103 protein-coding genes, 2 tRNA genes and 3 rRNA genes (2 of these 108 running past the window's edge) are annotated in these 113917 nt (G+C 53.8%); 52 read left to right on the forward strand and 56 right to left on the reverse strand.

Annotated features, from left to right (window positions below):
* The 5 genes from dnaA to BEN74_RS10885 all read left to right on the forward strand — a co-directional run.
* A protein-coding gene (gene dnaA, locus BEN74_RS10865) for a chromosomal replication initiator protein DnaA (RefSeq protein ID WP_068910494.1) crosses the window boundary here: on the forward strand, window positions 1–1109 show its 3' portion. 271 nt of this gene lie to the left of the window's left edge; 1109 of the gene's 1380 nt are visible here — the last part of the coding sequence; its start codon lies beyond the left edge, outside the window; its stop codon occupies window positions 1107–1109.
* A gap of 112 nt (window positions 1110–1221) precedes the next feature.
* Window positions 1222–2370: a DNA polymerase III subunit beta gene (gene dnaN / locus BEN74_RS10870; RefSeq protein ID WP_068910493.1), complete on the forward strand. Its 1149-nt coding sequence runs from the start codon at window positions 1222–1224 to the stop codon at window positions 2368–2370.
* A gap of 17 nt (window positions 2371–2387) precedes the next feature.
* Window positions 2388–3470, forward strand: a complete 1083-nt coding sequence (recF, locus tag BEN74_RS10875) for a DNA replication/repair protein RecF (RefSeq protein ID WP_068910492.1) — start codon at window positions 2388–2390, stop codon at window positions 3468–3470.
* Window positions 3471–3513: 43 nt separating this feature from the next.
* Window positions 3514–5982 (forward strand): DNA topoisomerase (ATP-hydrolyzing) subunit B, encoded by a 2469-nt coding sequence (gene gyrB, locus BEN74_RS10880; RefSeq protein WP_068910491.1) that lies wholly within the window; start codon window positions 3514–3516, stop codon window positions 5980–5982.
* A gap of 171 nt (window positions 5983–6153) precedes the next feature.
* The gene (locus BEN74_RS10885) at window positions 6154–6519 is read left to right on the forward strand and encodes a hypothetical protein (protein ID WP_068910490.1); all 366 of its coding nucleotides are present in this window, start codon (window positions 6154–6156) and stop codon (window positions 6517–6519) included.
* On the opposite strand, the gene BEN74_RS19425 is transcribed toward BEN74_RS10885, so the two are convergent.
* Entirely contained in the window at window positions 6509–6673 is a 165-nt protein-coding gene (locus tag BEN74_RS19425) for a hypothetical protein (protein WP_162898172.1), read from the reverse strand. The genes BEN74_RS10885 and BEN74_RS19425 overlap by 11 nt on opposite strands.
* Window positions 6674–7277: 604 nt before the next feature.
* On the opposite strand from BEN74_RS19425, the gene BEN74_RS19430 reads away from it, so the two are divergent.
* Window positions 7278–7415 carry a hypothetical protein gene (locus BEN74_RS19430; RefSeq protein WP_162898173.1) on the forward strand — a complete coding sequence of 46 codons (138 nt, stop codon included), beginning with the start codon at window positions 7278–7280 and terminating at the stop codon, window positions 7413–7415.
* Between the two features lie 101 nt (window positions 7416–7516).
* Here the strand turns inward: BEN74_RS19430 and abc-f are convergent, their stop codons facing one another.
* On the reverse strand, window positions 7517–9457 hold the full coding sequence (gene abc-f / locus BEN74_RS10895; RefSeq protein WP_068910519.1) for a ribosomal protection-like ABC-F family protein: 1941 nt from the start codon (window positions 9455–9457) through the stop codon (window positions 7517–7519).
* Between the two features lie 224 nt (window positions 9458–9681).
* Here abc-f and BEN74_RS10900 point away from each other — a divergent pair, with 224 nt between their 5' ends.
* From BEN74_RS10900 to erpA, 4 genes are all read left to right on the forward strand, one after another.
* Window positions 9682–10689 (forward strand): putative solute-binding protein, encoded by a 1008-nt coding sequence (locus tag BEN74_RS10900; RefSeq protein ID WP_068910488.1) that lies wholly within the window; start codon window positions 9682–9684, stop codon window positions 10687–10689.
* Window positions 10690–10861: 172 nt separating this feature from the next.
* A complete protein-coding gene (locus tag BEN74_RS10905; RefSeq protein ID WP_068910487.1) occupies window positions 10862–11872 on the forward strand; it encodes a putative solute-binding protein in 1011 nt (336 codons plus the stop codon).
* Window positions 11873–12083: 211 nt separating this feature from the next.
* On the forward strand, window positions 12084–13055 hold the full coding sequence (locus BEN74_RS10910; RefSeq protein WP_171404925.1) for a putative solute-binding protein: 972 nt from the start codon (window positions 12084–12086) through the stop codon (window positions 13053–13055).
* A 113-nt stretch (window positions 13056–13168) separates the two neighbouring features.
* Window positions 13169–13504, forward strand: coding sequence for an iron-sulfur cluster insertion protein ErpA (erpA, locus tag BEN74_RS10915; RefSeq protein ID WP_068910485.1), 336 nt, complete (start codon window positions 13169–13171; stop codon window positions 13502–13504).
* A gap of 69 nt (window positions 13505–13573) precedes the next feature.
* Here the strand turns inward: erpA and BEN74_RS10920 are convergent, their stop codons facing one another.
* The 5 genes from BEN74_RS10920 to BEN74_RS19595 form a co-directional block, all read right to left on the reverse strand.
* The gene (locus tag BEN74_RS10920; protein ID WP_162898174.1) at window positions 13574–13957 is read right to left on the reverse strand and encodes a hypothetical protein; all 384 of its coding nucleotides are present in this window, start codon (window positions 13955–13957) and stop codon (window positions 13574–13576) included.
* Window positions 13958–14073: 116 nt separating this feature from the next.
* Window positions 14074–14985 carry a matrixin family metalloprotease gene (locus BEN74_RS10925; RefSeq protein WP_068910483.1) on the reverse strand — a complete coding sequence of 304 codons (912 nt, stop codon included), beginning with the start codon at window positions 14983–14985 and terminating at the stop codon, window positions 14074–14076.
* A gap of 132 nt (window positions 14986–15117) precedes the next feature.
* Entirely contained in the window at window positions 15118–17058 is a 1941-nt protein-coding gene (gene dnaK / locus BEN74_RS10930; RefSeq protein ID WP_068910482.1) for a molecular chaperone DnaK, read from the reverse strand.
* Between the two features lie 121 nt (window positions 17059–17179).
* Window positions 17180–17725, reverse strand: coding sequence for a nucleotide exchange factor GrpE (gene grpE / locus BEN74_RS10935; RefSeq protein WP_068910481.1), 546 nt, complete (start codon window positions 17723–17725; stop codon window positions 17180–17182).
* A 203-nt stretch (window positions 17726–17928) separates the two neighbouring features.
* Window positions 17929–18210 (reverse strand): hypothetical protein, encoded by a 282-nt coding sequence (locus BEN74_RS19595; RefSeq protein ID WP_213072360.1) that lies wholly within the window; start codon window positions 18208–18210, stop codon window positions 17929–17931.
* Between the two features lie 73 nt (window positions 18211–18283).
* Here BEN74_RS19595 and BEN74_RS10945 point away from each other — a divergent pair, with 73 nt between their 5' ends.
* On the forward strand, window positions 18284–19357 hold the full coding sequence (locus BEN74_RS10945; protein WP_068910479.1) for an alpha/beta hydrolase: 1074 nt from the start codon (window positions 18284–18286) through the stop codon (window positions 19355–19357).
* A gap of 35 nt (window positions 19358–19392) precedes the next feature.
* Here the strand turns inward: BEN74_RS10945 and BEN74_RS10950 are convergent, their stop codons facing one another.
* Window positions 19393–20064 (reverse strand): acetoacetate decarboxylase family protein, encoded by a 672-nt coding sequence (locus BEN74_RS10950; RefSeq protein WP_086374375.1) that lies wholly within the window; start codon window positions 20062–20064, stop codon window positions 19393–19395.
* A gap of 104 nt (window positions 20065–20168) precedes the next feature.
* Between BEN74_RS10950 and BEN74_RS10955 the strand changes: the two genes are divergently transcribed.
* The 9 genes from BEN74_RS10955 (at window position 20169) to BEN74_RS10995 (ending at window position 29622) form a co-directional block, all read left to right on the forward strand.
* A complete protein-coding gene (locus BEN74_RS10955) occupies window positions 20169–20735 on the forward strand; it encodes a peptidylprolyl isomerase (RefSeq protein ID WP_068910477.1) in 567 nt (188 codons plus the stop codon).
* Between the two features lie 431 nt (window positions 20736–21166).
* Window positions 21167–22704, forward strand: a 16S ribosomal RNA gene (locus tag BEN74_RS10960).
* 61 nt (window positions 22705–22765) lie between these two features.
* Window positions 22766–22842: transfer RNA gene (locus tag BEN74_RS10965), tRNA-Ile, on the forward strand.
* A 50-nt stretch (window positions 22843–22892) separates the two neighbouring features.
* Window positions 22893–22968: transfer RNA gene (locus BEN74_RS10970), tRNA-Ala, on the forward strand.
* A gap of 365 nt (window positions 22969–23333) precedes the next feature.
* Window positions 23334–26227: ribosomal RNA gene (locus BEN74_RS10975) — 23S ribosomal RNA — on the forward strand.
* 197 nt (window positions 26228–26424) lie between these two features.
* A 5S ribosomal RNA gene (gene rrf, locus BEN74_RS10980) occupies window positions 26425–26539 on the forward strand.
* Together the 16S, 23S and 5S rRNA genes with 2 tRNA genes alongside form the textbook arrangement of a ribosomal RNA operon.
* A 298-nt stretch (window positions 26540–26837) precedes the next feature.
* Entirely contained in the window at window positions 26838–28187 is a 1350-nt protein-coding gene (locus tag BEN74_RS10985; protein ID WP_068913350.1) for an aromatic acid/H+ symport family MFS transporter, read from the forward strand.
* A 340-nt stretch (window positions 28188–28527) separates the two neighbouring features.
* Window positions 28528–29205, forward strand: a complete 678-nt coding sequence (locus BEN74_RS10990) for a tetratricopeptide repeat protein (RefSeq protein ID WP_068913352.1) — start codon at window positions 28528–28530, stop codon at window positions 29203–29205.
* A 105-nt stretch (window positions 29206–29310) separates the two neighbouring features.
* Window positions 29311–29622 (forward strand): ankyrin repeat domain-containing protein, encoded by a 312-nt coding sequence (locus tag BEN74_RS10995; protein ID WP_068913354.1) that lies wholly within the window; start codon window positions 29311–29313, stop codon window positions 29620–29622.
* Window positions 29623–29662: 40 nt separating this feature from the next.
* Here the strand turns inward: BEN74_RS10995 and BEN74_RS11000 are convergent, their stop codons facing one another.
* The 9 genes from BEN74_RS11000 to ribF all read right to left on the reverse strand — a co-directional run bounded on the left by BEN74_RS11000 (window position 29663) and on the right by ribF (window position 40020).
* Window positions 29663–30211 (reverse strand): type 1 glutamine amidotransferase domain-containing protein, encoded by a 549-nt coding sequence (locus BEN74_RS11000; protein ID WP_068913356.1) that lies wholly within the window; start codon window positions 30209–30211, stop codon window positions 29663–29665.
* Window positions 30212–30835: 624 nt separating this feature from the next.
* Window positions 30836–31300 carry an autotransporter domain-containing protein gene (locus BEN74_RS19820; protein ID WP_162898176.1) on the reverse strand — a complete coding sequence of 155 codons (465 nt, stop codon included), beginning with the start codon at window positions 31298–31300 and terminating at the stop codon, window positions 30836–30838.
* Window positions 31245–33629: a S8 family serine peptidase gene (locus BEN74_RS19825; RefSeq protein WP_086374308.1), complete on the reverse strand. Its 2385-nt coding sequence runs from the start codon at window positions 33627–33629 to the stop codon at window positions 31245–31247. The genes BEN74_RS19820 and BEN74_RS19825 overlap by 56 nt, the downstream gene beginning before the upstream one ends.
* Window positions 33630–33998: 369 nt before the next feature.
* A complete protein-coding gene (locus tag BEN74_RS19440) occupies window positions 33999–34235 on the reverse strand; it encodes a hypothetical protein (RefSeq protein ID WP_162898177.1) in 237 nt (78 codons plus the stop codon).
* Between the two features lie 169 nt (window positions 34236–34404).
* On the reverse strand, window positions 34405–34944 hold the full coding sequence (locus BEN74_RS11025) for an NADPH-dependent FMN reductase (protein WP_068913362.1): 540 nt from the start codon (window positions 34942–34944) through the stop codon (window positions 34405–34407).
* Between the two features lie 160 nt (window positions 34945–35104).
* Window positions 35105–35587: an FKBP-type peptidyl-prolyl cis-trans isomerase gene (locus tag BEN74_RS11030; protein WP_068913365.1), complete on the reverse strand. Its 483-nt coding sequence runs from the start codon at window positions 35585–35587 to the stop codon at window positions 35105–35107.
* Window positions 35580–36119 (reverse strand): signal peptidase II, encoded by a 540-nt coding sequence (gene lspA, locus BEN74_RS11035; RefSeq protein ID WP_068913367.1) that lies wholly within the window; start codon window positions 36117–36119, stop codon window positions 35580–35582. Before lspA ends, BEN74_RS11030 begins: the two co-directional genes overlap by 8 nt.
* On the reverse strand, window positions 36112–38958 hold the full coding sequence (gene ileS, locus BEN74_RS11040) for an isoleucine--tRNA ligase (protein ID WP_068913368.1): 2847 nt from the start codon (window positions 38956–38958) through the stop codon (window positions 36112–36114). The genes lspA and ileS overlap by 8 nt, the downstream gene beginning before the upstream one ends.
* A 60-nt stretch (window positions 38959–39018) precedes the next feature.
* The gene (gene ribF / locus BEN74_RS11045; protein WP_068913370.1) at window positions 39019–40020 is read right to left on the reverse strand and encodes a riboflavin biosynthesis protein RibF; all 1002 of its coding nucleotides are present in this window, start codon (window positions 40018–40020) and stop codon (window positions 39019–39021) included.
* 209 nt (window positions 40021–40229) lie between these two features.
* Between ribF and BEN74_RS11050 the strand changes: the two genes are divergently transcribed.
* On the forward strand, window positions 40230–41363 hold the full coding sequence (locus BEN74_RS11050) for a TDT family transporter (protein WP_068913372.1): 1134 nt from the start codon (window positions 40230–40232) through the stop codon (window positions 41361–41363).
* Window positions 41364–41466: 103 nt separating this feature from the next.
* The gene (locus BEN74_RS11055; RefSeq protein WP_068913550.1) at window positions 41467–42033 is read left to right on the forward strand and encodes a 5'-nucleosidase; all 567 of its coding nucleotides are present in this window, start codon (window positions 41467–41469) and stop codon (window positions 42031–42033) included.
* Window positions 42034–42107: 74 nt separating this feature from the next.
* On the opposite strand, the gene BEN74_RS11060 is transcribed toward BEN74_RS11055, so the two are convergent.
* From BEN74_RS11060 to ubiG, 11 genes are all read right to left on the reverse strand, one after another.
* Complete coding sequence (locus BEN74_RS11060) at window positions 42108–42728, reverse strand: TetR/AcrR family transcriptional regulator (RefSeq protein ID WP_068913374.1); 621 nt, start codon at window positions 42726–42728, stop codon at window positions 42108–42110.
* Window positions 42729–42928: 200 nt separating this feature from the next.
* Window positions 42929–43264: a hypothetical protein gene (locus tag BEN74_RS11065; RefSeq protein ID WP_068913376.1), complete on the reverse strand. Its 336-nt coding sequence runs from the start codon at window positions 43262–43264 to the stop codon at window positions 42929–42931.
* Window positions 43264–44433: an FMNH2-dependent alkanesulfonate monooxygenase gene (ssuD, locus tag BEN74_RS11070; protein ID WP_068913377.1), complete on the reverse strand. Its 1170-nt coding sequence runs from the start codon at window positions 44431–44433 to the stop codon at window positions 43264–43266. Before ssuD ends, BEN74_RS11065 begins: the two co-directional genes overlap by 1 nt.
* Before the next feature lie 437 nt (window positions 44434–44870).
* Window positions 44871–46220 carry an amino-acid N-acetyltransferase gene (gene argA / locus BEN74_RS11075; protein ID WP_068913378.1) on the reverse strand — a complete coding sequence of 450 codons (1350 nt, stop codon included), beginning with the start codon at window positions 46218–46220 and terminating at the stop codon, window positions 44871–44873.
* A 147-nt stretch (window positions 46221–46367) separates the two neighbouring features.
* The gene (locus BEN74_RS11080) at window positions 46368–46736 is read right to left on the reverse strand and encodes an RcnB family protein (RefSeq protein ID WP_068913379.1); all 369 of its coding nucleotides are present in this window, start codon (window positions 46734–46736) and stop codon (window positions 46368–46370) included.
* Between the two features lie 214 nt (window positions 46737–46950).
* Window positions 46951–47352, reverse strand: coding sequence for an RcnB family protein (locus BEN74_RS11090; RefSeq protein ID WP_068913381.1), 402 nt, complete (start codon window positions 47350–47352; stop codon window positions 46951–46953).
* Between the two features lie 266 nt (window positions 47353–47618).
* Window positions 47619–47774 carry a hypothetical protein gene (locus BEN74_RS19445; RefSeq protein ID WP_162898178.1) on the reverse strand — a complete coding sequence of 52 codons (156 nt, stop codon included), beginning with the start codon at window positions 47772–47774 and terminating at the stop codon, window positions 47619–47621.
* A 516-nt stretch (window positions 47775–48290) separates the two neighbouring features.
* Window positions 48291–48710, reverse strand: a complete 420-nt coding sequence (locus BEN74_RS11095) for a hypothetical protein (RefSeq protein ID WP_068913553.1) — start codon at window positions 48708–48710, stop codon at window positions 48291–48293.
* A gap of 136 nt (window positions 48711–48846) precedes the next feature.
* Window positions 48847–49593 carry a YciK family oxidoreductase gene (locus tag BEN74_RS11100; RefSeq protein ID WP_068913383.1) on the reverse strand — a complete coding sequence of 249 codons (747 nt, stop codon included), beginning with the start codon at window positions 49591–49593 and terminating at the stop codon, window positions 48847–48849.
* Between the two features lie 36 nt (window positions 49594–49629).
* A complete protein-coding gene (locus BEN74_RS11105) occupies window positions 49630–50331 on the reverse strand; it encodes an HAD family hydrolase (RefSeq protein WP_171404926.1) in 702 nt (233 codons plus the stop codon).
* Window positions 50328–51041: a bifunctional 2-polyprenyl-6-hydroxyphenol methylase/3-demethylubiquinol 3-O-methyltransferase UbiG gene (gene ubiG / locus BEN74_RS11110; RefSeq protein WP_068913555.1), complete on the reverse strand. Its 714-nt coding sequence runs from the start codon at window positions 51039–51041 to the stop codon at window positions 50328–50330. The genes BEN74_RS11105 and ubiG overlap by 4 nt, the downstream gene beginning before the upstream one ends.
* Window positions 51042–51224: 183 nt before the next feature.
* On the opposite strand from ubiG, the gene BEN74_RS11115 reads away from it, so the two are divergent.
* Window positions 51225–51842, forward strand: coding sequence for a thiol:disulfide interchange protein DsbA/DsbL (locus BEN74_RS11115; protein ID WP_068913386.1), 618 nt, complete (start codon window positions 51225–51227; stop codon window positions 51840–51842).
* A gap of 69 nt (window positions 51843–51911) precedes the next feature.
* Here BEN74_RS11115 and BEN74_RS11120 read toward each other — a convergent pair whose 3' ends face one another.
* Window positions 51912–52562, reverse strand: a complete 651-nt coding sequence (locus BEN74_RS11120) for a TetR family transcriptional regulator (protein WP_068913388.1) — start codon at window positions 52560–52562, stop codon at window positions 51912–51914.
* 189 nt (window positions 52563–52751) lie between these two features.
* On the opposite strand from BEN74_RS11120, the gene rph reads away from it, so the two are divergent.
* The gene (rph, locus tag BEN74_RS11125) at window positions 52752–53468 is read left to right on the forward strand and encodes a ribonuclease PH (RefSeq protein ID WP_068913391.1); all 717 of its coding nucleotides are present in this window, start codon (window positions 52752–52754) and stop codon (window positions 53466–53468) included.
* 226 nt (window positions 53469–53694) lie between these two features.
* On the opposite strand, the gene rsmB is transcribed toward rph, so the two are convergent.
* Both rsmB and fmt read right to left on the reverse strand, forming a co-directional pair.
* Window positions 53695–55002: a 16S rRNA (cytosine(967)-C(5))-methyltransferase RsmB gene (gene rsmB, locus BEN74_RS11130; protein WP_068913393.1), complete on the reverse strand. Its 1308-nt coding sequence runs from the start codon at window positions 55000–55002 to the stop codon at window positions 53695–53697.
* Entirely contained in the window at window positions 55002–55961 is a 960-nt protein-coding gene (gene fmt / locus BEN74_RS11135) for a methionyl-tRNA formyltransferase (protein ID WP_068913395.1), read from the reverse strand. The genes rsmB and fmt overlap by 1 nt, the downstream gene beginning before the upstream one ends.
* Before the next feature lie 418 nt (window positions 55962–56379).
* On the opposite strand from fmt, the gene ilvD reads away from it, so the two are divergent.
* Window positions 56380–58209, forward strand: coding sequence for a dihydroxy-acid dehydratase (gene ilvD, locus BEN74_RS11140; protein ID WP_086374307.1), 1830 nt, complete (start codon window positions 56380–56382; stop codon window positions 58207–58209).
* Window positions 58210–58698: 489 nt separating this feature from the next.
* Here ilvD and nadC read toward each other — a convergent pair whose 3' ends face one another.
* On the reverse strand, window positions 58699–59544 hold the full coding sequence (gene nadC, locus BEN74_RS11145) for a carboxylating nicotinate-nucleotide diphosphorylase (protein ID WP_068913400.1): 846 nt from the start codon (window positions 59542–59544) through the stop codon (window positions 58699–58701).
* 172 nt (window positions 59545–59716) lie between these two features.
* Here nadC and ampD point away from each other — a divergent pair, with 172 nt between their 5' ends.
* Together ampD and murJ are read left to right on the forward strand one after the other, a co-directional pair.
* Window positions 59717–60286 carry a 1,6-anhydro-N-acetylmuramyl-L-alanine amidase AmpD gene (ampD, locus tag BEN74_RS11150; RefSeq protein ID WP_068913403.1) on the forward strand — a complete coding sequence of 190 codons (570 nt, stop codon included), beginning with the start codon at window positions 59717–59719 and terminating at the stop codon, window positions 60284–60286.
* 77 nt (window positions 60287–60363) lie between these two features.
* Window positions 60364–61914, forward strand: coding sequence for a murein biosynthesis integral membrane protein MurJ (murJ, locus tag BEN74_RS11155; RefSeq protein ID WP_171404890.1), 1551 nt, complete (start codon window positions 60364–60366; stop codon window positions 61912–61914).
* Between the two features lie 90 nt (window positions 61915–62004).
* Here murJ and BEN74_RS11160 read toward each other — a convergent pair whose 3' ends face one another.
* Window positions 62005–62163, reverse strand: a complete 159-nt coding sequence (locus BEN74_RS11160; protein WP_068913408.1) for a DUF1328 domain-containing protein — start codon at window positions 62161–62163, stop codon at window positions 62005–62007.
* A 183-nt stretch (window positions 62164–62346) separates the two neighbouring features.
* Here BEN74_RS11160 and BEN74_RS11165 point away from each other — a divergent pair, with 183 nt between their 5' ends.
* Complete coding sequence (locus tag BEN74_RS11165) at window positions 62347–62796, forward strand: YcgN family cysteine cluster protein (RefSeq protein ID WP_162898220.1); 450 nt, start codon at window positions 62347–62349, stop codon at window positions 62794–62796.
* Here BEN74_RS11165 and BEN74_RS11170 read toward each other — a convergent pair.
* Window positions 62793–64934: a putative bifunctional diguanylate cyclase/phosphodiesterase gene (locus tag BEN74_RS11170; protein WP_068913410.1), complete on the reverse strand. Its 2142-nt coding sequence runs from the start codon at window positions 64932–64934 to the stop codon at window positions 62793–62795. The genes BEN74_RS11165 and BEN74_RS11170 overlap by 4 nt on opposite strands.
* 283 nt (window positions 64935–65217) lie before the next feature.
* Here BEN74_RS11170 and BEN74_RS11175 point away from each other — a divergent pair, with 283 nt between their 5' ends.
* Window positions 65218–66492, forward strand: a complete 1275-nt coding sequence (locus tag BEN74_RS11175) for a replication-associated recombination protein A (RefSeq protein WP_068913412.1) — start codon at window positions 65218–65220, stop codon at window positions 66490–66492.
* 219 nt (window positions 66493–66711) lie between these two features.
* Here the strand turns inward: BEN74_RS11175 and purC are convergent, their stop codons facing one another.
* From purC to dapA, 3 genes are read right to left on the reverse strand one after another with little or no spacing between them, the layout of a single operon-like run.
* Window positions 66712–67431: a phosphoribosylaminoimidazolesuccinocarboxamide synthase gene (purC, locus tag BEN74_RS11180; protein ID WP_068913414.1), complete on the reverse strand. Its 720-nt coding sequence runs from the start codon at window positions 67429–67431 to the stop codon at window positions 66712–66714.
* Between the two features lie 36 nt (window positions 67432–67467).
* A complete protein-coding gene (locus BEN74_RS11185; RefSeq protein WP_068913559.1) occupies window positions 67468–68073 on the reverse strand; it encodes a lipoprotein-34 precursor (NlpB) in 606 nt (201 codons plus the stop codon).
* A 13-nt stretch (window positions 68074–68086) separates the two neighbouring features.
* Complete coding sequence (gene dapA, locus BEN74_RS11190; RefSeq protein WP_068913416.1) at window positions 68087–68986, reverse strand: 4-hydroxy-tetrahydrodipicolinate synthase; 900 nt, start codon at window positions 68984–68986, stop codon at window positions 68087–68089.
* Window positions 68987–69701: 715 nt separating this feature from the next.
* On the opposite strand from dapA, the gene mhpT reads away from it, so the two are divergent.
* The 4 genes from mhpT to ppk1 all read left to right on the forward strand — a co-directional run bounded on the left by mhpT (window position 69702) and on the right by ppk1 (window position 75376).
* On the forward strand, window positions 69702–70907 hold the full coding sequence (gene mhpT, locus BEN74_RS11200) for a 3-(3-hydroxy-phenyl)propionate transporter MhpT (protein WP_068913419.1): 1206 nt from the start codon (window positions 69702–69704) through the stop codon (window positions 70905–70907).
* Between the two features lie 589 nt (window positions 70908–71496).
* Complete coding sequence (pncA, locus tag BEN74_RS11205) at window positions 71497–72135, forward strand: bifunctional nicotinamidase/pyrazinamidase (RefSeq protein ID WP_068913561.1); 639 nt, start codon at window positions 71497–71499, stop codon at window positions 72133–72135.
* A gap of 54 nt (window positions 72136–72189) precedes the next feature.
* Window positions 72190–73155 carry a bile acid:sodium symporter family protein gene (locus BEN74_RS11210; RefSeq protein WP_068913421.1) on the forward strand — a complete coding sequence of 322 codons (966 nt, stop codon included), beginning with the start codon at window positions 72190–72192 and terminating at the stop codon, window positions 73153–73155.
* Window positions 73156–73312: 157 nt separating this feature from the next.
* Complete coding sequence (gene ppk1, locus BEN74_RS11215) at window positions 73313–75376, forward strand: polyphosphate kinase 1 (protein WP_068913424.1); 2064 nt, start codon at window positions 73313–73315, stop codon at window positions 75374–75376.
* A 61-nt stretch (window positions 75377–75437) separates the two neighbouring features.
* Here ppk1 and BEN74_RS11220 read toward each other — a convergent pair whose 3' ends face one another.
* Entirely contained in the window at window positions 75438–76691 is a 1254-nt protein-coding gene (locus BEN74_RS11220; RefSeq protein WP_068913426.1) for a hypothetical protein, read from the reverse strand.
* A 77-nt stretch (window positions 76692–76768) separates the two neighbouring features.
* Between BEN74_RS11220 and serB the strand changes: the two genes are divergently transcribed.
* The 3 genes from serB (at window position 76769) to BEN74_RS11235 (ending at window position 79369) form a co-directional block, all read left to right on the forward strand.
* On the forward strand, window positions 76769–77989 hold the full coding sequence (gene serB, locus BEN74_RS11225) for a phosphoserine phosphatase SerB (RefSeq protein WP_068913429.1): 1221 nt from the start codon (window positions 76769–76771) through the stop codon (window positions 77987–77989).
* A 409-nt stretch (window positions 77990–78398) separates the two neighbouring features.
* Entirely contained in the window at window positions 78399–78731 is a 333-nt protein-coding gene (gene aciT, locus BEN74_RS11230) for an AciT family ciprofloxacin tolerance protein (protein WP_068913563.1), read from the forward strand.
* A gap of 158 nt (window positions 78732–78889) precedes the next feature.
* Window positions 78890–79369, forward strand: a complete 480-nt coding sequence (locus BEN74_RS11235; RefSeq protein WP_068913431.1) for an SCP2 sterol-binding domain-containing protein — start codon at window positions 78890–78892, stop codon at window positions 79367–79369.
* Between the two features lie 140 nt (window positions 79370–79509).
* Here BEN74_RS11235 and dtd read toward each other — a convergent pair whose 3' ends face one another.
* Window positions 79510–79950 (reverse strand): D-aminoacyl-tRNA deacylase, encoded by a 441-nt coding sequence (gene dtd / locus BEN74_RS11240; RefSeq protein ID WP_068913433.1) that lies wholly within the window; start codon window positions 79948–79950, stop codon window positions 79510–79512.
* Between the two features lie 205 nt (window positions 79951–80155).
* On the opposite strand from dtd, the gene pncB reads away from it, so the two are divergent.
* From pncB to asd, 3 genes are all read left to right on the forward strand, one after another.
* The gene (pncB, locus tag BEN74_RS11245) at window positions 80156–81358 is read left to right on the forward strand and encodes a nicotinate phosphoribosyltransferase (protein ID WP_068913436.1); all 1203 of its coding nucleotides are present in this window, start codon (window positions 80156–80158) and stop codon (window positions 81356–81358) included.
* A 179-nt stretch (window positions 81359–81537) separates the two neighbouring features.
* A complete protein-coding gene (locus BEN74_RS11250) occupies window positions 81538–82386 on the forward strand; it encodes a sulfurtransferase (protein ID WP_068913438.1) in 849 nt (282 codons plus the stop codon).
* Window positions 82383–83234, forward strand: coding sequence for an archaetidylserine decarboxylase (gene asd, locus BEN74_RS11255; RefSeq protein WP_068913440.1), 852 nt, complete (start codon window positions 82383–82385; stop codon window positions 83232–83234). Before BEN74_RS11250 ends, asd begins: the two co-directional genes overlap by 4 nt.
* A 62-nt stretch (window positions 83235–83296) precedes the next feature.
* Here the strand turns inward: asd and BEN74_RS11260 are convergent, their stop codons facing one another.
* The 6 genes from BEN74_RS11260 to BEN74_RS11285 form a co-directional block, all read right to left on the reverse strand.
* Window positions 83297–83896, reverse strand: coding sequence for an SPOR domain-containing protein (locus BEN74_RS11260; RefSeq protein WP_068913442.1), 600 nt, complete (start codon window positions 83894–83896; stop codon window positions 83297–83299).
* Between the two features lie 134 nt (window positions 83897–84030).
* Window positions 84031–85836 (reverse strand): arginine--tRNA ligase, encoded by a 1806-nt coding sequence (gene argS / locus BEN74_RS11265; RefSeq protein ID WP_068913444.1) that lies wholly within the window; start codon window positions 85834–85836, stop codon window positions 84031–84033.
* A gap of 58 nt (window positions 85837–85894) precedes the next feature.
* Window positions 85895–86089: a hypothetical protein gene (locus BEN74_RS11270; protein ID WP_068913446.1), complete on the reverse strand. Its 195-nt coding sequence runs from the start codon at window positions 86087–86089 to the stop codon at window positions 85895–85897.
* Between the two features lie 5 nt (window positions 86090–86094).
* Complete coding sequence (locus tag BEN74_RS11275) at window positions 86095–87402, reverse strand: DUF445 domain-containing protein (RefSeq protein ID WP_068913565.1); 1308 nt, start codon at window positions 87400–87402, stop codon at window positions 86095–86097.
* 20 nt (window positions 87403–87422) lie between these two features.
* Entirely contained in the window at window positions 87423–87980 is a 558-nt protein-coding gene (locus tag BEN74_RS11280) for a CC0125/CC1285 family lipoprotein (RefSeq protein WP_068913449.1), read from the reverse strand.
* Window positions 87981–88033: 53 nt separating this feature from the next.
* The gene (locus BEN74_RS11285; RefSeq protein WP_068913452.1) at window positions 88034–88573 is read right to left on the reverse strand and encodes a DUF924 family protein; all 540 of its coding nucleotides are present in this window, start codon (window positions 88571–88573) and stop codon (window positions 88034–88036) included.
* A gap of 318 nt (window positions 88574–88891) precedes the next feature.
* Here BEN74_RS11285 and gshA point away from each other — a divergent pair, with 318 nt between their 5' ends.
* Together gshA and BEN74_RS11295 are read left to right on the forward strand one after the other, a co-directional pair.
* The gene (gene gshA, locus BEN74_RS11290) at window positions 88892–90469 is read left to right on the forward strand and encodes a glutamate--cysteine ligase (protein ID WP_068913454.1); all 1578 of its coding nucleotides are present in this window, start codon (window positions 88892–88894) and stop codon (window positions 90467–90469) included.
* Between the two features lie 18 nt (window positions 90470–90487).
* The gene (locus tag BEN74_RS11295; RefSeq protein WP_068913455.1) at window positions 90488–91009 is read left to right on the forward strand and encodes a disulfide bond formation protein B; all 522 of its coding nucleotides are present in this window, start codon (window positions 90488–90490) and stop codon (window positions 91007–91009) included.
* Between the two features lie 41 nt (window positions 91010–91050).
* Here BEN74_RS11295 and BEN74_RS11300 read toward each other — a convergent pair whose 3' ends face one another.
* Window positions 91051–92382: a hypothetical protein gene (locus BEN74_RS11300; RefSeq protein ID WP_068913456.1), complete on the reverse strand. Its 1332-nt coding sequence runs from the start codon at window positions 92380–92382 to the stop codon at window positions 91051–91053.
* Window positions 92383–92618: 236 nt separating this feature from the next.
* Here BEN74_RS11300 and BEN74_RS11305 point away from each other — a divergent pair, with 236 nt between their 5' ends.
* Both BEN74_RS11305 and parE read left to right on the forward strand, forming a co-directional pair.
* Window positions 92619–93245 (forward strand): YqiA/YcfP family alpha/beta fold hydrolase, encoded by a 627-nt coding sequence (locus BEN74_RS11305; protein WP_068913457.1) that lies wholly within the window; start codon window positions 92619–92621, stop codon window positions 93243–93245.
* Between the two features lie 124 nt (window positions 93246–93369).
* On the forward strand, window positions 93370–95250 hold the full coding sequence (gene parE / locus BEN74_RS11310; protein ID WP_068913458.1) for a DNA topoisomerase IV subunit B: 1881 nt from the start codon (window positions 93370–93372) through the stop codon (window positions 95248–95250).
* Between the two features lie 131 nt (window positions 95251–95381).
* On the opposite strand, the gene BEN74_RS19450 is transcribed toward parE, so the two are convergent.
* On the reverse strand, window positions 95382–95528 hold the full coding sequence (locus BEN74_RS19450) for a hypothetical protein (protein WP_162898179.1): 147 nt from the start codon (window positions 95526–95528) through the stop codon (window positions 95382–95384).
* Window positions 95529–95624: 96 nt separating this feature from the next.
* Between BEN74_RS19450 and BEN74_RS11315 the strand changes: the two genes are divergently transcribed.
* Window positions 95625–96116: a DUF1877 family protein gene (locus BEN74_RS11315; protein WP_068913459.1), complete on the forward strand. Its 492-nt coding sequence runs from the start codon at window positions 95625–95627 to the stop codon at window positions 96114–96116.
* Here the strand turns inward: BEN74_RS11315 and BEN74_RS11320 are convergent.
* Together BEN74_RS11320 and BEN74_RS11325 are read right to left on the reverse strand one after the other, a co-directional pair.
* Window positions 96108–96611 carry a GNAT family N-acetyltransferase gene (locus tag BEN74_RS11320; RefSeq protein WP_068913460.1) on the reverse strand — a complete coding sequence of 168 codons (504 nt, stop codon included), beginning with the start codon at window positions 96609–96611 and terminating at the stop codon, window positions 96108–96110. The genes BEN74_RS11315 and BEN74_RS11320 overlap by 9 nt on opposite strands.
* A 95-nt stretch (window positions 96612–96706) precedes the next feature.
* Window positions 96707–97438, reverse strand: a complete 732-nt coding sequence (locus BEN74_RS11325; RefSeq protein WP_068913567.1) for an outer membrane protein OmpK — start codon at window positions 97436–97438, stop codon at window positions 96707–96709.
* Window positions 97439–97936: 498 nt separating this feature from the next.
* On the opposite strand from BEN74_RS11325, the gene BEN74_RS11330 reads away from it, so the two are divergent.
* From BEN74_RS11330 to dsbD, 4 genes are all read left to right on the forward strand, one after another.
* The gene (locus BEN74_RS11330; protein ID WP_068913462.1) at window positions 97937–98293 is read left to right on the forward strand and encodes an HPF/RaiA family ribosome-associated protein; all 357 of its coding nucleotides are present in this window, start codon (window positions 97937–97939) and stop codon (window positions 98291–98293) included.
* A gap of 141 nt (window positions 98294–98434) precedes the next feature.
* Window positions 98435–98977, forward strand: coding sequence for an ankyrin repeat domain-containing protein (locus BEN74_RS11335; RefSeq protein WP_068913464.1), 543 nt, complete (start codon window positions 98435–98437; stop codon window positions 98975–98977).
* A gap of 19 nt (window positions 98978–98996) precedes the next feature.
* Window positions 98997–99776, forward strand: coding sequence for a transporter (locus tag BEN74_RS11340; protein ID WP_068913466.1), 780 nt, complete (start codon window positions 98997–98999; stop codon window positions 99774–99776).
* Window positions 99777–99819: 43 nt separating this feature from the next.
* On the forward strand, window positions 99820–101649 hold the full coding sequence (gene dsbD, locus BEN74_RS11345; RefSeq protein ID WP_068913468.1) for a protein-disulfide reductase DsbD: 1830 nt from the start codon (window positions 99820–99822) through the stop codon (window positions 101647–101649).
* A gap of 93 nt (window positions 101650–101742) precedes the next feature.
* Here dsbD and BEN74_RS11350 read toward each other — a convergent pair whose 3' ends face one another.
* Window positions 101743–102939, reverse strand: coding sequence for a sensor domain-containing diguanylate cyclase (locus BEN74_RS11350; protein WP_068913470.1), 1197 nt, complete (start codon window positions 102937–102939; stop codon window positions 101743–101745).
* A gap of 259 nt (window positions 102940–103198) precedes the next feature.
* On the opposite strand from BEN74_RS11350, the gene BEN74_RS11355 reads away from it, so the two are divergent.
* Complete coding sequence (locus tag BEN74_RS11355; protein ID WP_068913472.1) at window positions 103199–103765, forward strand: FMN-dependent NADH-azoreductase; 567 nt, start codon at window positions 103199–103201, stop codon at window positions 103763–103765.
* A gap of 114 nt (window positions 103766–103879) precedes the next feature.
* Here BEN74_RS11355 and BEN74_RS11360 read toward each other — a convergent pair whose 3' ends face one another.
* On the reverse strand, window positions 103880–104791 hold the full coding sequence (locus tag BEN74_RS11360; protein ID WP_068913474.1) for an alpha/beta hydrolase fold domain-containing protein: 912 nt from the start codon (window positions 104789–104791) through the stop codon (window positions 103880–103882).
* A 156-nt stretch (window positions 104792–104947) separates the two neighbouring features.
* On the opposite strand from BEN74_RS11360, the gene BEN74_RS11365 reads away from it, so the two are divergent.
* Window positions 104948–105385, forward strand: coding sequence for a DUF2147 domain-containing protein (locus BEN74_RS11365; RefSeq protein ID WP_068913476.1), 438 nt, complete (start codon window positions 104948–104950; stop codon window positions 105383–105385).
* Window positions 105386–105884: 499 nt separating this feature from the next.
* Here BEN74_RS11365 and BEN74_RS11370 read toward each other — a convergent pair whose 3' ends face one another.
* Both BEN74_RS11370 and BEN74_RS11375 read right to left on the reverse strand, forming a co-directional pair.
* The gene (locus BEN74_RS11370; protein ID WP_068913478.1) at window positions 105885–106232 is read right to left on the reverse strand and encodes a Spx/MgsR family RNA polymerase-binding regulatory protein; all 348 of its coding nucleotides are present in this window, start codon (window positions 106230–106232) and stop codon (window positions 105885–105887) included.
* A 526-nt stretch (window positions 106233–106758) separates the two neighbouring features.
* On the reverse strand, window positions 106759–107577 hold the full coding sequence (locus BEN74_RS11375) for an exodeoxyribonuclease III (protein WP_068913480.1): 819 nt from the start codon (window positions 107575–107577) through the stop codon (window positions 106759–106761).
* A 39-nt stretch (window positions 107578–107616) separates the two neighbouring features.
* Here BEN74_RS11375 and pyrE point away from each other — a divergent pair, with 39 nt between their 5' ends.
* Window positions 107617–108267, forward strand: coding sequence for an orotate phosphoribosyltransferase (gene pyrE / locus BEN74_RS11380; protein ID WP_068913482.1), 651 nt, complete (start codon window positions 107617–107619; stop codon window positions 108265–108267).
* Between the two features lie 90 nt (window positions 108268–108357).
* On the opposite strand, the gene BEN74_RS11385 is transcribed toward pyrE, so the two are convergent.
* Both BEN74_RS11385 and BEN74_RS11390 read right to left on the reverse strand, forming a co-directional pair.
* A complete protein-coding gene (locus BEN74_RS11385) occupies window positions 108358–110643 on the reverse strand; it encodes a TonB-dependent receptor (protein WP_068913484.1) in 2286 nt (761 codons plus the stop codon).
* 210 nt (window positions 110644–110853) lie between these two features.
* Window positions 110854–111048: a DUF3565 domain-containing protein gene (locus BEN74_RS11390; RefSeq protein ID WP_068913486.1), complete on the reverse strand. Its 195-nt coding sequence runs from the start codon at window positions 111046–111048 to the stop codon at window positions 110854–110856.
* A 239-nt stretch (window positions 111049–111287) separates the two neighbouring features.
* On the opposite strand from BEN74_RS11390, the gene gshB reads away from it, so the two are divergent.
* Window positions 111288–112238: a glutathione synthase gene (gene gshB, locus BEN74_RS11395; protein ID WP_068913569.1), complete on the forward strand. Its 951-nt coding sequence runs from the start codon at window positions 111288–111290 to the stop codon at window positions 112236–112238.
* A gap of 192 nt (window positions 112239–112430) precedes the next feature.
* Here gshB and BEN74_RS11400 read toward each other — a convergent pair whose 3' ends face one another.
* On the reverse strand, window positions 112431–113917 hold the 3' portion of the coding sequence (locus tag BEN74_RS11400) for an aldehyde dehydrogenase family protein (RefSeq protein WP_068913488.1). Its footprint extends 25 nt past the window's final position; only the last 1487 of its 1512 coding nucleotides appear in the window; the start codon falls outside the window, past its right edge; the stop codon is at window positions 112431–112433.

The following is a 113917-nucleotide window of genomic DNA, read 5'->3' on the forward strand; positions in this document are numbered from 1 at the left end:
CAACCGCCGCCGCTTTGGAAAGCGCGCCGGCGCCTGCCGCCAAGCCGAAAAGGGAAAAGGATGAGCAGGGCGCTAAAAACAGCCGGCGCCGCCAGCTGAATCCGCTGTTTACCTTCTCTTTATTTGTTGAAGGCCGCTCCAATCAGATGGCGGCCGAAACCTGCCGCAAAGTGCTGACCCAGCTCGGCGCGCCGCAGCACAACCCGCTGTTCCTGTATGGCCCGACAGGCCTGGGTAAAACCCATTTAATGCAGGCGGTCGGCAATGCGCTGCTGCAGGCGAAGCCGAATGCGCGCGTGATGTACATGACCGCGGAAAGCTTTGTGCAGGATTTTGTCAGCTCGCTGCAGCAGGGCAAGGTGGAAGAGTTCAAGAAAAACTGCCGTTCTTTAGACCTGCTGCTGGTGGATGACATTCACCTGCTGGCCGGCAAGGAAGCCAGCCTGGTCGAGTTCTTTTATACCTTTAACGCGTTGCTGGATGAATCCAAGCAGATTATTCTGACCTCTGACCGCTATCCGAAAGAATTGACGGAATTGGACCCGCGCCTGGTGTCGCGCTTTTCCTGGGGCCTGTCTGTCGGCGTGGAGCCGCCGGATATTGAAACCCGCATTGAAATCCTGCTGAAAAAAGCCGAAAGCAATGATGTGGAGCTGCCGCGCAACTGCGCCCTGTTTATTGCGCAGCAGGTGGTGGCCAATGTGCGCGAGCTGGAAGGCGCATTGAACAAAGTCGTGGCTATTTCACGCTTCAAGGGCAGCCCGATTGACCTGGATGTGGTGCGCGAGTCGCTTAAGGATGTGCTGGCAATCCGCGCCCGCACCATCAGCACGGAAAATATTCAGCGCGTGGTCAGCGAGTATTTCCGCATTCCATTAAAGGAGCTGGTCGGCCCGAAACGCACCCGCATTTATGCCCGCCCGCGCCAGCTGGCTATGGGGCTGGCGCGCGAGCTGACCGGCGACAGTTTTCCTGAAATTGGCATGGCTTTCGGCGGGCGCGACCACAGTACGGTAATGCATGCCTGCGAGAAAGTGCAGAGCCTGCGCGAGGAAGATCCGATCTTCAATGAAGACTACAAAAACCTGCTCCGCCTGCTGCAGAGCTGATCATTTTTTGCTTAAATTCTGTTCTTGCAATGCGGCATTTTCTGCCGCATAGTACACTGCTCAAAACCCCAATTTATCTATTATTCATCTTCAGCTGCCAGAGGAAAGTATCGTGCGTTTGAAAATCGCGAAAGAAAGCTTACTGAATGTTCTATCACATGTCGTAGGAGCGGTTGAACGTCGCCATACCTTAAACATTTTGTCGAATGTGAAAGTGCAGGTCACTGAACAGGCGCTGACCATTACCGGCTCCGATCTGGAAGTAGAGCTGGTTGCCAGCACGCCTTTGGCTGCGGGCGCCTGCCTGCAGGCGGGGGAAACCACGGTTCCTGCGCGCAAGCTGATGGACATCTGCAAATCCCTGCCTGCCGCTGCCTTAATTGACCTGCAGATTACTGAAGACCTGCGCTGCATTTTAAAATCCGGCAACAGCCGCTTTGTGCTCGGCACGCTGCCGGCTGAAGACTACCCGCTGCTCAGCACTGAAAATACCCAGGGCACGCAGGTCACGGTCACGCAGCGCGAGCTGAAGCGCCTGTTTGAGAAAACCGCTTTCGCCATGGCGGTGCAGGATGTGCGCTTTTACCTCACCGGCACCCTGCTGGAAATTGATCAAAACCGGCTGCGCGCAGTCACTACAGACGGCCACCGCCTGGCGCTGTGTGAAACCGCAGCTTCATCCAATGCGCCGCAGCTGGTTCAGGCCATTGCGCCGCGCAAGGCAGTGGGCGAGCTGCAGCGCCTGCTCAGTGTGGAAGACGAGCCGCTGGCGCTGCTGATCGGCCGTGAGCTGCTGAATGTCACCATTACCATCGCCAGCCGTGACAAAGAGCAGGGTGATATTACCGTGCGCTTCACCACCAAGCTGATTGATGGAAAATTCCCGGATTACCGCCGGGTGATTCCGCGCGGCGGCGACAAAAATGTGGTGATTGCGCATGACGTGTTTAAGCAGTCGCTGCAGCGTGTGGCGATTCTGAGCAATGAAAAGCTGCGCGGCGTGTTCCTGAACTTTGATGCCGACACCCTGCAGCTGCGGGCCAACAACCCCGAGCAGGATGAGGCGGTGGAAGACCTGGCGATTCAGTATGCCGATGCGCCGATGGAAATGTCCTTCAATGCGCAGTATCTGCTGGATGTGCTGAGCGTGCTGGACGGCGATGACGTTTCCATGACCATGACCGAAGCCAATCAGTCGGTGCTGGTGCAGGATCCGGCGCATCAGGATCAAACCTATGTGGTCATGCCGATGCGCGTTTAACGGCATCCAGCGCCCTTATGCACATTGCGCGCCTGCATGTGGAACGTGTCCGGAACTTAAAGACGGTTGCGCTCGCTGAGCTGCAGCCGTTTAACGTTTTTTACGGCCGCAACGGCTCAGGCAAAACCTCGGTTCTGGAGGCGATTCACCTGCTGGCAACCGGGCGCTCGTTCCGCACGCATATTCCGAAAAACTACATTCAGCACGATGCGCCGGACGCGATTGTATTCGCCCAGTCAGCCGCCGATAAAATCGGCATGCAGAAAATGCAGTCCGGCGAGCAGCTGATCAAGGTCAACGGCGACCTGGTGGCGACGCAGGGCCAGCTAGCGAAGATTCTGCCGCTGCAGCTGATTGACCCGCAGAGCACAGACATTATTGACCACGGCGCCAAGCCGCGGCGGCAAATGCTGGACTGGATGATGTTCCACGTGGAACCGGAATTTTATCATGCCTGGCAGCACTACTCGCGGGCGCTGAAGCAGCGCAACAGCCTGCTGAAGTCGCGGCGCAGCTTAAGCCTTGCCGAGCTTGAGCCGTGGAACAGGATGCTCAGCGATTACGGCGAAATCCTGCATTCGCAGCGCGCCGGCGCAGTGGAGCAGTGGAAGCATTATTTTCAGCAGGACCTGCAGCGGCTGCTGCCGGATCTGGAAATAAGCCTGGAATACAGCCCCGGCTTTCACAGCGCTACAGGGCTGCTGCATGACCTGGCCGCCAGCCATCATAAAGATCTGGAGCGGCGCTATACCGAATGCGGGCCGCACCGCGCCGACCTGCGCCTGAAAACGCCTCAGGGCCCTGCCGATGCCGTGCTTTCGCGCGGCCAGAAAAAGCTGCTGATTATGGCGCTAAAACTGTCGCAGATCGCAATGCTGCATGCCTGCAATAAGGAAACTGTGGTATTATTGGATGATCTGACAGCAGAATTAGATTTAACCGCGCAGCAGCGTTTAATTGGCCGATTGAGCCAGCTTGGCAGTCAAGTTTTTATTACCACTTTAGACCATGAATCGGTACAGCATCACTTGCATGAGATGTCTATTGCCTATCAATTATTCAAAGTTGAAAACGGTACGGTTCAGATTGCTGAGCAATGACATGCCGTCTTTGCATAGACCTATTTTTCACTAGGGAGAAACCATGAGTTCAGAAGATCAACCTGCCTCTCAAACAGAACAAACCAATGAAAAGGCTTATGATTCCTCTAGTATCAAAGTACTGCGTGGCCTAGATGCTGTTCGCAAACGCCCAGGCATGTATATTGGCGATACAGATGACGGTTCGGGCCTGCACCACATGGTGTTTGAGGTGGTGGACAACGCCATCGATGAAGCCCTTGCAGGCCACTGCGATGAAATTCTGGTGACCATCCATGAAGATGAATCGGTCAGCGTTTCAGACAATGGCCGCGGCATCCCGACGGATATCCATCCGGAAGAAGGCGTGTCCGCTGCCGAAGTGATTCTGACGATCCTGCATGCTGGCGGCAAGTTTGACGACAACAGCTATAAAGTGTCAGGCGGCCTGCACGGCGTGGGCGTTTCCGTGGTGAATGCCTTATCCAGCAAGCTGGAGCTGACGATTCAGCGCGCAGGGCATATTCATCAGCAGGAATACAAGCACGGCGATCCGGTCTATCCGCTGAAAGTTGTGGGTGATACGGCGGAAACCGGCACAACCGTGCGTTTCTGGCCAAGCGCTGAAACCTTCAGCCAAACCATTTTCAATGTCGATATTCTGGCGCGCCGCCTGCGCGAGCTGTCGTTTCTGAATGCCGGCGTGCGCATTGTGCTGCGCGATGAGCGCATCAATGCCGAGCATATTTTTGACTATGAGGGCGGCCTGTCTGAGTTTGTCAAATACATTAACCAGGGCAAAACCCACCTGAATGACATTTTCCATTTCACTACGCAGGCGGAAAACGGCATCGGCGTTGAAGTGGCGCTGCAGTGGAATGACACCTATCAGGAAAACGTGCGCTGCTTCACCAACAACATTCCGCAGAAAGACGGCGGCACGCACTTGGCCGGCTTCCGCGCGGCTTTAACCCGCGGCCTGAACAGCTATATGGAAAGCGAAAACCTGCTCAAGAAAGAGAAGGTTGCGGTTTCCGGCGATGACGCGCGCGAAGGCCTGACGGCGATTGTTTCGGTGAAAGTGCCCGATCCGAAGTTCTCTTCGCAAACCAAGGAAAAGCTGGTCTCCAGCGAAGTGAAGCCGGCTGTAGAGCAGGCGATGAACAAATCCTTCTCTGAATACCTGCTGGAAAATCCGCAGGCGGCGAAATCGATTGCCGGCAAAATTATTGACGCTGCGCGCGCGCGCGACGCTGCCCGCAAGGCGCGCGAAATGACGCGGCGCAAGAGCGCATTGGATATCGCCGGCCTGCCGGGCAAGCTGGCGGATTGCCAGGAAAAAGATCCGGCCCTGTCTGAGCTGTATCTGGTCGAGGGCGACTCCGCGGGCGGTTCCGCCAAGCAGGGCCGCAACCGCAAGATGCAGGCGATTCTGCCTTTAAAAGGCAAAATCCTGAACGTGGAGCGCGCGCGCTTTGACAAGATGATTTCATCTGCCGAAGTCGGCACGCTGATTACCGCTTTGGGCTGCGGCATCGGCCGCGAGGAATACAATCCGGACAAGCTGCGCTACCATAAAATCATCATCATGACCGATGCTGATGTGGACGGTTCGCACATCCGCACCCTGCTGCTGACTTTCTTCTTCCGCCAAATGCCGGAACTGGTGGAGCGCGGCCATATCTACATTGCGCAGCCGCCGCTGTACAAGCTGAAAAAAGGCAAGCATGAGCAGTACATCAAGGACAATGACGCGCTGGAAACCTTCCTGATTTCCAATGCCATTGATGAGCTGGAGCTGCACATCAGCGCGGAGGCGCCGGCCATCCGCGGCGAAGCGCTGGCGGGCGTGATTGCCGACTATCAGACATCGCAGAAGAGCCTGCAGCGCTTAACGCTGCGCTATCCGGCCAGCCTGCTGGATGCCCTGATTGCGGTTGAAGGCTTTAAGCTGGAGCAGACTTCGGACCGGGACTATGTGCAGCAGTGGGGCGAACAGGTGCGCGCCGCCATTGAAAAAACGCAGCCGGGCCTGCGCCCTGAACTGTCTTTGGAAGTGCTGGAAAAAGAAGGCGCTGAAGGCCAGAAAATTCAGACTTACCTGCCGCGCATTACCGTTTACGTGCATAACCTGCCGCACAGCTATTTGCTGGATGCCGGCCTGCTGGGTTCGGGCGAATATGCGCGCCTGCTGAAAAATTCGAAGAGCTGGTTTACGCTGCTGGAAGACGGCGCGTATCTGCAGAAAGGCGAGCGCAAAATTGGCGTCAGCTCCTTCCATCAGGTCTGGCAGCAGATTCTGCAGGATTCGCGCCGCGGCATGATGATTCAGCGCTACAAAGGCCTGGGCGAGATGAATGCTGAGCAGCTTTGGGAAACCACAATGGATCCTGGAAACCGCAATATGCTGCAGGTGACTGTGCAGGATGCGATTGAGGCTGACCGCATGTTCTCCTGCCTGATGGGTGACGATGTGGAGCCGCGCCGCGCCTTCATTGAAGAGAATGCGCTGAACGCGGATATTGACGCTTAAGCGGCCTGTACTGCAGGCTTGAAAAGCATCCTCCGGGATGCTTTTTTTATGCTATTTTTTTCAATAATCTGATTGAATTACAGCCGGATTGAATGTTATCAAATTGACTTATAGAGCTGTCATGATGCTGGAAGCAGGGCTTCCTGCGCAGCGAAACTGGAGGCGGTGAGGATGGATAATCAGTTGGAGCAGGCCCGCGATATTTGGGTCAATGCATTTTTTACCGGCAATTATGCGGTTCTGGCCCAGTATGAGGGCGAGCATTTCACGGTGGTATATGAGCGGGACGGGCGAACGGAAAGCAGCCATACACGCTATGAGCGGATTGCGCATGCGGTTAAAAACGGGGTCTGGAAGCCGCAGAAACCGGATGTTGAATATGAAGAATTTGAGTTTAACCGCGAGCAGACTGAATGCCGGGTCCTGATTGGCCTGCGGGAAAGCCGGCAGCAGATTAAGGAAGTCTGGCGCTACAGCGGCGCCTGGAAAATTCAGGAGCTGCGCTTTTTAAAAGCCGAGCGGGCCGCTATGCATTGAGTGTTGCAGGCGGGAAAGCAAAGAAAAACGGGTTCATATAAGAATAAAAAAATGGCTGAAGCGGCGCCTGCTGCGGATTAAAAGCAGCAGGCTGTGGATAAAAATCTAAATTAAACTGTTCAAAACCCTGTGCGGAAAGTATAATTTTATCCACAGTTTTGGCTGCAGGCCTGCAATAAATTTAAAACCGCAGAGTTCTTTGAATTTAAAACATCAGTAATGAATTTAAATTTATTTGCGCTGCGGTTTTGAATTTAAAAATGCCGTGCGCCTGCATTCAGTAGAGCGTATTGCGCGGCATGCTTGGCTGCGCATGGCGCAGAAGAACGGCATGCGGATGTGCATTTACTATGGTTTAGAAAAACTAAATAATCCTGAAATTCACTTTTTAAGAAAAATTAAACAATGGCTATTCAGTCCTGAAATTATGAGTTAAACCCAGCTTTTTATGAATATATTTTATTTAATATCAATTAATTGCATTAAATATGGCTGCTGATATGCCGCCTAAATTCAGCAGCGTGTCCCGTCCTGAATAAAGTTAGGCAATTTCTGTTATTTATTTTAAGTATTTTTCTTATTTGATTTTCCGGCGCGGCCACAGCCACCGGCAAAGATATGCATGCTGGCGCGGTTGCGGCTGGCATCGGCAAGGCTGGAGGCTCTCAGGCCAGCGGCCTTGGGCGCAGAACCGGCTGCCGCCTGTTCACAGGCAACGCACAGCTGATCTGACCTGCATTTAGGATCATGACCTGCGCATGAGGATAATTTCAATTGGATCGCAGGGCAATAAGCGCCACATGAATGATGTGGCGGGAGAAGTGGTGAGAATGCGGAGAAAGCGCGGCGCCGGCTGGCGCAGCGCATCAATTGATGGACGGCAAAGCTTCAGTTGAATTCGGCGCCTTCTGCAATGCCCCGGATAAAGCCTCTGCAGGCTTTGGCATGGGAGCTGAGCCTGCGCCCAAACGGCGCCGCCGCGCCGCGGGCGAGCGGCTTAATCTGCGAAGGAACTTTCCAGTTCTTCCAGCGCCATCATCAGCTCAAGCATCTGCTCTTCGGCCTGCTCCAGCTGCGCTTTCAGCTCAGCCTGCGCATTCATCAGCTTCAGCAAATCATCCTTGCGGCCGGCGTCATATACAGCGCTGTCCGCCAGCTGATCTTCAATTCCGGCTAAGCGGGGCTGGATTTTTTCCATCTGCGCTTCGCACTGTTCAATCTGCTTGCGGATCGGGCGGCTGAGTTCGCGGCGGCGCGCCGTTTCCTTGCGCTGCGCTTCCTTGTCCAGTTTGGAAACCGCGGGCTGTGCAGCCGCTACCTTTGACTGCACCGGCGCAGCCGGCTGCTGGCCGTTTTTCATCATCTCAGCGCGCGCCTGGCGCAGCCAGTCGGCATAGGCGCTCAGGTCGCCGTCAAATTCGCGGCATTGGCCGCCATGCACTAAAATCAGCTCATCGCAGACGCTGGCAATCAGCTGGCGCTCATGCGAAACCAGCACCACAGCGCCCTGAAAATCCTGCAGCGCCATGGTCAGGGCATGGCGCATATCCAGATCCAAATGGTTGGTCGGCTCATCCAGAATCAGGACATTCGGGCGCCGCCAGACAATCAGCGCCAAAGCCAGGCGCGCGCGCTCGCCGCCGGAAAAGCTTTCGCTTGGCGTATCCATGCGCTCGCCGCTGAAGCCGAAGCTGCCCAAAAATGCGCGCAGGGCGGCTTCGCTGATTTTTTTGTCGGCAATCCGCGCCAGCTGCAGCATCGGGCTGGCATTGCCGTCCAGAGCATCCATTTGATGCTGGGCAAAATAGCCGATATTCAGCAGCTCAGAATCCTTGCGGAGGCCCCGCAGCAGCGGCAAATCGCCGACCAGGGATTTAATCAGGGTGGATTTTCCGGCGCCGTTCATGCCCAGCAGGCCGATGCGGCTGCTTGGGGTAATCTGCAGATTGACATCGGTGACAATCAGCTTATCGCCATAGCCGATATCGGCATGCTCCAGCTGCAGCAGCGGCGAACTCATTTTGGTCGGCTCGCGGAAGCTGAAGGTGAACGGCGTATCGACATGGGCAGCCGACAATTCCTGCATGCGCTCCAGCTGCTTGATGCGGCTTTGCGCCTGCTTGGCCTTGGTGGCCTGGGCTTTAAAGCGGTCAATATATTTCTGCAGGTGCGCGCGGGTTTCCAGCTGCTTCTCATAGGCCTGCTGCTGCTGCGCCAGGCGCTCGCTGCGGGTGCGCTCAAAAGTGGAATAATTGCCGGTGTATAAGGTCAGTTCCTGATTTTCAATATGCAGGATATGGTCGGTAATGGCGTCTAGGAAATCGCGGTCATGCGAAATCAGCACCAGCGTGCCTTCATAGGCTTTCAGCCAGTCTTCCAGCCACAGGATGGCGTCTAAGTCCAGGTGGTTGGTCGGCTCATCCAGCAGCAGCAGGTCTGAACGGCTCATCAGGGTGCGCGCCAGATTCAGGCGCATGCGCCAGCCGCCGGAAAAGCTGGCGACATCCAGCTGCGACTGATGCTCAAAAAAGCCTAAACCGGCCATCAGCTGCGAGGCTTTGGACGGCGCGGAATAGCCGCTGATTTCGTCAAAGCGCCCGTATAGATACGCCAGTTCGTCATCGTTCAGGCTTTCAGGATGATTCAGCTGATTCTGGATGTCCCAGAACTCTTCATCGCCGGATAGCACAAAATCAATCGCCTTCATATGCAGGGCTTTGATTTCCTGCGCCATATGCGCTACGGTCCATACCGCAGGGCGCGTCAGCGAGCCGCTGTCCGACTCCATGCCGCCCAGCAGCGCGGAAAACAGGGTGGATTTGCCCGCGCCGTTGACTCCGGTCAAGCCGATTTTCCATCCCGGATGCAGCTGCATGGAGGCTTTTTGAAATAAAACACGCCCGCCGCGGCGGATGGAAAGCTGGTCTAGCTGAATCATGAAACTGTCAAAATACACCGAAAAGATGCGCCTATTCTAAAGGAAGCCTGAGCAAAAACAAAAAAAGCGCCGGTTTTATTTTTGTGCAGGATTGCAGCGCGGTGCGGGGCCTGTTCCATCCGCCGGGCATCTGTCGGAAATTTCAGCTGCTGCCTAGGCGCGGGAAAAAAAGCTGCCTATATTCAATGCATAAATTGAATGAAAAATAATCAAGGCTATAGATAATGAAAAAGGGAATTTTGACTTTATCGGCGCTGGGGATCTGGGCCTGTTCCGGGCAAATTCAGGCCAAAGTGAATGTCTGCGTATTTGATTTGCTCGGCAAGGCCGGCGAATCCTACAAGCTGATTGAAGAGTGGGCGCTGCTCAGCAAAACCTGGGGGGCGGAGGTGAATCTGCTGCCGTATCAGGATGAAGCCAAAGCCGAAAAGGACTTTAAAGGCGGGGTATGCGACGCATTTTACATGACCTCCATGCGGGCAAGGGCCTACAGCAAATTCGCCGGCTCGATTGATGCACTGGGCGGCGTGCCGAACAACAGCATTGCGCAGAAAGCGATTGCCTATGTGCTGGACAAGCGCAACGCCCGCCGGCTGGTGACGAAAGTGGGCGGTGAAAGCTATGAAGTGGCGGGCATCGGCCAAATCGGCTCGGCCTATATTTTTGTCAAAGACCGCAGCCTGAATTCAGTTGCAGAGGTGAAAGCCAAGAAATTCGCGGTGCTGCATTATGACCGCGCGCAGAAGCAGATGGTGGAGCGCATCGGCGCGAAGCCGGTGATGTCGGATATTTCCAATTTTGTGCGCAAATTCAACAGCGGTGAAGTGGATCTTGTGGCGGCGCCGGCCTATGCCTTCAAGCCGCTGGAAATTCATAAAGGCCTGGGCAGCCAGGGCGGCATGATTGATTTTCCGGTGGTGAATGTCACGGCGGATCTGGTGCTGAGGCAGGACAAATTCCCGGAAGGCTACGCCGCGCAGTCGCGCGCCTGGTTTGTCCGGCAGCTGCCGAAAAGCTTCGCCATGGTGAAGCGCCTGGAAGCCGAGATTCCAGCCAAGTACAAAGTGGCGCTGAGCAAGGAAGACCAAGCCGCCTATCAGCAGCTGCTGCGCGAAGGCCGGATGGATTTAACCGCGCAGGGCGTCTACGACGCAGCCATGATGACCGTGCTGAAAAAGGCGCGCTGCACGGTGGAGCGGACCAATTTTGAATGCTCGCTCGGCGGCGAATGAATCAGCCTGCCGCCAGCGCGCTGAAAATCCTGATCCGGCAGCGGGGAAAAATAGGCTGAAATGACATGAAAAAATGGAGCAAAAGCTCTATTTTTTTAGAGATAATTTGCTTAATATTTGATGCGTGTATGGACACCCCCTGAAATAAAAAGATTCTAAAAGGATAAATACAATGAAAAAAACCTTCCTGTCACTGGCTGCGCTTTCTGCAATCGGATTTGCCGGCGCGGCGCAAGCTGCCAAAGTGGACATCTGCGTATTCGATTTGCTGGGAAAATCCGGCGAATCTTTTCAAATGGCGCAGGAATGGGCGCTGGCGGCCAAAAGCTGGGGCGCTGAAGTCAACCTGATCCCGCGCCAGGATGAAGCTGTGGCGGACAATGACTTTAAAGCTGGAAAATGCGACGGCGTTTTCATGACCGCCATGCGCGCGCGCCAGTACAATAAATTCGCCGGCTCAATTGATGCGCTGGGCGGGGCGCCCAGCAATGAAATCGCCAAGCGCGCAATCACCTTTGCCCTGGACAAGCGCAATGAAAGCAAAATGACCAGCAACCTCAGCGGCAAAAAATATGAAGTGGCCGGCATTGCGCCGCTCGGTTCGGCCTTTATTTTTGTGCGCGATAAAAACATCAATTCGATTGAAAAAGCCGCCGGCAAAAAGTTTGCAGTGCTGGGCTATGATGACGCGCAGAAAATCATGGTGCAGCGCGTCGGCGCGCAGGCGGTGATTTCCGATGTGTCCAATTTTGTCGCCAAGTTCAATAACGGCCAGGTCGACATGGTCGGCGCGCCGGCCTACGCCTATAAGCCGCTGGAAATCTATAAAGGTTTAGGCAGCAATGGCGCGATGTTTAACTTCCCGGTGCTGCAGGTGACCGCGGACTTTATTATCCGCCCGGATCAGTTTCCGGCCGGCTTTGGCCAGAAGTCGCGTGACTGGTTTGTGAAAAACCTGCCGAAAAGCTTTGCCATGATCGGCCGTTCGGAAGCCGGCATTCCGGCAAAATATAAAATGAATCTGAGCGCTGAAGACAAAACCAAGTATCAGAAGCTGCTGCGTGAAGGGCGCATGGACATGACCAAGCGCGGCATTTATGACCCATCGATGATGAGCGTGCTGAAAAAAGCCCGCTGTTCTGTCGATAAAGCCAACTTTGAATGCTCGCTTGGCGGCGAGTAATCCGGTGACTGAAGCAGAAGCCTAGAAAACTCTAGGCTTTTTTGGCTCTGCGCGGCAAGCCTTTGGCGCTTTCAGCCGCGGAGGGAGGCGGGGCAGGAAAAAAAACGGGCGGAAAAATCCGGCCCGGGAAAACAATAAAAATACTGAAAATAAGGACAGCAATCTCATGACAAAGCAATGGATAAGGGCCTGCGCATTCGGCGCCGGGCTCATGGCTGCCGCCGGCGCCGCGCAGGCGAAGCAGGTGGTCTGCGTATTTGATCTGGTCGGCAAGAGCGGCGACGTGTATGCCCTGATGAAGGACTATCAGCTGGCGGCTAAAAACTGGGGCGCAGACATTGAGCTGCGCGTCGGGCAGAATGAAGCGGTGATCGCCGAAGACTTTAAGGCCGGGAAATGCGACGGCATCAGCGTGACCGGCATGCGCGGGCGCCAGTTCAATACCTTTATCGGCTCGCTGGATGCCATCGGCGCCATTCCGGATCTGAATCTGGCAGTGAAAGTCATGCAGGGCCTGGCGAGCCCGGCATTCGCCAAAAGCATGCTGAAAGGGCGCTATGAAGTGGCCGGCGTGGTGCCGGTGGGGGATGCCTATCTGCTGGTCAATGACCGCAGCATCAACAGCGTGGCGAAAGCCGCCGGCAAGAAAATTGCGGTGCTGGACTACGATGAAGCGCAGAAAATCATGGTGCAGCAGGTCGGGGCGCAGGCGGTCAGCGCCGATGTCACCAATTTCGGCGCCAAATTCAACAACGGCCAGGTCGATATCATCGGCGCGCCGGCTGCGGTCTTCAAGCCGCTGGAGCTGCACAAGGGCCTGGGCGCCAAAGGCGCCATCGTCAATTACCCTATACTGCAGGTGACCGGCAATATTATTATCCACTCGGATAAATTTCCGGCCGGCTACGGGCAGAAGTCGCGTGAATGGGTGAAGGGCCAGCTGCCGCGCGCATTCAATATTCTCGGCAAAATGAAGTCGGACATTCCTAAAAAATACTGGATGGATGTGCCGGCGGCCGATAAGCCGGGCTATCAGAAAATGATGCGGGAAGCGCGCATAGATCTGACCCGGCGCGGCGTGTATGAAAAGCGCATGATGAAGCTGCTGTGGCAGTTCCGCTGCAGGCAGGAGCCGAAAAACTTTGAATGCGCGCTGCAGGATGAGAACTATAAGCAATCCTGATAAAATTGCTCTGATTTGACTTTAAATCTGCAAGACTGGCCATATATCGGGTATGCTATACTTGAAACATGGTCTTTTTTTAAAGATGCCCGAACCGATCAGAGGAATCCATCATGAATGCCCAAGCGCTTGTGCTGACTGAAAATGCTGCCAATAAGGTGCGCCAATTGCGTGACAGTGAAGGTAATCAGGAATTGATGCTGCGTGTTTATGTCACGGGCGGCGGCTGCTCAGGCTTTTCTTATGGATTCAACTTTGCCGAAAGCCAGAATGAAGACGATGCCGAATACCTGAACGGCGACGTTAAAATGCTGGTCGATCCGCTCAGCTACCAGTATCTGGTCGGCTCAACGGTCGACTATATTGAGGGCCTGGAAGGTTCGCGCTTTGTGGTGCAAAACCCGAATGCCACCACCACTTGCGGCTGCGGCTCATCATTCTCCGTCTAAGAAAGCCTGCCCTGAACAGCAGAAAGCCCCCGGAAAATCCGGGGGCTTTTTTTCGGCTTGAATAAGCGCTTAAGCTTCAGGGGCCAGCTTGATGGCGTCCAGCAGGTCAAAAACCACCGCGGTCACATCCTGGCTCAAGTCGCGGTTGTTGAAAACCTCATACGCCGTGATGGTGACATCGGTATCGCTCGGCAGCAGCTTCTGCTCCTCTTCGATTAAATCGCGGATCGGCAGCAGGGTCTGCTTGATTTCCAGATGCAGCACATCCTTGAACTCAAGATTTTCATCATCCAGCTCGATCAGCTGCTCGTTGAAAAAAGGCAGCAAAATTGAATGGAGATAAGGCTGAATCTCCGTAATATCAAAAATTTCGATATCACGCGTCTGTTCAATTGTGCTGATGTGGTCATTCACTTCAATTAAGATATGGTAGTAACTCACACTGCTCTCCACTCAAATTTTTCAGATTAGGCTTGACCTTCACAATAGCATGAAATGGCGGTCCGCAGTTCAATATCCTTGGCATAGGCCTATAGAAATTATGGGGTTTTGCCGCCTGCAGCCGGCGTTCAGCGCGCATACAGCAGGCTTTGGTCTGCCGGCTTGAGCTTGAAGCGCTGCAGTTCCTGCTCGCCCAGCACCGGGTACATCAGCGCCTCCGGATCGGCATGGTGGCCCAGGCCGAGAGCATGGCCTAATTCATGCGCCAGGGCGAGGCGCAGGTCATCTTTGGCGTCAAACTGGTAAATCTGAATCTGATCGCCCATGAAGACGCCCTTGTGGAATTCGCGCGGCGGAAAGCGGTTTTTGGCCTGAATCACGCCCCAGTTGTAGCGCTCAATATTGCTGTTATGCTGGCTGATCTGCTGGCTGAATTGGCTGTTCATCCGGTTATAGTAGGCAATGTCGCTGTCCAGGCGGCGCGATTTTTCCCGCAGCGCCTGATACTGGGCTTCAATGCGCTGGCGGTTTTCCGCGCCGGCATTTTCCAGCCGGCTCCAGCTCTGGCGCTGCTGCGCAAGGTATTGATAGTCCGCCTGCAGCTGAATCTGCTGCTGCCTTAAGCTGCGCTGCATCTGCTCCAGGCTGCTTTTGGAGCTGTCTAAATTCTCTGAGATCCGCTGATTGCTGCTTTTTTCCTGATCCAGCCGCTGCAGGGTTTTCCTGAACGCATTGTATTCCGCCTGCCGCTCATCATAGATCAGCTTGATCTGCAGCCGGGCATGCTCATCGTAGACAAATAAGGGCTTCTGGGTGCCGTCCTGCCAGATTTGCGCAGCCTCCCGGCTGAGCTGAATCACTTCATCCCTGCTCAGGCCAAAACGCGGATCAACTTCCGCAACCTGATAGCGCAGGCGCGTATCCAGCGGATGCAGCAGGCGGTCAGGCCATGAATTGTAGCGGAGCTGGTAATGGCTGCGGGTTTGGTAATTGAAAAACAGCAGCGTAAGCAAAACCAAGGCTATTGCGAAGATGCGCATAAATATTTATTAAGTTTAATTTTTAAAATAATGTAGCCGAAATTCCGCGCTTTTGAAATGCGCCTTCCAATAAAAAACCGCGCTTGCGCGCGGTCTTTTATTTGCCCTTCCGGGCTGAATTAAAGCGTCAAATTATTTCTTGTCGTCTTTAACTTCAGTGAACTCGGCATCTACAACGCCGTCGTCCGCTTTCTGCTGCTGGCCTTCAGCGCCCTGGAACGCGTTCGGGTCAAAACCCTGCGCGCCGCCTTGGCCTTGAGCCGCTTCATAAGCGCGCTGCGTAATCGGCATGATGATGTTCTGCAGCGCTTCAGTTTTGGCTTTGATGTCTTCTACATCATTTTCTTTGGTAGAAGCTTCAAGCTCTGCAACCGCAGTTTCAACTGCAGTTTTCTCATCAGCAGTTACCTGTTCACCAAGGTCTTTCACCGCTTTCTGAGCGGAAGATACCAGCGCATCCGCTTCGTTGCGGGCTTTCGCCAGCTCTTCGAACTTGCGGTCTTCTTCAGCATTGGCTTCAGCGTCTTTAATCATCGCTTCGATTTCAGCATCAGACAAGCCGGAGTTCGCTTTAATCTGGATCGACTGCTCTTTGCCGGTGCTCTTGTCTTTCGCAGATACTTTCAGGATGCCGTCCGCGTTGATGTCGAACGATACTTCAATTTGCGGCACGCCGCGCGGCGCAGGCGGGATATCGCCCAATTGGAAGTTGCCCAGCAATTTGTTCTGCTGCGCCATTTTGCGCTCGCCCTGGAATACCGAAATGTCCACCGCAGGCTGGTTGTCAGCAGCTGTTGAGAACACTTGAGATTTCTTCGCAGGAATCGTGGTGTTTTTCTCAATAATCGCTGTCAGCACGCCGCCCATGGTTTCAATGCCAAGCGTCAGCGGAGTAACGTCAAGCAGAAGCACGTCAGTTTTGTCGCCGGACAGTACCGCGCCTTGAATCGCTGCGCCAATCGCTACCGCTTCGTCAGGGTTCACGTCTTTACGCGGCTCTTTGCCGAAGAATTCCTGCACTTTCTGCTGCACCATCGGCATGCGCGACTGGCCGCCGACAAGGATCACGTCAGAAATGTCAGAAGTTGAAAGGCCGGCATCTTTCAGCGCAATGCGGCAAGGCTCAATTGTGCGGGCAACCAGGTCAGCCACCAGGCCTTCCAGTTTCGCGCGCGTTACATTGATCACCAAGTGCTTCGGACCGGTCGCATCTGCAGTGATGTACGGCAGGTTGATTTCAGTCGCATTGGATGAAGAAAGCTCGATTTTAGCTTTTTCAGCGGCTTCTTTCAGGCGCTGCAAAGCCAGCGGATCCTGCTTCAGGTTGAAGTTCTGCTCTTTCTTGAACTCTTCAACTAAATACTCAATCAAAGCGTTGTCAAAGTCTTCGCCGCCCAGGAAAGTGTCGCCGTTTGTTGACAGCACTTCAATCTGCTGGTCGCCGTCCAGGTCGGCAATTTCAATGATTGATACGTCAAAAGTACCGCCGCCCAAGTCGTAAACGGCAATTTTGCGGTCGCCTTCTTTCTTGTCCATGCCGAACGCTAAAGCCGCAGCTGTAGGCTCGTTGATGATGCGCTTAACTTCCAAGCCGGCAATTTTGCCTGCATCTTTAGTCGCCTGGCGCTGCGCGTCGTTAAAGTAAGCCGGAACCGTAATCACGGCTTCAGTCACTGTTTCGCCCAGGTAGTCTTCTGCAGTTTTCTTCATCTTTTTCAAGATTTCAGCAGAGATTTGCTGCGGCGCAAGCTTCTTGTCGTTTACATCCACCCAAGCGTCGCCATTGTCCGCTTTGATGATTTTGTAAGGCACCAGGCCGATGTCTTTCTGCACCGCCTGATCTTCATAGCGGCGGCCAATCAGGCGCTTGATGGCGAATAATGTATTTTTCGGGTTGGTTACCGCCTGGCGCTTCGCAGACTGGCCCACCAGAATTTCGCCGTCTTTATAGGCAATGATCGACGGCGTTGTGCGCGCGCCTTCAGCATTCTCAATTACTTTAACTTTGTCGCCTTCAAGTACGGCTACGCAAGAGTTTGTTGTACCTAAGTCAATACCAATGATTTTAGCCATTTGGGTGTTTCCTCTAAAATTCTTTTACGATGTTTTCGCTTGTTATCCGATATGAGAGCCATTCAAAATTTTTCAAGCTGCTTTGAAGAAAATATTTTGCAGGCTCCCGCACTTATCAGGCTTATGCGCCGACCATAACCATGGCAGGGCGGAGCAGGCGGCCGTTCAGGGTGTAGCCTTTCTGCAGCACGCTGCCGATCTGGTTGGCTTTGGCTGCCGGGTCAATGCCGACAGCCTGATGCAGTTCTGCGTTAAAGCCGTTTGCGGTGTCCGCTTCGGCAACGCCGAATTTTTCCAGCGAGGCCAGCAGCGATTTCAGGGTCAGCTTGACGCCTTCAACCACAGCATTTTCTTCATCGCCGGCGGCCTGAATAGCGCGCTCTAAATTGTCAACTGAATCCAGCAGCTCCTTGGCGAATTTTTCCAGCACCGTGTCTTTGTGCTTGTCAGACTCACGCTGAATGCGCTCTACGCTTTTCTGCGCTTCATATACGGCATTTGCGGTGCGCGCCTTTTCCAGCTTCAGGCTTTCATCCAGCGCCTTAATGCGCTCTTGCAGGGATTCAACGGAAACTTCAGCCTGCTCTGTTCCAGTCTGCGCTGTTTCCTGCTCCAAAGCCTGCTCTTGCTGAAGATCTTGAGCGTCTTGATTTTGCTCAGTTGCCATTGATTTACTCCGTTTAAATGGGTTTTTAAACATGTACAGTCCCTTTTGCGTCAGTGCTGACAGCGTTCATTCTGAACTGCCATGAGTGTGCAGAATTTCATAATTACTAAAGAGGTCGGGGCTGGCTGCAAAAATTCAAGCGGACTCCGCCATTAAATGCAGGTTTTTATAAAAAATTCTGAGGATTTAAAGGAAATCCGGCATTAAAAAATGATTTTATGCAAGCGGGAATGCCGGATTTGAGCAGCGCCTGCACTTTTAAGCCTGAAGCCGGCTTTCAGGGATGCATTCGCCGGCTGATGCTTTCGGGCGATTTTCAGCGCAGCGCCGCCGGCAGCGGCGGAATCACCGGCTTTCAGCCGCGGATGGCCCTCTGCGCCAATGAGGCAGCAGAAAACGCCGGAAATTAAAAGCAAATTGTCAATGACAAGCGCTGCAAACCGGCTTAGCTTAACTGGGCAGGCGGCGGATTTGAATGCCTGCATATATAGGGCAGGCGGCAGAGCCGCATCAGGCCGGCCGTGCGGCAATGACAAAAAATGAGAAAGGAGTTCTGCGATGACTGCGCTGAATTACAGGCTGCAAGCGCTGCTGGAAAAAGGCCAGGGCACGGCCGTCCGCGCGCTGGACCGGCTGCCGGGCTTTGTGCAGGAAGGCTTGGCCAAAGGGCTGGGCTATCCGCGTATTTATCCCGAGCTGGATCCGCTGATTAAATGCATCATGGCTGCGCAGCTGAAGCAGGGCAAAACTGGCTTTATCGGCGCGGACCTGAACCGCGCCCGCAAGGCTTTTGACCTGCAGATGCAGGCGCTTAAAGCCAAGCCGACGCCGGTCAGGCAGGTCGAAGAGCTGCGCCTGCCTTTGCAAAGCGGGACGGTGTTTGCGCGCCACTATCATCCTGCGCCGAATAAAAAGCTGCCGATGATTGTATTCTTTCATGGCGGCGGCTTTGTGCTGGGCAATCTGGACACGCATGATGAAGCCTGCAGGCTGCTGGCGGTGCATGCCAAAGCGCAGGTGCTGAGCATCGACTATCCTCTGGCGCCTGAAGCCAGCCCGAAGCAGCTGATTCAATGCGCTGAAGACGCGCTGGCCTGGGTGTTTCAAAACAGCCGCCAGCTGAAAATCCTGAAAGGGCGGATTGCCGTGGCGGGGGACAGCGCCGGCGGCAATATCGCCGCGGTGGCAGCGCAGCGCGCGGCGCAGAAAGCCTACGCGCCGCATGCGCAGCTGCTGATTTATCCGGTTCTTGATTTCAAAAGCCGCCATCCCTCATTTTACGCCTACCAGGACGGGCTGGCGCTGACGGGGCAGGATGTTGAGCAGGTGACGGCCTATTATGCGCATCAGCATCAGGTGGCGCTGGATGATCCGCTGATTTCGCCCACCTATGGCAGACTTGAAAAACTGGCGCCGGCCTATATTGTCACTGCCCGGCATGATGTGCTGCATGATGAAGCGGAGATTTATGCGCATAAGCTGCGCCAGCAGGGCCTGAAAGTGCATTATCAGGAATATGAAGATCAGGCGCACGGCTTTATCAATTTAACGCCGGTGTCGCTGCGCGCTAAGAAATACCTGACGGATACCGCCAGAAACTTCCGCAGGTTCTGGGACAGGAAGGGCAGCTAGGCGCCAGGCCTGATGTTTCACGTGAAACACCGCCGCTATTTCTGCTGAATGCGCGCTTCAGGAAATACCAGCTTAAATTCCGGCGCATAAAAGCTCTGCAGATGCCGGGCCTGCGAAAAATCCGGGAAAATATCCTGCGTGTCCTGCCATTGCGCGCCGGCCAGCTTGGAAAAGTGACCGCGGAACTGGGGCGAGAACTGATAGCGCCTGTCCGGCTGCGCCTGGCTGATTTTCAGCATGGCCGCCGGCAGATGATGGCTGTTGATATAGAAGCAGCGCGGAGATTTCATTTTCTTCAGGCGGAGCGCCATGCTTTGCCGGTTAAAATGAATGGCGCAGCTGACATCCTGCCCCTGCTCATGCCACTCAAACTGCGCCAGTTCTTTCGGCAGGCCCCAGAGCTGCTGGCCATGGGCGGCGGAAATCCCGGTCGATACCAGAATTTTAGGAATCGAGCTCAGGCGCCTTTTCGCAATTAAAGGATGATCCAGAATCAGCAGCTCATCATAAGGCCCAACCGGAGAGCTGCGGCAGCGCACCAGCAGCACCTGCACAGCGCGGCCCAGCGCAGAGGGCGCCAGGCGGAAATCCTGCGCCTGCCGGATAAAGGACGGCGTCAGCCAGTAATTCAGAATAAAAGCCTCGCCCTGCATCAGCCAAGGCGGCGGAGATAAAACGGCATCCGGTGCCGGAAAATTCTGTTGCATTATTCTTCTCGTTTTCATGGCGCAGAAATACTGCTTTATTATTTTTCATGAAAGACTAAAATACATACAGAGACAAGTACAACTTTAAATAGATGAGTTAGCAAATGTTAAAACAAGCGCTTTTTGCCGCGGCTGCAGCCGTCAGCCTCAATGCATGGGCCGGCAACTCCATTGTGGAAATGAAAACCAGCCAGGGAACGGTTGAAATTGAGCTTTTCAATGACAAGGCGCCTATTTCGGCCAAAAACTTTGAAGATTACGCCAAAGCCGACTTTTACAATGGCACCATTTTCCACCGCGTGATTCCCGGCTTTATGATTCAGGGCGGCGGCATGAATGCGCAGATGGCGGAAAAGCCGGTCAAGGCGCCAATCAGGAACGAATCCTACAACGGCCTGAAGAATACCCGCGGCACTTTGGCGATGGCGCGCACCAATGATCCAAACTCGGCGACAAGCCAGTTTTTCATTAATACCGTTGATAATGACTTCCTGAATAAAAGCGCAATGAATGCAGGCTACGCCGTATTCGGCAAAGTCATTAAAGGCATGGATGTGGTCGATAAAATTGAAAAAGTGCCGTCAGCGAACTATGGCGCGCACCAGAATGTGCCCCGCACGCCTGTGCTTATACACAGCGTGAAGATAAAAGCGCCAGCCGCGCAGAAATAAGGAAAAAATAAAGCAGAAATAAATATGCAATATTTCTGCTTTAAAATTAAAAACTTATGCTTTTAATGCGCAGTAAATGCGGCATTTTGGTGCATAAAAAAGAAACACACAGTAAAACAAGCGATTAAAAGCGCTTGCAATGATTTCTAAATCCTCTAGAATGCACCCCATACCGACGAGATAGGCGGAAACGGACGAAGCGCGAAGCGCTGAGTTGTTAAGTTTATCCAGTCCAGCTCTTGATGCTGACGAAGCATTGAGAAGATCATTAAGAGAATATGAAGAACAACTTGTGTGGATTTTTACCGGTTGATCGATCGAAATAATTTTCATTGATTGATGGTAGAAATTACTCGAAGTTTATTTGAGAAATTAATGTCAGAAAATTGATGAGCCAGATTTGGTGTTTTGAATAAAGCACTATTGATTTTAAACTGAAGAGTTTGATCATGGCTCAGATTGAACGCTGGCGGCAGGCTTAACACATGCAAGTCGAGCGGGGAAATGTAGCTTGCTACATAACCTAGCGGCGGACGGGTGAGTAATGCTTAGGAATCTGCCTATTAGTGGGGGACAACGTTTCGAAAGGAACGCTAATACCGCATACGCCCTACGGGGGAAAGCAGGGGATCTTCGGACCTTGCGCTAATAGATGAGCCTAAGCCAGATTAGCTAGTTGGTGGGGTAAAGGCCTACCAAGGCGACGATCTGTAGCGGGTCTGAGAGGATGATCCGCCACACTGGGACTGAGACACGGCCCAGACTCCTACGGGAGGCAGCAGTGGGGAATATTGGACAATGGGGGGAACCCTGATCCAGCCATGCCGCGTGTGTGAAGAAGGCCTTTTGGTTGTAAAGCACTTTAAGCGGGGAGGAGGCTCTTCTAGTTAATACCTAGGATGAGTGGACGTTACCCGCAGAATAAGCACCGGCTAACTCTGTGCCAGCAGCCGCGGTAATACAGAGGGTGCGAGCGTTAATCGGATTTACTGGGCGTAAAGCGTACGTAGGCGGCTTTTTAAGTCGGATGTGAAATCCCTGAGCTTAACTTAGGAATTGCATTCGATACTGGGAAGCTAGAGTATGGGAGAGGATGGTAGAATTCCAGGTGTAGCGGTGAAATGCGTAGAGATCTGGAGGAATACCGATGGCGAAGGCAGCCATCTGGCCTAATACTGACGCTGAGGTACGAAAGCATGGGGAGCAAACAGGATTAGATACCCTGGTAGTCCATGCCGTAAACGATGTCTACTAGCCGTTGGGGCCTTTGAGGCTTTAGTGGCGCAGCTAACGCGATAAGTAGACCGCCTGGGGAGTACGGTCGCAAGACTAAAACTCAAATGAATTGACGGGGGCCCGCACAAGCGGTGGAGCATGTGGTTTAATTCGATGCAACGCGAAGAACCTTACCTGGCCTTGACATAGTAAGAACTTTCCAGAGATGGATTGGTGCCTTCGGGAACTTACATACAGGTGCTGCATGGCTGTCGTCAGCTCGTGTCGTGAGATGTTGGGTTAAGTCCCGCAACGAGCGCAACCCTTTTCCTTATTTGCCAGCGGGTTAAGCCGGGAACTTTAAGGATACTGCCAGTGACAAACTGGAGGAAGGCGGGGACGACGTCAAGTCATCATGGCCCTTACGGCCAGGGCTACACACGTGCTACAATGGTCGGTACAAAGGGTTGCTACCTAGCGATAGGATGCTAATCTCAAAAAGCCGATCGTAGTCCGGATTGGAGTCTGCAACTCGACTCCATGAAGTCGGAATCGCTAGTAATCGCGGATCAGAATGCCGCGGTGAATACGTTCCCGGGCCTTGTACACACCGCCCGTCACACCATGGGAGTTTGTTGCACCAGAAGTAGGTAGTCTAACCGCAAGGAGGACGCTTACCACGGTGTGGCCGACGACTGGGGTGAAGTCGTAACAAGGTAGCCGTAGGGGAACCTGCGGCTGGATCACCTCCTTAACGAAAGATTGACGATCGGTAAGAATCCACAACAAGTTGTTCTTCATGACGATGTATCTGAGGGTCTGTAGCTCAGTTGGTTAGAGCACACGCTTGATAAGCGTGGGGTCACAAGTTCAAGTCTTGTCAGACCCACCAAATCTGCAAACTGAAACAGAGAATCAGAAACATTGGCCTTATGATAAGCTGGGGACTTAGCTTAGTTGGTAGAGCGCCTGCTTTGCACGCAGGAGGTCAGGAGTTCGACTCTCCTAGTCTCCACCATCACTTTAGAGTGATTAAGCTGAGAAGTTAGATTATAGAATTTAGTAAATAAGATCATTTGATTTTAGTTTATTAAGTTCTGTGATTTATCACAGTTGACTGCAGTCCGACGAGGATGCAGTGAATCATTAACAGAATATATTTGAGTTGAAATAATTTGTTCATACTCGTTTTAGCCAGCTTAACAAGCAATTGTTAATGCTGAATGAAATGAGTTACTAGCGAAATTAACTGAATCAAGCGTTTTGGTATATGAATCTAATTGAAGCTGTACAGTGATTAAGTTCACGAAACTCTAACTGTGGCAATTAAGTTTGCGACGCGAAATACTACTTGTAAGTATTAGCGACTGTTTGGGGTTGTATAGTCAAGTAATTAAGTGCATGTGGTGGATGCCTTGGCAGTCAGAGGCGATGAAAGACGTAATAGCCTGCGATAAGCTCCGGGGAGGCGGCAAATATCCTGTGATCCGGAGATTTCTGAATGGGGAAACCCACTTGCCATAAGGCAGGTATCGCAACATGAATACATAGTGTTGCGAGGCGAACGAGGGGAAGTGAAACATCTCAGTACCCTTAGGAAAAGAAATCAATTGAGATTCCCTCAGTAGCGGCGAGCGAACGGGGAACAGCCCATTAAGTCATATAAGTTCTAGCGGAATGCTCTGGGAAGCGCAACCGCAGTAGGTGATAGTCCTGTACGCGAAAGGGCTTATATGATGATGTCGAGTAGGGCGGGGCACGTGAAACCTTGTCTGAATATGGGGGGACCATCCTCCAAGGCTAAATACTCCTGACTGACCGATAGTGAACCAGTACCGTGAGGGAAAGGCGAAAAGAACCCCTGTGAGGGGAGTGAAATAGATCCTGAAACCGCATGCATACAAGCAGTGGGAGCCGGCTTAGTCCGGTGACTGCGTACCTTTTGTATAATGGGTCAGCGACTTACATTCAGTAGCAAGGTTAACCGCATAGGGGAGCCGTAGGGAAACCGAGTCTTAATAGGGCGCTTAGTTGCTGGGTGTAGACCCGAAACCAGGTGATCTATCCATGAGCAGGTTGAAGGTTGGGTAACACTAACTGGAGGACCGAACCCACTGTCGTTGAAAAGCCAGGGGATGACTTGTGGATAGGGGTGAAAGGCTAATCAAACTTGGTGATAGCTGGTTCTCCCCGAAAGCTATTTAGGTAGCGCCTCGGACGAATACCATTGGGGGTAGAGCACTGTTTCGGCTAGGGGGTCATCCCGACTTACCAAACCGATGCAAACTCCGAATACCGATGAGTACTATCCGGGAGACAGACTGCGGGTGCTAACGTCCGTAGTCAAGAGGAAAACAATCCAGACCGCCAGCTAAGGCCCCAAAATTATAGTTAAGTGGGAAACGATGTGGGAAGGCATAGACAGCTAGGAGGTTGGCTTAGAAGCAGCCACCCTTTAAAGAAAGCGTAATAGCTCACTAGTCGAGTCGGCCTGCGCGGAAGATGTAACGGGGCTAAAACTATATGCCGAAGCTGCGGATTTGCAATTTATTGCAAGTGGTAGGGGAGCGTTCTGTAAGCCGATGAAGGTGGATTGAGAAGTCTGCTGGAGGTATCAGAAGTGCGAATGCTGACGTGAGTAACGACAAAACGGGTGAAAAACCCGTTCGCTGAAAGACCAAGGGTTCCAGTCCAACGTTAATCGGGGCTGGGTGAGTCGACCCCTAAGGCGAGGCCGAGAGGCGTAGTCGATGGGAAATTGGTTAATATTCCAATACTTCAGTATAATGCGATGAGAGGACGGAGAAGGTTAAGTCAGCCTGGCGTTGGTTGTCCAGGTGAAAGGTTGTAGGCATGTATCTTAGGCAAATCCGGGGTACTCTATGCTGAGAACTGACAGCAAGCTGCACTTGTGCAGTGAAGTGGCTGATACCATGCTTCCAGGAAAAGTCTCTAAGCTTCAGTTATACTGGAATCGTACCCTAAACCGACACAGGTGGTCAGGTCGAGTAGACCAAAGCGCTTGAGAGAACTCTGCTGAAGGAACTAGGCAAAATGGTACCGTAACTTCGGGAGAAGGTACGCTGCTGGCGGTGATGGAACTTGCTTCCTGAGCTGCCGGCAGCCACAGAAACCAGGCCCCTGCAACTGTTTATTAAAAACATAGCACTCTGCAAACACGAAAGTGGACGTATAGGGTGTGATGCCTGCCCGGTGCTGGAAGGTTAATTGATGGGGTTAGCGTAAGCGAAGCTCTTGATCGAAGCCCCAGTAAACGGCGGCCGTAACTATAACGGTCCTAAGGTAGCGAAATTCCTTGTCGGGTAAGTTCCGACCTGCACGAATGGCATAATGATGGGGGCGCTGTCTCCAGCAGAGGCTCAGTGAAATCGAATTCGCCGTGAAGATGCGGTGTACCCGCGGCTAGACGGAAAGACCCCGTGAACCTTTACTGCAGCTTGACATTGAACTTTGATCTTACTTGTGTAGGATAGGTGGGAGGCTTTGAAGCCGGGACGCTAGTCCCGGTGGAGCCAATCTTGAAATACCACCCTGGTAATATTGAGGTTCTAACTCTGTCCCGTTATCCGGGACGAGGACCATGTCTGGTGGGTAGTTTGACTGGGGCGGTCTCCTCCTAAAGAGTAACGGAGGAGTACGAAGGTGCGCTCAGCGTGGTCGGAAATCACGCGTAGAGTATAAAGGCAAAAGCGCGCTTAACTGCGAGACCCACAAGTCGAGCAGGTACGAAAGTAGGTCTTAGTGATCCGGTGGTTCTGTATGGAAGGGCCATCGCTCAACGGATAAAAGGTACTCTGGGGATAACAGGCTGATACCGCCCAAGAGTTCATATCGACGGCGGTGTTTGGCACCTCGATGTCGGCTCATCTCATCCTGGGGCTGAAGCAGGTCCCAAGGGTATGGCTGTTCGCCATTTAAAGAGGTACGCGAGCTGGGTTTAGAACGTCGTGAGACAGTTCGGTCCCTATCTACCGTGGGCGCTGGAAATTTGAGAGGATCTGCTCCTAGTACGAGAGGACCAGAGTGGACGAACCTCTGGTGTACCGGTTGTGACGCCAGTCGCATCGCCGGGTAGCTATGTTCGGAAGGGATAACCGCTGAAAGCATCTAAGCGGGAAGCCTACCTCAAGATAAGATTTCCCTAGGAATTTATTCCTCTAAAGAGCCGTTGAAGACTACGACGTTGATAGGCTGGATGTGGAAGTGCGGCGACGCATGAAGCTGACCAGTACTAATTGCTCGTGAGGCTTGACTATACAACGCCCAAGCAGTTGTATACGAAGCATCAATTGATTCGAAATCAAACGATCAAACTTGATTTAGTTGAAAAGCTAAGTAAAATTGAACAAATTGCATAAACTCAGATATACCTGTTAATAACTCATTTGGAAAAAACCTTGGCATGCACTGAAAAGTGAACAGATAAGACCAAGCGAGTATCCATAACAGTTGTGCTGGCGACAATAGCGAGAGTGAACCACCTGATCCCTTCCCGAACTCAGAAGTGAAACCTCTTTGCGCTGATGGTAGTGTGGGGTTACCCATGTGAGAGTAAGTCATCGCCAGCTCATTATTCAAAAGCCCCTTCACATTTATGTGAAGGGGCTTTTTTTATGCATATAAACAAATAAAAGGGCATCCCGGAAGTCCGCAAAGCCTACAGCTGCCGTCGCGCATGCTTTTCCTTTGATAAAATAAAAACAAATATATAAATTAAATATTTAGAGCTATTTTTCAGCTGCAGTCACTGCTTATCCCTAGGTCTAATTGTTCATGAAATTTGACTTGCGTATATTGCGCGCACATTGAATTTTACTTAAAAATTCATGTGAAATTTTGGACAAGTACTCATGGGAGATGAGAACGATGACAATGGAAAATTTAGATATTAATTCGATCGTCGATAAAGCGAAATTTACCCCGTTCCACTTCAATGTAGTGGCTTGGTGCTTATTGATTATTTTATTTGACGGCTATGATTTAGCAATTAATGGCGTGGTATTGCCCCTGCTCATGCAGGACTGGGGCTTAAGCGCTGTACAGGCAGGCATGCTGGCAAGTACCGCATTGGCCGGCATGATGTTCGGCGCGATGTTTTTTGGCTCTTTGGCAGACAAGATTGGCCGTAAAAAAGTCATCATGATCTGCATTGTGCTGTTCAGCGGCTTAACTTTTGCCGGCGGCTTTGCATCGAATCCGACTGAATTCGCTATTTTGCGCTTTTTAGCCGGGCTGGGCATTGGCGGGGTAATGCCAAACCTTGTGGCGTTAACCTCTGAATATGCGCCGCAGAAGATGCGCAGCACGCTGGTGACCACCATGTTCAGTGGCTATGCCGTGGGCGGCGTTATGGCCGCTTTATTAGGTTCATGGTTTACCCCAAGCTTTGGCTGGCAGATCATGTTTTTCATTGCCGGCATTCCTTTGTTTTTATTGCCTGTAATTTGGAAGTTCCTGCCTGAATCTTTGGCATTTATTGTGAAGGAAAATAAGCAGGACAAAGCGCGCAGCATTGTCCGCCGCTTGGCGCCAAATCTGGCGGTGAGCGAAAGCACTGTATTTTCCTTGCCGAAGGTGGATGTGCCTGAATCTGCAAACGTGGTGAGCTTATTCCGCCGCGGCCGCGCAACCAACACGCTTCTGTTCTGGCTGGCATTCTTTACCTGCTTGCTGACCATGTATGCATTGAGCAGCTGGCTGCCGAAACTGATGATGGCTGCCGGCTATTCTATGGATAACAGCTTGATGTTCATGATGGTGATGAATGTAGGCGCGGTTGTCGGGATTGTCGGGGGCGGGGTCTTGGCGGACCGTTTCCATTTAAAGCCGGTGTTGATGTGCCTTGGCATTATGGGCGCGATTGTGATGAGCCTGATGGGCTTCCAGTCGAACCAGTTCCTGCTTTACATTTTGGTATTCTTGGCGGGCGCGGCTTCAATCGGTTCGCAAATGCTGCTGTACAGCTATGTGGCGCAGTTTTACCCATTGGCGATACGCTCTACAGGCATTGGCTGGTCGTCTGCCATTGGCCGTATGGGGGCGATTGTTGGCCCGATTTTAATTGGCGGCTTATTGGGTATGAACTTGCCTGCGCACTTCAACTTTATGGCAGTGGGCTTGCCTGTGCTGATTACGGCAATTGCGGTTGCGCTGATTATGAATGAAGATGAAGCTGAGAAGCTTAAGTCTGGTTCGCCAGCGGCGGCCAAGGCTTAAAGCAGAAATTGATAAAAGAAGCCTCCAGTTATTGGGGGCTTTTTTGCATTAATTACTGATCGCATGCGGGCAAAAGGCAATGCCAGGAATTCAGTTCAGTTAAAATTTGATTGAGAATGCATTACTATTGTATTAATGGAAAAATTTAACTTTTCCGGATCTTAGAGGTGAAACCTCTAAGCGGTGCTGGCACTGGCGTGGTGACTCATCTGCAAGTAAATCATTGCCAGCCTATTATTCCAAATACTCTGATTTGAATGGCCAGGATGCTTATTATACGCGGATAAAATTTTAAAAATAAAATTCAATAAAAAAATAATGGGTTCAGGATCGGGATTAAATGAAGAATATAAGCATTTTAGTATTTTTAAATTTTCTTTGTTTTCCAAGTTCGGCATTTTGTTCGGCAGAGGAGGGTTTAACAGCGTATTCTAAAAAAAATTATACATTGGCTGTTAAAGAGTTTGAAAAATCCTCAGATAGCGGAGATGTTCAAGCAACCCATTATTTAGCAAGCATGTACTATCAAGGATATGGCGTTAAAAAGAATTTAGCCAAGGCTGCTGTATTATTTACACAGTCTGCAAATCAAAATTATGCGCCTTCTCTTTCGAATTTAGCTGTTATGTATTCAAAAGGGGAAGGTGTTAAAAAGGATATGGAAAAATCTTGGGAATATCAGATTAAAGCTGCTCAAGCAGGCGATGCGCAGTCTCAATTTAATTTAGGGCAAATGTATAGAAAAGGGGAATATGTTCAACAAAGTTTTCCTAAAGCGCTCTTATGGTATTTGAAATCAGCTGAACAATTTTATACTCCTGCTTATAATGAAATTGGACTTCTATATGCGCAAGGCCTAGGTATAAAAAAAGATTTTATTATTGGGTATGCATGGATTTATTTAGCTGCAGAAAATGGCAATCCTGAGGCAAAGCTGAATCTGAAAAATTTTGATCAGATATTAGATTCAGCGCCAAAGCATCAAGGCCAAACAATTGCTAAGTCTATTCTTCTGTAATATAAGGAAAGCGAAAAGTAGATGGCTTTAATTCAATATGCGCGCCAGAAAGTCATCATTGTGTATTTTTGATTTTTCATCTTAATTTATTATGAGATATTTGCTATGAAACTCAACTCATTCTCCCCAATCCCTGAAGATGATGAAGAGCTGCATCTTCCTGAACTGGTGTACTGGGCATCTTTAGGCGGCTTGGCTGAAGTTGAACAGCTGCTGGCCAGCGGTTCAGATGCCAATACTGCAGATGAAGAAGGCTACAGCGCGCTGCACGCCGCTGCGGAAAACGGCTATTTAGATGTGGTGAAGCTGCTGATCAGCAAAGGCGCGGATGCACAGCACAAAACACAGTACACGGCCTTAGAGCTGGCAGAAATGGCAGGCAATTCAGAAGTCGCGGCCTATTTAAAAAGCCTTTAAACCGCGCTGTACGGAGCCTGATCAATTAGGGGAACGCAGTTCAGCTATCCGCCTCAAGCTCATTTAAAACCGCGCGGTTAAACGCGGGAATATCATCCGGGCCGCGTGAGCTAATCAGCGTCCAGCCGCCGGCATTGCAGCGGTGCACGTCTGCATTGACCCAGCTTGCGCCGGCATTCTGCAGATCCAATTGAATGCTTTTATAGGAGGTCAGGGTTTTGCCTCGAACCCGTTCCGCATTAATCAGTAGCCAGGGGCCGTGGCAGATGGCGGCAACCGGCTTCCGGGCATCGGCAAATTGCTGCACCAGCCTCTGCGCGTCTGCATTGGTGCGCAAAGCTTCTGCATTCACCGTCCCGCCGGGAATGACCAGAATATCATAATCATCCGGATCGACCTTGCTGAGCAGGGCATCCGGATCATAGCTGAGCGCCGGCGCGTGGCCGCTTTTCTGCGTTTGCACTGGCTGCAGCTCAGGCGCCGCATGAATGCTTTCAATGCCTTTGGAGCGCAGAAATTCTAAAGGCTTCAGCAGCTCATCCTGCGCCACACCCGCATTTGAAGTAATGAATAATGCTTTCTTCGCCATGTGCTGATCCTTTTAAAGAGGCTGCTTTATTTCACCTTAGCAAGCGCTTTTCAGCCTGTATGTCGTGATTTGGCGCAAAACTGTAAGAAAATTTCTCAGCCGCTTGGCCGCATATTCAGGCCGGCGGGAGGCTGCGCCGCCTGCATTAACCCGCTGTTTGACTGCAGAGGCTCTGCAGGCGGAAATAGCTCAGGCTTAGATTTCCTGATTGGTATCACAGGCTTTGAGCTGCGGCCATGAACTGCCTGAATGCGGACTGAATCAATGCCGGATACGGAAAAGCCCCGTCATCCTGACAGGGCTTTTCCGATATTCCGCAGTTTAGGCATAACTCCTGTTGCGCCTCACATCCTGATGCAAAAACTTTATTCTTCTTGTTTTCATGTTTTGGAAACATCCTGTTCCCTGATGTCTTGTAGATTAGGCTGCATTGCATGCCCTGCATAGCGGTGAATTTCCGCATCTGCTGTAAGCCGTGGCCTACAGCAGGCAGGGCGCTGGATCTTAAACCGCGCCTGGAATTCTGCATGGCGCTCGATGCGAACCGGAAAATGTCAGCGAAATCAGCAGCAATTCAATCTGCAGTCTGGATGCCCGTCCGGATTTTCAAGACTGGCGGATGCTTTAGAATGCCGCTTTTACCCCCACTTGACCTTGATAGCTGTCGGAATGATCAGAGATTCCTGCAACATCCGCAAAAATATTCCATTGGCCGTTTTTGTGAGTATAGTTGAAGCTCAAGCCATAAATTGCGTAGTCGCTTTGGCTGGTTTCGACTTGATACGTGGATTTTGCTCCTGCGGCAAGATTGGACTCTATCTGCACTTCTGGCTTGCCGGAACCGGCCTTGTTGGCATATTCAGCAAAGCCGCCCACGGCAACACCGTTTCCAAGCGCTGCATCTAAACGCAAGCCGGCATGATATTTCGCTTCATGCGCATCAACATCACTTACAGTTAAGCCATACAGGTTATCTTCTTTAACGCCATCCAGCTTGAGGTAATTGTAGCTTGCACCCAAATATGGCTTGAGGTTAAGGCCCGAGCTGCTGAGCTGCTGAGCTGCTGAGCTGCAAGCCTGCTTCGCCATATACGCCGCTTTGCAGCAGGTCACTGGATGATTTAACCGTCTGAAATTTATTTCCATCAAACACCTGGCGGGTGAATTTTCCATCACCGGCGCCTATATGCGCATGGCCGGACAGATACATCAAGCCATGATCAGTCCAGGTGCCATATAAGCCCAAGGTATTCAGATCAAGGTCATTGGAACTTTGAGCCGCAGAGTAATCAGATGATTCTTTATAAAATGAAGTATATAGGCCAACAGCTGCGTTATCCGAAATCGGCGCATCTGCGCCCAGAGAAACGCTGTTTGTTTCAGATTTAACCGTGTCCAGGCCAGGAATTTCGGTCTCTTTCTTCATTTCAGCATAGCTTACCCAGGCGCCGCCTTTAATGCTGCCATTCAGGGCGTGCGATCTGCGCGCAATCTGCGAATTGGCCAAAGACTGGTTTTGAAGAATAACTGCCGGCGTGGCGGCAAAGACTGCGCCATTGCCTGAATTTAATACCGCTTGCGCTTCGCTTGCAGTTGTCAGCGCCTGCAGCCCGCCTGCATACTGCACTAACGCGCTGTCAGTATGCCCTGACTGGTATTGCGCTTCAGCCTGAGCAAGCAGATGATTCAGAACCTCGCCCGATGCATGAGTCACTGCGCTTGAATTTGTGCCTGCCGCAGTTGCGTCTGCGTGATCAACGCCGACTTTTACTTCATTCGTTCCGTATGCAATGCCTGTGGTCTTTAAAAAAGCGCCATTTTTAACACTGCTAAAGCGGCCGGCAACGCCGCCGCCGGCATTTAAAACCAAATGCTCGCCTTTTGATACATATTTGCTGTCCGACGCAATAACCGACAAGGCGCCGTCTAAGCCGGCTTTCCCTGCAATATCCAAGTGCTTATTCAGCGTGTACTGCAATGTGCCGGTGCTTGCTTGCGTGTAATCGCCGCCAATTTTAAATGGGCCATAGCCGGTTGAAAGAATACCGCTATTGCTTACATTTTTCCCGGCAGCGCCACCGCCTGCCAAATAGCCATTCTCGCCAATATTAACATTTCCCGCGACAGAACCCGTGATCACCAGCTTGCCCTGCACGACATCCGTTGCGCCCGTGTATGCATTATTGCCGGATAAGACTAGAGTGCCTAAGCCGGATTTCTCCAGTCCCGCATCGCCAATGATGTCGTTTGAAAAAACATACATCGGTTTTGAATTATCAACATCGGCTTTGAAAGCGTTGCCAAAAATTCTCCAAAATGCGGCAGGCCCTTTGACCGCCTGTTCAGCATCCAAAATGCCCCAGCCAAAGCGGTCATTGAACAGTTTTGAACCTGAGCCGTCATCAATATAGTCAGCAGTCGTTAAAATGGTTTGGCGGACTTGATCATTGCTTAGCCATGGGTATTTGCTCCAGACTAGAGCTGCCGCAGCTGTAACCGTTGGAGCTGCGCCGGATGTTCCGCCAAAAAGCTGATTGCCTTGATCTGAATCATAATAAGGGCCATTCACATAGTCAGAGGCTAAGCACCAGCGGGAAGCCGAATGGCCGCAGGCATTTGAACCTGTCCTGTTCGCTGAATAGTAATACAGATCAGTATGCGCTTCATCTAAGCCGACAACCGTTAAAAAGCCTTGCTCCAAACTGTCTACATAGGATGGCATTTGCGATATGTCGCTTGAAGCCAGCTTAGCTTCATTGCCCGCAGCAACGACAATCAGCCCGCCATTTTCAACAACTTCTGAAGCAAATTGCTGGGATAATGGATCTACTAGCCCATCTTCTGTATTTCCCCATGAGCCATTAAACAATTGAACGCCGAATTTTTCCTGCAGGTGGCGCATTGCTTCAAAATTCACATGAGCATAAGAGTTGCCAGCAGCATTAATTGTCGTTTGAGCTGCGTAAATATCCGCAATCCCCAATGCGCCGCCCGCTGTTGAACCCTTTGCTGTATTGCCTGCAATCACTTGGCTAACGAAAGTTCCGTGATGGCTTGCAGCCATTTCCTGCGCGGCAGCATCTGCCGATGAGATATCTGTAACCTTTGAAGGCGCGCCGGAAACATAATCAAATTTCAGCACTTTTGATACTGAATCGCTAATAGTTGCATTGTGGGTATTCGCGCCGGAATCAATCACGCCTACTTTTACTTTTGCCGCTGGCCCTTGATCAACAACAGCCGGATCAGGAGCCGCTGCTGCAGTGCCGTCATTGCCTGTACCGCCATTTCCAGTCCCCGGGTTTGCTGGAGGCGCAGAAACATCAGGGCCGGATGAAGATCCGCCGCCGCCGCAGCCTGCAAGCGCCAGACTGACCGCTATTGCCAGTACTGATGGCGCTGATTTATTTATATTCACTTTTAAATCCTAATAAGTATTTTTAATGAAACTGATCTGTTTCTAAGCAGTTTTATATTGATCTGCATTAATGCGCATTGAGCAAATATTTAGATAAGTTATCCCCACATTAAACTATCTTTTAAGTTTATGGATTTCAATAATTTTTAGTTACAAAATGGCGGTTACCCAGCAGCAGATTGCCGGGCCGCTGAATTCAGCATGATTTATAGATTAGATAGCAGAGGAAGGAACGGTGCAGAGATGATCCGGTGCATGCCTGATGTTTTGCGCCTGGCTGCTGTGCGGCGGAATAAATCCGCCGGCCAGAAAAAGGCCCTGGCATCCAGCCAGGGCCTTTTCGAATTCATTCTAAGGGCATGATGAAGATCATGCATTCGGCTTCCCGCCGATCTCATTTTTTCTTTTTATTGCAAGACATCCTGTCTTTGATGATTTAAAAATATACCTATCCTGAAGCGGGAAAAAGCCATTTTGTCTGCATTCAATGTAAGCCAATGCCGACAGCGGTGAGGCATTGCGCAAGGAAAATGGCGCAGCCGGAAAGCAGGGGAAGCTTAAGCGTGAAAAAGCCCCGGCATCCTGCCAGGGCTTTTTCAGATTCATTCCAGCGGTATAGCTCCTGCCGTACCGTGCGCATCCAGCGCCTGCAAGCTTATGATTATTGTTTTGCGCTTTTGAGGCATCCTGCCTCGGTATGGCCCAATATTAAGGCGGTTCCGCACAGCTGAACAGCGGCGATTCTCCGCATGTGCTGTAAGCCAAGGATTACATTTTACCGGGCATATTTAATCAGCTTCTTGAGGGCCGCCTGCAGGCCCTTTTCATCAAAGGAATTCGGCTCAAACTGTTCAGCCGAATTGCGCGAGAAAATATCGCGGATTTCCAGCACGGCATTGCTGTCCACCAGCCCCAGCTGCGTCGCCACTTGGCGGATCTGGTCAATGGAGCGCGAACCGTTGGTTGCGCCGTAGCCGATATAGGCTGCCGGCTTGCCGGCCCATTCCTTGCCGATATAGTCCAGCGCATTTTTTAAAGCCGGGCTGTAGCCGTGATTGTATTCGGGGCTGATGAAGATAATCGCGTCTGCCTGCGCAATTTTGTCCGCCCACTGCTGCTGCTTGGGCTGATCATAGATGCCGGTGGCTGGCGGATGCGCGCCGGCAAAAAAGGGCAAGTTCCATTCTTTCAGGTCGACAATTTCAGGCTGAATGCCGGCATAGCCATAGCCGGCAATGGCGCTGCTGACCCAGCGGGCGACTTTAATGGCGATGCGGCCTTCGCGGACGCTGCCGACAATAATATAGATCTGCATGGCTTTCCTTATCGGTTTATTTTTATGGGGCTGCATTCAAATTATTATGTTTGCTGCGCGCTGCCAAGGGCGGAATTGTATCCGCCCGGCGGATGCCTGCGATGCGCAGGCATGAAAAAAGCTCCCGGAGGAGCTTTGATCAAGAGGCGCTGCGGCCGCCTTACATCAGTTTTACGCCCTGCTGGCCGGCAGGGGTAACTTTAAAGATTTCCACTTCAAAAGTGATGTTCTTGCCCGCCAGCGGATGGTTGAAATCCACTTCGGTGATGTCATCGCCAACGGATTTCACCACGCCGTACAGGCTTTGCTTGGCTTTGTCTTCAAACTCAATCATGTGGCCTTCGGCCGGGCGCTGTTCAAACTTAACCGTGTCAAATTTCTGCACATTTTCCGGGTTCCACGGGCCAAATGCATCTTCAGGCGGCAGGCTGACGGTGCGGCGGTCGCCGGCGCGCAGGCCAAACAGGGCTTTTTCAAAGCCCGGCAGCAGGCTGCCGTCACCCATCACCAGGCTGACCGGCTCTGCGCGGCTGCGGGTGTTGTCAATTTCTGCGCCGTTTTCAATCGCCACAGAAAAATGCAGCTCCACTTTCGCGCCGTCGGCGATGCGGGTTTCTTCATTCGGATTCATAAATTCAGTCATTTTGCGCTTCCGCACGCTGGATACGCTGCTTTTCTAAAAAGAAGGTATCAATTAACAGTAAGATGGTGCCTAAAGTGATGGCGCTGTCTGCAATATTGAATGCCGGGAAATGGTGATTCTGATAGTAGACATGAATAAAATCGACCACGTAGCCTAAGCTGACCCGGTCAATTAAATTGCCGATGGCGCCGCCTAAAATCAGCGCGACCGCAAGCGGCAGCACCTTGATCTGCTTGGGCATGCGCATCAGCCAGAAGACAAAAATCACAGACACCAGGCCGGCAAGCGAGGTGAAGAAATAGCGCTGCCATCCGCCGGCATCGGACAGGAAGCTGAAGGCTGCGCCATAGTTGTGCAGCAGCGTCCAGTTTAAAAAGGGCAGCACAGGCACAGGATCTGCATAGTTCAGATGCGTGCTGGCAATCCATTTGGTCCACTGATCCAGAATAATCGCGGCAATGGACAGGCCGACCCACACTAAATTGTGCGGATAGAACTGGAACAAGCCCTTTTTATGTTGCGGATTAGGCATATTTCCTCTCTTCGCCTTGACCTGTAGGAAGGTTGATAATACAGCGCGCGCACAGGCCTGGATGTGCGAGATGTGTATTCACATCCGGCAGCACATGCCAGCAGCGCGCGCATTTCTCACCGTCAGCTGCCGACACTTTCACCCGCAGGCCTTCAAGGTCAGAGGCTTCACCCTGCGCGCCGTCAAAGTCATTGACCAGCACTTGCGAGGTAATCAGCACAAAGCGCAGCTCATCGCCGAGCTGGTCCAGCACGGCTTTCAGTTCCGCATTGGCCCACAGTTCGACTTTGGCGGACAGGTTTGAGCCGACCAGTTTCGAGCTGCGCGCCGCTTCAATATGCTTGTTGGCTGCCGATTTCACCGCAATCAGGGTTTGCCAGTCGGCTTCTGAAATCAGGTTGGCGGTTGACGCTGCTGGAATATCATACCATTCCGCAGTGAACACGTATTTCCCGGCCTGTTCCGGAATCAGCGGCCAGGCTTCCTGTGCGGTAAAGCTTAGGATAGGCGCCATCCAGCGCACGAAGGCCTGCACCAGGTGATACAGCGCGGTCTGCGCGGAGTGGCGCGCCTGCGAATCGGCTTTGGTGGTGTACTGGCGGTCTTTGATGATGTCGAGATAGAAGCCGCCGAGGTCATTGATGCAGAAGTTGGTCAGCGCATTGGTGACGATATGGAAATTCATATCTTCATAGGCCTGCTGAATGGTTTTCTGCACCTCAGCCGCGCGCTGCAGGATGTACTGATCCAGCGCAATCAGCTGGTCTGCAGGCAGGGCGTCTGCAGACGGCTTAAAGCCGTTCAGGTTGGCCAGCAGGAAGCGCAGCGTGTTGCGGATGCGGCGGTAGCCGTCAGACGCGCGGCTGAAGATTTCCTTGCCGGCGGTCATTTCATAGCGGTAATCCGCAGAGGCAATCCAGAAGCGCAGGCCGTCGGCGCCCATATCCTTGATGATGTCCTGCGGCGTAATGATGTTGCCCAGGGACTTCGACATTTTGCGGCCTTTTTCATCCACCACAAAGCCGTGCGTCAGCAGGCCTTTATAAGGCGCGCGCTCATTGATGGCGATGGAAGTCAGCAGGGACGACTGGAACCAGCCGCGGTGCTGGTCTGAGCCTTCAAGGTAAAGGTCAGCCGGATCGGTCAGCTCTTCACGCTCGCGCAGCACGGCATAATGGGTCGTGCCGGAATCAAACCATACATCCAGGGTGTCGCGCACCGCATTGTAGTGCTCGGCATCGGCGCCGATGAATTCGCTTGCGTCGCGGTTATACCAGCCGTCAATGCCTTCCTGCTCAATCAGCTTGGCTACTTCTTCAATCAGCTCCGGCGTGCGCGGATGCAGTTCATTGGTGTCTTTGTGCACAAAGAAGGGGATCGGCACGCCCCAGGTGCGCTGGCGTGAAATGCACCAGTCTGGGCGGCCTTCAATCATTGACTGGATGCGGTTCTTGCCCCAGTCCGGCACAAAGCTGATTTCATTTTCAATCGCATTCAATGCATTCTGGCGCAGGCCTTGGGCATCCATGCTGATGAACCACTGCGGCGTTGCGCGGAAGATGATTGGCGTTTTATGGCGCCAGCAGTGCGGGTAGCTGTGCTTGATCGGGTGATGCGCCCACAGCTTGCCGGATTCGGCTAAAGCCGCAATGATTTGCGGATTGGCTTTGTAGATGTGCTCGCCGGCAAACAGCGGCGATGTCGGCAGGTAAACGCCGTTGCCGCCGACAGGATTGTCAACTTTTAGGTTGTACTGCAGGCCGACTTTATAGTCGTCCACGCCGTGGCCCGGCGCAGTATGCACGGCGCCTGTGCCGCTGGCCGCGGTGACATGCTCGCCCAGAATCACCGGCACTTGGCGTTCGGCAATTAATGGATGCTGCAGCACAAGGTTTTCCAGTTTGGCGCCGGCAAATTCCGCAAGCACTTCAACCGAGCTGAAGCCGTAGCGCTCGGCTGCCGATTCAGCCAGGTCTTTGGCCAGAATGAAGTTCTGCGCGGCTTTTTCTTCACCGCGGGCTTTGACTAACTGATATTCAATTTCGGCATGCAGCGCCACCGCCTGGTTGGCCGGCAGCGTCCAAGGCGTGGTGGTCCAGATCACGATATCCGTTGCATCTTTCACTTCTACGCCTAAGCGCGCAGACAAGTCCGCAAGGTCTGCAACAGTGAAGCCGGCGTCAATCGCGTCAGATTTTTTGTCTTCATATTCCACTTCAGCTTCGGCCAGCGCAGAGCCGCAGTCCAGGCACCAGTTGACTGGCTTAAGCCCCGGCTCAATGTGGCCGGCTTTGGCGATTGCGCCAAGAGAGCGCACAATGTCCGCTTCCTGCTTGAAGTTCATGGTCAGGTAAGGATTGTCCCAGTCGCCGAACACGCCCATGCGCACGAAGTCTTTCTTCTGCAGCTCAACCTGCGTATAGGCGTATTCGCGGCAGGCTTTGCGGAACGCCGAGGCATCAACTTTTACGCCGACCTTGCCGACTTTTTCTTCTACTTTCAGCTCAATCGGCAGGCCGTGGCAGTCCCAGCCCGGCACATAAGGCGCGTCAAAGCCGTCCATGACGCGGCTTTTGATGATGATGTCTTTTAAGACCTTATTGACCGCATGGCCCAGATGGATTTGGCCGTTGGCGTAGGGAGGGCCGTCATGCAGCACATATTTTTTCTTGCCAATGCGCGATGCGCGAATCTGCTGATAAATGTTGTCGGCATACCACTCTTCCAGCCATTTCGCTTCACGCACTGCAAGATTCGCCTTCATGGCGAATTCAGTACCGGGCAGGTTCAGTGTGGCTTTATAATCCACTGCATTTTCAGAAGTTTGCTTATCGCTCATGCAAGTTGTCATCCAATATTATCAGCGCTTTTGCTGACACGTTTTACAAGAAAAATTCGGTTAAAAAGGGAACTGCGGGGTGCGGCTGCGGAACTCCAGCAGCTGCGCAACATCATCATCAATTCCCGCTTTCAGCGCGTCAAGCGAAGGGTAGTTCTTTTCGCCGTGCAAATAGCTTAAGAACGTGACCCGCATTAACAAGCCATACAGATTAGCAGAAACATCCGGAAAGTGTACTTCTAATCGCCATTCGGGATGCGCCTGCCGGATCGCCGGCCGCGTGCCGACATGGCCGGCGCCGAACAGCGAAGACGGCTGATAGCCGGCAATGCCCGGCTGCGCAGGGTTGCCGGCGGCGGCTTTATCGCTTAAAGATGCGGTTTCGCACATGACTTCGACGCCGTAAATGCCGTGCAGGCAGGGCCTGTGGCGGCTCAGGCGCACATTGATGGTTGGGAAATTGATGGTGCGGCCAATCTGATCGCCGTACTGCACGCGGCCGGTGATGCTGTAGGGGCGGCCCAGCAGCTTCGCGGCGAGGGCCAGGTCGCCGGCCTGCAGCGTCTGGCGGATGCGGGTCGAGCTGACGCGCCCGCCGTCAATTTCCACGGTATGCAGGTTGGCGACTTCAAAGCCGTACTGGCGCAGGAATTCACTGTTGCCTTGGCGGTTTTTGCCGAAATGAAAGTCATCGCCTAATACCAGGCTGAATGCATTCAGTTTGTTTTTGAGCAGCCCGGCAAATTCTTCTGCGCTTAGGCTGCGGAAATAGTTGTCAAATTTAGCGACTGCAATGTAGTCTACGCCCAGTTCCGCCAGATATTCGACTTTTTCGCGCAGCGAGCTGATGCGCGGCGGCGCGTCATAGCCTTTAAAAAATTCCAAGGGCTGCGGCTCAAAAATCATCACCAGCGTTTTGGCCTGCTTTTCCTCAGCAATGCGCTTCAGCTGGGCAATCATCGCCTGATGGCCCAAATGCACGCCGTCAAAATTGCCGATGGTGGCTACAGTTTTGGGCAGCTGGAAATCAGGCGCTAAAGCATTCAGGCGGAGCAGCTTCATGGGCGAATCAATGCATTGAAAATTGGTCAGGGCTATATATTGCCATAATCTCACAGTTTCGTCTTGCTGTTGTGTTTTCACTCAATATTTTTATAAAATTAGCCCGCTTTTATATCAGTAAAATATATTTTAAAAATAAATATAAATCAGTTTTTCTTATTAATAATTCTGGATAGAATGCCCTTAACCCTCTGGATGAGCATTCCGCGATGAAAAAGCCTTTTTATCAGCTGCAGCAGAAGCAGGACCTGATCCGCCAGTTTACCCCGAACTGGTTTACCGTCACGATGGGCACCGGCGTTGCGGCTCTGGTGCTGGCGGAGCTTCCCTTCGCCAATGGCGCGCTTTGGCAAATCGGCGCGGCGGTATGGCACTTCAATATCGGCTTATTCGCAGTATTTTCTGCGCTGTATGCTTTGCGCTGGCTGCTTTATCCGGATGAAGCCCGGCAGATTTTTAGCCATCCTGCGATGAGCCTGTTTCTCGGCGCCATTCCGATGGGCCTGGCGACCATTCTGAACGGCTTGCTGAAATTTGGCGCGGTGCTGTACGGCGATATTGCGGTTCAGATTGCCCAGCTGCTGTGGTATGCCGATGCGGCTTTAGCGCTGCTGATTGCTTGGTGCGTGCCGTTTTTCATGTACAGCCGCCAGCGGCATGAGCTGAAAAGCATGACGGCGGTGTGGCTGCTGCCGATTGTGGCCTGCGAAGTGGCGGCGGCTTCCGGCGGGCTGCTGCTGGGGCATATGGATGCCGGCCCGCATGCCGCGGGCATCCTGCTGGGCAGCTATGTGCTTTGGGGAATTTCGGTGCTGCCGGCCTTTGCGGTATTGACTATTTTGATGCTGCGCCTGGCGCTGCATCAGCTGCCGCCGAAGGAAATGGCCATCAGCAGCTGGCTGGCATTGGGCCCGGTCGGCACCGGGGCTTTGGCGCTGCTGGCGCTGGGGCAGCATGCGCCGCAGGTTTTGGCGGCCATTCGCCTGCAGGCTTTGGGTGAGCTGTTTCAGCATGCGGGCATCTTCGCGGCTTTGCTGCTGCTGGGCTTTGGCCTGTGGTGGCTGGGCATTGCGGTTTTAAGCACCTTATCCCAGCTGAAAGGCCTGCCGTTTAATTTAGGCTGGTGGGGCCTAACGTTTCCCCTTGGCGTGTTCACGCTGGCCATGCTGAATCTTGGGCAGCAGCTTCAGATCGGATTTTTCTGCAGCGCCGCCTATGCGCTGGGCGCGGTGCTGATTGGGCTGTGGCTGATGGTGGCCTATCAGACCGCAAAAGGCTGCTACCGCGGCAGCCTGTTTTTCTCGCCGTGCCTGAAAGCCTATTTGGAGCAGCGCAGCAGCTGAAGGGCGCGCATGCCCGGATTGGGGCGGCCGGCGGTAAGGCGCAGGATTTGCGCCTTGGGCTTTTTTGTTTTTTAATGGGAAAAAATTTTCTTGAGTGCTGATGATGCCGAATGCTCTTGCCTTAATGATGGCGCTGCCGAATGAATCAAAAGGCCTGTTTGAACAGGCGGGTGTGGAGGTGCATTACAGCGGCATCGGCAAAGTCAATGCCGCCTTTAAAGCCTTTGAAGTGATTCAGAAAACCGGATGCGCAACCCTGCTGAACCTGGGCACTGCCGGCAGTTCGCATTTTGATGCGCACAGCCTGATTGAAGTCACCCAGTTTGTGCAGCGCGACATGGACGTGTCGCCGCTGGGCTTTGCAGTGGGGGTGACGCCGATGGATGCCGACCATCCGGCTGAAATTGCGCTGGACGGCTATTTCCAGGATTTGCCTAAGGGCATCTGCGGCACAGGCGACAGCTTTGAAACCGGCCTGCCGAAAGTGCCGTGCAATCTGGTGGACATGGAAGGCTATGCGATTGCCAAAGTCTGCAAAAAGCTCGGCGTGCGCCTGATTTCAGTGAAATACATCAGCGACGGCGCCAATGGCACTGCGCATCTGGACTGGGAAGAGAATCTGCTGCTGGGCGCGCAAAAACTGCTTGCGCTGTATCAAACGCTAAAATGAGGGCGAAGGGAAGGGGCGGTCGGCGGCCATAGACTGCTATGGCCATATGCCAAATTGCCGCAGGGCGCGGTAACTTATTCTCCGCTGCGCGGAATTGCGCCGTACAGCATCATATGCACTGTATGCTTAATGATGCGCTGCTGCATGCTGCGGTTGCGCAGGGTTTTGCCGGTGACCATTTCCATCTGCGTAGCGAAATCCGCATAGTTCTGGGTAATGGCCCAGATATTCAGGATGAAAAGCTCAGGGTCAATTTCTTTGGAAATTTTGCCCTGCTCTTGCCACATCAGAATGACTTTCGCTTTGCGCTTCACCAGCTTCTTCAGCGGGCCTTTCAGGATTTCCAGAATATGCGGCGCGCCCTGAATTACTTCCAGCGCAAATAGGCGCGAAGCTTTCGGCTGGGTGCGCGACACTTCAATTTTCTGCATCAGGTAATTGGCAATCGCCTCTTCCGGCTCTAAGTCTGCTTCCAGCATTTGCAGCGGCGCCAGCCATTTCTGCAGAACTGTTGTCAGAACTTCGACATACAGCGCTTCTTTATTTTCATAGTAATAGAAAATATTCGACTTATGCATCTCTGCAATCTGCGCGATTTCATCCAGGCTTGCCCCGCTAAATCCGTAGAGGGAAAAAACATCCAGAGCGGCATTCAGCAGCTGGTGGCGTTTTTGGGTACTTTTTTTTTGTTCCATTAGCACTCGAAAGCATTAAAAAAAGGGGAATGGGCAATTGTACGGCAAATCATCAGATTTGTGCACAATCAGAGCGGGTAATTTTATGAATAATGGCCATTTATTTTTCGGTTTATCGCTTAAATTATGCTGCATGATGGAATTAAATCAAATAAAAAAATGTATGCTGAAAATTAAGAAAGATTATTTTTATTCATAGGTTAAGCCGCCGCCGGCGGCTTTCCGGCTGGGCTTTGGCAGCCGCGCGCCGGCTGCGCTGAACAGCGCCTTGAATGATCGGAAATTGCCCATGCGGCAGGCGCGCTGCCGGCCTGAATGCGCAATATGGCTTGATCCGGCAGATGAACCGGCCCCAAGCTGCAGCAGCTTCGCTGGCATCTTGCATGGCTGAAATGGCGGGCTAAGCCCTGTTCAGTCCAAAGCTTTTCAGTCAGCTTCTGCATGTCCAGCCGGGGCTGGGCATCCCGCGCGCCCCTCAGCTCTGTTCCACGTGAAACCTTGCCTGCATGCCAGGCGCTGGCAGCAGCTTTTGGCATCAAGCCGGTTCCTGAGTTCTCTTTGGGCTTTCATCCGGCGTGTAGCTGTTTGCGACAATTTCGCCGAAGGGGCCAGTCAGATTCGGCTGCGCCAGCTTTTGCTGAATTTCCAGCGGCAGCAGCGGGAACACCAGCTCAGCAAAGCGGATGGCTTCCTCCAGATGCGGATAGCCGGAAAAAATAAAGGTGCTGATGCCCAGATCGGCATATTCCTGAATGCGGGCCGCCACCGTTTCCGGGTCGCCGACCAGCGCTGTGCCGGCGCCGCCGCGGACCAGGCCGACGCCGGCCCACAGGTTCGGAGAAACTTCCAGCCGGCTGCGGTCGCCGTTGTGCAGTTCCGCCATGCGGCGCTGGCCGACAGAATCCATGCTGCTGAATTTCTGCTGGGCAGCGGCGATGGTGGCATCGTCCACATACTGGATCAGCTCATCAGCAGCCTGCCATGCCTGCGCATTGGTTTCGCGCACAATCACATGCAGGCGGATGCCGTAATTCAGTTCGCGGCCTTTGGCTGCCGCTTTGGCTTTGACATGCTCTATTTTTTCTTTGACGGCTGCCGGCGGTTCGCCCCAGGTCAGGTAGGTGTCGACTTGCGCTGCCGCCAATTCTACGGCAGCGTCTGAAGAGCCGCCGAACCACAGCGGCGGGTAGGGCTGCTGCACCGGCGGATAAAGCAGTTTGGCGCCATCTACGCTGAGGCGTTCGCCATGGAAGCTGAAGCTTTCACCGCTGTGCGAGCGGGTCAGGATTTCACGCCAGATGGCGGTGTATTCGGCTGCCGTTTCATAGCGCGCGGCGTGGTCTTCATACACGCCATCGCCTTTCAGCTCCTGCTCATCGCCGCCGGTGACCAGATTCAGCAAAACCCGGCCATTGGACAGGCGGTCAAGCGTGGCCGCCATGCGGGCAGCCAGCGCCGGCGTGGTCACGCCGGGGCGCAGCGCCACCAGAAACTTCAGGCGCTTTGTGGCGTCAATCAGGCTGGCCGCGGTCAGCCAGGGGTCTTCACATGAGCGGCCTGTCGGGATTAAAACGCCTTCATAGCCCAAGCTGTCGGCAGCAGCGGCGATCTGCTTCATATAGGCATGATCCACTGCGCGCGCGCCTTTGCTGGTGCCTAGGTAGCGGCTGTCGCCATGCGTTGGGATAAACCAGAAAATTTTCATCTCAGTTCCTTAAAATTTAAAATCGCGCCCGGCGGCCAATAAAACTGCAGGCCCAGTCCCGCTGCAGGCTTCAGCGTAAATGGCTGCAGCAAAAGCGCCTGAATGGAAAAACCTGACCCGCTGAAACGGCCGGCTGCTGATTGATCTGCAGCCAAGCTAAAGGCTTTCCTGGCGTTATAAAAATAAGAAAACTGAAATTCATCATGAGGAAAAAAGATAAATCAAAAACAGCAAAGCTTAGCGGAATGGATGCTTTCAATGCGGCCGCAAAGGCGCAGATTTTAAAATTTTAATTATTTGAAATATAATGAAAAATTGCAGCTATGCGCCGGCGCGCATAAGCTTATCTGCCGGGGCGCAGAAGCAGGTGGCGCCCTGTGCGCGGCTGCGCAGATAAGCTTATGCAGAATAATGCGCTGGCGGCTGCCGGCAAGCGCTTAATCCAGCAGCTTCCTGCAGACCAGTGAATTGCGCTGGTAGTTGTATAAAGCCTGGCGCGCATTCGGCAGCTCATCGACGCTGGCCTTTTCAAAGCCCTGCTCCAGAAACCAGTGCGCCGTGCGCGTGGTGAGGATGAACAGCTGCTGTATGCCCATGCTTTTGGCTTTTCCTTCTAAATAATGCAGGATCTGGCTGCCGCGGTTGGATTTGCGGTAGCCGGGATGCACCGCCACGCAGGCGATTTCCGCAGAGCGCAGCTCATTGTCCGCCGCCGGGATTGGATACAGGGCGGCGCAGGCCAGAATGGCGCCGTCGCGCTCAATCACCGCAAAGCGGTGGATTTCATTTTCCAGGCGCTCGCGCGAGCGGTACACCAGAATGCCTTCTTCCTCCAGCGGGCGCAGCAGGCTGATCAGGCCGCCGACGTCCTGAATATTGGCCATGCGCACCTCTTCATAATGCGCATCGGTAATCATGGTGCCGGAGCCGTCACGGGTGAACAGCTCTTCCAGCAGAGCGCCGTCATAGGCATAGGAAATCAGATGCACGCGGTGCACGCCCTGCAGCGAAGCCGTTTTGGCGCCGCGCAAATGCAGCGCAATCTCCGGGCTGGCGTCCTGATACTGCAGAATATGCCGGTCCAGCTGATGCGGGGCCATTTCGCGCTGCAGCAGGCCATGCTCATTCAGCAGGCCATGCTGCTTGCCGAGGAAGATCAGCTTATCGGCCTGCAGGCTGATGGCGGTTTTGGTCGCCACTTCTTCCGCCAGCAGGTTGAACACTTCACCGGTGGCCGAATAGCCGGCAGGGCCGAGCAGCACAATATTATGGCTGTCCAAATGGCGCTGCATGGCGTCGGTATCGACCGAGCGCACTTCGCCGGAGAGCTGAAAATCCACGCCGCCGTGGATGCCGTAAGGCTTGGCGGTAATTAAATTGCCTGAAACCACATCAATGCGCGCGCCGTGCATCGGCGAGTTGGCCAGGCCCATCGACAGCAGGGCTTCAATCTGCAGGCGGATGGAGCCGGCGGCGTTCATTACCGCGCCCAGCGATTCGCGCGTGGTGACACGCCGGCGGTTGTGGAACGGCGTCACCAGCCCGGCATCTTTCAGATTCTGATCGATTTGCGGGCGCGCGCCATGCACCAGGATCAGCCGGATGCCTAAGGAATGCAGCAGGGCGATGTCGTGGATAATATGCTGGAAGTTTTCATGCTGCACGGCTTCGCCATCAAACATGATGACAAAGGTTTTATTGCGGTGCGCATTGATATAGGGCGCAGAATGCCGAAACCAATGCACATATTGCAAAGTTGTGCTGTCTGAGGGTTCTGTCGAATTCATTGGCCTGCCTGTTTCCAAACTGAAATTTCCTTTTCAGATTTTAATCAAAAAACCGCAGGGGGGAAGCGCAAATGCCTGTTCCGGGATAAAAAACACCTGAAGCGGCGCCTGATTCAGGTGTTTGAGGGAAGATGGGGGCTGAAGCCCTTAGCCGATAATGCGCAGGATGCGCTGATTGCGTTCATTCACCAGCACATAGTCGCCATTGATTCTGTACCACTGCTGATAGCGCCCGGTGTCCGGCAGGCGGCGCGCTTCACGGCTGCTGACTTTATAGCGCGGCGCGTCAAAGGCGCGCGGCAGCGTTTGGCCTATGCGCCAGTGGCGGCTCGGGTTGACGCGGCTGTCATTCCAGCGCTGATGCTCATAGCCGCGGTCATGGCTGTTCCAGCGGCCGTCCTGACCGTGCTGCGCATGGGCATGGCGCTCATCATAGCGGTCGTCTGGCGCTGCCATGGCGGAAGCGGCCATCAGGCCTGTTAGCGCCAGCGCTGCGGCTGTAATCATTTTTTTCATTGCTTTCACCTCATCTCTTTAAGACTGCTGCTGTTGCTGCAGTTTTAAATTAGCGGAAAAGATCAGAGAAAGAATGAGAGCAATGGAGCGGAATTGTGAACTTTGTGGAGGAAAAAAGCAGGCGCCGCAAGGGCTGCAGGCTAAGCGCCGGAGTTTCCGGCGGCCTGAAAACAGAAAAGCCCAAACAGTGTTGGGCGGGCGGATCATTTGGCGCTTACATGCCGAGAATGCGGATAATGCTGTTGTTTTCCGAGTCAACTAAAATGTAGTCATTATTGATTTTGTACCATTGCTGCTTGCGGTCCGGGCGCGGCAGTTCATGCTCGCGGTATTCGACTTTGTAGCCGTTGCCGCGGTAATGCTGCGGCATCACATAGCCGGTTTGCCATTTATGCTGCTGCAGGCGCTGCACGCCGCGCTCTTCGCGCATGCGGCGCTTGTCCTGCATGCGGTCTTCATCATCGGCGTCACGGAAATCCTGATTGCGCTTGCCTTGGCCGGAATTCCGGGGATGATCGTAGCCGCGGTCCTGATCAAAGTGAGGGGCGGCAGCGGCCAGGCTGCTTGCCATCAAAGCACTGAAAGAGATTGCCAAAGCAGTCAAAATCTTTTTCATGTTGAATCCTCATAAAAACAATTCATTTTCCAATACAGCTACTGTACGCAAAAAATGCAGAGAAACTGTGAAGAAAGCTGGCTGATTTTTTAAATAAAATGCAGATAATGCGGATATTCTGCAGCCGAAGCTGCGGTTTTGAAAATCAATGGCCGCAATAATCCTGCATCCGGTATTTTATTCTGCGCGCCCAAGCATAGCAAATTTTACCCCGCTGCTGAAAAAATAAAAAAGCCCATGCCATGAAGGGCTTAGATGCGGCTGGCTTAATACCACTGTTCGGATAGGCTTTGCAGCGAGCGGATGGCTTCGGCCACAGACTCGGCTTCGGCGGCGTTGTCCAGCGCGGCGATCAGGCCTTCAGCCAGCTGCAGTGATTCAATTGAGCGGATGGTTTCAGCTTTGCGTTTTTGATCGGCCATGATTGGCGTTCCTCTGCAGCATGTTGTTATTGCTGAACAGCATAGGCCTGAATTTTAAATCTGAAAAACTGTATATTTTTATTGTATTGATTTAAAAATACGATTTAATGCGCGCGGCTGGCCTGAAGCGCAGAAAAGGAGCTGCTATCCTAATGCTGATCAGTTAAGGAGTTTCGCCGTCAACTTCTTAACCTTTTGGGTTATTCACGGCGGAGTCTTACCGTTTTTAAATCGAATTTTTGGAGCTCGTTTTGTTCTTTTGTTTCGCCAAATGAGAAGCGAAGCTTCGCAAGGAAAGCATCTTGCGGCGCAGTGCGCCTCACCGCGAAACCTGTTCACTTTCTGCACTTGAACAGCTTCCATCGCAGAAACAGTCCATTTCAAAAGCCTGATAGGTTGCGGATGACGTTTCCGCGTATCAAACAATATCGCAAGTTTTACAAAGAAAAAGCCAGTCAGTTTCTTAACTGACTGGCATTAGCTGCTATCCGCCTGTCCGCACTGGGCATAGAGCGCTTAATAGGCGCAATTCAAATCGGTGTAATTGCTTAAAGACTTCGCGAGGTGCGCCTGAATAAATTCGCGCACGTCATCCGCGGTCATCGGCGCGCCCTGCTTGCTGATGATATGCTCAATCGGCGGCTGGCCTGAGGCGGTAATTTTATAGACAAAATTCTTGGCGGCCTTGTAGCCTTCGGCTTCTTTAATGATGCCCACGGCATAGCTGTAGGCATGCTCAAAATTCAGGTCGGCATGCGAAAACACAAATTGTTCAAACAGCTTGAGGCTTTGGCCGGCTGCCAGCGCTTTCAGGTCATCTGCGATGCTCGGATCGAATTTCATGCCGTATTTTTCTGACAGCGGCTGGCCGTCAATCAGCAGGCTGATCATGCCGTCTTCGGCCGGGAGGATGGTGATGTTGCTTAAGTCAGGCATGGATTTCTCAACGCTAAAAAAAGAGTGCCGCATCAGTATCCGCATATTGCAGGGAAATACAAGCCGGCTTTAGGGCAGCCAGTGTGTGAAAATAATAAAGGAAGCGCAGGGCTTCCTTTCTTGACGCTGCGCAGGATTAAGCTTGCGCATCAATGCTTTGGCCATTCATCTGCAGGCTGTCATCGCCCATCAAATACAGGTAGGCCGGCATGATCTGTTCAGGCGTTGGCAGGGTTTTCGGGTCTTCATCCGGATAGGCTTTGGCGCGCATCGCGGTGCGGGTTGCGCCCGGATTGATGCAGTTGAAGCGGATGTTCGGATGGGTATTTTCCTTGGCGAACAGCTGGCTGACGGCTTCAATGGCGATTTTAGACACGGAATAGGCGCCCCAGCGCTCGCGGGTTTCACGGCCGACGCCGGAGCTGGCAAACACCACCGAGGCATGCTCGGATTTCTGCAGCAGCGGCAGCAGCTCCTGAGTCAGGACAAACGGCGCGCGCAGGTTGACCGCCATCACGTCATCCCAGACGTCCACCGGGTAGTGCGCCAGCTCGGTGCGCTCGCCTAAAATGCCGGCATTGTGCAGAATGCCGTCCAGGCGCCCGAATTGGCGCTCCAGGGTATCGACCAGCAGTTCATAGTCGCGGGGGGAGGCGCTGGACAGCTGCAGCGGCAAAATGGCCGGCTGCGGCGCGCCTAAGCCTTCAATTTCATCATAAATGACTTCCAGCTTGTTCAGCGCGCGCCCGTGCAGCACCACTGTTGCGCCATGCAGCGCATAGCTGAGCGCCGCTGCCCGGCCGATGCCGTCGCCCGCGCCTGTAATCAGGATGATGCGGCCTTTCAGCAGATCGGGGCGAGGCTGATATTCTGAATAGTTCATGCTGTGCCTCCTTATTTTATTATGGTTGTGATGCAGTTATGGCGTGATCTGTTCCGCGGTTTTTGACGGCATCACCAGCCGGCGGATGGCGTCATGCAGTTCAGCAACTGTGTTCACTATACAATCTGCCTGCCACGCTGTTAAGTCATCTTTGCACTGCAGCGGCAAATAGCCGTAAGCAGCTAAAATCGTGTACATTTTTGCATGGCGCCCGGCATCAATGTCGCGCGGGTGGTCGCCGACATAAATGCAGTCCGGGGCAGCGGTCTGAATGCGGCCGGCAGCCAGATGCATCGGCTCCGGGTCAGGCTTGGTTCTGCTGACATCTTCAGGGCAGACCAGCACCGAACAGCGCCCGGTCAGGTTGAGCGCATCCAGCAGCGCCTCGCTGAGCCAGCGCGGCTTGTTGGTGACAATGCCCCATGGAATGCCGCTGCTTTCCAGCTCCTGCAGCAAAGCCTGCATGCCGTCAAACAGGTCGGTATCCACAGCAATCTCTGCGCCGTAAATATCCAGAAAGCGCTGGCGGTGCGCCAGAAATACCGGATCTTCAGCGTCCAGTTCCGGGTACACCAGCTTAACCATGGCGCGCGCGCCTTCCGACACCTGAGTGCGGATCAGCGCTGCGTCCACGACCTCACAGCCTTTGTCACGGCACATCTGCTGCAGGATGCGGATAAAATCGGCCGCGGTGTCAATTAAGGTGCCGTCTAAATCAAAAAGGACCGCTTTCATCAGGCGCCTGCATTCACGGTATGCACCATGTAGTTGACGTCAACATTCGGCGCCAGCCAGTAGCGCTTGGTCAGCGGGTTGTAGTGCAGTCCGGTCATGTCTTTCAGCTGCAGGCCTGCGCCGCGGATGTCATGCGCCAGCTCAGACGGCTTAATGAATTTATGATAGTCATGCGTGCCTTTGGCCAGCATGCGCAGCAGGTATTCCGCGCCGATAATCGCGAACAGGTAGGCTTTGGGATTGCGGTTGATGGTGGAGAAGAATACATGGCCGCCCGGCTTCACCAGCTTTTGGCAGGCCTGAATGATTGATGCCGGATCCGGCACATGCTCCAGCATTTCCATGCAGGTCACCACGTCATACTGGCCGGCCTGCTCTTCGGCCAATTGCTCCACAGGAATCTGGCGGTATTCAATGTTCTGCACATTTTCCTGCTCGGCATGCAGGCGCGCCACGTTCAGCGGCGCTTCGCCCATGTCTATGCCCAGCACGTCTGCGCCGCGGCGCGCCATGCTTTCCGCCAGAATTCCGCCGCCGCAGCCGACATCCAGCACTTTCTTTCCGGCAAGGCCGCCGGCGCGCTCATCAACCCAGTTCAGGCGCAGCGGGTTGATCATATGCAGCGGGCGGAACTCAGAATGCTGATCCCACCAGATCGCGGCAAATGCTTCAAATTTGGCAATTTCTTGCGGGTCAACATTCAATTGAGACATCAGCGTCACCTTCAGCAAGCCGTTATATTTAAAAAAAATCCTATGCTGAGCTAGTGTAGCGTTTATTCAGGAAAAAGCGATAAAAGCTGCAAAAAACTTCACAGAATGAAAACGAAATTTGGCGGATTTGATTTATAGTGTCGGGATAAGCCAATCAGAATGATTCAGAGGACTATAAGCTTAATGAAAAAATTCCTGTTCAGCAGTGCTGCCGCTGCTCTTTTCGCTTTTTCGGGCAGTGCAATGGCTGCGCAATTTGTAGCAGGCAAAGACTATACGGTGCTGCCGAACCCGGTAGCGGTTGAAAAGCCAGGCAAAATTGAAGTGCGCGAGTTCTTCTGGTACGGCTGCCCGCACTGCTTTACGCTGGAGCCGCATATGCAGGCATGGCTGAAGCAGATGCCGAAAGATGTGCGCTTTGTGCGCACGCCGGCATCGATGAACCCGCTGTGGGAGCAGGGCGCGCGCGCGTATTATGTGTCTGAAGCTTTGGGCGTGCGCCAGAAAACCCATCTGCCTTTATTCCACGCCATCCACGCCAATGGCCAGAATATTTTAGAACAGGCGTCTTTCGCCAAGTTCTTTACCCAGTTCGGCATTCCGGAAGCGAAATTCAACAGCACCTACAAGTCATTCCCGATCAGCTCTAAAATTGCCCAGTCGCAGGATTTGGCCAAGCGCTATCAGCTGACCGGCGTGCCGGCAGTGACTGTAAACGGCAAATACGTGATTCAGGGTGAAGACGGCAAAGTGACGCAGGTGCTGAACTACCTGATTGAGCAGGAACGCAAAGCCAAATAGGCGCCCAGCCTGCAATGCCCATGCCAGTCAGTCCAGTACTTGACTGGCATTTTTTTCATCCGCAGCATGTTATCCGGCAGCGCCGCGCTGCCAGTTCAGGATGCCGCGGAACAGCAGCTGCATCTGAATGAGGGTCTGGGCTTGGAAGCGCCCGCGCTGTCCGGCCTGCAGGCCGGGTTCAAAGCGCCGGCGGATTTCGATCCAGCCCATGGCCCAGTCCAGCGCCAGATGAATCAGGATTTGCGACAGCACCTGCAGGTCCTGCGCTTCCTGCATATGCTGCATGCTTTCAGCCCGGCGCAGGCTATTGGCCAAATCATCAATTAAGCACTGGATTTCACGGTCAATGGCCTGGCGCAGCAGGGCTGAGCCGCCCCAGCGCTCCGAAATCAGAAAAATCCACGGTTCAGGATAATGCTCAACCGACTGAAAAAACAGTTCGAGGCTGCCTGCCGTTCTGGCATCGGCTTGGCGCAGATGGGCCTGCCCCAGCTGGTGCAGCACGCCTTTTAAATGCAGCGCGGCCTGATCTACCAGTTCCAGCCCGAGCTGGTCCAGATCCGCAAAATGCCGGTAAAAAGCCGCAGGGACCAGGCCGGCATGGCGGGCAATTTCACGCAGGCTCATGCTGCTGAACGCGCGCCCCGAGGCGCTGAGCGCTAATACGGCGTCCAATAGGGCCTGGCGGCTTTGCTGCTTGCGTTCATCGCGTTTCGACATGCGCGCTCCATCTAAGCTGATTCGGCCCAGTCTAGCAAAAAATGCCGGCTGAAACGATGCGCCGCTGCGCCGGCCGGGTGGCAAGCGGGCGCAGTGGCGCTATGCAAATGCGCAAAAGCCCCGCCATTCTTGCCGGCGGCATCTGCTATACTCGGGCGCAATAAATTTCTGTCAGATGAAGGACCCAATATGCGTATCGACCAGCGAGCGTTAGATCAATTGCGTGACGTTAAAATTACCCGCGGCTACACGCGCTATGCGGAAGGTTCTGTATTGGTTGAATTCGGTCATACCAAAGTGCTGTGCACCGCCAGCATTGACAACTCTGTGCCGCGCTTCCTGAAAGGCCAGGGCCAGGGCTGGGTGACTGCAGAATACGGCATGCTGCCGCGCTCTACCCATACCCGCAGCGACCGCGAAGCGGCCCGCGGCAAGCAAAGCGGCCGCACTCAGGAAATTCAGCGCCTCATCGGGCGCAGCCTGCGCGCCATGGTGGATCTGAAAAAACTCGGCGAAAACACCATCACCATTGACTGCGATGTGATTCAGGCCGACGGCGGCACCCGCACCGCGGCAATCACTGGCGCGGCTGTGGCGCTGATTGATGCGATGAATGTGCTGCTGGAAAAGAAAAAAATCAAGCAGGACCCGCTGAAAGGCTTGGTAGCAGCGGTTTCTGTCGGCATGTATAAGGATGAAGTGCTGCTGGACCTATGCTATGAAGAAGATTCAAGCTGCCAGACCGACCTGAATGTGGTGATGACTCAGGCCGGCGAATTCATTGAAATTCAAGGCACAGCGGAAGACAAGCCGTTTACCCGCGCGCAATGCGACGCGATGCTGATCATGGCGGAGCAAGGCATTCTGGAACTGGTGAAAAAGCAGCAGGAAGCGCTGGGCTGGTAAGCCGCAAAGCCGCCTCAATTGCACAGCTGCGCTGCCGGGCCGCCTGGCCCGCTGCCGGATCTGCATAAAAAAACCTGAGCCGGAAGCGCTGCAAGATCATTCAGATCTGCACTGCGGCGCCAAGGCTCAGGTTTTTTCATCTCTGCATGCGCTATTTCAGCGGCCGCTGCAGCTCAGCCAGCTGCGCTTGCGGCTGCCTGAGTCAAAAGCTGCGGAACCGCTTGAACTATGCGGTTTTCTGGATGCGGCAATAATAAAAACCATCGCCATGATCACGTGCTGGGAAAAGTTGACGGCCATGAACTTGTTCAATACCCCAATCCGCTTCAATCTTCACTTCTTTGGCATCCGCATGTTCAGCAAAAAATTCAATCATTTGCTGTTCATTCTCGGCTTTTAAAATAGAGCAGGTGATGTAAAGCAGGGTGCCGCCGGCTTTCAGCTGCTGCCACATATTGTCCAGAATCTGCTTCTGCAAGGCCACCGTTTTGGCAATATCGCCGGATTGGCGCAGCAGGCGGATATCCGGATGGCGGCGCATCACCCCAATAGCAGAACAGGGCGCATCCAGCACAATGCAGTCCGCCGCTTCAGGCGCGGTCCATTTCACTGCATCTGCGGTGATAATTTCAACATGCTTGCTGTCCAGCGCCAGGCGCTCCAAGTTTTCAGCAACGCGCTTCAGGCGCTTTTCATCCTGATCCAGCGCGATGAGTTTTGCCGGCCGGTACATCTCTAAAATATGCGCGGTTTTGCCGCCTGGGGCAGCGCAGGCATCGATCACCACTTTGCCATCTAAATTTGGCAGCAGCGTGGCGCACAGCTGCGCATGTTCGTCCTGCACCGAAAAACCGCCGGCTTCAAAGCCCGGCAGGCTTGGAATATGCAGGCTTTCATCCATGACAATGCCGGCGTCTGAAATTTCACAGCGGTGCGCGTCGATGCCTTCATCTTCCAGAATATCCAGATATTCATCGCGGCTGACTTGGCGGGTGTTGACCCGCAGCGTCAGCGGCGCGGCCTGCTTAAATTCATAGCTGAGTTCCGCAAACTGGTCGCCCCAGTCTTTCTTTAAGCGCTTAGCCAGCCAGCTTGGCAGGTTGGATGCATTTTCCAAGACATCATAAAACTGTTCAGACTCGCGGGTTGCGCGGCGCAAAATCGCATTCACCACGCCGCTCAAGCTTCCCATGCCCAGCTGCTTGGCCGCTTCTACGGTTTCTGAAATGGCCGCATGGGCTGCCACGCGGGTGCAGAGCAATTGATACAGGCCAAGGTATAAGCAGGTTTCAACAATTTCGTTATCCAGCGGCTTGGTCAGCAGGGGCAGGGTCACCTGTTTCAGCGCATGCCATTGGCGCAGGCAGCCCAAAACCAGTTCATGGTACAGCGCGCGGTCTTTGTCAGACACAATCGCCATGTGCTGCTGCAGAACCGAGGCCAGGGACTGGCCATTTTGGACAGCCAATAGCGTTTTCACAACCTGAGCGCGCAAATTCAAGTTTTTCGCTGAGGCGTGGGGAGATTGCTTCATTATAGGATTTGTCCAACAGTAAGTTTTTGAGTTTGTAAAATTTGTACGGCATTCAGCGGTTTACCGCCTGGCCATTGCAGAGAGCTTAAACACACCGCTTGTTCATCGCCACAAGCCACGTGAACGCCTTGTTTATCAATGGCTAAAATGGTGCCCGCAGCTTGAGCTTGGGCATTTTCTTGGGATAAAAGCGAACCCCAAACGCGCAGATTATTGCTTTCATCCAGCGCAATAAAAGCGACCGGCCACGGGTTAAATGCGCGGATATTGCGGTCAATGCTGGCGGCGTCCTGCGTCCAGTCAATTTGCGCTTCGGCCTTAGATAGTTTATGTGCATATACGGTCAGCGCTTCGTCCTGCACTTCGCGCGCCTGCAAATAGCGCTGCAGCGCCTGTTCAGACTGCAGCACCGCGGCGACCGCCTCTGCGCCTTGCGCCGCTAATTTATCATGCAGGCTGGCTGCGGTGTCATGCGCTTCAATCGCGCAGGCGGTTTTATACATCATGTCGCCGGTGTCGAGGCCGGCAGCCATTTTCATAATGGTGATGCCGGTTTCAGCGTCTCCGGCGGCGATGGCGCGCTGAATCGGCGCGGCGCCGCGCCAGCGCGGCAGCAGGGAGGCGTGAATATTCAGGCAGCCGTATTTCGGCGTGTCCAGCACCGCCTGCGGCAGGATCAGGCCGTAGGCCGCCACCACCATCACATCCGCATTTAAAGCTTTCAGCTCAGCTTGAGCGGCCAGGCCTTCTTCGGTTGAGGCCTTGAAATGCAGGGGCTGAAGCACAGGCAGGCCATGCTGCAGCGCCAGCTGCTTAACTGCCGATGCTGTGAGTTTCTGGCCGCGTCCCGCTTTGCGGTCAGGCTGAGTATAAACCGCAACAATTTCATGATCTGTTTGCAGCAGCGCAGCCAGGGCCGAGGCTGCGAATTCTGGGGTACCGGCAAAGACGATTTTCACGCATGACTTCTCACATAAACTTGGGCGTATTATAGGGCAAAAGCATTTTGAAGCCTAAATTCCGCGGCGCTTTGCTGAAATTTAATGTAAGCATTTGAATTGAAGTGCAGATTTTAAGAAACAATTATTTATCGGATGAATTAATATTAATAACTATAACTTATATAAAATTTAAAAATTATTCATGAAAGTTTTGCATTGCCGGCGCTGCGATGGCGTTATAGTAGTTTTCAGCAAGCAGGATTACTGCAGCCGCCGCACGCCGGTCCAGATATGCCTGAAAGGTCATCTTTTAAAACAATGACTTGGTGTATGATATGCGCAAATTTCGGCTGATTTCACCCGCATCATCAGTATGATTTAGCCAGAGTGAACCCTGAAGGTTCATTTCAAGCTCACACTTTGTTGGAAATATACAATGCCTGACTACCGTTCAAAAACATCGACACATGGAAGAAATATGGCTGGCGCGCGCGGCTTATGGCGCGCGACAGGCATGAAAGATGAAGACTTCGGCAAGCCGATTATTGCGGTGGTGAACTCATTCACCCAATTCGTGCCGGGCCATGTGCATCTGAAAGATTTAGGCCAGCTGGTGGCGCGTCAAATTGAGGCCTCAGGCGGCGTCGCCAAAGAATTCAATACCATTGCGGTGGATGACGGCATCGCCATGGGCCATGACGGCATGCTGTATTCGCTGCCTTCACGCGACCTGATTGCGGATTCGGTGGAATACATGGTCAGCGCGCACTGCGCCGACGCGATGGTGTGCATTTCCAACTGCGACAAAATCACCCCTGGCATGCTGATGGCCTCCATGCGCCTGAACATTCCTGTGGTTTTTGTTTCCGGCGGCCCGATGGAAGCCGGCAAAGTGAAAATCCGTGGCAATGAACACGCGATTGACCTGGTTGATGCCATGATTGTGGCGGCAGATGACAGCTTCACCGATGAAGAAGTGGCTGAATATGAGCGTTCAGCCTGTCCGACCTGCGGTTCATGTTCAGGCATGTTTACCGCAAACTCAATGAACTGCTTAACTGAAGCCCTGGGCCTGTCGCTTCCGGGCAACGGTTCAACTTTGGCGACCCACGCCAACCGCAAAAAATTATTCGAAAAAGCCGGCCAATTGGTGGTTGAGCTGGCAAAGCGCCATTATGAGCAGGATGACTACAGCATTCTTCCACGTTCAATCGCCACCAAAGCCGCTTTTGAAAACGCCATGACGCTTGATATTTCAATGGGCGGCTCAACCAATACCGTTCTGCATTTGCTGGCGGCGGCGCATGAAGCGGAAGTGGATTTTACCATGACTGACATTGACCGCCTGTCGCGCAAAGTGCCTGTGCTGTGTAAAGTTGCGCCGGCAAAACAGGATGTGCATATGGAAGACGTGCACCGCGCCGGCGGCATCATGTCGATTCTGGGTGAACTGGACCGCGCCGGCCTGCTGGATACTTCTGTGCCGACTGTGCATGAAAAAACCTTAAAGGATGCTTTGGACAAGTGGGACATCATCCGCACTGAAGACCAGGAGGTTTATCAATTCTTCCGTTCAGCGCCGGGCGGTGTGCCGACGCAAACCGCATTTTCACAAGACCGCTACTACTCACGGCTGGATGGCGACCGTGACAACGGCGTGATCCGCAATGCTGAGCATGCCTTCTCGCAGGACGGCGGCTTGGCGGTGCTGTACGGCAACATTGCGCTGGACGGCTGCATTGTGAAAACAGCAGGCGTAGATGATTCTATCTTGAAATTCAGCGGCACGGCGCGTGTATTTGAAAGCCAGGATGCTGCGGTAGAGGCGATTCTGGGCGGCAAAATCACGGCTGGCGATGTGGTGGTGATCCGCTATGAAGGTCCGCGCGGCGGGCCGGGCATGCAGGAAATGCTCTATCCAACCAGTTACTTAAAATCGAAAGGCCTCGGTAAAGACTGCGCCTTGCTGACTGACGGCCGTTTCTCCGGCGGTTCATCCGGCTTGTCCATTGGCCATGTTTCGCCTGAAGCGGCTGAAGGCGGCGCCATTGGCCTGGTTGAAGACGGCGACCGTATCGAAATTGATATTCCAAACCGCAGCATTCACTTAGCGGTGGATGAAGCAACCATGGCTGCGCGCCGTGAAGCGCAGGAAGCCAAAGGCTGGCAGCCTGCTGAACAGCGTCCGCGTAAAGTCTCTAAAGCCTTGAAAGCCTATGCGATGCATACCACCAGTGCCTCTAAAGGCGCGGTGCGTGAAATTTAATCTGCAGCAGGAAAAATGCCGCGGAGTTAAGCAATGCCAGTCAGTTAAGAAATTGACTGGCATTTTCTTTTTTAATTTCAGAGCCTTTTGAATATAGTGAATTTATATTAAAAACAACTGTATAGACTGCGCTTTTAGAAAAAACAAAATGATTTATGCGCTCTTAAATTTCAGCAGTTTGCACTGCCTCATTTTGCTTTAAAAGTTTAAACGCCTTTGCGCAGGCAAGGCCTTCCTTTGGAAAGACCCAAAGGAAGCAAAAGTCTTTCGTTGCCCATACACGGCATCCCTGCCGTGATGGGCAACGTGCGGCATCCATGCCGCAAGGCGCGTATCCGAAGCTTGTTTTACTTAACTGGGACAGCAATGGCTCTAAATATCGAATTTAAAAACGGTAAGATTCCGCCGTGAATGGCCAAAAAGTTAAGGAATTTATTACAGCATCCCTTAACTTTTTGCGCATGCAGCGCTGTTTACTGTCCAGCGGCCTCAGCCATTGAAGCGCATTGACAAATCCACCGCTTTCAGGTCTTTGGTCAGCGCGCCCATAGAGATGTAGTCAACGCCTGTAGACGCCACTTCGCGCAGATTGGCAATGGTGATGTTGCCGGAAGCTTCCAGCTTGCAGCGCCCGGCTGCATGCTTCACCGCATCAATCATTTCTTGCTGGCTGAAATTATCCAGCATCACAATATCCGCCTGGGCCGCCAGCGCCTGATCCAGCTCATCCCAGGTTTCCACTTCCACTTCTACCGGCTTGCCCGGCGCAATGCTGCGCGCTTTGGCTACCGCCTGCGCAATGCCGCCGGCGGCCATAATGTGGTTTTCTTTAATTAAAAAGGCATCGAACAGGCCTAAGCGGTGGTTTTGCCCGCCGCCGACCGCTACCGCATATTTCTGCGCAATGCGCAGGCCCGGCAAAGTTTTGCGGGTGTCCAGCAGCCTGGTTTGCAGGCCGTCCAATTGCGCGGCGTATTCTGCAGTTTTGGTCGCAACCGCAGACAGGGTCTGCACAAAATTCAGCGCCGGGCGCTCAACCGTCAGCAGGCTGCGGGCTGAGCCGGCCAGCTTTAAGAATGCTTCATTCGGCGCCACGCGCTCGCCGTCATTTTTCAGCCAAGTCACCTGCACCGCCGGATCATAGGCCTGAATCAGCGCATTAACCCAAGGCTGGCCCGCCAGCACCATGCTGTCGCGGCTGATGACGGTGGCTGCAGCCTGTTCATCTTCAGGGGTTAACAGGGCGGTGATGTCGCCCGCGCCGATATCTTCCTGCAGCGCCTGCTGAATATTGATCTGGATGGATTGTTCAAGCAAAGATTGAGGTATGCTCATAAAAGTTCCGTCTCTGTTAACCCAAGAAAATTTGCGCGTTATATTAGCACTGTTCCTGAAAAATGAGCGGTTTTTCATACAGCGCGATTGGATCAATTGAGATTTATCCATGAAAGTTTTAGCATGAGGGCCCTTATGTTTTTTTCAGCGCAGCAGCAATCAGGATCAGACGATGCCGCAAACCGTGAAATTTCAGATCCGTGACGGAGCGCTGTCCGGCGCCCGCCAGGTTCCGTCACCGAATTATAATCCGCGCCCTGCGCAGGCTGAAATCCAGCTGGCGGTGGTGCACAACATCAGCCTGCCGCCCTCGCAGTTCGGCGGCGGCTATATTGAGCGGTTTTTCCAGAACCGGCTGGACTGGTCGCTGCACCCTTATTTTCAAAGCATTGAAGGCATGCAGGTCTCTGCGCATCTGCTGATCCTAAGAAGCGGCGAGGCGCTGCAGTTCGTCAACTTCAATGACCGCGCATGGCATGCGGGCCGCTCCAGCTATCTGGGGCTGAAAGAATGCAATGACTATTCGGTCGGGATTGAGCTGGAAGGCAGCGACGATTTGCCCTTTACCGATGCGCAGTATGAGGCGCTGGCGGCCGTCACCGCCTGCTTGCAGCAGGCCTATCCTAAAATGCAGCATCTGGCCGGGCATTCAGATATTGCGCCGGGGCGCAAGACCGACCCCGGGCCGCATTTTGACTGGGCCCGCTTCCGCCAGCAGCTGCATCATTTTAAAAACAAATGAATAACAACATTAGCTCTGAATTAACCAATGAAAATTGGGGCGGAGTTTCATTACAATAGCGGCAATTTAAAAATTAGGTGAATCCTATGGCGCTTTGGCGATCGACGGTCATAGTCAGCGCAATGACTATGCTGTCACGGGTCCTGGGTTTGGTCCGGGATATTGTGCTGCTGAATGTATTCGGCGCCGGCAAGGACTTCGATACCTTTGTGGTGGCGTTCCGCATTCCGAACTTTTTCCGGCGGCTGTTTGCCGAAGGCGCCTTTTCGCAGGCCTTCATTCCGGTATTAACCGAATACAAGACCAGCCGCACCCATGCCGAGGTGCAGATTCTGATCAGCCGGGTCTTCGGCTGCCTGGCGACCTTCATGAGCGCGCTGACGTTTATCGCCATGGTGGCGGCGCCGGCGATTATCTACATCTATGCGCCGGGCTTCCATGATGATCCGGAGAAGTTTGCGCTGGCGGCCGATATGTTCCGCCTGACCATTCCCTATCTGCTGTTCATGTCCTTAACGGCCTTTGCCAGCAGCATTCTGAACAGCTACGGCTCATTTACTTCGCCGGCATTTTCGCCGGTGCTGCTGAATCTGGCGATGATTGCCGGCGCGGTGTGGCTGACGCCGCATATGGCCGAGCCGGTTATGGCGCTGGGCTGGGCGGTGCTGATTGCCGGCGCGCTGCAGCTGGCGATCCAGATTCCGGAATTATGGCATAAAAAGCTGCTGATCCCGCCGAAAGTCGACTTCAAGCATGAAGGCGTTGACCGCATCATGAAGCTGATGCTGCCGGCGCTATTCGGGGTATCGGTTACGCAGATCAACCTGCTGCTGAATACCATCTGGGCCTCGTTTATGCAGGACGGTTCAGTGTCCTGGCTGTACAGCGCCGAGCGCATGACCGAGCTGCCGCTGGGCCTGATTGGCGTGGCTATCGGCACGGTGATTCTGCCGTCACTGTCTGCGCGCCATGCCGAGCAGGATCAGGACAAGTTCCGCGGCATGATTGACTGGGCGGCCCGGGTGATTGTGCTGGTGGGCGTGCCGGCCAGCATCGCCCTGTTCATGCTGTCTACCCCGATTATTCAGGCGCTGTTCCAGCGCGGCCAGTTTACGGCGGAAGATACCGAAATGACGGCGCTGGCGCTGCAGTGCATGAGCGCCGGGGTGATTTCATTCATGCTGATTAAGGTGTTTGCGCCGGGTTTCTATGCGCAGCAGGACACCAGAACGCCGGTGCGCGTGGGCCTGATGGCCGTGGCGGCCAACGCCATTTTGAACGTGGTGTTTATCGGCTTATTCAAGCTGATTGACTGGCATGCGGAGCATATGGCTCTGGCCCTGGCGTCTTCCGGTTCCGCCTTGGTCAATGCCGGCATGCTGTATTTCTATCTGCATAAGCGCAATATTTTCCGTTTTGATGCGCACTGGAAAAAGCTTGGCCTGCAGTACGCCGTGGCCAACGCCGCCATGATTGCAGCGCTGTGGTACGCGCTGACATGGTACAACGGCGAAGCTGCGCAGTGGATCCGCATTGCGGAAGTGGCCGGACTTTGCGTTGTGGGTGCAGCGGCTTACGGCATCGCCTTGCTGGCGTCTGGCTTCAGGCCGCGGCATTTAAAGCCTTAAGCCGGACTGCAAACCGGATTGCCATATGCAGAATAAGCGCCTTCAGGGGCGCTTATTTTTTACTGCTGAAACGGCTCAGCGCAGCGGGCGCTACATCTTGCCGCGGGAAAGAAAGCCGACAATGGCGAGAATCAGCGCGATCACCAGCAGGATGATTGCAAAGTCTTTCGACAGGCCTGCAACGCCGCCGAAACCCAGCAAGCTCGCAATCAGCGCAATCACAGCAAAAATAATAGCCCAGCGGAACATGGCCTTTCTCCATGTGCTTTTGTTCTGAGTTTCAGTATAGGATGATGAATTTCAATGCATTGTTATTCTTTTGTTGGGAAGTTTTGGCTGAATTGTGAGCGCATGCGGCGCGGCGTGAAGCGCCTGCAGCCGCGCCAAGGCTGTTATAATCCGCTGAATACCTCAACTGAAGCCCAGAGCGTGATGGAACCGATTCGCCCGCAATTTTGGAAAAACTACGCCTTAGCGGAAATGACGCATGCCGAATGGGAAGCGCTGTGCGACGGCTGCGGCCTGTGCTGCCTGATTAAGCTGGAAGATGAAGAAACGCTGGAAGTGGCCTATACCAAAGTTGCCTGCAAGCTGCTGGACTGCGCAACCGGGCACTGTTCAGACTACGCCAGCCGCGTGCAGTCTGTGCCCGACTGCATTCAGCTGACGCCGGAAAAGCTGCAGCAGATCCACTGGCTGCCGCCGAGCTGCGCCTACCGCCGGCTGAATGAGGGCAAAAGCCTGCCGTCATGGCATTATCTGAATACCGGCAGCCGCAGCAGCGTGATTAAAGCCAGAAAATCGGTTGCGGGGCGCTGCGTCAGCGAAACTGCCGTGAATGAAGATGAAATTGAAGACTATATCGTGCGCTGGGTGCGCTAGCCTGAGCAGGGCGAAAGCAAAGCGGTGGCATCCGCGCAGCTGAGCGGCCGGTAAAAATAGAAGCCCTGGCCTTTCAGGCAATGGCAGGCCTTTAAAATTTCCAGCTGTTCCGCCGTTTCAATGCCTTCCACCAGAATATCCAGCGAGATGCTGGCGCCCAGCTGGGTAATCGCCTGCACAATCGCTAAAGCCGAACGGTCCAGCGTCATGCGCTCGACAAAATTCTTGTCAATTTTAATGCAGTCAATCGGGTAGTCCTTCAGCCGGGTCAGCGATGAATGCCCGGTGCCGAAATCGTCCAGCGAAATCTGAATGCCGGACTGCTTCAGCAGATTCAGCGCGCGCCGGACATAGTTGGCGCCGCGCTCGGACAGGCTCTGTTCGGTAATTTCCAGTTCCACCGCATGGTGGGGAATGCCGTACTGCCGGATGCGCTGCAGCAGCTTTTCCGCATAGTCATCGCGCAGAAATTCCACCGGCGCCGCGTTGATGGAAATCGGCAGAACCTGCATGCCGTCCGCCATCCACTGCTGAATGTCCTGAAAGATTTTGACCTGCATCACTTCGCTGATGCCCGAGGCCAGCTCATAGTCATGAAAGGCGGCGTAAATATTCGACGGCAGCTGCAGGCGGCCGCTTTGGTCATGCCAGCGCAGCAGCGCTTCAAAACCGATCACCTGGGCGCTGTTCAGCAGCACTTTGGGCTGGTAAAAAGGCGCAATGCGGTCGGACTTAAGAATGCTGCGGGCCAAAGTTAGCTGCTTGGTGGTGACTTCCAGCGCTTCAAACATCGCCTGATTGAACATGCGGATGCCGCCGCGCCCGCTGGATTTCAGGTCATTCAGCGCGATGTCGGCGCATTTCAGCAAATTGGAGGCGCTTTGCGCATCGCGCGGGAACATAGAGCAGCCGATGCTCATGCCGCCATTGATGTACTGGCCGGCATAGCTGATCGGCAGCTCCATCTGCATCCAGGCCAGCTGCGCGGTTTCCATCAGCTGCGCCTGATCGCGCAATTCAGGCACCAGAATCGCAAATTCATCGCCGCCTAAGCGCGCGACCGTGATGCCGGCTTCAAAGCAGTTTTTAAAGCGCTGCCCCAGCGTCTGCAGCAGATGGTCGCCTGCGCTGTGGCCCAGGGTATCATTGACATGCTTGAAATAGTCCAGATCAATCAGCAGCAGGCCGACCTGCTGGCGCCGCTGCAGCGCGTCATGCAGGCTGAGCCTGAAAATATGATTGAAGGCGCGCCGGTTCAGCAGCCCGGTCAGCTCATCTTCTTCGGTGGCCTGCTGCAGCCGGCTTTCGGCGATTTTCTGCTGGCTGATGTCGCGCGAAACGCACAGAATATGCTGGGTCGCGCCATTTTCATCCAGGACCGGCGTTAAAATATTGTCCCAGTACTGCGGCGCCTGCCCGGCAACCGCGCTGTTTCCCGCAAAGCGCGAATTTTTCCCCTGAGCGGCCTGCGCCAGGGCGCTGGCGCCGGAAGCGCGGACATCTTCAGGCAACAGCTCCAGCCAGGGCATGCCGAATTTTTTATCAGCCGCCGGAATGCCGAGCGCCAGGCAGCCGGAACGGTTCATATAGGTGACTTTGCCGTCCGGGGTCAAAATTTTGATGCTGTCCGCGCTGGCGTCCAGCATTTTATTCTGCGCCGTGACCTGCCGGGTCAGCTGCTGCTGCTGCTCATAGCAGTCATGAATATCGGTCCAGCTCAGCAGCCATTGAAACGGCGGCTGCGCATCGGGCGGGAAGTCAACCTGCACCGCGCACATGCGGTAGCCCAGCTGGCTGTGCCTGATGCGGCAGGATTTTTTAAAGCTTTGCCCGCTCAGCAGGGCGGCGCGCCACAGCGCCATAAAGCAGCCGATATCTTCGGGATGAATGAAATTGAGCCACTGCTCATTATCCTGCTGGGTTAAATCCGACCCGACAAATTGCGCCATGGCGCGGTTCAAATACGGAATATCCTGCCGGGTTTTCAGCCAGACCGGCAGATTGAGATGATTAATCAGATGATGCAGCTGCGCAAAGTCGGAAGGCGCCGGAAAAAGCGGCGCAGCCTGAAACTGTGCAGGAATTTCAGATGGATGCTGCGCGCCTGGAGCCTGCTTTTTTTTTGATGATAATTTCATAACGCCCGCCAATTCAGCATTTATATTTATGCAATAAAGTACGACATTAATAATCACATTCCGGCTGTACTCATAAAAAAGGTCTTATTGACTGTTTTTTCAATTTTGCACTTTATAATTAAGCATATTTATGCGGTTTTGCATAGTGAGCTTAGACTAAGTCGCTAAGATTTAAAATAAAAGCTGCAGCATAAAGCCTGCACAATGAATAATGCTCCGGGATTTAAAATCCTAGTGCTAGAATACGGCTAGACTTATTTTTAGCCCGCAATGAAACTATAAGATGTCAGACAGCCATATTCCGCTTCCAGAACGACTCAGACCCCGTGACCTGTCGCAAATTATCGGACAGGATCACCTCTTGGGCCATCAGGCGCCGCTGCGTCAAATGATTGATCAGGGGCATTTGCCGTCGATTATTTTCTGGGGGCCTCCGGGGGTCGGCAAAACCACCATTGCGCTGCTGCTGGCGCAGGCGGTTGACCGGCCTTTTGTCAGCCTGTCTGCGCTGAGCGCCGGGGTGAAGGAGCTGCGTGAAGTGATCGCCGACGGCGGCGACCTGCTGGCGCCGGTGGTGTTTATTGATGAAATTCACCGCTTCAACAAGTCGCAGCAGGACGCGCTGCTGAATGCCGTGGAAAAAGGCAAAATCACCCTGATTGGCGCCACCACGGAAAATCCGTCTTTTGAGGTCAACAGCGCCTTATTGTCGCGCTGCCAGGTCTATACCCTGAATGCGCTGGATGCCGAAGCGGTGCAGACCCTGCTGACCCAGGCCGTGCAGCAGGACAGTTTCCTGCAGGCGCGCCATATCCAGATCGAAGAATTTGACGCGCTGCTGCAGTTCGCTGCCGGCGATGCGCGCAAGGCGCTGAACCTGCTGGACTTGATTGCCAGCACATTTGAGCCGGATGTGGAAAACATCATCACCAATGCCGTGACCGTGCGGGTCGCGCAGCAGAATATCGCCCGCTATGACAAATCCGGCGAACAGCATTATGACCTGGTTTCGGCCTTTATCAAGTCAATCCGCGGCAGCGATCCGGACGCTGCGCTGTACTGGATGGCGCGTATGCTGAAAGGCGGCGAAGACCCGGTATTTATTGCCCGGCGCATGCTGATCTCAGCTTCTGAGGATATCGGCAATTCCAACCCGAATGCGCTGCTGCTGGCTGGCGAATGCTTCCGCTCCGTGCAGGCCGTCGGCATGCCTGAGGCGCGGATTATTCTGGGCCAGTGCGCAGTGTATTTGGCCACCAGCGCAAAAAGCAACAGCACTTACCTGGCCATCAATAAGGCCATGAGCCTGGCGGAAAAAACCGCCAATCTGCCGGTGCCGCTGCATTTGCGCAATGCGCCCACCAAGCTGATGAAAGCGCAGGGCTACGGCGCAGACTACCTGTATCCGCACAATTATCCGGAGCATTTTGTGCAGCAGGACTATCTGCCGCCGGAGCTGAAAGGCACCAAGCTGTATGAATCCGCCCGCAATAAGCGCGAGGTGGAAGGCGAGCGCCTGCAGCAGCGGCGCTGGATGCAGGAACAGCAGCAGCAGTGAAAGCTGAAGGCCAGCAAAACCGCAGGCGCAGCCTGAAGATTCAAAGGCGCGCTGCAGTGTTATGCAGCGCTGCGGCTCTTGCTGTCCAGCGCTCTGCCTGCGCATCTGGATAACCGGATTGCACATCAGCGGAATGGCGTTCAATAGGGCGGATTGGCCCGTCAAATAAAAAAACCGGGCTAAATGCCCGGTTTTTCAGCTTTGAAGCTTCAGTACAGATCAGATATCTGACAGGTCGATGCCGATGCGGGCAGCCACTTCTTCATAAGCTTCAACCACGCCGCCTAAGCCTTGGCGGAAACGGTCCTTATCCAGTTTTTTCTTGGTGTCTTTGTCCCACAGGCGGCAGCCGTCCGGAGAGAATTCGTCACCCAGAACAATGCGGTCATGGAACACGCCGAATTCCAGCTTGAAGTCGACCAGCAGCATGCCGCCGGCAGCGAACAGCTCTTTCAGCACTTCGTTGACTTTATACGTCAGCTCTTTCATTTGAACCAGCTGCTCAGCAGTCGCCCAGCCCAGGGAAATCGCCTGAGACTCGTTGACCATCGGGTCGCCCAGCGCGTCATCTTTAAAGAACAGTTCGAAAGTCGGCGGCGTCAGCTCTTTGCCTTCTTCCACGCCCAGGCGGCGGCACAGCGAGCCCGCTGCATAATTGCGCACAACGCATTCAACCGGAATCATCTGCAGTTTTTTAACTAAAACTTCAGTCGGGGAAAGCAGCTTTTCAAAATGGGTTTCAATGCCGGCAGCTGCCAGTTTTTCCATGATAAAGGCGTTAAAACGGTTGTTGACCTTGCCTTTGCGGTCCAGCTGTTCAATTTTTTCGCCATTGAATGCAGAAGCATCATCACGGAAGACTAGGATGAGGTGGTCTGCACTGTCTGTTTCATAAACAGATTTCGCTTTACCGGTATAGAGCAAGGTTTGTTTTAACATGGGGGAACCTTTTTCAAAAAAAAATGCCTAGTACGACTAGGCTGGCCAATTTTGGTAAATCTGAGCTAACAGATCTGCAGCTTTTTCTTTGTCTGCAAAGCTGCTATCGGCATTGAACACAGCAAGGGTATTGCTGGACCCGGCAGATGAAAGCCTGAGCACATAAGTCTGCTGGTCGACTTTAACCGTCACTTCGTAACTGTTTTTGCTCTGGCCAACAACGGTATGGTTCAGGCTGCTGAGGGCAGCAAGGGTGTACTGCCAAATTGTAGCAGAATTTCCGTCAATTTTGAGCAGCGGATTTTGATTTCCGTCAGTGACCAGCTGCGGCCGGCCGATGCCTGCATCTTCAGGCTGGCTGCTGCCTGCAGAGGCCGGCTCTTCAGCGTCCGGGCGGGGCATGGCGAAGCGGCTGCCACGCTTGTTTTCAAGCTTCGGCGCATGCTCAATGGCAAGCGGGTCAACTGCCGGAGCAGGATACAGCGGCGTTGCAGGGCGCACCATTGAACCTTCAGGATACTGCAGCGGGCTTAAGTCGGTGGTGCTTTTATAGTCTAACGTGCCGTTCTTAAAGGCAAGGGAACTGCATCCGGCCAAACTGAGTGCTGAAAGCGCAAGGGCCAGCCCTAAACGTAATTGCATAATATTTTGCTCTTTATTTAATAACGCCCGCATCAGCCAGTGCTGCATGAAGCGGCGCGCGGTATTGTTCTGCCAGCGGCGTCAGCGGCAGGCGGATGCCTGCCCCAATTAAACCCATGTCATGAAGGGCCCATTTCACAGGAATTGGGTTGGATTCGCAAAACAGAATATTGTGTAAATTTGCAACTTTGGCGTTCAGCTGCTCAGCGCGTTCAGCATCGCCGGCAATTGCAGCCGCGCAGACTTCGCTCATTTCCTTCGGCGCGACATTTGCCGTAACGGAGATGTTGCCCAGCGCGCCCAGCGTAATCAGCTGATAAGCGGTTGCGTCATCGCCGGAATAAACGGTCATGTCTTTGCCTTTCAGGCCTTCAAGCAGGGCCTGGCCGCGTGGCACGTCGCCGGTGGCATCTTTAATGCCGACAATCTGCGGGATGTCCGCAAGGCGGATCACGGTTTCATTTTCCAGATCTACGCCGGTGCGGCCGGGAACGTTGTAAAGAATCATCGGCATGTCGGCAGCGGCGGCGATGGCTTTATAGTGCTGATACAGGCCTTCCTGCGTCGGCTTATTGTAATAAGGCGTCACCAGCAGCGCAGCGTCCGCGCCCAGCTCTTTGGCTTCTTTGGTTAATTCAATCGCTTCATGCGTCGAGTTTGCGCCGGTGCCGGCAATAATAGGAATGCGCTTGTTGGCGACGCGGATCACTTCCTTAATGACCTGAGTATGCTCAGCCATGCTTAAGGTGGACGCTTCGCCGGTCGTGCCTACGGCAACAATGCTGTTGGTGCCTTGTTCAATATGCCACTCAACCAGCTTTTCTAGACCCTTCCAATCTACGCTGCCATCTTCAAACATAGGGGTGACGATTGCGACAATTGAGCCTTGAATGGTCTGTGCTTGCTGAGTCATTTTTAAAACAATCCTATTTGTCCATCCGACGTGAATTAGGAAAACATAGATGTGGATGGGTTCGTATTTTGATTTACAGCGGATTCAATGCGCTTGCGCTGCATTGAGTAATGCTTATGCAAATTATGACTGATCATGCGCATAAGAACAATATGCTTTAGTCAAAGCCATAAAAATCTTTATACAAAGCAAATTTAAAATAATCAAGCAGATGATTTGGCGGATCTGCCGGAAGGCGGCGCGCTGTAAACGCCTGCGGCAAAGCATGAAAATTCCAGCTGATTTCCTGCAGGGCAGCTGCGCTGCAAGCCCAGAAACCGGGGAAGCGCAGGAAATCCGTGCATTTTGCTCAGGTTTTAAGAGGAAAAATGAATCAGGCTAGACCTGAAAGCTATCCTGTTTTCAGCGGCCCTTGATTAAAATCCTCAATAAAAACCGCGTTAATAATCAATTTAAAATATAAGGGAAAGCGCAGCCTGCAGCGCGCAGCAGGGAATTTCAGCCGGAACTGCGCGCCGGCGCAGTGAAAAAGGCGCTTTTCCGGCAGCGCAGTGATCGCTTTTAGGACTTTATCCGGCGCCGGCGGGAAATGGCATAAATCCAGCATTTATGCGCAAAGCCGGGCAGCAGCTTCAACTTATGGATAGTTAGCGCGCAGGCCCTGCTCATGGATGATGGCGCCCTTAGAGAACGCCAATTGAACAAGGATTATCGAATGGAAAAATCAGATCATAAGCATGCTGTGGTCACCGTAGCGATCTGTTTCCTGATTGCGGTGATTGAAGGCTTGGATATTCAGGCTGCGGGCATCGCCGCCGCCGGCATCAGCGAGCACTTCGGTCTGGACAAGCCGCAATTGGGGGTGTTTTTCAGCGCAGGGATTCTGGGCCTGCTGCCCGGCGCGCTGGCCGGCGGCCGTTTTGCAGACCGGATTGGGCGCAAAAAAGTGCTGATCTGCTCAACCGCGGTTTTCGCTCTATTCACACTGTGCACAGTCTGGGTCAACAGCTTTCACAGCCTGCTGGCGGTGCGCTTTCTGGCCGGCGCCGGCCTAGGCGCGGCCATGCCGATTTTAATTACTCTGGCGTCTGAAGCGGTCAGTCCGCAAAACCGCGGCCGCGCAGTGGGCCTGATGTACTGCGGCATGCCGGTAGGCGCAGCCCTGCTATCTTTGATCGCAGCCACGGATTTTGGCTCAAACTGGAAAAACGTATTCTATTTAGGCGGCCTGCTGCCGATTGTGGTGATTCCGCTGATGATGCTGCTTTTGCCGGAATCGCGCGAATTCCTGCAGGCGCAAAATCAGGCGGAGTCTGCAGACAATGCTGCGCCTAAAGCATCTTTTAAAGACTTATTCAATGAAGACAACCGGATCCGCACCCTGTGCATTTGGGTCAGCTACTTCTTTACGCTGATGGTGGTATACATCATGCTGAGCTGGCTGCCGTCGCTGTTTATGGAGCTGGGCTTTTCGCGCAAAGAGGGCAGCACCGCGCAGTTCTACTTCATGGCCAGCGCGGCCATTGGCACCATCATTTTGGGCATGCTGACTGACCGCTGGAAAAAGGCCTATGTCATCATTTTAATGTACGGCGGGATGCTGGCCGGCCTGTTTGCCCTGAATGGCGCAGGCTCCTTGACCCAAATGTATATGGCTTCCGCGCTGGTCGGGGCGTTTGTGATCGGCTGTCAAGGCGTGCTGTACGCCTTCGGCGGAATTGTCTATCCGACTGCAATGCGCGGCACAGGGGTGGGCGTCGGTTCTGCGGTAGGCCGCATTGGCGCAATGCTTGGGCCGGCCATCGCGGGCCAGCTCCTGGCTGCCGGTTTTGGCGCAGCCGGGGTGATTTCAGCTGCCATTCCATGCATCATTATTTCCGCAGTGTTCATGCTGCTGCTGGTGCGCCGGATAGGCCAATAACCCCGCGTGTAAATAAAAAACCTGCATCAGCGTAATGCCAGTCAGTTAAGAAACTGACTGGCATTTTTTTAAATTCTAGAGCCACTCGAATAGATCTGTTTCATAAATCAATAAATGATCATTTATTGGCAGTAAAATTAATATTGAAAGTTCCTTCTCTTGCGCCATATATGGCTCAGGGAGAAGGTTAGGATGAGGGGATTTTTTCAATAAAATCCTCCCCCTTGCGCAGCAGTGCTGTTCACCTTTTTCAAAGGAGGGAGCGTTTCGAGATTCAATACCATATTGAATTCAAGGGTGTTCCCCTCTTTTTCCTTGCGCCATATATAGCTCAGGGTTAGGGGAGATTTATCAATCAGTAATAATGAAATTACGCTTAACTGATCAGCATTACTGCGCCAGCGGACTTTCTTTCAAAGCAATGCCGCTGGCCTCAGCTGCACTGGAGAAAAGCCTGCATTTGCCCGGCTGCAGCCGGCATGCAGCAAAACAGCCATTTCTTTTTTGCCTGCCGGCTTCAATACTGAAGCCCTTTTTCAGTTATGCTGAAGCGCAGATAGCGTTGAATAAAAAAAGGGATAGAGGCTTTATGCAGAACAATAGCGCGTTGATTGTGGTGGATGTGCAGAATGGATTCACCCCGGGCGGCAATCTGGCGGTGGCCAATGCTGACCAGATTATTCCAAAAATTAACCAGCTGGCGCAGTATTTTGACAATGTGGTGCTGACGCAGGACTGGCATCCGGAAAACCATATTTCTTTTGCAGAAAACCATGCCGGACGCCAGCCGTTTGATACGGTGCAGCTGGCTTACGGCCCGCAGGTTCTGTGGCCGGCGCACTGCATTCAGGGCACGCATGACGCGGCCCTGCATCCCGCGCTGCATGCCCCGCATGCGCAGCTGGTGATCCGCAAAGGCTTTCATGCGGAAATTGACAGCTATTCGGCTTTTATGGAGGCCGATCATAAAACCTCGACCGGCCTGGCCGGCTATTTGAAAGCGCGCGGCATTGATACGCTGTTCATTGCCGGCATTGCGACGGATTTCTGCGTGGCGTGGACGGCGATTGACGCCTGCAGGCTGGGCTTCAAGACCTTTGTGGTTTCAGATGCGTCTAAAGGCATTGACCTGCAGGGCTCGCTGCAGCATGCGTGGCAGGACATGCTGGCGCATGGGGTAAAGCGCATTTATGTCAAAGATATTGCCAGCCTGCACGGGGCAGCCTAGCTTCGGCTCATTCTGAGCTGCCTTTTTATCCGCCTGTACAGAGAGTGAAACCGCATGGCTGCATTTCTGAGATTTAACCGCTGGGTGCAGCAAACTTTTGCATTATGGGTAGTGCTGTTTTCCGGCATCGCGCTGTGGCAGCCGGAAGCGTTTGTCTGGCTGAAAGCCTATATCCCCTGGATGCTGGGCATCATCATGTTCGGCATGGGCATGACCATGACCGTGGCGGACTTTAAAGGCGTGATGCAAAGCCCGAAAGCGGTGCTGATCGGTGTCGCCGCGCAGTTCATGGTGATGCCGGGCCTAGCCTATGCCTTGTGCAAGATTTTCGCTTTGCCGCCGCAGATCGCCGTGGGGGTGATTCTGGTCGGCTGCTGCCCGGGCGGCACAGCCTCCAACGTCATTACCTATATGGCGAAAGGCAATACCGCGCTGTCTGTGGCCTGCACCTCAGTATCGACCCTGATTGCGCCGCTGCTGACGCCGGCGGTTTTCTATCTTTTAGCCAGCCAGTGGATTGAGATCAATGCCTTATCCATGCTGGCCTCTATTCTGCAGGTGGTGCTGTTCCCGATTGCGCTGGGCCTGATCGCGCGCAGCCTGTTCCGGCGCCAAGTGGAAGCCTATGTTCAAGTCATGCCGCTGATTTCGGTGGCGGCCATTGTGGCGATTGTGGCAGCCATCATTGGCGGCAGCAAAGGCCAGATTCTGCAGTCAGGCCTGCTGATTTTAGGCATTGTGATGCTGCATAACGGCTTGGGCTATCTGCTGGGCTTTTGGGCCAGCCGGCTGTTCAGGCTGCCTTATGCCGACTGCAAGGCGGTGGCTATTGAAGTCGGCATGCAGAACTCCGGCTTAGGCGTGGCGCTGGCGGCGGCGCATTTCGCCGCCTCGCCGCTGACCGCGCTGCCCAGCGCGATTTTCAGCCTGTGGCACAATATTTCCGGCCCGGCTTTGGCCAGCTATTGGGCCGGCAGGGCAGAGGCGCCGGCCGCCGCAGCCCCGGAAAATGCGGACTGAACATGGCGCCGCTGCGCTTTTCTGTTAAAAGCGCAGCTAAAACAGCTGTTTAAATTATTTACAGATAGCCTGCCTGTAACATGACTGTCATAATGTCTGCCTAACATGCCTTTCCGAAGGCTTTATAACAGACTGTTGCAGACAGCATTGAGAGGGTATGCAGAACTTTCAGCATTCATCGGAGACGTATTTTAACCGGGAATTATCACTTTTTGAATTCAACCGCCGCGTGCTCGCGCAGGCGCAGGATCCTGATTTGCCCTTGCTTGAGCGCTTGAGCTTTCTGATTATTTTTGCCAGAAATCTGGATGAATTTTTTGAAATCCGCGTTGCGGGCCTGATGAAGCAGCGCGATTTGAACGCCATAGCCCGCACACCGGATGCGCTGCCGACCGAAGTGGTGCTGCATGAGCTGTCGCAGGCGGTGCATGCATCGGTCAAAAAGCAGTATGAAATTTTAAACCATGCGGTTTTGCCGGAGCTGCAGAGCCGCGGCATTCAGTTCATTCAGTATCAGGATATTTTAGAAAAGCATAAGGCGTGGATTGCCAAATACTTCGCCAAGGAAGTGCAGCCGGTGCTGACCCCGATCAGCCTGGACCCATCGCACCCTTTTCCGCGCCTGGTGAATAAAAGCCTGAACTTTATTGTCAGCCTGGAAGGCAAAGATGCCTTTGGCCGTGAAATCACCCTGGCGGTGGTGCCGGCGCCGCGCTCGCTGCCGCGCTTGATTGCGCTGCCGAAAGACGTGGCCGGCAGCGCGGATGCGCAGATTTTCCTGACCGCCATCATTCAGCAGCATATCAGCGAGCTGTTCCCGGGAATGAAGGCCACTGGATGCTACGCTTTCCGCGTGACCCGCAATGCCGACCTGATTCTGGCTGAAGATGTCGATGACCTGGCGGTGGCGCTGAAGGATGAGCTGTCTTCGCGGCGCTTTGGCCGCGCGGTGCGCCTGGAAATTGAAGATGACTGCCCTGAAGCCATCATGCAGTACCTGCTGGACCAGTTTGACCTGAGCGAGCAGGAGCTGTACCGCATCGGCGGGCCGATCAACCTGTCGCGCCTCAGCACCAGCTTTGAGCGCCCGGAACTGAAGCATCCGCACTTTACCCCGGTAATTCCTAAAATCTTCCGCAAGCCGCACAGCATGTTTGAGATTTTAAAAGCGCAGGACGTCCTGCTGCATCATCCTTTTGACTCCTTCCAGCCGGTGATCAGCCTGCTGCGGGAAGCCGCCAAAGATCCTAAAGTCTTGGCGATCAAGCAGACCCTGTACCGCAGCGGGCCGGATTCCGAAATTGTGCAGGTGCTGGCCGAAGCCGCCCGCAACGGCAAGGAGGTCACCGCGGTGATTGAGCTGCGCGCGCGCTTTGATGAGGAATCCAACATCACCGTGGCGAATATCCTGCAGGAAGCCGGCGCAGTGGTGGTGTACGGCATTGTCGGCTATAAAACCCACGCCAAAATGATTTTAATTGTGCGCCGCGAAAATAATCAGCTGCTGCGCTATGCGCATTTGGGCACCGGCAATTACCACGCCAGCAATGCGCGTATGTACACCGATTATGGCCTGATGACCACGCAGCCGGAAATCTGCGAAGACGTGCACCGTATGTTTCAGGAGCTGACCGGCATGGGCAAGATGGCCAAGCTGAAAGCGCTGCTGCATGCGCCTTTTACCCTGCACAGCGAGCTGCTGCGGCTGATTGATCAGGAAACCGCATTGGCGCAGGCCGGCAAAGCCGCCCGGATTATCATTAAGGTCAATGCGCTGACCGAGCCGCAGCTGATCGCCGCGCTGTACCGCGCTTCTGAAGCCGGCGTGCAGGTGGACCTGATCATCCGCTCCATCTGCTGCCTGATTCCGCAGGTGCCGGGCATGTCGGAAAATATCCGCGTGCGCTCCATCGTCGGGCGCTTTCTGGAGCATACCCGGGTGTATTATTTTGAGCACGGCGGCCAGAAAAAGCTGTACTGCGCCAGCGCGGACTGGATGGGGCGCAACCTGTTTTCCCGGGTGGAAACCTGCTTCCCGGTTTTGGATGCCGGCCTGAAAAAGCGCATTTTCAAGGATGGCTTGGTGAGTTACCTGAATGACAATCAGAATGCATGGGACCTGCAGCCGGACGGAACATGGATTAAAGCCGCAGCGGATCCTGCAGGGCAGGCGCACAGCGCGCAGCGCCTGCTGATTGAGCAGAAAATGCTGAAAGTCTGATTTTCCTCAAACCTAAAAAAGCCTGATCAATGTCAGGCTTTTTTAGGCTTCAATCCGCGGCTTAAGAGGCTTTGGACTGCTTGGACTTCAAGATTTCCGTGCGCAGGCTTTGCGCTATTTCGGCCGCTTCGCTGTCCATGCCGTTAATCATAAAGGCATGGCGGGTCAGGACATTGGTCGGGTTCGGCAGGCTGACCAGCTGGAAATGATCTGAAATTTCCTTCAGCTGGGCATTCGGCACATGCACGGCGCTTTCCTTGGCGGACAGCTGCTGCACCAGGCGTTCAGCGGCCTGCACGGAGGACAGCTGCATGGCTTCCACCGCGCTGGACACCGCGCTGCGGGTCTGCAGCACAAAGCGCTTCTCTTCGCGGTAGCGCTTATACAGCACATCCGACAGCAGCTGGAACACCGCGCTGATCATGGTCAGGCACTGCAGCGCATTCGGCGTGTCCGCCGACATGCTGATGGTGGCGCCTTTCTCATCAAACTTATGCACGGTGCAGAGGTCTGAGCTGTTCAGCTTGTAATGCTGCACGCACAGCTCCGCAGTCTTGTTCAGGAAAATCTGGCACAGGTTGAAATAGGGCGCAGAGACCGTGCTGTTGACCGTATCCAGCAGCTGCTTCGGGTCGTAGAACTGAATATTCAGCGCCAGCTCATTGCTGTCAACCACAATCGGCTTGCTTTCCTTCGCTTTGGCTTTGTTCTGGGCCTGCTGCTGCGCCTGGGCGATCACCACGGCGGCGTTATGCTTTTCCTGCTCCAGCGCCTGAGCCAGAGTCTGGATTTCATGCTTGAGGCGCGACTCATTGTTAATCTGCGCCAGATATTCGCTGCGGCTCGGGCGGGCAATCGCACGGTACGCCAGCCACAGCAGGCTATGCACAATCAGCGAGGCCAGGATCGCCAGCCACTGCGTGCGCAGGATCTCGCCGATGCTCGGCTTGATTAAAGTGATTTCAACGCTGCCGGCTTTTTTCTCATTCAGCACCGCATCGCGGACAAAGACCTCGCCTTCGCGGGTTTTGGTCAGGCCGCCGGTGGCCATCACCTGATTATCCGCATTCAGGATGCGGATCGAGGCGACGCTGGGGTTGGTCGCATAGCGGTCCGCCAGCAGGGCTAGAGACACGGTATTGGCCGGCTCCAGTTCAGAAATGCTGTCTGTCACCAGCTGGCTGGTCATGAGCTGGCCCTGGCTGGCGCGGTTCTCGTTCAGCTGGTGAGTGGTCGCCAATACCAGCAAAAAGGTATGGAAAGCAAAACTTACAATCAGTAGGCTAGCAAATAGCCCTTGTCTAGGCGCATTCAACGTAAACTTCCAAGGCAATTCTGTTCATTTTCGATTATGATTCTCCCAATAGCTGCAGCTCAGACCCGAGTCAATTCATGCGAGAAATCATTCTTATTTCATTTTTAGGACCTGACCAGCCTAATCAATTTACACGATTAATGCAGGTGCTTTCCGTTCATTCCCTGCAAATTCTGGATGTCGGGCAAGCCGTCATCCATAACCAGCTGACGCTCGGCATTGTGGTGTCGTCTGATGATCAAACTGCGACAGCATTAGCCATGAAGGAAATTCTGATTCTAGCACATGATATCGGCTTAACTGTGCGCTTTAAACCGATCTCTGCAGCAGAATATGACCAGTGGGTGAGCGAGGGAGGCCGCACGCGCTATATCGTGACGGCTTTAGCCCCGGAATTGGATGCTTCGCACTTACAGGCCGTTACAAAAATTGTCTCCGGCCAGGGCTTCAATATTGAAACCGTGACCCGCCTGTCGGGCCGTCCGGTGCTGACCGGGCAGGCGGAAGGCCCGAAGCGCGCCTGCGTGCAGTTCGGCCTCAGCGGGCAAATGCTGGACGCGGCCGCCATGCGCGCCGCCTGCCTGCGCCTGTCGGCTGAGCTCAGCGTCGATGTGGCGGTGCAGGAAGACAATGCCTACCGCCGCAACCGGCGCCTGGTCTGCTTTGACATGGATTCGACCCTGATTGAGCAGGAAGTGATTGATGAGCTGGCGATTGAGGCCGGGGTGGGCGAGCAGGTTGCGGAAATTACCGAGCGCGCCATGCTGGGCGAGCTGGATTTCCAGCAGAGCTTCCGCGCCCGCGTGGCGCTGCTGAAAGGCCTGGACGCTGAGGTGCTGCCGAAAATCGCCGAGCGCCTGACCGTTACCGAAGGTGCTGAGCGGCTGATTTCAACCCTGAAATCATTGGGCTATAAAACCGCGATCCTGTCCGGCGGCTTCCAGTATTTTGCTGAATACCTGCAGGAAAAATTAGGCCTGGATGAAGTGCATGCCAATGTGCTGGATGTCGAAGACGGCAAGGTGACCGGTGAAGTCAAAGGCCATATTGTTGATGGCGCGCGCAAAGCGCTGCTGCTGCGCGAGCTGGCGGACAAGATGGGCATTTCGCTGGAGCAGGCGATTGCCGTGGGCGACGGCGCCAATGACCTGCCGATGCTGTCGATTGCCGGCCTGGGCGTGGCCTTCCGCGCCAAGCCGCTGGTGCGCCAGAACGCCAATCAGGCGATTTCCAGCGTTGGCCTGGACGGCGTGCTGTACCTGCTGGGCGTGCATGACAAGGATTTGAACCGCGCATAATTGTGACCGGAGCATGAAAAATGCGGCGCCTGCGCCGCTTTTTTTGCCTGAAATTCAGCTGGAACCGGCCGGCGGCCCGCCGCCGCTGCCGATAAAAAAAGCAATTGATCCGGCCCGGAAAATTTTTTCAGGCATGCGGGAAAGCGCGGTTTTTTTTGTAATGACACGCCAAGCGTGACGGCATCATTGTTCTGGAAAAAGCCTTTAAAATAAAACTGTAATGACAAAATAATATTGCGACAAGGTGTGTCGCTTTTGCAAAATACAAGACTTTTTTTATGCGGAAAACTCAGCATAATGCATGCATAGAGATTGAGATCGACAGAATTCCATTGACTCATTTAACGGTTACAGTTGGCAGAATGGAGCACAGTTTGAGCGCTGCGTCTGCCGAATGACGGAGGTTTTTATGGTAACAGCGAATTTAGCGACCATTGCCGGCTTGAGCCTGATCGCCGCTGCCTTGATTGCTGTTTTCTTCTCGCCTTATCGTCGCTGGTTAAGTTTCATGCTGGCTGGGATGCTGGCCTGGGGGCTGATTGAAGTCATCCGCTTTGGCGCGCAAACCCTGTTTGAGCTGCCCATGGCTCACAGCTACCTGACGGCAATGGCTTCCGCGATGACGGTATTCAGCTTGATGCTGCTGCGCGAAGACCGCCGCGCCGAGCGGGCCTTGGCGAAGCGCCGCTGCATAGAGCATACGCCGGTATATGATGATGAACGGCAATGCTCCAGCCGCTGAAGGCTAAAGTTCAGATCTGCATAAAAAAATGCGCCTGCGGGCGCATTTTTTTATGCGCGGCCGGCTGATAATTGTCATACAAAGGCTTAGTGCTGAAAATAGAAGTTATGGTAGGATGAAGCAGTCAATTTCCCAACAATTACAATAGGCTCAAAGTCATGAAACTATCATCAATTCCTGTCGTAAAGTTACCTCTGGTTGATGTCAGCACGGATCCGCTGGATTTGCTGGTTGCCGGTTTAGCGCTCCGGATGAAGCAGCTGGCGCGCACCAGCCCAAAATTTATTGAGCTGATTCATGAGCGCCAGTTCCGCATTCAGATTGGCACGGATTTGGGCGTGGCGCGCCAGATTATTGTAAATAATGGGCAGATTGACACGGCCGCCGGCGATGCGGAAAAAGCCGATTTCATCCTGCAGTTCGCGGACAGCGAGCAGGGCGTGAAAACCCTGATGAAAGGCGATCCGACCGCATTCATGACCGGCATGCAGAACGGCAGCATTAAAATGGAAGGCGACTTTGGCCTGCTGGTATGGTTTAACAAGGCTGCCAAACTGATTCCGCCGAAGCTGCCGAAACCGGTCAAAGAAAAATTCAAAGCCGCGCGCCGCTTCTTAAAAGAGAAAACCGGCCGCTAATTTCAAGGCGGAAGCCTGAAAGCAGATGCAGTTAAAAAAAACCGGTTTCATGCAGGATGGAACCGGTTTTTCATTTGCATCTGAAATTAAAATAACAACGGAAAAGCCGTTTTTATGCCGCTTGCCGGCTTGGCACTCAGCTATTCCACTTCCAGATTAAAAGTCACCGGGCCGTCATTCACCAGATGCACCTTCATATCGGCAGCGAAAATGCCGGTTTGCACATTCGGAAACTGCGACTTGGCGTAGTCCGCCAGCTGCAGGTACAGCGCCTGGGCTTCGGCCGGCGGCATGGCGGGGCCAAAGTCCGGGCGCAGGCCCTTCCGGGTTTGCGCCATCAGGGTGAACTGCGACACCAGCAGCAGGCCGCCATTGGCCTGCGCGAGATTCCAGCCCATTTTGCCCTGCTCATCATCAAAAAAGCGGTATTTTAAAATCTTATCAATCAGCTTTTGGCCTTTTTCCAAAGTATCCTGCTTGCCTAAGCCCAGAAAAACCAGCACGCCATGGCCAATTTCACCGGCGGTTTCGCCGTCCACCACCACTTTCGCTTCCAGAACCCGCTGCAATAACGCCCGCATCTTTCATCCCATGCCATTCATTTTAAGCGCCCTAGTGTAGCAAAGTCCGCGCCGCGGCATGCATGCGGTTTTGCGCCTCAGCCATTCAATTCGGCCGGCGCGCTTTTAGACATTGGCCTAAAGCGCGCCGGCTTCCGGCAAAACTTGCTATACGGCTGCGGAAAATATGCTTTAATGCAGGAAGCACAGCGAAATTCACATAGATATGGCTCCAATCATTCATTCACTGCTTGATACAGATTTGTATAAATTCACCATGCTGCAAGTGGTGCTGCATAAATTTCCGCAAACCCACAGTGTGTATCATTTCCGCTGCCGCAATTTAGATGAAACCGCCTATCCGCTGACGGATATTCTGGATGATTTGAATGAGCAGCTGGATCATCTGTGCCGGCTGAAATTTGCCGAAGATGAGCTGCTGTACCTGCGCAGCCTGCGCTTTATTAAAAGCGATTTTGTCGATTATCTGGAATTATTCCAGCTCAAGCGCCGCTTCATCAAGGCCGGCATTGACCGCGAAGGCCGTTTGGACATTTGGGTTGAAGGCCCGATGGTTCAGGCCATGATGTTTGAAATTTTTGTCTTGGCGATTGTCAATGAGCTGTATTTCAAGCGCATCCGTTCCGCTGAGGTGCTGGCCGAAGGCGAGCGGCGCCTGAAGGCGAAAGTCGGGCTGATCTGCCAGTATAAAGCCGAGCAGAATCCGGCTGATCCGCCGTTTTTAGTGTCCGATTTCGGCACCCGCCGGCGCTACAGCTTTGCGTGGCAGAAGCATGTGATTGAAACCCTGCATGAGGCGGTGCCGGAGGTGTTCCGCGGCACCAGCAATGTGCTGATTGCCAAACAGCTGGGCATTTTCCCGATCGGCACCATGGCGCATGAATTCCTGCAGGCCTTTCAGGCGCTGGATGTGCGCCTGCGCGACTTCCAGAAAGCCGCGCTGGAAACATGGGTGCAGGAATACCGCGGCGACCTGGGCATTGCCCTGACAGATGTGGTCGGCATGGATGCCTTCCTGCGCGACTTTGACCTGTATTTCGCCAAGCTGTTTGACGGCTTGCGCCATGACAGCGGCGACCCCTATGAATGGGGCGATAAAGCCTATGCGCATTATAAAAAGCTGAAAATTGACAGCAGAAGCAAAATGCTGACTTTCAGTGACGGGCTGAATCTGGAAAAGGCCTGGTCACTGCACAATTACTTTAAAGACCGCTTTCAGGTCAGCTTCGGCATCGGCACCAACCTGACCAATGACATGGGGCAGACCCCGCTGAACATTGTGCTGAAGCTGGTGGAATGCAACGGCCAGTCGGTGGCGAAAATTTCCGACAGCCCCGGAAAAACCATGACCGACAATGACACCTTTCTGGCCTACCTGCGCCAGGTTTTTGATATCGCCGAGGCCTAGGCGGATTTTCAGCCTGCGCTTTTCAGGCCATGCCGGACGCCGCGCCGGCATGGCGCCTGCAGGCCAAAGCGCTTCCATATCTGTTATCCTGCTAAAGCAATGCAGAAAATCAAAATAATCCTGAAAATGACTTATGCTAAGATCAAAACCACCTCATCTTTATACCCTATGGCGCCGCAATGACTGAATCTGCCTTAAATCTTGGACTGCTGATTGAAGCGGAAGACCTGGTGCCGCATTTAGGCCATGAGAAATTAAGAATTGTCGATTTGAGCCGCAGTTCGGTGTATGAGCAGCTGCATATTCCGCACGCGCTTCACCTGAAGCCGAAGCTGCTGCTGCGCCAGGAAGAGCAGGCCACCGGGCTGCTGCCGGATCAGGCGGGACTGGAAGCCTTGATCCGCCATTTGAATATTTCTCCGGAGCATCATCTGGTGGCTTATGATGATGAGGGCGGGGCATGGGCCGGGCGCCTGATCTGGAACCTGCACTGCCTGGGCTTTGAAAATGCCAGCCTGCTGAACGGCGGCATTCATGCCTGGCTGGGCGCAGGCCTGCCGACCTCTTCCGAGGCCGAATCCGTGCAGCCGGTGGCGCAGCTGGTGAGCGTGAACTTAGCGCAGAAAAACCGGCATCAGATTGAATATGACCAGCTGCTGGAAAAAGTGCAGAACAAAGCCACTCAGATTTGGGACTGCCGCACGGAAGATGAATATACCGGCCTGCGCTTAGCGGCTAGACGCGGCGGTCACATTCCCGGCGCGCTGCATTTTGAATGGAGTACTGCCCTTAACCGGGAAAATCATTTAAAATTGCATCCTTTGCAACACACGCAGCAGCGCTTGGAACAGCTGGGATTCAATCTGAATGAACCCGTGGTGGTCTATTGCCAGTCACATCACCGCTCAGGGCTCGCCTATATTTTGGGGCGCCTGCTGGGCTGGGAAATTCAAGCCTATGATGGCGCGTGGAGCGAATGGGGCAACCGCCCCGATAGTCCAGTCATAACCGGAGAGCTGCCGTCTTGAGCATCACATCGCGATTAAAACAACAGATTTTCATTCGGGCGCAGCGCGCTGTGCCGCAGCACAAGCTGTCGCGGGTGATTGGCAAAGTCGCCGCCAGCGAAAACCCGCTGGTGAAAAATGCGGTAATCGCTGCCTTTAAAGCGCAGTACGGCATTGACATGTCGATTGCGGAGCAGGGCAATGCCCTGAAATTCAAATCATTCAATGAGTTTTTTACCCGTTCTTTAAAAGACGGCGCGCGCGCCATTGATGCAGACGCCGGCAGCATTGTTTCGCCTGCAGACGGCGCAATTTCCCAGTTAGGCAAAATTGAAGCCGGCGACATTTTTCAGGCCAAAGGGCAAAGCTTTTCGGTTGAAAAGCTGATTGCAGATCCGCAGCTGGCGGAACCTTTCAAAAACGGTGAATTCGCCACGGTGTACCTGTCGCCGAAAGACTACCACCGCGTGCATATGCCGTTTGCCGGCACCTTGACGGAAACGCTGTATGTGCCGGGCGAGCTGTTTTCAGTCAACCAGACCACCGCGGAAAATATTCCAGGCCTGTTTGCGCGCAATGAGCGCATGGTCTGCCTGTTTGATACCGAGCTTGGCCGCATGGCTGTAGTGCTGGTCGGCGCGATGATTGTGGCGGGCATTGAAACCGTGGCCACAGGCAAAGTGAAGCCGACGGGCCGCCTGGAATTGAATCAGCACAACCTTTTCCTTGAAAAAGGCGCAGAATTGGGGCGCTTCTATTTAGGCTCTACCGCAGTGATCCTGTTTGAAGAAAATAAAATCCAGTGGGATGCTGCCTTTAAAGCCAATTCAGCGGTGATTATGGGCGAAGCCCTGGGGCATGCCCTGTAAAATCAGGCTGCCCGCGGCCATAAAAAATGCGCCTTTAAAGGCGCATTTTTTATGGCTTAAACTCAGCGTTTCACCACAATCGAGTCGATGCCGCTGTGCTGCAGGGTCTGCTGCGCAATCACCGCAGCCTCCTGAGAGTCATAGGGGCCAGACACCACGCGGTACCAGACTTTGCCATTTTCCGTGCTTTGCACCACATCCGCCGACAGGCCGTTCAGGATAATTTCCGCGCGGCGCGCATCGGCCTGATCAGGGTCATCATAGCTGCGCACCTGAAGGATATAGCTGGGCGCGGCTGCCGGTTCGCTGACTTCAAGCCCCGGCTCTTGCGCGGCTGCAGGCTTCTGCGCCTCAGGCGCTTCAATAATCACCACAGCGCTCTGGCCTTTGCTTTCAGGCACAGCCTGCTCCGGAATCGGCGTCACCTGCTGCTGCGGCAGCAGGTCATAAAAACGGTAGTCTTTATTGGTGTCTTCCGGCGCATGCTCCGCGCTGCCCTGGCTTTTAGGATGAACCGGCTCCCAAGGCTTCCAGAGCATGAGCGCAACCAAAAAACTCAAAATGATCAAAATAATCGCCAAAGTTCCCAGCCAGGCTGGAATTAAGGGCTTTTTCGGCTTATTCGGCCGTTCAGATACACCGCGCTGCGTTTTTCCAAACACGAGGAAACCTCATTATTTTAATTAAATGCCGCATGGGGCATGGCTTTCAGCTTAACTGCAGAATCACTGCGCCTTGCCGGAAGTCCGGCAAGGCGCAGTGATTCTGTCTGGCATCAATGTAAAAATACCGCGCCTTACATCGACTCAGGCGCAGATACGCCCAGTAATTCTAAACCATTGCAGATAACTTGCTGTACGTTTAATGATAACAGCAGGCGCGCCTGAGATAAGGCAACATTCTGCTCATCCAGAATTTTCACATCTTCCTGCGCATACCAGCCATGGAACAGGGCGGCCAATTCCTTCAGGTAGTTGCCGATCTGATGCGGTTCATAGCTGTTGGCTGCGCGGGTGACAATTTCAGGATAGGCCGCCAGCTTCGCCAGAATCTCAGTTTCCGTATCTGCGCTTAAAAGCGACGCATCGTAGTTCTGCAGCTGGCTGCGGTCAAACGGAATATTCTTTTCAGGCGCGCGGATATCGACCATGCGGTTCACCCGCGCATGCGCATACTGAATGTAATACACCGCGTTGTCCTTGCTCTGCGAAACGGCAAGGTCAAGGTCAAAGTCAATGTGCTGTTCAGATTTGCGCATCACATAGTAGAAGCGGGCGGCATCGTTGCCGACTTCCTGGCGCAGGTCGCGCAGGGTGACAAACTGGCCTGAACGCGATGACATCTGCACCATTTCGCCGCCGCGCCAGAGGCTGACAAACTGCACCAGCAGCACGGTCAGCTTTTTGGAGTCATAGCCCATTGCGTCAATGGCGGCTTTGACCCGGGCAATATAGCCGTGATGGTCAGAACCCCAGATGTCAATGATGTCGGTATAGCCGCGCTGCAGCTTGTTCAGGTGGTAGGCGATGTCGGAGGCGAAATAAGTGGTCTGGCCGTTGCGGCGCTTCACCACGCGGTCTTTTTCATCGCCGAATTCAGTCGACTTGAACCAGATGTTGCCGTCCTTTTCATACAGGAAGCCGCGCTGATCCAGCGTCTGCAGCGCTTCATCAATTTTTTCAGTTAAAGACGCTTCGCTGAACCATTGATTGAAGGTTACGCCGAATTCGCCCAGGTCATCCTTAATGTCATCTAAAATGGCTTTTAAGGCTGCCTGATGGAAAACGCGGTAGCCGGCGCCGATCAAGCTTTGCGCATTGTGAATCAGGCCGTCAATGTGCTTTTCCTTGTCGCCGGATAAAACGGTTTTATTGCCGTCGGCATCCGGTTCGGCAGCGTACTGCACATCTTCAGGCACATCTTTATACACTTCAGCGGCAGGGCGCACATAAGCGTCGCCGTCCTTGCTGAGGATGCCCTGCGCGATTTCCTTGACATAGTCGCCTTGATAGGCATTTTTAGGGAAAACCAGCGCCTGCCCGGCCAGTTCCAGATAGCGCAGATAGGTCGAAGTCGCCAGAATGTCCATTTGGCGGCCGGCATCATTGACATAATATTCGCGGTCAACTTTCGCACCGGTGGCTTCCAGCAGGCTGGCGACGGTCATGCCGTAGGCTGCGCCGCGGCCGTGGCCGACGTGCAGGCTGGACGTAGGATTGGCGGAAACAAACTCAACCTGAATGCGCTTGGCGGCATTGGCCTGAGTGCGGCCGTACTGGCCTTTTTGCGCCTGAATCTGCTCCAGCACCGCAAAGCGCTGGCTGGCATTTAAAAAGAAGTTGATAAAGCCGGGACCTGCAATTTCTGCTTTGCTGATGTCGGCCACTTCCGGAAGATTCGCAAGAATTTTTTCCGCCAGATCACGCGGCTTCATCGCAGCAGCTTTAGACCCGATCATGGCAATATTTGACGCAAAGTCGCCGTGGCTCCGGTCTTTGGTGCGCGTCAAGGTGCTGGTATTGCTCCAGTCAGAGGGAAGTACACCTTCAGCTTGAAGGGATTGCACTGCATGTTCGAGCGCTGCTTGTATTGCCGTATTCATAATCAGTCGAGAAATAAATGTCGCAGAAAAACAGCAAATATAGCAAATTTCAGGCCCTTTAGGTGAAGCCATTTGCTGCGAATAAATAATATTCGATTAAAAATGAAAAATCGCCTGTATCGGTAAAAAAGCGGCCTGCGCGCCGGGTGAATTTGCGGCAGCTGCTGGGCAGGCGGACAGGCTGCGCGGGGCGCCTGAATTTGCCGGCAATATTCCGGAACTCAAGGCCCGCCGGCGCCGCCAGATGGGCCATTTGCGCTACAGCGCGATTTCGACCAGCGCCCGGATAATCCCTAAAATCAGGCCAATGAATGCGCCGACCACTACGCCGTTGACCCGGATCATATGCAGGTCGCCGCCGACTTCATTTTCGATTTTATCAATCATTTCGCTGGAGTCCCATTCATGAATGCGCTCGCTGATGAAGCGGATGACTTTTTCGCTGTACTGGCCGGACAGGCTGACAGCGACCGCGCTGAGCTTTTCATTCAGCAGCTGGCGCACCGCCACATTCGACACCATATTTTCCCCGACCTGCTGAATCGCCACCCGCAGGTTCTGCGCCACGCCGGAATCAGGCTTCTGCAGGTCGGCCTTCACCGCATCGCATAAAATCACCACGGCGCCGCTGATGAAGTTCAGCACATAGGGGCTGTCCAGCAGAGCGTCTTTGGCCTGATTCAGGCGCATGCTGGCGGCGCTGTGATTATCCGCCAGCTGCAGGATCAGGCTTTGGCCGGCTTCTTCAATTTTTCTGCGCCACGGATGCTCCGGATCGGCCAGCATGGATTCCACCCGCTCAATCATCGAGTCAATGCTGCGCTGCTGCACGTCAATGCCGATCCAGCTGGCGCCTCTGGCCAGCTTCCATACGCCCAGCTCCTTGAACAGCTGGCGGGTCAGGTCGCGGACCTGTTCGGGGTGATGGATCATCCAGCCGTGCGCCAAATCCAGCCCGCGCTGCAGCACTTCCTGATGGAAGTCATTTTCCAGCACCGCGCGCAGCATCTCGCTGGCCAGATGGTTGATCCGGGTGTTTTTCACCCACTGCACGCTGTTGCTTTGAATGAAGCGCCCGATCTGCTCCTGCCCGACAAAATCGAAAATTTTCGGCACGGTCTGCTGAATGACATCGCTCACCTGGCGGTTATTCTGCGGATTGGCCAGCCATCTGCCGGCCGCCAGGGACAGGTCGGCCTGCTGCAGGCTGCGCTCCACCACCTGCGGCGACAGGAAATTTTCCTGCACAAAGCGCCCCATCGATTCGGCAATGCGGGCCTTGTTGCGCGGAATAATTTCGGTGTGGTCGCGCAGGAATTTCGGAATCGGCATTTTGCCGAAAGGGTTGCGGAACAGCACGGTAATCGCATACCAGTCCGCCAGCCCGCCGACCATGCCGGCTTCCGCCGACAGCATCAGAATATGGATCAGCCAGGCGTATTCCGGCAGCAGCTTGGCCGCCAGCATCAGGGCCAGCCAGGCCAGCACAGCCATGGCCAGGGCAATGGCCGCCAGGCGCCTGCTGCGCCGCAGGTTCGGCGATGGCGCAGCCTGATCCTGATCCATTGCGTTGCCTGTATCCCTGATCATTTTTCAGCTTTGGCGGCTGGGGCAGGCAGGACTTCCCCTGCGCTGCTCAAGCCGTATTTAGGCCCTAGGGACTGCAGAATCAGCCGGGCGTCAAAGGCGTCTTTCGGCGCGGATTTTTCATTTTTAAAGCACTCGATGGTATAGGCGACCTGCGCCGGGTCCAGTGTCACCACTTGAGGCATGTCATAAAACGGATCTGGCCAGTAGCCGGGATAGCGCCGGTAATAGCCGTAAGGATAAGGCGCCGGCGCAGGGTAGACCACAGCCTGCCTTGGCGGCTGCTGGGTGCGGTTGCTCGGGTCATCCAGCACTTTAAAAAACTGGAAGCCGTTCTGCACCGCGGCCTGCGCGGCTTTGACCAGGGTGATTTCCTCGGCGGTGCCGTAGCTCATGTTCGGGCGGGCTTTAAAGCTGATGCGGAAGGTCTGCGCATTCAGCGGCGTGCTGCCGAATTGGCCCAGCTGGTCAAAGGTCAGCGGCTTGGACGGCGCGCTGGCGCAGCCGGCAAGGGTTAGGCTGGCAGCCGCCGCTGCCGCAAGCAGTAAATTCTTCATGCTCAATCTCCTGAAAGGGGGTGACGCAGCAAGGGGAGAGTTCATCCAGCGCATTAAAAGCTGGAATCCGGCTGGGTTAAAAATTCGGCTTCTTCGGCCGTGGATATCCGCCCTAAAGCCTGATTGCGGTGCGGATAGCGCCCGAAACGGTCAATGACCGCCTTATGCTTTTTTTCAAAATCCAGATTTACCGGATTGCCCAAGCCTTCAAATAATTCTAGCGCATATTGATGAATCAGAGGCGATTCGCTGTGCATAAACGGCATATACAGGAATGCGCGCTGTTCCGGGCGCAGCTGCAGGTCCAGCTTCAGGCTGATGGCCTCCTGCGCCAGGGCCAAAGCCAGCGCGTCCTGCGCAAAGGCGTCCGCCGAAGCGCGGTGCAGGTTTCTGGAGAACTGATCCAGCACGATAATTTCCGCCAGGCGCCCTTCAGCGCAATTGCGCCAGCGCCAGAGTTCCGCCTGAGATGCGCTGCGCAGCAGGCCTGCAAAGTTTTTTCTGATGATTGCGTCAAATTCGGCGCTTTTTGCAAACCAGTTCGGCTGGGCCTCGGCGCTGAACCAGAACTCTAAAATATCTTGATAATTCATAAACTTTAGGCTTTGTTAGCATTTATTCATCAATACAATCACAAATTTCAAATGCCATATAGTGGAACTTTGTGATAAAAATTTGCAGAAATAAAATTTTGGTTTGCCTGAAAAACATGCAGGGTGTAATGTGGCGCCGATAAATCACGTTATACTGCAGCTTATGGGGATTTTCCGCCCTAAGCCTTGGAGATTGGGATGGTTTTTTGCTGCTCCCGCGCTGCGCCCGCCGAATGCCGCGGCGCTGAATTGCGCAGCTGCCCCCTGATCTGAATTGATGATTTTATTTTAGCCGTTCTTCCATTAAGCGAGATTGCAATGAGTCAGCCCGAATCGACCTCTCAAGATATTTTACCGGCCTGGGTGGATTCTTCGCATATACAAGGCATGCTCCGCGGCATTGAGCGTGAAAGCCTGCGCATGCAGAGCAGCGGCTTTCTGTCGCAGGCCGGCCATCCGCAGGCGCTCGGCTCCGCTTTGACTCATCCGCATATTACGACGGATTATTCTGAAGCTTTAATGGAATTCATCACCCCGCCGCAAGGCAGCATCGGCGAGGCGCTGGACTATTTAAGGGACATTCACGCCGTGGCGCACCGCCATCTGGAGCATGATGAAAAGCTCTGGCCGCTGTCCATGCCGTGCATGCTGGATGATGATGAAGAGCGCATCCGCCTGGCGCAGTACGGCGTTTCCAATATCGGGCGCTTCAAGACTCTGTACCGCCGCGGCTTGGGCGTGCGCTACGGGCGCCGCATGCAGACCATTTCCGGCGTGCATTACAACCTGTCTTTTCCGGATCATTTTTTTGAAGCGCTGCAGGCCGAAGAACAGGATGAGCAGCTGAAAGCGCTGAGCCTGCAGGATTACCGCAGCCACCGCTATTTCGGCCTGATCCGCAATTTCATCCGCCTGACCCCGCTGGTGATGTTTGTGCTCGGCGCCAGCCCTTCGGTATGCCAGTGCTTTATGACCGGCCGCGAGCATCAGCTGCTGCCGCTGCTGAAAGGCACGCTGTTCCTGCCATACGCCACCGCGCTGCGGATGGGGCGCTTCGGCTATCAGAATTCGGCGCAGAAGCAGCTGGGCATCCATTACAACAATTTAAGCGGCTATTTGGCGGGCCTGCAGAAAGCGGTGAAAACGCCGTATGCGCCGTTCAGCCGGTTGGGCCTGAGCGACGCGCAGGGCGAGCCGCTGCAGATCAATGACCATGTGCTGCAGATTGAAAATGAATACTACAGCCTGGTGCGCCCGAAGCAGGTGCCGCGTGACGGCGAAACGCCGTCGCAGGCGCTGGCCAGCCGCGGCGTGAGCTATGTCGAGCTGCGCGCGGTGGATGTCAACCCGTACAGCGCCATCGGCATTGATGAAAATGCTGCCGGCTTCCTGGAAGCGCTGGCGCTGTACTGCCTGCTGCAGGACAGCCCGGAGCTGCTGGATGCGGAGCAGGACGTGATTGAGCGGAATCAGGCCGAAGCGGTGAACCGCGGCCGCGCGCCGAATGCGGTGATTGCTGAGCATGGCCAAAGCTATCCGATTGAGGACTGGTGCCGGCGCTATTTGGCGCAAATGCAACCGCTGTCGGCTTTGCTGGACAGCGCCTATGAAACCGGCCTGTACAGCCGAGCACTGGCGGCCATGCTGGCGCGGGTGAACGAAGTCGACGAAACGCTTTCCGCCAGGATGATTGAAGATACGCTGGCGCTGGGCGGCACATGGAGCTTCGGCAGCCATATGGCGCAGCAGCATGCCGCGGAATATGAGCAGCATCAGCTCAGCCCGGAAACGCTGGCTTATTTTGATGAAGCTGCGCAGCAGTCGCTGCAGCGCCAGCATCAGCTGGAGCAGGAAACGCAGGTCAGTTTTGAACAGTATCTTAGCAATTTCAGATAAAAAATAAGAGGATATGCCATGCAGTGGAGTTACCGCCATGTCAGCGGTTTTTTATTTTTAGCCAGCGCGGCCGGCATGGCTTTTGCGCTGTATTTGGAGCATGTTCAGGGCCTGAGCCCATGCCCGCTCTGTGTTTTTCAGCGCATCGGCCTGATCGGGCTGGGGCTGATTTCCCTGATCGCCTTTCTGCATAACCCGGCTTCCAATGCGGCTAAGCGCGTGTATGCCTTTTTAGGCGCGCTGTCGGTTTTATGGTCTGCCGGCGTGGCTGCGCGCCATGTCTGGCTGCAAAGCCTGCCGCCGGATCAGGTGCCGAGCTGCGGCCCGGGCCTGGATTACTGGCTGGATACGCTGCCGCTGAAATCCGTATTTGAGCAGGTGCTGACCGGTTCCGGCGAATGCGCCAAAGTGGACTGGACTTTTCTGGGCCAGTCGCTGCCGGTCTGGTCTTTGGTGTTCTTCAGCGTTTTGGCGCTGATCAGCATTTGGCAGCTGCTGCGGAAATATCCGCTGGCGCAGAAAGCGGCCAGTAAAAAGTAAGAAATGCATTTAAAAAGCCAGCGGAACGCTGGCTTTTTTGATCAGGTCAGCGCAATGCCTTCCATGCTTTTCAAATCCGTGATGTATTCATGGATTTGATTGCACTGTTCATCTTCATCATTCGGATAGAACCAGTGCACGATCTGCTCTGCGACTTGCGGATGGTGCTGCAGCTCAAAATGATTCACGCCGTAGAAAATCGCTTTATGCGCGTCCGGAACCTTCAGCTGGTAGCGCGGGTTCGGATGCTCGCCCAAGGCGCTTTTTACGCTGACCAGATAATCGCCGATGACCTGCAGCGTGCGGTTCCTGCGGTTCTCAAATTCAATAGTTCCCGCCACCAGATAGGCGTTGACATGCGAGGGGATGGGCGCCGGCTTGCGGTTGTCATCCATCAGGCCAATCCGCACCTCATTGTGCTCCCAGTCATCATCGCGCACGCTGCCGTAGCGCAGATCCAGAATGCCGTTGCTGCGGATATTGGCGATATGCCCGGCAATTTTTCCCAGGGGAATGCGCCCCAGATGCTTCTGCAGGGCAAAGCCCATGCGCTCCAGCACAGCGCCGTGGTGCGGCGAGCCTAAGCAGACCAGATTTTCCACGCGGTGAATCCAGCCGTGCATGTTCTGCTTGCCGTAGAACAGCGCGCTGCGCGACACCAGGCCGCCCATGCTGTGGCCAATCAGGTCAATGCTGGTAATGCCCGGATTGCGCTGCACCAGGTCTTCCAGCGTATTGGACAGGCTGCGCCCGTTGGCGGAAATGCGCCGCCCGGTATTGTAGTTCAGGTACAGCATGGTGTTATGGTCGCGCTGCGCCAGCAGCTTTTCGCCAATGCCGCCGTATTTGCGCGTGGACCAGGTTAAATGGTTCATGCACAGGCCATGCACCAGCAGGCTGATGCGCCCGGTCAGTTCGCCCTGCTGCACGGCGCCGTAGTGGTCATACACCACCATCGGCAGGGCCATCGGGTTATGCTGCTGCAGCAGGTAATCGCCCAGCACGCCATTCAGCGCGCCGACCAGGAAATGCAGGGGCGGCGTCAGCTGCTTTTCATGCAGTTTCGGGAATTTTTCAATAATGCTGCGCAAGCTAGGCGCCAGCAGGTATGTGCCGTAATTGAAGAATGTTTCATAAGCCAGCTGGTACAGCTTGGCAATTGACGGAATGTCATGAAACTGCTGTGAGCCTTGCTCGCTCATGCCGAATACGCTGATCAGCAGCTCGCGCTGAATATTCTGAATCAGGTCATGCACCACATCGCTGAACCGCATGGTGACCAGCTGCGCCAGCCCTTCCAGCACATCGGCCTGGCTGGGCGGGGTGCGGTCCCATTTGCAATAGGTCTCATGCAGCGGCGTTAAACTTGGCATCGTTTCCTATCCTGTATTTTCCGCATCCCGGTATGCTGTTGTTTTTAGGCGGGGCTGCGGAGTGGGTTTTCTTTTCGCGTTCTGTCTGTCGCTTTTAAAATACCTAGAATTGCGGATTTGCTCGAGTTTTTTTGTCTAACAATACTGGCGGATTGGCTTATTTTTAGCAGAATGCGGCTTTTGCCGCATTTATCCGCTAAGCTGGCCTCAGAGAGTGCTTAATATTTGGACAAGGCATGAATGTGATTTATCTGCATGGCTTTAAAAGCAGCGCGCAGTCAGTGAAAGGCCAGCTGCTGCAGCGCTATTGCGCGCAGCGCGGCGGCCCGCAGGTGCATCTGCCGGATTTGAATGCGCCGCCGCAGCAGGCGCTGCATCAGGTGTCTGAACTGATTCAGCACCTGGATGGCGCGGCGCTGGTCGGCAGCAGCCTGGGCGGTTTTTATGCAGTGCAGCTGGCCGCCCGGCACGGCATTCCGGCGGCTTTAATCAACCCGGCCATGCGGCCTTGGGCGCTGTTCCGCAGCCTGTTCGCCGCCGAGCAGCTGCCTTATGCCGTGACGGAGTGCTGGACGCTGGATGAGGCGCAGCTGGATTATCTGGAGCAGGCCGCCGTGCCGCATGCGCCGAATGCGGGTCAGATTCTGGCGCTGCTGCAGCGGGGCGATGAAGTGCTGGATTACCGGCAGGCGCAGTCCTTTTTCAGCCAGCCGGCCGGCCGCGCCATGATCATCAGCGAAGCGCAGGGCAGCCACGGCATGGATGATTTTGCCGGTAAAATTCCAATGCTGTTGCAGTTTTTGGCCGATGCGGTTCAGAATAAGCCGGATGGAAAAACCGGCGCATCGCCTATTGCGTCATGATTTGACGCTTTAATGGCTAAAGAAATGGCGCCGGCAGGCGGATGGATGGGCTTTTTTGCGAAAAAGAATATACTCTAGCGCTTGAGATCAATGTTTTTAACCAGAATGCAGGGAATTTTGCAACGTGACGCAATATACGGCTCAATCGCTTGAAGTTTTATCCGGCTTAGATCCGGTGCGCCGCCGCCCGGGCATGTACACTGACACCACCCGCCCCAACCATTTGGCGCAGGAAGTGATTGATAATGCCGTCGATGAAGCGCTGGCGGGGCATGCCGATAAAATTACCGTGACGGTGTATAAAGACGGCTCCTTGTCGGTGGAAGACAACGGCCGCGGCATGCCGGTGGATATTCACCCCGAATATGGCCAGAGCGGGATTGAAATCATTCTGACCAAGCTGCATGCCGGCGGTAAATTCAGCACCGACAATTACCAGTTTTCCGGCGGCCTGCATGGCGTGGGCATCTCGGTAGTGAACGCGCTGTCGACCCGGGTTGAGGTTGAAGTGCAGCGCCAGGGCAACCTGTACAAAATGGCCTTTGAGCAGGGCGAGCCGGCCGCGCCGCTGCAGGTGCTGGAAGGCAAGGCGCCGAAGCGCGCCAGCGGCACCCGCGTGCATTTCTGGCCTGAAGCCAAATATTTCGATTCGCCGAAATTCGCCCTGAAAGCCCTGAAGCACAACCTGAAAGCCAAAGCGGTGCTGGCTGCCGGCCTGCAGATTATCTACATCGATCAGATCAACAGCGAAAAAATTGAATGGCAGTTTGAAAACGGCCTGGTTGACTATTTAATGGATGAGCTGCAGGACCGTGAAATTCTGCCGGCGCCAGCATTTGTCGCTTCAGGCCAGGCGGAGCGCGCCAGCGCCGAGTTCGCCATCTGCTGGAATGCCGAAGGCGGCGAGCAGGTGCAGGAAAGCTATGTCAACCTGATTCCCACCGCGCAGGGCGGCACCCATGTCAATGGCCTGCGCTCCGGCGTCACCGATGCCATCCGCGAGTTCTGCGAGCTGCGCAATCTGCTGCCGCGCAATCTGAAGCTGTCTGCGGAAGACGTCTGGGACGGCGTGAACTATATTCTGTCATTGAAATTTCAGGAACCGCAGTTCTCCGGCCAAACCAAGGAACGCCTGTCCAGCCGCGAAGCCTCGGGCGTTGTGCAGAACATCGCCAAAGACGCTTTTGCGCTGTGGCTGAACCAGAACTCCGAGATTGCGATGCAGCTGGCCGAGCTGGCGATTGCCAAAGCCGGGCGGCGCCTGAAAGCGGCCAAAAAAGTCGAGCGCAAGCGGATTGTGTCTGGCCCGGCCTTGCCGGGCAAGCTGGCGGACTGCGTCGGCCATACGCTGGAAGAATCCGAACTGTTTATTGTGGAAGGCGACTCTGCCGGCGGTTCCGCCAAGCAGGCGCGCGACAAGAATTTTCAGGCGATTATGCCGATCCGCGGCAAAATCCTGAATACCTGGGAAGTTTCTTCAGATGAGGTGCTGGCGTCTCAGGAAGTGCATGATATCGCGATTGCGATAGGCGTAGACCCGGGCAGCGATGACCTGTCGGAACTGCGCTACGGCAAAGTCTGCATTTTGGCCGATGCCGACTCCGATGGCCTGCATATCGCCACCTTGCTTTGCGCGCTGTTTGTCAAGCATTTCCCGAATCTGGTGGAAGAGGGGCATTTATTTGTCGCCATGCCGCCGCTGTTCCGCATTGACGACAGCAAAGACGTGCATTACGCGCTGGATGACGCCGAGCTGGAGCAGATTCTGAAAAAATGCAAAACTAAAAACCCGCAAATCACCCGCTTTAAAGGCTTGGGCGAAATGAACGCCAGCCAGCTGCGTGAAACCACCATGGATCCGAATACCCGGCGCCTGGTGCAGCTGGACTTGGACGATCTGCATTTTACCGCAGGGCTGCTGGATAAGCTGCTGGCCAAGAAGCGCTCCAGCGACCGCAAGCACTGGCTGGAGCAGAAAGGCAATCTGGCTGATCTGGCGGTTTGACCGCGTCCTGATCTGCTCAGTTTTCCGCGCGCAGGATTTTAAAATGAAGGCTTTCCTTGCAGGGCCTTCATTTTTTTCAGCTGAGCATAAAACTTCCGGCTTTGGCCTGAGGCATTGCCGGCTGTCAGCTTTTAGGCAATCTCCGGCATCCTCACATGCCTGCCTAATCCGCCATCCGCGGCGGCTTTCATCGGCATATACCGTTTTTTTCCGCAGCGCAGCATGCCGCGTTCAGCCATCGCATCAGTATTGAGCAGCCACCGCAGCAGCAAAGCCATCTTGTCCAGTCCGGCGTTTCCTATATACAATTTTTAAGCATATCTTTTGGGCTGAACGGGTTAAGCTGAGTCAACGCCATAACTAGAAGAGTAAAAATGGAAGCAGTGTTATTTCTAATCCATCCTAATGATTTAGAAACTTTAATTTTAGAAGCGGAAACTTCGCAGGACGTGCTGGAGTCTGAATTCATGCAGCAGTCGCTGTATTTGGGGACGGCTTGGGAAACCCTGAATCAGGCGCTGAATCCAGCCGGGCAGCCGGCGCAGGAAGGTATGGAATTCGCCATTCAGGCCGAGCATCCGCTGTCGGAACGGCTGAGCCATCCGGACGCCGTCCGCTACAACACTGTGGTCCGCGTGGCTGAGCTGCAGCAGGCGCTGCAGCAGCTGACGGTAGATGAAGTCAAAAAACGCTATCAGTTTGCCGTGGTCAATACCGCGCCAGAAGCGCTGGCGCAGGAACTCAGGCTGGCCGAGCTGAAGCTGATCTACCTGCAGCTGCAGGATTTTTACCGCGAAGCAGCCAGAAAAAATTGGGCGGTATTAAGCGTGATTCAGGACAAAATCCGCCCGGAAAAGCTAATCTAGCAGGCGCTGCATCAGCACCAAGTCGCGCCATTCGCCAAATTTCTGCCCAACCTGCGGCATGTAGCCGGTTTGCGCAAAGCCGAGCTGCTGATGCAGGGCAATCGATGCGGCGTTGCCGTGGTCAATGCCCGCCACCATGACATGCACGCTGCGGCTTCGGGCATGCGCAATCAGCTGCAGCAGCAGGCGCTTGCCCAGCCCCTGCCGCGCATAGTCCGGCGCAATGTAGACTGAATGCTCAACCGTGCGGCGGTATCCGGAAAAATTCCGGAAGGCGGCGTAATCGGCATAGCCGGCAATGCGCATTTTTTCCTGATCTTCAATCACCAGAAAGGGGAAATCCTGCGCCTGCAAGGCCTGCAGCTTATGCTGAAAGGCTTCAAGGCTGTGCGCCTGGTCATTCCATGTGGCAAAGCCGTGCAGTACTTCAGCATTGTAAATCGCCAAAACAGCGGGCAGGTCCTGCTGTACGGCAGGGCGGATGATCAAAGGCATGGCAGCTTCAAAACGGAAAAAGAGGCTTTATTGGATGCGCTGTGCATAAAAAAAGCAAGACTGACGTCTTGCTTTTTTTGCAGGCGCAAGGCGCATTAGAAGTGGTATTTCACCAATGCGCTGACGTTGTTTTCGTCTTTGCCTGAAATGCCGAATTTGTTGTTCCATACCGAGTGCTCAATGCCAAGGTACAGGCGGGTGTCCGGAGAAATGTGCTTGCCGGCGTTCCATTTCCACTGCGTTGTCCAGTTCAATTCGCTGGCATGATCGCCTTTTTCAGCAGTTGACCAGTCCAGGAAACCGTCAACAAGGAAATCTTCAGAACCTAGCTTCAATGGCACACCGTAAGTGATGGTCATTTGATAGTCATCTTTTTGAATTTCGTTGTTCGCGCGGTAGAAGTTTACGCTGGCATACTGCGTATACGGGATGGCAAGATCGAAACCGACACCGTAAAGGAAGTTGTTAAAATCATTGCCGAAGTTGTCCTGGTTGCCTTCCCATGTGGTTGCGATTAAAACATCTTTAATCGGGCCGGCAGCCAGCTTTTTGCCGGAAATTTCGCCCAGGCTTAAACGCGGCGCAAGCTCAAAATAGGTGAGGTTATTGTCATCGCCGCCGCGCATGCGGTCCATAAAGAAGAACACGTCTGCATATTTTACTTTAGCTGCATATTCAACAGTCAAAGTCGACTGCTGCTCATCAACCACTTCATAATTCTCGCCGTACAGGCCAGTAATGCTGAAGTCCTGCCAGATTGGCGCAGCCTGCGTGAATGCTGCCGCTGAAGCGAATGCGCATGCGGTTACGAATTGTGTAAATTTCATTAAAAATGTCTCCCCCGAGAAGCACTGAAAGCATACAGATTCTTTAGCAAAAATAAAGTCAAAAATGCTGGGCGGAGAAAAAAAGCGTCCGGGTTTGCAGGGGCCGGCCGCCGTCCTTAGGGCAAGGTTGGCAATGACCATGAAATTTTTTTCTTATAAAACAGCAATATTCTCCGCAAGCCAAGCCAATGCCTGCCGGAGCAGCGCTGCGCCTAAGCAGATCCGCCGGTGCCAATCCGGACAAATGCCTAGATTTTGTATGGAATTATAAAAAATATAAAAATAGCGCTTGCATATTTTTCAGTTAGGACCGATATTCGAAGTATAAGGACACAGTTCTGCAGGCTGTAAAGTGTTCATTATTCAATGTGGAGGACGGCGTTCCAAACGAAGTTGAAGATGTTCTGCGCTGCATACAGCAGCCAGTGTAAGTGTGCCGAAATAAGAAAGTTTTGCACAATATTTTATAGATAATCCAGATGGTTAGAGGATGATATTATGAACATTGAAATCCGTACAGATAAGAACATTCAGAATAGTGACCGTTTAATTGAGTACGTTCGTGCAGAACTGAATCAGGAATTCCAGCGCCACAGTGAGCGCATCACTCACTTTTCGGTGCATTTCAGCGATGAAAATGGGGACAAGGGTGGCAGCGATGACATCAAGTGCATGATTGAAGCGCGCCCGGCCGGCTTAAAGCCTGTGGTGGTGAACCACAGAGGCCATAATGTTGATACGGCGATTCACGGCGCAATTGAACGCCTGAAACGCAGCCTAGAGCATGTGTTCGAGAAAAAAGAGAACCCTCGCGTTGCTCAGCCTGCATTTGCCGAAGCGGATGAAGAGGAATAAGCTGATTCACCCGCATTAAAAAAAGCCCTTCGGGGCTTTTTTTAATGGCTGGAAAAATTGCGCCTGCTTTACATTATCATCAAAACAAACAGCAGTTTATTCGGCATAATAGAGCATAATAATTTCAAGAGAGTTTCCTCCATGTTAACAGCGCAGCAGCAGGTTTTTGTACAGGCCTTAGAAGAACAGAATCTGGCGCAGGTCAAGCTTCTGTTGGCGGAAGGCCTGAATCCGAACTTTATCGACTTTGAAAAAGGCCCTGCGGTTTCCGTCTGGTCAGACGGGCTGTTCAAATGGTGGGAAGAAATCTGCGAAGCCTATGAAGCCGGCGCGCCTTTGTCCGGGCAGCAGAAGCAGGAGCGCCTTGCGGTGCATCTGGAAATTCTGGAAGCGCTGATTCAGGCCAAAGTGAACCTGCACCTGTGGGATGCGGAAGAACTGTACGGCCCATTATGGGACGCTGCCAGCTCCGCCTGCGCGCCGGCGGTCAAGCGCCTGCTGGAAGAAAAAGTCAATCCGAATACTAAAGACGGGGAAGGCTTGACCATCCTCTCATCCATCAGCGATTTATTCTTTGACTGCGATTTTGATGAAATTGACTGGTCTGAGGCGCTGGAGGAAGAAAAGCAGACCCTGGAACTGCTGCGCAGCCAAGGCGCAAAAATGACAAAAGAATTAGCTTAATTAATACAAGAGATTCTGCATGACTGTAAGCATAACCTTCAAAACTTTAGGATTCGCCGCGCTGGCCGGCGTCAGCTCATATGCCCTGGCCGCGGATTTTTCATTTGACCGCCCGGGCGTCGGCTTCGGCACCGGCATTGCCCCAGTTGGCCAATTGGCGTGGGAGCAGGGCCTGCCCAGCGCAGCCTATCTGGAAAGCACAGATGCCAATGGGCAGAAAAGCAAAAGCCTGATGCTAAACGGCGATATGCTGCTGCGCACCGGCCTGGCCAAAGACCTTGAGCTGCAGCTGGGCTGGCAAGGCCCGTCCTGGTCTAAAACCAAAACCGGCGGGCGCAGCGAAGAGCAGGACGGTTTGGGCGATGTCAGCATCGGCCTGAAAAAAGCCGTCAATCTGGACGATGACAAGCTGACGATGGCGCTTCTGGCGGAAGCCATTCTGGCCACCGGCAACGACGGCTTCAGCAATGGCGATGATATCTACAGCCTCAGCTCAGCGGTTTCTTATGATTACAGCGAGCTGCTGACCACCTCGATTACAATGCGCTATGAAGCGCAGAACAGCAATTGGGCGGTTTCCGCTATTCCGGCCATTGAATATAAAATTGCCGGCAAGCTTTCAGGCTATTCGGAGTTTATTTTCCGCAAAGCCGAAAGCGCAGATAAGGAATATGCGCTGGGCAGCGGCTTAATCTATGCCGTGAATGAGCGCACGCAGCTGGATGCCGGCATTGCCCTGGACCTGAACGGTAAAAATAAAAGCTATCAGTCCGGGCTTGGCATCTCGTATTTATTCTAAGCGCACGCTGCGCATTTGATTTTCTCAGGATGAATCCATCGGCATGAAAATATTCGCTTATGGCGCAATGGCCGCAGCGCTGGCGTTCAGCGCCTCGCTGCAGGCAGAACCCGAACTGCTTTCTTCTGAAGAAGCCTTTCCCTTAACGGTGATTTCCAGCAGCGCTCAGGAAGCTGAGCTCAGCTGGAAAATGCCGCCGAATTACTACCTGTACCAGCATAAAATTGAAGTCCGGCAGGGCAGCCAGCCGGTCGCGCTGCAGCTGCCGCCGGCTGAACCGCTGCATGATGAAAACTACGGCCGGGTGCAAGTGTACTATCAGCAGCTGCAGCTGCATATTCCCACGCAGGCATCGCAGCAGTATCAGGTGACGTGGCAGGGTTGCGCGCAGGACCGGGTGTGCTATCCGCCGCAAAGCGCCACTTTTCAGACCGATGCCGGCGGCCTGGTCAGCATGCAGAATCAAGGCCACGCCGCCAAGCGCCTGCTGGACTTAGCCGGCAGTGGCGCGCAGCAGAATGATGCCTTGGCGCCACGCGATGGCGCAGCCGAGTCCGGCGTTGAGGCGCAGCCGCCGGCAGAAGCCGGCGCGGAATCGCAGGATCAGATCTGGTCAGCAACGCTGGCGGAAAGCTCGCTGCTGTACGGCCTGCTTCTGTTTTTCGGCCTGGGCCTGCTGCTGGCTTTCACTCCCTGTTCGCTGCCGATGCTGCCGATCCTCACTTCGCTGATTGTGCGCGACAGCAAAGGCATGAAAGCCTGGATGATTGCGCTGACCTTTGTCTGCAGCATGGCGCTGGTCTATTCGGTTTTGGGCCTGATTGCATCCTCCGCCGGGCTGAACTTCCAGCGCTGGCTGCAGCAGCCGTCCACGCTGATAGCGTTCAGCCTGCTGTTTGTCGCCTTTGCGCTGAATTTATTCGGGCTGTTTGAAATCAGGCTGCCGCGGGCGCTGGTGCAGCGCCTGGACCGGGTGCAGTCGGTGCAGAAAGGCGGCAGCCTGGCGGGCGCCGCGGTGATGGGCATGGTTTCAGCCCTGCTGGTTGGCCCCTGCATGACCGCGCCGCTGGCTGGCGCGCTGCTGTTCATTTCGCAAACCCAGAGCCAATGGCAAGGCGCGCTGCTGCTGTTCACCCTGGGCTTCGGCATGGGCACGCCGTTGCTGCTGGCCAGCGTGCTGGGTTCGCGCATTCTGCCGAGGGCCGGCCAGTGGATGAATCAGATTAAGGTGCTGTTCGCCTTTATCATGCTGGGCTTGGCGCTGTACTTTGTCCGCCCGCTGCTGAGCGAAGCGTGGATGCAGTGGCTGTCTTTGGCGCTGCAGCTGAGTTTCGCGGCCTATCTGCTGTGGCGGATTTTCGGACGCAGCGGGCAGCTGAAATGGCTGTATATCCTGTGCTTCTGCCTGGCGGCGCCGTATCTGGCCTACAGCCAGTATCAGCAGAGCCAGCGCTTTTTTAGCGAACAGGCTGCAGTTGAGGCGGTTTGGCACCGGGCGCGGACGGCTGCCGAATTCCGGCAGCTGCTGGCGCAGATTCCGGCCGGGCAAACAGCGGTGATTGATGTATATGCCGACTGGTGCGTGGCTTGCCAGCCGATTGAGCACCGGATTTTAAAATCCGCACAGGTGCAGCAGGCGCTGGCGCCGCATTATCTGATTAAGCTGGACCTCAGCCAGTATGATGATGCGCATCAGGCGCTGCTGAGCCAATGGGAGATTCTTGGGCCGCCGACCTTTCTGTTTTTGGACGGCGCGCATCAGGAAATCCGCGGGCTGCGCTTGACTGGCGCCTTTACTGAAGCCGAACTGCAGCAGCAGCTGCAGCGTTTGAAGGTTCCGGAAAATAATCATCCAGCTGCTGGCCGCCAATAACAGCTGTTCCAGCGGGTCAATGCGCGTGCGGCCGGCGCTGAAAGCCTTTGCGCTTCCTTTTGAGGAAGTGATGATTAAGCTGTCAGCGCAGGCTTAAATTCCTGCAGTGGGGTGGACAGCCTGCGCCAGATAGGCCCGCACCGAATTGCGCCCGCAGGCCTTGGCTTCATACAGAGCTTTATCGGCTTGAGTCAGCAGCTGCTGCGGGCGCATGTCCGGGCTTGAGGAGGCGATGCCGAAACTGGCGGTAACCTGAATCGGATGGCCGTCATCCCCCAGCAGCTCCATCTGCTGTATCGCTGAGCGGCAGCGTTCAGCGGCCTGCAGCGCCTGATCCAGCGCGGATTCATGCAGAATCAGGATGAATTCCTCACCGCCAAAACGGCCGGCCGCATCGCTGCTGCGCAAGTTCTGGCGCAGGATTGCGCTGACCTTGATTAAGGCTTCATCGCCTTTGTGATGCCCGTGCAGGTCATTAATCTGCTTAAAGTGGTCCAGATCCAGCAGCACCAGCGCATAGCCCGCGCCGGCATTCTGATGCAGATGCTCCAGGCGCTGATTGATGCTGCGCCGGTTGAACAGGCTGGTCAGCGGGTCAGTTTGGCTGAGCTCCTGAATCAGCTGTTCGCGGTGGCGCCACTGGCTCAGCAGGATTTCAAGCAGCGCCAGGCAGGTGAACAGGATCGGCGCAATAAACCACAGCATGGACAGCAGCCAGAACGCATTGGAATAGCTGCTGCTTTCCAGATGGAACAGCGGGGCATAGGGCACAACATCGGCATAGCTTAAATATGCGCAGCCGGCTAAGTACAGCGTGACGGGAATAAAGGCGCTGTAGACAATGCAGCGCGGCAGCAGCACCAGCCCGACTGCGGCCAGGCTGACATAGGAAATCATGGCGGCGGGGCTGAGGATGCCGATCAAATAGCCTTCGCGGCACAGCGAGATGACAAACAGGCCGACCGATAAAAACGGCAGCGCCCGCCTGACCCAGCGCCGGCTTTGCCAGGCGCGGCAGAGCTGGAGCAGCGCAAGCAGCAGCAGGAAGGACAGCGCATTCAGCGCCAGCTGGGATTTCATCAGCGGGAGATTGACCCATTGCCAGAGTTCAGGCGACAGCAGCACATAGGCTTTCCAGAGGATTCTGCTGAGCAGGACGGCAGCTGCAAGAATCAGCATCAGCATGCATTTTTTGACGATGCTCCAGTTGATCACCGCTTCATCTTCCAGCAGATATTTGGCGATTTTTTGCTTCAGTATGGCCTTGCGCAGCGGGGGCATTATCTTCATGGGCTAAAGCCTGCCTTTATTCTATTTGCGGTTTTCTTTTTCTTGGCGCCGGTGCAGTCCGCAAATCCTGATTAAAATAAAATAGCACGCTTTTACAGGCTTGATAATGGCTGTTTTTTAGCCGTACAGCGCCTTGCGGCGGGCTGCGCGCGGCATTGTTGCATATTTAAAACAGTGTGTTTTGACGCTGATGATTATTTCATTTCCGCAATTTTGTAGACTGCGCTTAATCAAGCAATTACAGCAATAGGGTTTCATCATGAAAGTTTTACATATTGATTCCAGCATCATGGGCGGCGCTTCAGTTTCACGCCAGCTCAGCCAGGCGATTGTCGTGCAGCTCACGGCCAAGCATGCAGGTGCGCAAGTGGACTATCTGGATCTGGCGCAGCAGCCGATTCCGCATTTAACGGCTGAAATCCTGATGGGACAGGATGCCGAGCAGGCCGCTTTAGGCGAAAAAATTATTCAGCAGTATCTGGATGCTGATGTAGTAGTAGTAGGCGCTGCCATGTACAACTTTGGCCTGTCTTCCACGCTGAAGGCGTGGATTGACCGCATCAGCGTTGCCGGAAAAACCTTTAAATACACCGAAAATGGCCCTGTCGGCTTGGCCGGCAATAAAAAAGCCTATATCGCCAGCAGCCGCGGCGGGGTTTACGGCGCAGACAGCCCGGCCGATTTTCAGGAGGGCCTGCTGCAAACCGTATTCGGCTTTACCGGGGTGAATGATGTGGAAATCATCCGCGCGGAAGGCGTCAATATGGGCGCTGAAATGAAGGATAAGGCGCTGGCCGATGCCATGGCGCAAATTCAGGCAATTTAATGCAGGCGCTGTAAGTTAAGCTGAAGCTTCTCCCCCATATCCGCTTCAGCTTGCGCTTTTTTCCGGCCAGCTTCAGCTGGCCGTTTTTTATTGCTCAGTTTTTTTAAATAAAGTTCAGTCCTGATCCAGGCGGTGCGCAAAAGCGGCCAAGTCTGCCAGCGCGCGCCGGCCTTCTGCAAACCAGGCGCTGAACATCTGAAAATTGTGCCACATGCCGGTGTAGATTTTGAATTCAACCGCTAAGCCGGCTTCCGCTGCTTTGTCCTTGAAGCGCTGCGCATCGCCCAGCAGGATTTCCTTGGAGCCTGCCTGCACATGTATCGGCGGCAGTCCGGCCAAGTCGGCAAAAAAAGGCGAAACGGCAGGATCTGCGCGGTCAACGGATTTGGGCACATAGTAGTGAATGCCGGCTTCCAGCGCTTCAATGCTCAGCAGCGCGTCATGCTTGCCGTTATAGCGCAGCGATTCGCTACTGAGGGTCAAGTCCAGCAGAGGCGACAGCAGAATCAAGCCGCTGGCCTGCGGCAGCTGTTCCTGCCGCAGCTTCAGGGCCAGGGCCAGCGCCAGATTGGCGCCGCAGGAATCGCCGGATAAGATAATGTCCTTGGCCTGCACGCCCTGATCCAGCAGCTGGCAGTAGGCGTCAAACAGCGCATCCAGGGCTTCCGGGTACGGATGCTCTGGCGACAGCGGATAGTCCAGATGCAGCACCTGCATCTGCGTGCGCGCCGCCACTTGAGTCAAAAAGGCGCGGTGGGTATTCAGTGAGCCGAGGAAAAATGCGCCGCCGTGGATGTGGAAAATCAGCTGGGTGGCCTGCCGCTGCGGCTTCAGCTCTTCGGCGCGCAGCCCCGCCATGCGCAGGCGGCGGATCTGCACATCCGGATTTTTCGGAATGGCGCGGCACAGCTGTTCCAGGGCAAAGCGCATGGCGCCGGGCGGCAAATTCAGCTGGCTGGGCGCGCGGATGGCGGTTTTCAAAAAACCTTCTGTAATTAATTGTTTAGTCAGCGGCGATATCTTCATTTTGTTTCCATTTTTTTATCTTTTCTGGCGCATATTTGCTTATTTACCAATACAACTTACAAGGTTACACTAAATAGTCACATTCAAAAATTGCAAATTTACTGTGACTTTTTAATACTGTAAGCCGTCTATACCAGACCAGGGAAATAAACAACAATGAAAAAAATTGCGTTAGCATTAGGATTACTCGGATTGACTGCGTTGGCAAATGCAGCTGACCCTTTAAACGGCACAACTTGGAAAACGATTGATGACAAAACCAAGCAGCCGAAAGCGATTGTAAAATTTACTGAACAGAAAAACGGCACGCTGACTGCAAGCATTCAGCAGATTTTGACCAAAGGGGAAGAGAATGCCTGCACCAAATGCGAAGGCCCTTACCATAACAAATCATTGAAAGGCCTGCGTATTGTCAGCGGCCTTAAAAATGCCGGCGGCGCAAGTTATGAAGACGGCACAATTCTGGACCCGCAGTCCGGCAAAACCTATAAACTGAAAGGCCAGCTGGCCGATGGCGGCAAAAAGCTTGAGCTGCGCGGCTTTATCGGCGTTGCTGTGCTGGGCCGCAACCAGACTTGGGTCCGCGCCAACTAAGCGGGGCCGGCCGGGCTGCATCAAGCGCCGGACAGGGATTAAACAGAAAAGCCTGACGCAAGTCAGGCTTTTTTAATATGCGGCCGGCGGCTAATGCTGATCAGTTAAGAAGTTTTGCAATAAACTTCTTAATCTTTGGGGCTATTCACGGCGGAGTCTTACCGTTGTTAAATCGAATATTCGGAGCTCGTTTTGTTCCTTGCGAAACCGTGTTTCTCATTCGCCAAATGAGAAGCGAAGCTTCGCAAGGAAAGCATCTTGCAGCGCATGCGCCTCACCGCGAAACCTGTTCATATTCTGCACTTAAATGATTTTGTTGCAAAAACACTCCATTTAAAAGGCCATCGCTTCGCCTTGCGCTTCGAATAAAAGCAGTGCTTTGTTTTTGCTCAGGTTGCGGATGACGCTTCCGTGTATCAAATAATATCGCAAGTTCAAAAAAGAAAAAGCCAGTCAATTTCTTAACTGACTGGCATTACGGCCGGAGGCGGCATTTATATTATTTCAATGCGCGGTACGCCGCCTCATCAAAGCCGACAATATAGCCTTGCTGCGTTTGCAGCACCGGGCGCTTAATCAGGCTGCTGTGCGTCGCCAGCGCGTCAATCAGGCCGGCTTCGCTGGCAAGCGCCGCCTGCTGCTGCTGTTCACTGAGCTTTTTCCAGGTGGTGCCTTTTTTATTCAGGATGACGTCCTGGCCTTTGGCGTCCAGCCATGCCTTGAGGCTGCCGGCATCAATGCCCTGTTTTTTGTAGTCATGAAATTCGTAGGCCAGGCCCAGCTCATTCAGCAGGTCGAAGGCTTTTTTCATGGAGCTGCAGTTTTTGATGCCGTAAATTTTAAGCATAGCGGAGAGTCCTAAGGAAGTTTAAGCGGGTGCAGTTGAATCATGCAATGCCGGACAGGTTAGCGAAAAATGGCGCAAAGCTCTATGCCTTGCGCCGGAAGATTTAAGCATAAGCTGCGCGGCCCGCCGCGGAGGCTGTCATGAAAGCGACATGAATGGCGGTTAAGCTGTGCTTAAAAGAAAAAGCCTGAATCTGAAAGGCGGAAAATAATCGGGCGTGCGGAAATTCATGCTGAAAAGATAAAAAAACAGCAGGCGCAGAAAAGAGAAAACCCGCATTTAATCATCCTGATCATGCGGGTCTCATTACAACGTCCAATGTCACATCCTTGAAAACCGGCTGAATCTCGCAGCCTGTTTTGTGTTCTTCCTACGGCGTCCTGTCCTTTTGTGTCATCCTGACATATCCCTGTGCCGTGCAACAATAATGCACTTAAAAGATGTATATAAAAAGCAACAAATTCGGCAGATGATGTAATCCATATGCCTGCATTGAGTGAACAAATGTTCACTCAGTCGGCATTTTTTACAGCTTATAGTCAATAATAACAGGCGCATGGTCGCTGAACCATTGCTCTTTATAGACCCATGCGTTTACGGCGCGCTCTTTCCAGTCCGGCGAGCAAGCATGGTAGTCAATGCGCCAGCCGACGTTCTTGGCGCGGGCCTGGCCGCGGTTCGACCACCATGAATACAGCTCGGCTTCCTTGCGTACTTCGCGGAAAGTGTCGACATAGCCTAAATCATCATAAATATGGTCCAGCCATGCGCGCTCATGCGGCAGGCAGCCGGAAGATTTTTGGTTGCCCGACCAGTTTTTAATGTCAATGCGCTTATGCACAATGTTGTAGTCGCCGCAGACAATCACCGACCTGCCTTCTTCGCGCCACTGCTTCAGGATCTGCTGGTATTCATTCAGGAAGTGGTCTTTGCGCGCCTGAGCTTCTTCGCCCGAAGAGCCGGAAGGCAGGTACAGCGAGCAGATATGCACGTTCTGCTCCAGGCCCAGATTGAACTCGGCGCTGATGAAGCGGCCCTGCGAGTCGGCCAGCTCAAAGCCTAGGCCGTCTTGCACCGAAACAAAGGGCAGGCGGCTGTAAATGGCGGTGCCGGCATAGCCTGCGCGTTCGGCAGGGAACAGGTGCGCATGCCAGCCTTCAGGCTTGAATTTGTCAGTCCACTGGGCATGGGTGATGCGGCTTTCCTGCATGCAGATTACGTCGGCATCCGACTGTTCCAGCCATTCCAGCAAGCCTTTGGTGACCGATGAACGCAAGCCGTTTACGTTAATTGAAACCACTCTTAGAATTTTTTGATCACTCGGATAGCTACTCTTTGGTATCATGCTCGGGTTTAACCTCAACTTAAAAAAATGGAGCACCCCATGACAGCGCAAGCGGCATTTAACCCACAGGCTTTTATTGAACTCGCATTATCGCGCGGCGTGCTTAAATTTGGTGAGTTTACTTTAAAATCGGGCCGGGTGAGTCCTTATTTTTTCAATGCCGGCTTATTGAACGACGGTGAAGCGCTGTCGCTGCTGGCTTCCGGCTACGCGGCCGAACTGATGGAATGCAGCAATGTTGAAGTGGTTTTTGGCCCGGCTTACAAAGGCATTCCATTTGTCGCAGCGACTGCCGTTGCGCTGTCGCAGAATCACGGCGTGAGCGTGCCTTGGGGCTTTAACCGTAAAGAAGCCAAAGATCATGGCGAAGGCGGCGTGCTGGTCGGCGCATCGGTCGCCGGCAAAAAAGTCTGGATTATTGACGATGTGATTACCGCTGGCACAGCGATCCGTGAAGTGGTGACGATTCTTAAAAACGCCGGCGCGCAAATTGCCGGGGTGCTGGTGGCTTTAGACCGTCAGGAAAAAGGTCAGGGCGAGCTGTCCGCCATTCAGGAAGTGCAGAAAGAGCTGGAAATTCCAGTGCATGCCTTAATTACGATGAAGGATTTGATGGATTATCTGGATGCAAAAGGCGAAAAAGAGTCTTTGGCGAAGATGGAAGCCTACCGCGTGAAGTACGGCATTTAAGCCCGGGCTGAAGCGCCTGAATTCGGCTTGAAATGCCGGAGGCGGGTGGAAAAAAAGGCATCTTTTGATGCCTTTTTTGCAATTAAGCGCTTAGAATTGATAGTTCAGGCGCATTAAGAAGCTGCGCGGCGTGCCCGGCATGGAGTCTGAGCGCCAGTATTCTTTATTGGTCAGGTTGCTCACGGCCAAAGTCACATTCCACGGGTCGGCGCTGTAGCCAATCGCGGCATCGGCGCGCGCGAATGCCTTCATGTCAACAGGCGTATTGCCCAAGTTGCCATTCGGGTAGGCGCTGTAATCGCCGACATAGGTAACGCCAACTTCGCCGTAGATTTTGTCTGTCGGCAAATAGCGCACAAACAGATTGCCTGTATGCTCAGGCGCATTGTTCAGGACTTTATTGACGTTGGCTGGAGTTTGAGTGTCCTGCTTAACTTTTGCATCCAGATAGCCGTATCCGCCGCGCACAAAGACATTATTCAGCACCTGGCCGATAAAGCTGAACTCCACTCCCTTGGACTGATGTTCGCCGGCAGTGGCCCATTCTTCAGGCTTAGTCTGATCCGGCAAATAGCGGATGTTATTTTTGCGGATATCAAAAACAGAGAACTGCGTATTCAGGCGGTTGTCCAGCCAGTCGCTTTTAACGCCAATCTCGTACTGTTCATTATATTGCGGTTCAGCATTAAATACCGCCATATTCTGACTTGATGAAGAAACTGCATTGACGCCCATAGAGCCGCCAAATGGCGCAAAGCTCTTATTGTATGAGGCATAGAAACTATGCTGCTGCGTTGGCTGCCATATAAGGCCGATGTTCGGGCTGAAGCTTTCCGCATCAATGCTGCGGCTGTAGTTTTTATCCGAAGGGGCCAATAGCTTATTGGTGGTCGATGTTTCGTAATAATCATAGCGCGCGCCGAGCATCAGCTTAAAATACTCATTCAGGCTGATTAAGTCCTGCGCGAAAAAGCCTAAGCTTGTGCCTTCATTGTAGTTGTGCTGAGTAATGGTTTTGGCGCTATCACGGTTGCTTTGCGTCAGCTGGCCTGTAATAGGGTCATAAAAGCCGTCAATGCGGCTGCCGTCGGCATTTTTATTGGAGAGTTTCGGCTCCCTCTGCTCATAGGTCCAGTCGGCGCCCAGCAGAAGATTGTGTTTAATTGCGCCGGTGTTAAATTCGCCGCTGATATCCCATGTATTGGCAGTGGTTTTATTTGCAGTCTGCTGCCAGTAGTAGGTTTGCGAAATCTTGCCGACATTGTTATTGCAGCGGCGCTGGTCTAAAGGCGTAAAGCTTGCGCCGGCTTTATTGCTTTCGCCGTTGCTGACGGTATCAGCCGCTGAGCAGTACGTTCCGCCGTAGAAATGGTCAAAGTTCTGTTCGGCCTGCCTGTGGCTGGCAGCCCAATGGAAGGCCCAGTTCGGAGCAAATTCATAGCGCAGGTCAGAGCGGATAACCTGCAGCTCATCATTGATATAGTCGCCATCCTGCGCAAAACCGGTTTTTATTGAGGTTCCGGCAGGCAAGATGCTGGAGCTTGGCCCGCGGTCAGGCACGCGGTGCAGCTTGTCATAAGTGTACTGGGCGGTCCAGGTCAGCGTTTCATCATCATTTTTATAAGTGAAGCTTGGTGACAGCATTTCAATTTTATTTTCAATGCCTGAGCGGAAGCTGCCGGATTCGCCGTATTCCCCAGTCAGGCGCACAGCCAGATTGTCATTCAGCACCTGGTTGATATCGGCAGTTGCGCCGTAATTATCATAAGAGCCCGCATAAGTGCCGACCGAGCTTTTGGAGTCAAAGTTGGCAAACTTGCTGACCATGTTGACCACGCCGCCGCCCGCGCTGCGGCCGTATAGTACCGATGCCGGGCCTTTCAGAATTTCGATGCGCTCAATATTGGCGGTGCTGCGGCGCACCTGGCCGCTTTCACGCACGCCGTCGCGGTAAATATCGCCTGAGTCTGCAGAAAAGCCGCGCAAGGTGATGCCGTCACCGCGAGTATCATAGCTGGTGGAAACCCCCGGCGTGCCCTGCAGCATGACGCTGAGGTCGTTTGAACCGTAAATTTTGTATTTCTGCACGTCAATGGTGTCAACGGTCTGCGGAATGTCTTTCTTTTTTAAGCCGTTGCGGGTGACATTGGCCTGATCATAGTCCACATAGCTTTTAACCGGATCAAGCTCGCTCATCGCTTCAATGGTAATGGTGGAAAGAACCGCGGCATTGGCGGCGGCCGGCGCGGCCTGAGGCTGAGCGGCTGAAGGGGCATCTGCTGCATGCAGCTGATGCGCGTTCATGATCATGACGCTCAGCAGGCTGAACTGGAAGGCTTTTTGACCACGGATAAAATACGGCTGAGAACGGTGCATACTCAAGGCTCAAAGTAAGGAGAATGAATAAAAACAAAGATGAGAATTATACTCATTTGCTTCGCTTGAGCAATAAATAATGCAAAATTCACAGAATATTCAACGCGCCTTTATGCTTCTGCGAATTGCGCTGCATCTGGAAAAATCGGACGGTTTATAGAAATAACAATTTAAAACAATTGCTTAAACTTTACAGATGGGGCTGACGGCTTAGGCTGGATTGCCATCGCACTTCAGGCAGTTTAATGCCGCGCCTAGCTTGCTTTGCCTGCCGGCTTCAGTCACCACCCAGGGGCGGTTCTGCCAGGGCGGGTCATGGCGCACGTGCTGCGCATGGCCGCAGGCTAAATCCGCGACCCAGTGCTTTTCTTCATCCTGATGAAATCCGACAATGGCTTGAAGCATGGCTAACCTCATGGCAGCTGTAAATTAAAATGAGCAATACCGTCCAGCATAATCCTGCCGCCAGCAAGAAGCAAAATAAGCCGGGCATGAAATACTGCGCATGGGGCAGCGCAGGACGCTGCATTTTTCCGGTGGGGGAAAATATTTTAACTTCATCTGTTCAGCCGGTTAAAAGCAGCCGAGCCTTGCTGAAAATTCGCTATACTGATGCCAGTTCTAAAATTGAAGAGTGGAAGCACATGCGCGTACTTGTTGTGATGGACCCCATTGAAAATGTCAGCCTGAAGAAAGATACCTCTATGGCCATGCTGTGGGCCGCCGCCCGCCGCGGCCATGAATTGGGCTATGCATTGCAGCAGGATTTGTATATCGATCAGGGCAAGGCCTTTGGCCTGATTGCGCCGCTGCAGGTTTTTGAAAACAGCAGCGATTACTATGCGCTGGGCGAAAAGAAAAAAGAATCCATCGCGGACTATGATGTGGTGCTGATGCGCAAAGACCCGCCGTTTGACATGAATTTTGTGTATGCCACCTATATTCTGGAACAGGCGGAGCGCGAAGGCGCATGGATTATCAACAAGCCGCAGAGCCTGCGCGACTGCAACGAAAAGCTGTTCGCCACCCAGTTCCCTGAGCTGCAGGTGCCGACGCTGGTCACCTCGCAGCAGAGCCTGATCCGCGAATTCATTAAAGAGCATGGAGACGTGATTGTGAAGCCGCTGGACGGCATGGGCGGCATGGGGATTTTCCGCCTGTATCAGGACGGCGTGAATATTGGCTCAACCATTGAAATTCTGACCAATCACGGCGCGCAGCCGATTATGGCGCAGCGCTATATTCCGGAAATTGTCGATGGCGATAAGCGCATTCTGATGGTGAATGGCGAAGCGGTGCCTTACTGCCTGGCGCGCATTCCGCAGAACGGCGAAGTGCGCGGCAATCTGGCCGCCGGCGGCCTGGGCGAAGCGCGCCCATTGAGCGAGAATGATAAGGCGATCGCCGCCAAAATCGGGCCGTTCCTGCGTGAAAAAGGCCTGATTTTTGTCGGCCTGGATGTGATCGGCAATTATGTGACTGAAATCAATGTCACCAGCCCGACCTGCGTGCGCGAAATTGATGCGCAGTTCGGCACGTCCATTGCGGATGATCTGTTTGATGTGCTGGAAGCCGGCTTGGCAGCTAAGGGCTAGATCCTAAAACCGCGTTAAGGAAGCGCGCCGGCAGGGCGCGCTTTTTTTAATTGCCGCGCCTCGCGCAGCTGATGGCGCATAAAATTTCAGATAAAAAACGCTGAAAGCAAAAGGAACCTCAGTTGAGGTTCCTTTTGCTGGAAAGTGCAGGACAGCAGCGGAACTCAGTCCGCTGGCTGTATGCCGGAGGGCTTAGAAGAAGCCCATCGGCTTAGTTGAATAGCTCACCAGCAGGTTCTTGGTCTGCTGATAATGATCAAGCATCATTTTGTGGTTTTCACGGCCAATGCCTGATTTCTTATAGCCGCCGAACGCTGCATGCGCAGGGTAGATGTGGTAGCAGTTAGTCCATACGCGGCCGGCCTGAATCGCGCGGCCTGCGCGGTAAGAAGTATGCGCTGAACGTGACCATACTCCGGCGCCCAGGCCGTAGATGGTGTCATTGGCGATTTTCATCGCGTCATCAAAGTCTTTAAAGGTGGTCACAGACAGCACCGGGCCGAAAATTTCTTCCTGGAAAATCTTCATGCTGTTATGGCCCTTGAAGATGGTCGGCTCAATGTAGAAGCCTTCGCCGACTTCACGGCGCTCGCCGCCGCCGGTCAGCACTTGTGCGCCTTCTTCGCGGCCAGTCGCGATGCAGCCCAGAATCTTGTCCTGCTGCTCCTGCGAAGCCTGCGCGCCAATCATGGTTTCAGTGTCCAGCGGGTGGCCGGTCTTGATGCGCTTGACGCGCTCAATGGCTTTTTCAAGGAATTTGTCGGCAATGCTTTCATGCACCAGCGCGCGCGACGGGCAGGTGCAGACTTCGCCCTGATTCAGCGCAAACATCGCGAAGCCTTCCAGCGCTTTGTCCAGATAGTCATCATCTTTGTCCATCACATCTTCAAAGAAGATGTTCGGCGATTTGCCGCCGAGTTCCAGCGTTACCGGAATGATGTTTTCAGTAGCGTACTGCATGATCATCTGGCCAACCTGAGTTGAACCGGTAAAGGCGATTTTGGCAATGCGCGGGCTGGTCGCCAGCGGGCGGCCGACTTCAGCGCCGTAGCCGTTGACAATATTCAGCACGCCCGGCGGCAGCAGGTCCTGAATCAGCTCAGCCATGACTAAAATGCTGACCGGCGTCTGTTCTGCCGGCTTCAGCACAATGCAGTTGCCCGCCGCCAAAGCTGGCGCCAGTTTCCAGGCCGCCATTAAAATCGGGAAGTTCCATGGAATGATTTGGCCAACTACGCCCAAAGGCTCATGGAAATGGTAAGCGATTGTGTCTTCGTCAATTTCAGAAATGCCGCCTTCCTGCGCGCGGATGCAGCCGGCAAAGTAGCGGAAATGGTCAATGGTCAGCGGAATATCGGCTGCCAGCGTTTCACGGACCGGCTTGCCGTTGTCCCAGGTTTCCGCCACTGCTAGCAGCTCCAGGTTTTCTTCCAGGCGGTCTGCAATTTTCAGCAGCACATTGGAGCGCGTGGTCGGCGATGCGCTGTTCCATGCCGCTTTGGCTGCGTGGGCCGCGTCCAGCGCCAGCTCGATGTCGGCTGCGGAAGAGCGCGGAATTTTAGTGAATGCTTTGCCATCGACAGGGGAGAGGTTGTCGAAGTATTCTCCATTGACCGGCGGCACCCATTTGCCGCCAATGAAGTTTTCATACTGTGATTTAAACTGGACTTTTGAACCGG

Source organism: Acinetobacter sp. WCHAc010034, from assembly GCF_001696615.3.
Lineage (GTDB): Bacteria > Pseudomonadota > Gammaproteobacteria > Pseudomonadales > Moraxellaceae > Acinetobacter.

Excerpts from the sequence above, each read along its gene's own strand:
- recF (WP_068910492.1), top strand. The coding sequence starts at position 2,388 with ATGCACATTGCGCGCCTGCATGTGGAACGTGTCCGGAACTTAAAGACG.
- gyrB (WP_068910491.1), top strand. The coding sequence starts at position 3,514 with ATGAGTTCAGAAGATCAACCTGCCTCTCAAACAGAACAAACCAATGAA.
- BEN74_RS10885 (WP_068910490.1), top strand. The coding sequence starts at position 6,154 with ATGGATAATCAGTTGGAGCAGGCCCGCGATATTTGGGTCAATGCATTT.
- BEN74_RS19430 (WP_162898173.1), top strand. The coding sequence starts at position 7,278 with ATGAGGATAATTTCAATTGGATCGCAGGGCAATAAGCGCCACATGAAT.
- abc-f (WP_068910519.1), bottom strand. The coding sequence starts at position 9,457 with ATGATTCAGCTAGACCAGCTTTCCATCCGCCGCGGCGGGCGTGTTTTA.
- BEN74_RS10900 (WP_068910488.1), top strand. The coding sequence starts at position 9,682 with ATGAAAAAGGGAATTTTGACTTTATCGGCGCTGGGGATCTGGGCCTGT.
- BEN74_RS10905 (WP_068910487.1), top strand. The coding sequence starts at position 10,862 with ATGAAAAAAACCTTCCTGTCACTGGCTGCGCTTTCTGCAATCGGATTT.
- BEN74_RS10910 (WP_171404925.1), top strand. The coding sequence starts at position 12,084 with ATGGCTGCCGCCGGCGCCGCGCAGGCGAAGCAGGTGGTCTGCGTATTT.
- erpA (WP_068910485.1), top strand. The coding sequence starts at position 13,169 with ATGAATGCCCAAGCGCTTGTGCTGACTGAAAATGCTGCCAATAAGGTG.
- BEN74_RS10925 (WP_068910483.1), bottom strand. The coding sequence starts at position 14,985 with ATGCGCATCTTCGCAATAGCCTTGGTTTTGCTTACGCTGCTGTTTTTC.
- dnaK (WP_068910482.1), bottom strand. The coding sequence starts at position 17,058 with ATGGCTAAAATCATTGGTATTGACTTAGGTACAACAAACTCTTGCGTA.
- grpE (WP_068910481.1), bottom strand. The coding sequence starts at position 17,725 with ATGGCAACTGAGCAAAATCAAGACGCTCAAGATCTTCAGCAAGAGCAG.
- BEN74_RS19595 (WP_213072360.1), bottom strand. The coding sequence starts at position 18,210 with ATGCAGGCATTCAAATCCGCCGCCTGCCCAGTTAAGCTAAGCCGGTTT.
- BEN74_RS10945 (WP_068910479.1), top strand. The coding sequence starts at position 18,284 with ATGACTGCGCTGAATTACAGGCTGCAAGCGCTGCTGGAAAAAGGCCAG.
- BEN74_RS10950 (WP_086374375.1), bottom strand. The coding sequence starts at position 20,064 with ATGCAACAGAATTTTCCGGCACCGGATGCCGTTTTATCTCCGCCGCCT.
- BEN74_RS10955 (WP_068910477.1), top strand. The coding sequence starts at position 20,169 with ATGTTAAAACAAGCGCTTTTTGCCGCGGCTGCAGCCGTCAGCCTCAAT.
- BEN74_RS10985 (WP_068913350.1), top strand. The coding sequence starts at position 26,838 with ATGACAATGGAAAATTTAGATATTAATTCGATCGTCGATAAAGCGAAA.
- BEN74_RS10990 (WP_068913352.1), top strand. The coding sequence starts at position 28,528 with ATGAAGAATATAAGCATTTTAGTATTTTTAAATTTTCTTTGTTTTCCA.
- BEN74_RS10995 (WP_068913354.1), top strand. The coding sequence starts at position 29,311 with ATGAAACTCAACTCATTCTCCCCAATCCCTGAAGATGATGAAGAGCTG.
- BEN74_RS11000 (WP_068913356.1), bottom strand. The coding sequence starts at position 30,211 with ATGGCGAAGAAAGCATTATTCATTACTTCAAATGCGGGTGTGGCGCAG.
- BEN74_RS19820 (WP_162898176.1), bottom strand. The coding sequence starts at position 31,300 with ATGGCGAAGCAGGCTTGCAGCTCAGCAGCTCAGCAGCTCAGCAGCTCG.
- BEN74_RS19440 (WP_162898177.1), bottom strand. The coding sequence starts at position 34,235 with ATGAATCTGAAAAAGCCCTGGCAGGATGCCGGGGCTTTTTCACGCTTA.
- BEN74_RS11025 (WP_068913362.1), bottom strand. The coding sequence starts at position 34,944 with ATGCAGATCTATATTATTGTCGGCAGCGTCCGCGAAGGCCGCATCGCC.
- BEN74_RS11030 (WP_068913365.1), bottom strand. The coding sequence starts at position 35,587 with ATGACTGAATTTATGAATCCGAATGAAGAAACCCGCATCGCCGACGGC.
- lspA (WP_068913367.1), bottom strand. The coding sequence starts at position 36,119 with ATGCCTAATCCGCAACATAAAAAGGGCTTGTTCCAGTTCTATCCGCAC.
- ileS (WP_068913368.1), bottom strand. The coding sequence starts at position 38,958 with ATGAGCGATAAGCAAACTTCTGAAAATGCAGTGGATTATAAAGCCACA.
- ribF (WP_068913370.1), bottom strand. The coding sequence starts at position 40,020 with ATGAAGCTGCTCCGCCTGAATGCTTTAGCGCCTGATTTCCAGCTGCCC.
- BEN74_RS11050 (WP_068913372.1), top strand. The coding sequence starts at position 40,230 with ATGAAAAAGCCTTTTTATCAGCTGCAGCAGAAGCAGGACCTGATCCGC.
- BEN74_RS11055 (WP_068913550.1), top strand. The coding sequence starts at position 41,467 with ATGCCGAATGCTCTTGCCTTAATGATGGCGCTGCCGAATGAATCAAAA.
- BEN74_RS11060 (WP_068913374.1), bottom strand. The coding sequence starts at position 42,728 with ATGGAACAAAAAAAAAGTACCCAAAAACGCCACCAGCTGCTGAATGCC.
- BEN74_RS11065 (WP_068913376.1), bottom strand. The coding sequence starts at position 43,264 with ATGCCAAAAGCTGCTGCCAGCGCCTGGCATGCAGGCAAGGTTTCACGT.
- ssuD (WP_068913377.1), bottom strand. The coding sequence starts at position 44,433 with ATGAAAATTTTCTGGTTTATCCCAACGCATGGCGACAGCCGCTACCTA.
- argA (WP_068913378.1), bottom strand. The coding sequence starts at position 46,220 with ATGAATTCGACAGAACCCTCAGACAGCACAACTTTGCAATATGTGCAT.
- BEN74_RS11080 (WP_068913379.1), bottom strand. The coding sequence starts at position 46,736 with ATGAAAAAAATGATTACAGCCGCAGCGCTGGCGCTAACAGGCCTGATG.
- BEN74_RS11090 (WP_068913381.1), bottom strand. The coding sequence starts at position 47,352 with ATGAAAAAGATTTTGACTGCTTTGGCAATCTCTTTCAGTGCTTTGATG.
- BEN74_RS19445 (WP_162898178.1), bottom strand. The coding sequence starts at position 47,774 with ATGGCCGATCAAAAACGCAAAGCTGAAACCATCCGCTCAATTGAATCA.
- BEN74_RS11095 (WP_068913553.1), bottom strand. The coding sequence starts at position 48,710 with ATGCCTGACTTAAGCAACATCACCATCCTCCCGGCCGAAGACGGCATG.
- BEN74_RS11100 (WP_068913383.1), bottom strand. The coding sequence starts at position 49,593 with ATGAACTATTCAGAATATCAGCCTCGCCCCGATCTGCTGAAAGGCCGC.
- ubiG (WP_068913555.1), bottom strand. The coding sequence starts at position 51,041 with ATGTCTCAATTGAATGTTGACCCGCAAGAAATTGCCAAATTTGAAGCA.
- BEN74_RS11115 (WP_068913386.1), top strand. The coding sequence starts at position 51,225 with ATGAAAAAATTCCTGTTCAGCAGTGCTGCCGCTGCTCTTTTCGCTTTT.
- BEN74_RS11120 (WP_068913388.1), bottom strand. The coding sequence starts at position 52,562 with ATGTCGAAACGCGATGAACGCAAGCAGCAAAGCCGCCAGGCCCTATTG.
- rph (WP_068913391.1), top strand. The coding sequence starts at position 52,752 with ATGCGTATCGACCAGCGAGCGTTAGATCAATTGCGTGACGTTAAAATT.
- rsmB (WP_068913393.1), bottom strand. The coding sequence starts at position 55,002 with ATGAAGCAATCTCCCCACGCCTCAGCGAAAAACTTGAATTTGCGCGCT.
- ilvD (WP_086374307.1), top strand. The coding sequence starts at position 56,380 with ATGCCTGACTACCGTTCAAAAACATCGACACATGGAAGAAATATGGCT.
- nadC (WP_068913400.1), bottom strand. The coding sequence starts at position 59,544 with ATGAGCATACCTCAATCTTTGCTTGAACAATCCATCCAGATCAATATT.
- ampD (WP_068913403.1), top strand. The coding sequence starts at position 59,717 with ATGCCGCAAACCGTGAAATTTCAGATCCGTGACGGAGCGCTGTCCGGC.
- BEN74_RS11160 (WP_068913408.1), bottom strand. The coding sequence starts at position 62,163 with ATGTTCCGCTGGGCTATTATTTTTGCTGTGATTGCGCTGATTGCGAGC.
- BEN74_RS11165 (WP_162898220.1), top strand. The coding sequence starts at position 62,347 with ATGGAACCGATTCGCCCGCAATTTTGGAAAAACTACGCCTTAGCGGAA.
- BEN74_RS11170 (WP_068913410.1), bottom strand. The coding sequence starts at position 64,934 with ATGAAATTATCATCAAAAAAAAAGCAGGCTCCAGGCGCGCAGCATCCA.
- BEN74_RS11175 (WP_068913412.1), top strand. The coding sequence starts at position 65,218 with ATGTCAGACAGCCATATTCCGCTTCCAGAACGACTCAGACCCCGTGAC.
- purC (WP_068913414.1), bottom strand. The coding sequence starts at position 67,431 with ATGTTAAAACAAACCTTGCTCTATACCGGTAAAGCGAAATCTGTTTAT.
- BEN74_RS11185 (WP_068913559.1), bottom strand. The coding sequence starts at position 68,073 with ATGCAATTACGTTTAGGGCTGGCCCTTGCGCTTTCAGCACTCAGTTTG.
- dapA (WP_068913416.1), bottom strand. The coding sequence starts at position 68,986 with ATGACTCAGCAAGCACAGACCATTCAAGGCTCAATTGTCGCAATCGTC.
- mhpT (WP_068913419.1), top strand. The coding sequence starts at position 69,702 with ATGGAAAAATCAGATCATAAGCATGCTGTGGTCACCGTAGCGATCTGT.
- pncA (WP_068913561.1), top strand. The coding sequence starts at position 71,497 with ATGCAGAACAATAGCGCGTTGATTGTGGTGGATGTGCAGAATGGATTC.
- BEN74_RS11210 (WP_068913421.1), top strand. The coding sequence starts at position 72,190 with ATGGCTGCATTTCTGAGATTTAACCGCTGGGTGCAGCAAACTTTTGCA.
- ppk1 (WP_068913424.1), top strand. The coding sequence starts at position 73,313 with ATGCAGAACTTTCAGCATTCATCGGAGACGTATTTTAACCGGGAATTA.
- serB (WP_068913429.1), top strand. The coding sequence starts at position 76,769 with ATGCGAGAAATCATTCTTATTTCATTTTTAGGACCTGACCAGCCTAAT.
- aciT (WP_068913563.1), top strand. The coding sequence starts at position 78,399 with ATGGTAACAGCGAATTTAGCGACCATTGCCGGCTTGAGCCTGATCGCC.
- BEN74_RS11235 (WP_068913431.1), top strand. The coding sequence starts at position 78,890 with ATGAAACTATCATCAATTCCTGTCGTAAAGTTACCTCTGGTTGATGTC.
- dtd (WP_068913433.1), bottom strand. The coding sequence starts at position 79,950 with ATGCGGGCGTTATTGCAGCGGGTTCTGGAAGCGAAAGTGGTGGTGGAC.
- pncB (WP_068913436.1), top strand. The coding sequence starts at position 80,156 with ATGGCTCCAATCATTCATTCACTGCTTGATACAGATTTGTATAAATTC.
- BEN74_RS11250 (WP_068913438.1), top strand. The coding sequence starts at position 81,538 with ATGACTGAATCTGCCTTAAATCTTGGACTGCTGATTGAAGCGGAAGAC.
- argS (WP_068913444.1), bottom strand. The coding sequence starts at position 85,836 with ATGAATACGGCAATACAAGCAGCGCTCGAACATGCAGTGCAATCCCTT.
- BEN74_RS11270 (WP_068913446.1), bottom strand. The coding sequence starts at position 86,089 with ATGGCCCATCTGGCGGCGCCGGCGGGCCTTGAGTTCCGGAATATTGCC.
- BEN74_RS11275 (WP_068913565.1), bottom strand. The coding sequence starts at position 87,402 with ATGGATCAGGATCAGGCTGCGCCATCGCCGAACCTGCGGCGCAGCAGG.
- BEN74_RS11280 (WP_068913449.1), bottom strand. The coding sequence starts at position 87,980 with ATGAAGAATTTACTGCTTGCGGCAGCGGCGGCTGCCAGCCTAACCCTT.
- BEN74_RS11285 (WP_068913452.1), bottom strand. The coding sequence starts at position 88,573 with ATGAATTATCAAGATATTTTAGAGTTCTGGTTCAGCGCCGAGGCCCAG.
- gshA (WP_068913454.1), top strand. The coding sequence starts at position 88,892 with ATGAGTCAGCCCGAATCGACCTCTCAAGATATTTTACCGGCCTGGGTG.
- BEN74_RS11295 (WP_068913455.1), top strand. The coding sequence starts at position 90,488 with ATGCAGTGGAGTTACCGCCATGTCAGCGGTTTTTTATTTTTAGCCAGC.
- BEN74_RS11300 (WP_068913456.1), bottom strand. The coding sequence starts at position 92,382 with ATGCCAAGTTTAACGCCGCTGCATGAGACCTATTGCAAATGGGACCGC.
- BEN74_RS11305 (WP_068913457.1), top strand. The coding sequence starts at position 92,619 with ATGAATGTGATTTATCTGCATGGCTTTAAAAGCAGCGCGCAGTCAGTG.
- BEN74_RS19450 (WP_162898179.1), bottom strand. The coding sequence starts at position 95,528 with ATGGCTTTGCTGCTGCGGTGGCTGCTCAATACTGATGCGATGGCTGAA.
- BEN74_RS11315 (WP_068913459.1), top strand. The coding sequence starts at position 95,625 with ATGGAAGCAGTGTTATTTCTAATCCATCCTAATGATTTAGAAACTTTA.
- BEN74_RS11320 (WP_068913460.1), bottom strand. The coding sequence starts at position 96,611 with ATGCCTTTGATCATCCGCCCTGCCGTACAGCAGGACCTGCCCGCTGTT.
- BEN74_RS11325 (WP_068913567.1), bottom strand. The coding sequence starts at position 97,438 with ATGAAATTTACACAATTCGTAACCGCATGCGCATTCGCTTCAGCGGCA.
- BEN74_RS11330 (WP_068913462.1), top strand. The coding sequence starts at position 97,937 with ATGAACATTGAAATCCGTACAGATAAGAACATTCAGAATAGTGACCGT.
- BEN74_RS11335 (WP_068913464.1), top strand. The coding sequence starts at position 98,435 with ATGTTAACAGCGCAGCAGCAGGTTTTTGTACAGGCCTTAGAAGAACAG.
- BEN74_RS11340 (WP_068913466.1), top strand. The coding sequence starts at position 98,997 with ATGACTGTAAGCATAACCTTCAAAACTTTAGGATTCGCCGCGCTGGCC.
- dsbD (WP_068913468.1), top strand. The coding sequence starts at position 99,820 with ATGAAAATATTCGCTTATGGCGCAATGGCCGCAGCGCTGGCGTTCAGC.
- BEN74_RS11350 (WP_068913470.1), bottom strand. The coding sequence starts at position 102,939 with ATGAAGATAATGCCCCCGCTGCGCAAGGCCATACTGAAGCAAAAAATC.
- BEN74_RS11355 (WP_068913472.1), top strand. The coding sequence starts at position 103,199 with ATGAAAGTTTTACATATTGATTCCAGCATCATGGGCGGCGCTTCAGTT.
- BEN74_RS11360 (WP_068913474.1), bottom strand. The coding sequence starts at position 104,791 with ATGAAGATATCGCCGCTGACTAAACAATTAATTACAGAAGGTTTTTTG.
- BEN74_RS11365 (WP_068913476.1), top strand. The coding sequence starts at position 104,948 with ATGAAAAAAATTGCGTTAGCATTAGGATTACTCGGATTGACTGCGTTG.
- BEN74_RS11370 (WP_068913478.1), bottom strand. The coding sequence starts at position 106,232 with ATGCTTAAAATTTACGGCATCAAAAACTGCAGCTCCATGAAAAAAGCC.
- BEN74_RS11375 (WP_068913480.1), bottom strand. The coding sequence starts at position 107,577 with ATGATACCAAAGAGTAGCTATCCGAGTGATCAAAAAATTCTAAGAGTG.
- pyrE (WP_068913482.1), top strand. The coding sequence starts at position 107,617 with ATGACAGCGCAAGCGGCATTTAACCCACAGGCTTTTATTGAACTCGCA.
- BEN74_RS11385 (WP_068913484.1), bottom strand. The coding sequence starts at position 110,643 with ATGCACCGTTCTCAGCCGTATTTTATCCGTGGTCAAAAAGCCTTCCAG.
- BEN74_RS11390 (WP_068913486.1), bottom strand. The coding sequence starts at position 111,048 with ATGCTTCAAGCCATTGTCGGATTTCATCAGGATGAAGAAAAGCACTGG.
- gshB (WP_068913569.1), top strand. The coding sequence starts at position 111,288 with ATGCGCGTACTTGTTGTGATGGACCCCATTGAAAATGTCAGCCTGAAG.